General features: G+C 36.8%; 107 protein-coding genes and 1 other annotated feature (2 of these 108 cut by a window edge). Of the genes, 30 read left to right on the top strand and 77 right to left on the bottom strand.

Annotation, left to right across the window (positions count from 1 at the left end; all coding sequences use genetic code 11):
* The 3 genes from AC4BB7_RS00810 to yfmF all read right to left on the bottom strand — a co-directional run.
* A protein-coding gene (locus tag AC4BB7_RS00810; protein WP_490484070.1) for a helix-turn-helix domain-containing protein crosses the window boundary here: on the bottom strand, nucleotides 1–591 show its 5' portion. It extends 342 nt beyond the left edge of the window; only the first 591 of its 933 coding nucleotides appear in the window; it begins with the start codon at nucleotides 589–591; its stop codon lies off the left edge, out of view.
* Nucleotides 592–1,046: 455 nt separating this feature from the next.
* Nucleotides 1,047–2,339 (bottom strand): EF-P 5-aminopentanol modification-associated protein YfmH, encoded by a 1,293-nt coding sequence (gene yfmH, locus AC4BB7_RS00805; RefSeq protein ID WP_490484069.1) that lies wholly within the window; start codon nucleotides 2,337–2,339, stop codon nucleotides 1,047–1,049.
* Nucleotides 2,332–3,600 carry an EF-P 5-aminopentanol modification-associated protein YfmF gene (gene yfmF, locus AC4BB7_RS00800; protein ID WP_490484068.1) on the bottom strand — a complete coding sequence of 423 codons (1,269 nt, stop codon included), beginning with the start codon at nucleotides 3,598–3,600 and terminating at the stop codon, nucleotides 2,332–2,334. Before yfmF ends, yfmH begins: the two co-directional genes overlap by 8 nt.
* A gap of 206 nt (nucleotides 3,601–3,806) precedes the next feature.
* On the opposite strand from yfmF, the gene mscL reads away from it, so the two are divergent.
* Nucleotides 3,807–4,259 (top strand): large conductance mechanosensitive channel protein MscL, encoded by a 453-nt coding sequence (gene mscL / locus AC4BB7_RS00795; RefSeq protein ID WP_086315046.1) that lies wholly within the window; start codon nucleotides 3,807–3,809, stop codon nucleotides 4,257–4,259.
* A 158-nt stretch (nucleotides 4,260–4,417) separates the two neighbouring features.
* Nucleotides 4,418–4,672, top strand: a complete 255-nt coding sequence (locus AC4BB7_RS00790; RefSeq protein ID WP_490484067.1) for a hypothetical protein — start codon at nucleotides 4,418–4,420, stop codon at nucleotides 4,670–4,672.
* Nucleotides 4,673–4,854: 182 nt separating this feature from the next.
* On the opposite strand, the gene AC4BB7_RS00785 is transcribed toward AC4BB7_RS00790, so the two are convergent.
* The 4 genes from AC4BB7_RS00785 to treR all read right to left on the bottom strand — a co-directional run bounded on the left by AC4BB7_RS00785 (nucleotide 4,855) and on the right by treR (nucleotide 7,405).
* On the bottom strand, nucleotides 4,855–5,286 hold the full coding sequence (locus AC4BB7_RS00785; RefSeq protein ID WP_490484066.1) for a GNAT family N-acetyltransferase: 432 nt from the start codon (nucleotides 5,284–5,286) through the stop codon (nucleotides 4,855–4,857).
* A gap of 45 nt (nucleotides 5,287–5,331) precedes the next feature.
* Nucleotides 5,332–5,769 (bottom strand): hypothetical protein, encoded by a 438-nt coding sequence (locus tag AC4BB7_RS00780; protein WP_490484065.1) that lies wholly within the window; start codon nucleotides 5,767–5,769, stop codon nucleotides 5,332–5,334.
* A gap of 100 nt (nucleotides 5,770–5,869) precedes the next feature.
* The gene (locus tag AC4BB7_RS00775; RefSeq protein WP_086315038.1) at nucleotides 5,870–6,655 is read right to left on the bottom strand and encodes a sulfite exporter TauE/SafE family protein; all 786 of its coding nucleotides are present in this window, start codon (nucleotides 6,653–6,655) and stop codon (nucleotides 5,870–5,872) included.
* Nucleotides 6,656–6,691: 36 nt separating this feature from the next.
* The gene (gene treR, locus AC4BB7_RS00770; RefSeq protein ID WP_490484064.1) at nucleotides 6,692–7,405 is read right to left on the bottom strand and encodes a trehalose operon repressor; all 714 of its coding nucleotides are present in this window, start codon (nucleotides 7,403–7,405) and stop codon (nucleotides 6,692–6,694) included.
* 207 nt (nucleotides 7,406–7,612) lie between these two features.
* On the opposite strand from treR, the gene AC4BB7_RS00765 reads away from it, so the two are divergent.
* Together AC4BB7_RS00765 and pgmB are read left to right on the top strand one after the other, a co-directional pair.
* Entirely contained in the window at nucleotides 7,613–10,321 is a 2,709-nt protein-coding gene (locus tag AC4BB7_RS00765; protein WP_490484063.1) for a glycoside hydrolase family 65 protein, read from the top strand.
* Between the two features lie 21 nt (nucleotides 10,322–10,342).
* Nucleotides 10,343–10,993 carry a beta-phosphoglucomutase gene (gene pgmB, locus AC4BB7_RS00760; protein ID WP_490484062.1) on the top strand — a complete coding sequence of 217 codons (651 nt, stop codon included), beginning with the start codon at nucleotides 10,343–10,345 and terminating at the stop codon, nucleotides 10,991–10,993.
* Between the two features lie 53 nt (nucleotides 10,994–11,046).
* Here the strand turns inward: pgmB and AC4BB7_RS00755 are convergent, their stop codons facing one another.
* On the bottom strand, nucleotides 11,047–11,562 hold the full coding sequence (locus tag AC4BB7_RS00755) for a ClbS/DfsB family four-helix bundle protein (RefSeq protein WP_086315029.1): 516 nt from the start codon (nucleotides 11,560–11,562) through the stop codon (nucleotides 11,047–11,049).
* Between the two features lie 131 nt (nucleotides 11,563–11,693).
* Between AC4BB7_RS00755 and AC4BB7_RS00750 the strand changes: the two genes are divergently transcribed.
* Nucleotides 11,694–12,500, top strand: coding sequence for a MerR family transcriptional regulator (locus AC4BB7_RS00750; protein WP_490484061.1), 807 nt, complete (start codon nucleotides 11,694–11,696; stop codon nucleotides 12,498–12,500).
* Between the two features lie 119 nt (nucleotides 12,501–12,619).
* Here AC4BB7_RS00750 and nagA read toward each other — a convergent pair whose 3' ends face one another.
* The 12 genes from nagA to AC4BB7_RS00690 all read right to left on the bottom strand — a co-directional run bounded on the left by nagA (nucleotide 12,620) and on the right by AC4BB7_RS00690 (nucleotide 24,508).
* Entirely contained in the window at nucleotides 12,620–13,765 is a 1,146-nt protein-coding gene (gene nagA / locus AC4BB7_RS00745; protein WP_490484060.1) for an N-acetylglucosamine-6-phosphate deacetylase, read from the bottom strand.
* Nucleotides 13,762–14,532, bottom strand: coding sequence for a DeoR/GlpR family DNA-binding transcription regulator (locus tag AC4BB7_RS00740; RefSeq protein ID WP_490484059.1), 771 nt, complete (start codon nucleotides 14,530–14,532; stop codon nucleotides 13,762–13,764). The genes nagA and AC4BB7_RS00740 overlap by 4 nt, the downstream gene beginning before the upstream one ends.
* Before the next feature lie 118 nt (nucleotides 14,533–14,650).
* Nucleotides 14,651–15,220, bottom strand: coding sequence for a hypothetical protein (locus AC4BB7_RS00735; RefSeq protein ID WP_490484058.1), 570 nt, complete (start codon nucleotides 15,218–15,220; stop codon nucleotides 14,651–14,653).
* Between the two features lie 116 nt (nucleotides 15,221–15,336).
* Nucleotides 15,337–16,617 carry an LPXTG cell wall anchor domain-containing protein gene (locus AC4BB7_RS00730; RefSeq protein ID WP_490484057.1) on the bottom strand — a complete coding sequence of 427 codons (1,281 nt, stop codon included), beginning with the start codon at nucleotides 16,615–16,617 and terminating at the stop codon, nucleotides 15,337–15,339.
* Between the two features lie 431 nt (nucleotides 16,618–17,048).
* The gene (locus tag AC4BB7_RS00725; RefSeq protein WP_490484056.1) at nucleotides 17,049–18,479 is read right to left on the bottom strand and encodes an amidohydrolase; all 1,431 of its coding nucleotides are present in this window, start codon (nucleotides 18,477–18,479) and stop codon (nucleotides 17,049–17,051) included.
* A gap of 65 nt (nucleotides 18,480–18,544) precedes the next feature.
* Nucleotides 18,545–19,420, bottom strand: a complete 876-nt coding sequence (sdaAA, locus tag AC4BB7_RS00720) for an L-serine ammonia-lyase, iron-sulfur-dependent, subunit alpha (RefSeq protein WP_490484055.1) — start codon at nucleotides 19,418–19,420, stop codon at nucleotides 18,545–18,547.
* Nucleotides 19,421–19,439: 19 nt separating this feature from the next.
* Nucleotides 19,440–20,099: an L-serine ammonia-lyase, iron-sulfur-dependent subunit beta gene (gene sdaAB, locus AC4BB7_RS00715; RefSeq protein WP_490484054.1), complete on the bottom strand. Its 660-nt coding sequence runs from the start codon at nucleotides 20,097–20,099 to the stop codon at nucleotides 19,440–19,442.
* Entirely contained in the window at nucleotides 20,099–21,298 is a 1,200-nt protein-coding gene (locus AC4BB7_RS00710; protein WP_490484053.1) for an MFS transporter, read from the bottom strand. The genes sdaAB and AC4BB7_RS00710 overlap by 1 nt, the downstream gene beginning before the upstream one ends.
* Before the next feature lie 88 nt (nucleotides 21,299–21,386).
* Complete coding sequence (locus tag AC4BB7_RS00705) at nucleotides 21,387–21,524, bottom strand: hypothetical protein (RefSeq protein ID WP_490484052.1); 138 nt, start codon at nucleotides 21,522–21,524, stop codon at nucleotides 21,387–21,389.
* Entirely contained in the window at nucleotides 21,481–21,744 is a 264-nt protein-coding gene (locus AC4BB7_RS00700) for a hypothetical protein (RefSeq protein ID WP_490484051.1), read from the bottom strand. The genes AC4BB7_RS00705 and AC4BB7_RS00700 overlap by 44 nt, the downstream gene beginning before the upstream one ends.
* 19 nt (nucleotides 21,745–21,763) lie before the next feature.
* Nucleotides 21,764–22,051: a hypothetical protein gene (locus tag AC4BB7_RS00695; protein WP_490484050.1), complete on the bottom strand. Its 288-nt coding sequence runs from the start codon at nucleotides 22,049–22,051 to the stop codon at nucleotides 21,764–21,766.
* 99 nt (nucleotides 22,052–22,150) lie between these two features.
* A complete protein-coding gene (locus AC4BB7_RS00690) occupies nucleotides 22,151–24,508 on the bottom strand; it encodes a helix-turn-helix domain-containing protein (protein ID WP_490484049.1) in 2,358 nt (785 codons plus the stop codon).
* Nucleotides 24,509–24,653: 145 nt separating this feature from the next.
* Here AC4BB7_RS00690 and AC4BB7_RS00685 point away from each other — a divergent pair, with 145 nt between their 5' ends.
* The 3 genes from AC4BB7_RS00685 (at nucleotide 24,654) to celB (ending at nucleotide 28,350) form a co-directional block, all read left to right on the top strand.
* Nucleotides 24,654–25,427 carry a DeoR family transcriptional regulator gene (locus tag AC4BB7_RS00685; RefSeq protein ID WP_490484048.1) on the top strand — a complete coding sequence of 258 codons (774 nt, stop codon included), beginning with the start codon at nucleotides 24,654–24,656 and terminating at the stop codon, nucleotides 25,425–25,427.
* Between the two features lie 169 nt (nucleotides 25,428–25,596).
* Nucleotides 25,597–26,988, top strand: coding sequence for a glycoside hydrolase family 1 protein (locus AC4BB7_RS00680; RefSeq protein WP_490484047.1), 1,392 nt, complete (start codon nucleotides 25,597–25,599; stop codon nucleotides 26,986–26,988).
* A 15-nt stretch (nucleotides 26,989–27,003) separates the two neighbouring features.
* Nucleotides 27,004–28,350 (top strand): PTS cellobiose transporter subunit IIC, encoded by a 1,347-nt coding sequence (celB, locus tag AC4BB7_RS00675; RefSeq protein ID WP_490484046.1) that lies wholly within the window; start codon nucleotides 27,004–27,006, stop codon nucleotides 28,348–28,350.
* Between the two features lie 68 nt (nucleotides 28,351–28,418).
* On the opposite strand, the gene AC4BB7_RS00670 is transcribed toward celB, so the two are convergent.
* The 3 genes from AC4BB7_RS00670 to AC4BB7_RS00660 form a co-directional block, all read right to left on the bottom strand.
* Entirely contained in the window at nucleotides 28,419–29,372 is a 954-nt protein-coding gene (locus AC4BB7_RS00670; protein ID WP_490484045.1) for an RnfABCDGE type electron transport complex subunit D, read from the bottom strand.
* Nucleotides 29,372–30,661, bottom strand: coding sequence for an electron transport complex subunit RsxC (rsxC, locus tag AC4BB7_RS00665; protein WP_490484044.1), 1,290 nt, complete (start codon nucleotides 30,659–30,661; stop codon nucleotides 29,372–29,374). Before rsxC ends, AC4BB7_RS00670 begins: the two co-directional genes overlap by 1 nt.
* Before the next feature lie 484 nt (nucleotides 30,662–31,145).
* Nucleotides 31,146–32,117 carry a ribose-phosphate diphosphokinase gene (locus AC4BB7_RS00660; protein ID WP_086314993.1) on the bottom strand — a complete coding sequence of 324 codons (972 nt, stop codon included), beginning with the start codon at nucleotides 32,115–32,117 and terminating at the stop codon, nucleotides 31,146–31,148.
* 346 nt (nucleotides 32,118–32,463) lie between these two features.
* Here AC4BB7_RS00660 and AC4BB7_RS00655 point away from each other — a divergent pair, with 346 nt between their 5' ends.
* Complete coding sequence (locus tag AC4BB7_RS00655) at nucleotides 32,464–36,231, top strand: 5'-nucleotidase C-terminal domain-containing protein (RefSeq protein WP_490484043.1); 3,768 nt, start codon at nucleotides 32,464–32,466, stop codon at nucleotides 36,229–36,231.
* Nucleotides 36,232–36,308: 77 nt separating this feature from the next.
* On the opposite strand, the gene AC4BB7_RS00650 is transcribed toward AC4BB7_RS00655, so the two are convergent.
* Together AC4BB7_RS00650 and AC4BB7_RS00645 are read right to left on the bottom strand one after the other, a co-directional pair.
* Nucleotides 36,309–36,722 (bottom strand): hypothetical protein, encoded by a 414-nt coding sequence (locus AC4BB7_RS00650; protein WP_490484042.1) that lies wholly within the window; start codon nucleotides 36,720–36,722, stop codon nucleotides 36,309–36,311.
* Nucleotides 36,723–36,738: 16 nt separating this feature from the next.
* Nucleotides 36,739–37,875: a Tle-like phospholipase domain-containing protein gene (locus tag AC4BB7_RS00645; protein ID WP_490485107.1), complete on the bottom strand. Its 1,137-nt coding sequence runs from the start codon at nucleotides 37,873–37,875 to the stop codon at nucleotides 36,739–36,741.
* A gap of 62 nt (nucleotides 37,876–37,937) precedes the next feature.
* Here AC4BB7_RS00645 and AC4BB7_RS00640 point away from each other — a divergent pair, with 62 nt between their 5' ends.
* The 3 genes from AC4BB7_RS00640 (at nucleotide 37,938) to AC4BB7_RS00630 (ending at nucleotide 39,622) form a co-directional block, all read left to right on the top strand.
* On the top strand, nucleotides 37,938–38,384 hold the full coding sequence (locus AC4BB7_RS00640; RefSeq protein WP_490484041.1) for a DUF1433 domain-containing protein: 447 nt from the start codon (nucleotides 37,938–37,940) through the stop codon (nucleotides 38,382–38,384).
* A 182-nt stretch (nucleotides 38,385–38,566) separates the two neighbouring features.
* Entirely contained in the window at nucleotides 38,567–39,013 is a 447-nt protein-coding gene (locus AC4BB7_RS00635) for a DUF1433 domain-containing protein (protein ID WP_490484040.1), read from the top strand.
* A 177-nt stretch (nucleotides 39,014–39,190) separates the two neighbouring features.
* Nucleotides 39,191–39,622: a DUF1433 domain-containing protein gene (locus AC4BB7_RS00630; RefSeq protein ID WP_490484039.1), complete on the top strand. Its 432-nt coding sequence runs from the start codon at nucleotides 39,191–39,193 to the stop codon at nucleotides 39,620–39,622.
* 71 nt (nucleotides 39,623–39,693) lie between these two features.
* Here the strand turns inward: AC4BB7_RS00630 and glmU are convergent, their stop codons facing one another.
* Nucleotides 39,694–41,076 carry a bifunctional UDP-N-acetylglucosamine diphosphorylase/glucosamine-1-phosphate N-acetyltransferase GlmU gene (gene glmU, locus AC4BB7_RS00625; protein WP_086345804.1) on the bottom strand — a complete coding sequence of 461 codons (1,383 nt, stop codon included), beginning with the start codon at nucleotides 41,074–41,076 and terminating at the stop codon, nucleotides 39,694–39,696.
* Between the two features lie 318 nt (nucleotides 41,077–41,394).
* Between glmU and AC4BB7_RS00620 the strand changes: the two genes are divergently transcribed.
* On the top strand, nucleotides 41,395–42,042 hold the full coding sequence (locus AC4BB7_RS00620; protein ID WP_086314978.1) for a FusB/FusC family EF-G-binding protein: 648 nt from the start codon (nucleotides 41,395–41,397) through the stop codon (nucleotides 42,040–42,042).
* A gap of 674 nt (nucleotides 42,043–42,716) precedes the next feature.
* Here the strand turns inward: AC4BB7_RS00620 and AC4BB7_RS00615 are convergent.
* On the bottom strand, nucleotides 42,717–43,592 hold the full coding sequence (locus tag AC4BB7_RS00615; RefSeq protein ID WP_490484038.1) for a hypothetical protein: 876 nt from the start codon (nucleotides 43,590–43,592) through the stop codon (nucleotides 42,717–42,719).
* A gap of 241 nt (nucleotides 43,593–43,833) precedes the next feature.
* On the opposite strand from AC4BB7_RS00615, the gene AC4BB7_RS00610 reads away from it, so the two are divergent.
* Nucleotides 43,834–44,106 carry a type II toxin-antitoxin system PemK/MazF family toxin gene (locus AC4BB7_RS00610; RefSeq protein ID WP_490485106.1) on the top strand — a complete coding sequence of 91 codons (273 nt, stop codon included), beginning with the start codon at nucleotides 43,834–43,836 and terminating at the stop codon, nucleotides 44,104–44,106.
* 216 nt (nucleotides 44,107–44,322) lie between these two features.
* On the opposite strand, the gene AC4BB7_RS00605 is transcribed toward AC4BB7_RS00610, so the two are convergent.
* Complete coding sequence (locus AC4BB7_RS00605) at nucleotides 44,323–44,406, bottom strand: putative holin-like toxin (protein ID WP_390621154.1); 84 nt, start codon at nucleotides 44,404–44,406, stop codon at nucleotides 44,323–44,325.
* Nucleotides 44,407–45,629: 1,223 nt separating this feature from the next.
* Complete coding sequence (locus AC4BB7_RS00600) at nucleotides 45,630–45,824, bottom strand: helix-turn-helix domain-containing protein (RefSeq protein WP_490484037.1); 195 nt, start codon at nucleotides 45,822–45,824, stop codon at nucleotides 45,630–45,632.
* 256 nt (nucleotides 45,825–46,080) lie between these two features.
* Between AC4BB7_RS00600 and AC4BB7_RS00595 the strand changes: the two genes are divergently transcribed.
* From AC4BB7_RS00595 to AC4BB7_RS00585, 3 genes are read left to right on the top strand one after another with little or no spacing between them, the layout of a single operon-like run.
* Nucleotides 46,081–46,410 (top strand): ArsR/SmtB family transcription factor, encoded by a 330-nt coding sequence (locus AC4BB7_RS00595; RefSeq protein WP_207694455.1) that lies wholly within the window; start codon nucleotides 46,081–46,083, stop codon nucleotides 46,408–46,410.
* Nucleotide 46,411: 1 nt separating this feature from the next.
* Nucleotides 46,412–47,125: a type 1 glutamine amidotransferase domain-containing protein gene (locus tag AC4BB7_RS00590; RefSeq protein ID WP_490484036.1), complete on the top strand. Its 714-nt coding sequence runs from the start codon at nucleotides 46,412–46,414 to the stop codon at nucleotides 47,123–47,125.
* The gene (locus tag AC4BB7_RS00585) at nucleotides 47,103–48,017 is read left to right on the top strand and encodes an NAD-dependent epimerase/dehydratase family protein (protein ID WP_490484035.1); all 915 of its coding nucleotides are present in this window, start codon (nucleotides 47,103–47,105) and stop codon (nucleotides 48,015–48,017) included. Before AC4BB7_RS00590 ends, AC4BB7_RS00585 begins: the two co-directional genes overlap by 23 nt.
* An 86-nt stretch (nucleotides 48,018–48,103) precedes the next feature.
* Here AC4BB7_RS00585 and AC4BB7_RS00580 read toward each other — a convergent pair whose 3' ends face one another.
* Entirely contained in the window at nucleotides 48,104–49,249 is a 1,146-nt protein-coding gene (locus AC4BB7_RS00580; protein ID WP_010770372.1) for an ArgE/DapE family deacylase, read from the bottom strand.
* Between the two features lie 227 nt (nucleotides 49,250–49,476).
* Here AC4BB7_RS00580 and AC4BB7_RS00575 point away from each other — a divergent pair, with 227 nt between their 5' ends.
* Nucleotides 49,477–50,826: a MucBP domain-containing protein gene (locus tag AC4BB7_RS00575; protein ID WP_490484034.1), complete on the top strand. Its 1,350-nt coding sequence runs from the start codon at nucleotides 49,477–49,479 to the stop codon at nucleotides 50,824–50,826.
* A 92-nt stretch (nucleotides 50,827–50,918) separates the two neighbouring features.
* Here the strand turns inward: AC4BB7_RS00575 and purR are convergent, their stop codons facing one another.
* The 9 genes from purR to AC4BB7_RS00530 all read right to left on the bottom strand — a co-directional run bounded on the left by purR (nucleotide 50,919) and on the right by AC4BB7_RS00530 (nucleotide 61,623).
* A complete protein-coding gene (purR, locus tag AC4BB7_RS00570; RefSeq protein WP_010770370.1) occupies nucleotides 50,919–51,746 on the bottom strand; it encodes a pur operon repressor in 828 nt (275 codons plus the stop codon).
* Between the two features lie 260 nt (nucleotides 51,747–52,006).
* Entirely contained in the window at nucleotides 52,007–52,849 is an 843-nt protein-coding gene (locus AC4BB7_RS00565) for a metal ABC transporter permease (RefSeq protein ID WP_010770369.1), read from the bottom strand.
* The gene (locus AC4BB7_RS00560; protein ID WP_010770368.1) at nucleotides 52,822–53,502 is read right to left on the bottom strand and encodes a metal ABC transporter ATP-binding protein; all 681 of its coding nucleotides are present in this window, start codon (nucleotides 53,500–53,502) and stop codon (nucleotides 52,822–52,824) included. Before AC4BB7_RS00560 ends, AC4BB7_RS00565 begins: the two co-directional genes overlap by 28 nt.
* Nucleotides 53,503–53,579: 77 nt before the next feature.
* Nucleotides 53,580–54,542, bottom strand: a complete 963-nt coding sequence (locus AC4BB7_RS00555) for a metal ABC transporter substrate-binding protein (protein ID WP_490484033.1) — start codon at nucleotides 54,540–54,542, stop codon at nucleotides 53,580–53,582.
* 178 nt (nucleotides 54,543–54,720) lie between these two features.
* Entirely contained in the window at nucleotides 54,721–55,572 is an 852-nt protein-coding gene (ispE, locus tag AC4BB7_RS00550; protein WP_490484032.1) for a 4-(cytidine 5'-diphospho)-2-C-methyl-D-erythritol kinase, read from the bottom strand.
* 251 nt (nucleotides 55,573–55,823) lie between these two features.
* A complete protein-coding gene (locus AC4BB7_RS00545; RefSeq protein WP_490484031.1) occupies nucleotides 55,824–59,525 on the bottom strand; it encodes a M6 family metalloprotease domain-containing protein in 3,702 nt (1,233 codons plus the stop codon).
* A gap of 364 nt (nucleotides 59,526–59,889) precedes the next feature.
* Nucleotides 59,890–60,561, bottom strand: coding sequence for a type II toxin-antitoxin system Phd/YefM family antitoxin (locus AC4BB7_RS00540; protein WP_490484030.1), 672 nt, complete (start codon nucleotides 60,559–60,561; stop codon nucleotides 59,890–59,892).
* Nucleotides 60,562–60,836: 275 nt separating this feature from the next.
* Nucleotides 60,837–61,217, bottom strand: coding sequence for a hypothetical protein (locus tag AC4BB7_RS00535; protein ID WP_490484029.1), 381 nt, complete (start codon nucleotides 61,215–61,217; stop codon nucleotides 60,837–60,839).
* 154 nt (nucleotides 61,218–61,371) lie between these two features.
* The gene (locus AC4BB7_RS00530; protein WP_490484028.1) at nucleotides 61,372–61,623 is read right to left on the bottom strand and encodes a hypothetical protein; all 252 of its coding nucleotides are present in this window, start codon (nucleotides 61,621–61,623) and stop codon (nucleotides 61,372–61,374) included.
* A gap of 364 nt (nucleotides 61,624–61,987) precedes the next feature.
* On the opposite strand from AC4BB7_RS00530, the gene AC4BB7_RS00525 reads away from it, so the two are divergent.
* Nucleotides 61,988–63,508: a lytic polysaccharide monooxygenase gene (locus AC4BB7_RS00525; RefSeq protein ID WP_490484027.1), complete on the top strand. Its 1,521-nt coding sequence runs from the start codon at nucleotides 61,988–61,990 to the stop codon at nucleotides 63,506–63,508.
* A gap of 82 nt (nucleotides 63,509–63,590) precedes the next feature.
* Here AC4BB7_RS00525 and AC4BB7_RS00520 read toward each other — a convergent pair whose 3' ends face one another.
* The 16 genes from AC4BB7_RS00520 to AC4BB7_RS00445 form a co-directional block, all read right to left on the bottom strand.
* A complete protein-coding gene (locus AC4BB7_RS00520) occupies nucleotides 63,591–63,836 on the bottom strand; it encodes a Veg family protein (RefSeq protein ID WP_010761984.1) in 246 nt (81 codons plus the stop codon).
* Between the two features lie 133 nt (nucleotides 63,837–63,969).
* The gene (locus AC4BB7_RS00515) at nucleotides 63,970–64,530 is read right to left on the bottom strand and encodes a sigma-70 family RNA polymerase sigma factor (RefSeq protein ID WP_086314924.1); all 561 of its coding nucleotides are present in this window, start codon (nucleotides 64,528–64,530) and stop codon (nucleotides 63,970–63,972) included.
* Between the two features lie 87 nt (nucleotides 64,531–64,617).
* A complete protein-coding gene (locus AC4BB7_RS00510; RefSeq protein WP_490484026.1) occupies nucleotides 64,618–65,148 on the bottom strand; it encodes an NYN domain-containing protein in 531 nt (176 codons plus the stop codon).
* An 83-nt stretch (nucleotides 65,149–65,231) separates the two neighbouring features.
* The gene (gene rlmB, locus AC4BB7_RS00505) at nucleotides 65,232–66,080 is read right to left on the bottom strand and encodes a 23S rRNA (guanosine(2251)-2'-O)-methyltransferase RlmB (RefSeq protein WP_170923035.1); all 849 of its coding nucleotides are present in this window, start codon (nucleotides 66,078–66,080) and stop codon (nucleotides 65,232–65,234) included.
* Complete coding sequence (locus AC4BB7_RS00500; protein WP_010770360.1) at nucleotides 66,061–66,459, bottom strand: Mini-ribonuclease 3; 399 nt, start codon at nucleotides 66,457–66,459, stop codon at nucleotides 66,061–66,063. Before AC4BB7_RS00500 ends, rlmB begins: the two co-directional genes overlap by 20 nt.
* Nucleotides 66,456–67,868: a cysteine--tRNA ligase gene (gene cysS, locus AC4BB7_RS00495; protein ID WP_490484025.1), complete on the bottom strand. Its 1,413-nt coding sequence runs from the start codon at nucleotides 67,866–67,868 to the stop codon at nucleotides 66,456–66,458. The genes AC4BB7_RS00500 and cysS overlap by 4 nt, the downstream gene beginning before the upstream one ends.
* The gene (gene epsC / locus AC4BB7_RS00490; RefSeq protein WP_086314916.1) at nucleotides 67,852–68,400 is read right to left on the bottom strand and encodes a serine O-acetyltransferase EpsC; all 549 of its coding nucleotides are present in this window, start codon (nucleotides 68,398–68,400) and stop codon (nucleotides 67,852–67,854) included. Before epsC ends, cysS begins: the two co-directional genes overlap by 17 nt.
* Before the next feature lie 186 nt (nucleotides 68,401–68,586).
* Nucleotides 68,587–68,787: a binding site (T-box leader), on the bottom strand.
* A 1-nt stretch (nucleotide 68,788) separates the two neighbouring features.
* Complete coding sequence (gene gltX / locus AC4BB7_RS00485) at nucleotides 68,789–70,246, bottom strand: glutamate--tRNA ligase (RefSeq protein WP_086314914.1); 1,458 nt, start codon at nucleotides 70,244–70,246, stop codon at nucleotides 68,789–68,791.
* Between the two features lie 15 nt (nucleotides 70,247–70,261).
* Nucleotides 70,262–70,735, bottom strand: coding sequence for a 2-C-methyl-D-erythritol 2,4-cyclodiphosphate synthase (gene ispF, locus AC4BB7_RS00480; protein WP_490484024.1), 474 nt, complete (start codon nucleotides 70,733–70,735; stop codon nucleotides 70,262–70,264).
* An 11-nt stretch (nucleotides 70,736–70,746) separates the two neighbouring features.
* Nucleotides 70,747–71,472, bottom strand: coding sequence for a 2-C-methyl-D-erythritol 4-phosphate cytidylyltransferase (gene ispD / locus AC4BB7_RS00475; protein WP_086314910.1), 726 nt, complete (start codon nucleotides 71,470–71,472; stop codon nucleotides 70,747–70,749).
* Nucleotides 71,459–72,601, bottom strand: coding sequence for a PIN/TRAM domain-containing protein (locus tag AC4BB7_RS00470; protein WP_086314908.1), 1,143 nt, complete (start codon nucleotides 72,599–72,601; stop codon nucleotides 71,459–71,461). The genes ispD and AC4BB7_RS00470 overlap by 14 nt, the downstream gene beginning before the upstream one ends.
* A gap of 87 nt (nucleotides 72,602–72,688) precedes the next feature.
* Complete coding sequence (radA, locus tag AC4BB7_RS00465; RefSeq protein ID WP_086314906.1) at nucleotides 72,689–74,059, bottom strand: DNA repair protein RadA; 1,371 nt, start codon at nucleotides 74,057–74,059, stop codon at nucleotides 72,689–72,691.
* 102 nt (nucleotides 74,060–74,161) lie between these two features.
* On the bottom strand, nucleotides 74,162–74,641 hold the full coding sequence (locus AC4BB7_RS00460) for a dCTP deaminase/dUTPase family protein (protein WP_086314904.1): 480 nt from the start codon (nucleotides 74,639–74,641) through the stop codon (nucleotides 74,162–74,164).
* A gap of 111 nt (nucleotides 74,642–74,752) precedes the next feature.
* Nucleotides 74,753–76,120, bottom strand: a complete 1,368-nt coding sequence (locus AC4BB7_RS00455; RefSeq protein WP_490484023.1) for a hypothetical protein — start codon at nucleotides 76,118–76,120, stop codon at nucleotides 74,753–74,755.
* Between the two features lie 138 nt (nucleotides 76,121–76,258).
* A complete protein-coding gene (locus AC4BB7_RS00450; protein WP_490484022.1) occupies nucleotides 76,259–77,575 on the bottom strand; it encodes a PTS sugar transporter subunit IIC in 1,317 nt (438 codons plus the stop codon).
* Nucleotides 77,576–77,588: 13 nt separating this feature from the next.
* On the bottom strand, nucleotides 77,589–78,206 hold the full coding sequence (locus AC4BB7_RS00445) for an AAA family ATPase (RefSeq protein ID WP_010770350.1): 618 nt from the start codon (nucleotides 78,204–78,206) through the stop codon (nucleotides 77,589–77,591).
* Nucleotides 78,207–78,249: 43 nt separating this feature from the next.
* Between AC4BB7_RS00445 and AC4BB7_RS00440 the strand changes: the two genes are divergently transcribed.
* From AC4BB7_RS00440 to AC4BB7_RS00415, 6 genes are all read left to right on the top strand, one after another.
* Complete coding sequence (locus AC4BB7_RS00440) at nucleotides 78,250–78,945, top strand: MurR/RpiR family transcriptional regulator (RefSeq protein ID WP_086314902.1); 696 nt, start codon at nucleotides 78,250–78,252, stop codon at nucleotides 78,943–78,945.
* 254 nt (nucleotides 78,946–79,199) lie between these two features.
* On the top strand, nucleotides 79,200–80,291 hold the full coding sequence (gene serC / locus AC4BB7_RS00435; protein ID WP_490484021.1) for a 3-phosphoserine/phosphohydroxythreonine transaminase: 1,092 nt from the start codon (nucleotides 79,200–79,202) through the stop codon (nucleotides 80,289–80,291).
* Complete coding sequence (locus tag AC4BB7_RS00430; RefSeq protein ID WP_086314898.1) at nucleotides 80,292–81,479, top strand: phosphoglycerate dehydrogenase; 1,188 nt, start codon at nucleotides 80,292–80,294, stop codon at nucleotides 81,477–81,479.
* Nucleotides 81,479–82,723: a DUF1015 domain-containing protein gene (locus AC4BB7_RS00425; RefSeq protein WP_490484020.1), complete on the top strand. Its 1,245-nt coding sequence runs from the start codon at nucleotides 81,479–81,481 to the stop codon at nucleotides 82,721–82,723. The genes AC4BB7_RS00430 and AC4BB7_RS00425 overlap by 1 nt, the downstream gene beginning before the upstream one ends.
* A gap of 236 nt (nucleotides 82,724–82,959) precedes the next feature.
* Entirely contained in the window at nucleotides 82,960–83,754 is a 795-nt protein-coding gene (gene proB / locus AC4BB7_RS00420; protein ID WP_010770345.1) for a glutamate 5-kinase, read from the top strand.
* A 22-nt stretch (nucleotides 83,755–83,776) separates the two neighbouring features.
* A complete protein-coding gene (locus AC4BB7_RS00415) occupies nucleotides 83,777–85,024 on the top strand; it encodes a glutamate-5-semialdehyde dehydrogenase (RefSeq protein ID WP_490484019.1) in 1,248 nt (415 codons plus the stop codon).
* 57 nt (nucleotides 85,025–85,081) lie between these two features.
* Here the strand turns inward: AC4BB7_RS00415 and AC4BB7_RS00410 are convergent, their stop codons facing one another.
* The 9 genes from AC4BB7_RS00410 to AC4BB7_RS00370 all read right to left on the bottom strand — a co-directional run bounded on the left by AC4BB7_RS00410 (nucleotide 85,082) and on the right by AC4BB7_RS00370 (nucleotide 94,228).
* Nucleotides 85,082–85,771, bottom strand: a complete 690-nt coding sequence (locus AC4BB7_RS00410) for a winged helix-turn-helix domain-containing protein (protein ID WP_170923033.1) — start codon at nucleotides 85,769–85,771, stop codon at nucleotides 85,082–85,084.
* Between the two features lie 40 nt (nucleotides 85,772–85,811).
* On the bottom strand, nucleotides 85,812–86,420 hold the full coding sequence (lepB, locus tag AC4BB7_RS00405; protein WP_490484018.1) for a signal peptidase I: 609 nt from the start codon (nucleotides 86,418–86,420) through the stop codon (nucleotides 85,812–85,814).
* A gap of 28 nt (nucleotides 86,421–86,448) precedes the next feature.
* Nucleotides 86,449–86,940 carry a hypothetical protein gene (locus tag AC4BB7_RS00400; protein WP_490484017.1) on the bottom strand — a complete coding sequence of 164 codons (492 nt, stop codon included), beginning with the start codon at nucleotides 86,938–86,940 and terminating at the stop codon, nucleotides 86,449–86,451.
* 279 nt (nucleotides 86,941–87,219) lie between these two features.
* Nucleotides 87,220–88,287 carry a WxLIP family cell surface protein gene (locus tag AC4BB7_RS00395; protein WP_490484016.1) on the bottom strand — a complete coding sequence of 356 codons (1,068 nt, stop codon included), beginning with the start codon at nucleotides 88,285–88,287 and terminating at the stop codon, nucleotides 87,220–87,222.
* Nucleotides 88,288–88,378: 91 nt separating this feature from the next.
* A complete protein-coding gene (locus AC4BB7_RS00390) occupies nucleotides 88,379–89,152 on the bottom strand; it encodes a WxL domain-containing protein (protein WP_490484015.1) in 774 nt (257 codons plus the stop codon).
* A gap of 28 nt (nucleotides 89,153–89,180) precedes the next feature.
* Nucleotides 89,181–89,972: a WxL domain-containing protein gene (locus tag AC4BB7_RS00385; RefSeq protein WP_490484014.1), complete on the bottom strand. Its 792-nt coding sequence runs from the start codon at nucleotides 89,970–89,972 to the stop codon at nucleotides 89,181–89,183.
* A 1-nt stretch (nucleotide 89,973) separates the two neighbouring features.
* The gene (locus AC4BB7_RS00380) at nucleotides 89,974–90,312 is read right to left on the bottom strand and encodes an EF2685/EF0750 family sortase-dependent surface protein (protein WP_490484013.1); all 339 of its coding nucleotides are present in this window, start codon (nucleotides 90,310–90,312) and stop codon (nucleotides 89,974–89,976) included.
* A gap of 16 nt (nucleotides 90,313–90,328) precedes the next feature.
* Nucleotides 90,329–92,782, bottom strand: a complete 2,454-nt coding sequence (locus tag AC4BB7_RS00375) for a lectin-like domain-containing protein (RefSeq protein WP_490484012.1) — start codon at nucleotides 92,780–92,782, stop codon at nucleotides 90,329–90,331.
* 336 nt (nucleotides 92,783–93,118) lie between these two features.
* Nucleotides 93,119–94,228, bottom strand: a complete 1,110-nt coding sequence (locus AC4BB7_RS00370; protein WP_249921872.1) for a tyrosine-type recombinase/integrase — start codon at nucleotides 94,226–94,228, stop codon at nucleotides 93,119–93,121.
* A gap of 551 nt (nucleotides 94,229–94,779) precedes the next feature.
* On the opposite strand from AC4BB7_RS00370, the gene hisJ reads away from it, so the two are divergent.
* Complete coding sequence (gene hisJ, locus AC4BB7_RS00365) at nucleotides 94,780–95,607, top strand: histidinol-phosphatase HisJ (protein WP_490484011.1); 828 nt, start codon at nucleotides 94,780–94,782, stop codon at nucleotides 95,605–95,607.
* A 49-nt stretch (nucleotides 95,608–95,656) separates the two neighbouring features.
* Here hisJ and AC4BB7_RS00360 read toward each other — a convergent pair whose 3' ends face one another.
* Nucleotides 95,657–96,667: a choloylglycine hydrolase family protein gene (locus tag AC4BB7_RS00360; RefSeq protein WP_490484010.1), complete on the bottom strand. Its 1,011-nt coding sequence runs from the start codon at nucleotides 96,665–96,667 to the stop codon at nucleotides 95,657–95,659.
* Between the two features lie 202 nt (nucleotides 96,668–96,869).
* On the opposite strand from AC4BB7_RS00360, the gene AC4BB7_RS00355 reads away from it, so the two are divergent.
* The 3 genes from AC4BB7_RS00355 (at nucleotide 96,870) to AC4BB7_RS00345 (ending at nucleotide 101,502) form a co-directional block, all read left to right on the top strand.
* A complete protein-coding gene (locus tag AC4BB7_RS00355) occupies nucleotides 96,870–99,506 on the top strand; it encodes a YfhO family protein (protein ID WP_490484009.1) in 2,637 nt (878 codons plus the stop codon).
* 369 nt (nucleotides 99,507–99,875) lie between these two features.
* Nucleotides 99,876–100,394 (top strand): RNA polymerase sigma factor, encoded by a 519-nt coding sequence (locus tag AC4BB7_RS00350; protein WP_490484008.1) that lies wholly within the window; start codon nucleotides 99,876–99,878, stop codon nucleotides 100,392–100,394.
* Nucleotides 100,387–101,502 carry a hypothetical protein gene (locus AC4BB7_RS00345; protein WP_490484007.1) on the top strand — a complete coding sequence of 372 codons (1,116 nt, stop codon included), beginning with the start codon at nucleotides 100,387–100,389 and terminating at the stop codon, nucleotides 101,500–101,502. The genes AC4BB7_RS00350 and AC4BB7_RS00345 overlap by 8 nt, the downstream gene beginning before the upstream one ends.
* A gap of 71 nt (nucleotides 101,503–101,573) precedes the next feature.
* Here AC4BB7_RS00345 and rihC read toward each other — a convergent pair whose 3' ends face one another.
* The 7 genes from rihC to dhaK all read right to left on the bottom strand — a co-directional run bounded on the left by rihC (nucleotide 101,574) and on the right by dhaK (nucleotide 108,974).
* The gene (rihC, locus tag AC4BB7_RS00340) at nucleotides 101,574–102,497 is read right to left on the bottom strand and encodes a ribonucleoside hydrolase RihC (protein ID WP_490484006.1); all 924 of its coding nucleotides are present in this window, start codon (nucleotides 102,495–102,497) and stop codon (nucleotides 101,574–101,576) included.
* Between the two features lie 141 nt (nucleotides 102,498–102,638).
* Entirely contained in the window at nucleotides 102,639–102,971 is a 333-nt protein-coding gene (locus tag AC4BB7_RS00335; RefSeq protein ID WP_086314862.1) for a hypothetical protein, read from the bottom strand.
* Between the two features lie 117 nt (nucleotides 102,972–103,088).
* The gene (gene mprF, locus AC4BB7_RS00330; RefSeq protein WP_490484005.1) at nucleotides 103,089–105,680 is read right to left on the bottom strand and encodes a bifunctional lysylphosphatidylglycerol flippase/synthetase MprF; all 2,592 of its coding nucleotides are present in this window, start codon (nucleotides 105,678–105,680) and stop codon (nucleotides 103,089–103,091) included.
* 150 nt (nucleotides 105,681–105,830) lie between these two features.
* Nucleotides 105,831–106,961 (bottom strand): glycerol dehydrogenase, encoded by a 1,131-nt coding sequence (locus AC4BB7_RS00325; protein WP_086314858.1) that lies wholly within the window; start codon nucleotides 106,959–106,961, stop codon nucleotides 105,831–105,833.
* A gap of 23 nt (nucleotides 106,962–106,984) precedes the next feature.
* Nucleotides 106,985–107,353: a dihydroxyacetone kinase phosphoryl donor subunit DhaM gene (gene dhaM / locus AC4BB7_RS00320; protein WP_086314856.1), complete on the bottom strand. Its 369-nt coding sequence runs from the start codon at nucleotides 107,351–107,353 to the stop codon at nucleotides 106,985–106,987.
* A complete protein-coding gene (gene dhaL, locus AC4BB7_RS00315) occupies nucleotides 107,346–107,933 on the bottom strand; it encodes a dihydroxyacetone kinase subunit DhaL (RefSeq protein ID WP_490484004.1) in 588 nt (195 codons plus the stop codon). Before dhaL ends, dhaM begins: the two co-directional genes overlap by 8 nt.
* 57 nt (nucleotides 107,934–107,990) lie before the next feature.
* The gene (gene dhaK, locus AC4BB7_RS00310; RefSeq protein WP_086314852.1) at nucleotides 107,991–108,974 is read right to left on the bottom strand and encodes a dihydroxyacetone kinase subunit DhaK; all 984 of its coding nucleotides are present in this window, start codon (nucleotides 108,972–108,974) and stop codon (nucleotides 107,991–107,993) included.
* Nucleotides 108,975–109,308: 334 nt separating this feature from the next.
* On the opposite strand from dhaK, the gene AC4BB7_RS00305 reads away from it, so the two are divergent.
* Nucleotides 109,309–110,301, top strand: a complete 993-nt coding sequence (locus tag AC4BB7_RS00305) for a dihydroxyacetone kinase subunit DhaK (RefSeq protein WP_490484003.1) — start codon at nucleotides 109,309–109,311, stop codon at nucleotides 110,299–110,301.
* A 59-nt stretch (nucleotides 110,302–110,360) separates the two neighbouring features.
* Here the strand turns inward: AC4BB7_RS00305 and dhaS are convergent, their stop codons facing one another.
* The 5 genes from dhaS to AC4BB7_RS00280 form a co-directional block, all read right to left on the bottom strand.
* On the bottom strand, nucleotides 110,361–110,909 hold the full coding sequence (gene dhaS / locus AC4BB7_RS00300) for a dihydroxyacetone kinase transcriptional activator DhaS (protein WP_086314848.1): 549 nt from the start codon (nucleotides 110,907–110,909) through the stop codon (nucleotides 110,361–110,363).
* Nucleotides 110,910–111,042: 133 nt separating this feature from the next.
* On the bottom strand, nucleotides 111,043–111,804 hold the full coding sequence (locus AC4BB7_RS00295; RefSeq protein WP_490484002.1) for a hypothetical protein: 762 nt from the start codon (nucleotides 111,802–111,804) through the stop codon (nucleotides 111,043–111,045).
* Between the two features lie 11 nt (nucleotides 111,805–111,815).
* Nucleotides 111,816–112,682 (bottom strand): ABC transporter ATP-binding protein, encoded by an 867-nt coding sequence (locus tag AC4BB7_RS00290; protein WP_490484001.1) that lies wholly within the window; start codon nucleotides 112,680–112,682, stop codon nucleotides 111,816–111,818.
* Nucleotides 112,683–113,244: 562 nt separating this feature from the next.
* Nucleotides 113,245–113,667, bottom strand: a complete 423-nt coding sequence (locus AC4BB7_RS00285; RefSeq protein ID WP_490484000.1) for an activator of HSP90 ATPase — start codon at nucleotides 113,665–113,667, stop codon at nucleotides 113,245–113,247.
* 154 nt (nucleotides 113,668–113,821) lie between these two features.
* Nucleotides 113,822–115,343, bottom strand: the 3' portion of a protein-coding gene (locus AC4BB7_RS00280) for a hypothetical protein (protein WP_490483999.1). The gene runs 629 nt beyond the window's last position; only the last 1,522 of its 2,151 coding nucleotides appear in the window; its start codon lies off the right edge, out of view; it ends in the stop codon at nucleotides 113,822–113,824.

Below are 115,343 nucleotides of genomic sequence, written 5' to 3'. Positions count from 1 at the left end.
GCTCATGTTTACTGTCACACCAGATTCACTCTCAAATTTTACTTCTGTTGGTGCTTTTGGTTCCGACGAAGAACTAGTCGAAGTCGTTGTACTACTTGATACTGGTGCTTGACTTGATTCAGAACTTGATGTGGAATCTGTTTCTCTAATAATCTCAGAAGCTGGTGGTTGGATCATAGGCGATGCCTGACGATCTTGCCATGTAATGTAAAAAACAACGATTGCGATTGCCAAACCAATCAAAGAAAAAATAATGGCAGGCAAACTACGCATAAAGCGTTTAGTTGAGCTGTATTCATCGTACATCTGTGTCCGTGATTCATCTAATGTTTCGTATTGAATCGTTGTTTCTATGTCTTCCGGCTCATCTATCCCATCATAAATCTCGACTAATTCGTTACCGTCTAAGCCAACCGCACTTGCGTATTGACGAATAAACGCACGCACGTAAAAAGTCCCCGGCATGGAATCAAAATCATTTTCTTCTATTGCTATCAAATAGCGTTTTTGTGTTTTAGTAATTTGCTGCAGTTCATCTAATGTCATGTTTCGCTGCAGTCGTGCATCTCTTAATTTTTTTCCTATATTCACGCTGGCCACTCGTCCATCTTCTCCAGTCTCTCTAATTTATCAGTTTTGCCTAAATCGATTAGGCGATTTTTTAGTCGTGCAGCTTTTTTGTAAATAAGATAAAATACCTCTGAATAGATCCTTATCTAACTGCTTATTGTCTACTTTAAAGTTGATGTTCATTTTATGTAAAACATTTGAGTAAAAATAGCTCACTTCACCTGAATTACCTAAGTAATTAGTTGGAAATTTCTTTTCATTCAACTATTCTAAGGATAACATAAAAAAATACTGATGAGGATAACATTTTTGAAAGTTTTTAACTAAATATCGGACTTTTTTTATTTAACACAATTGTCACTTCACATACTCGCTTTTCTACTACAAAAGCTGATGATTCTTCTCGTTTATGAAAAGAATCATCCATGTAGAAAAATAAATCCTAGCTGTACTATTCGCTTTTAACTAAATAATTGTTATTTTTTAGGATACATATAAAAGCGGCTCAATCCCTCTTTGTTGATAAATGCTTGCGCCAAATTTTTCACATCTGCTAATTGAATGCTCTCAATCACTTCTGGTGTATCAAACAAAGTCGTTTCACCATAGAGTGATTGTGAAAATTGATTTGCAATATATTCTAGTGAATTTAATGATTGGAAGTACTTGCCAATCATTTTTTTCTTCAATAATGATAAATTTTCAGCTGTTACCTCAGAGCTGTTATCTGCAGTTAAAAGAATTTCTTCGATGCGCTCAGCCAAGTGTTCCGGCTGATCACTATCTCCACCAAAATCTGCAAAATGGAAGCTGCGGTCTAAATTAAATTCATAACCAAAGCTATCATCTAATAATCCTTCATTATACAAATTCAAGTAATTTTGTGACGTATTGCCAAATAGTAATTGGAACAATAGATTTGCCGTTGTTTTGTATTTAAGCAGTTCTTTTCCATCTGTTGGAACGTCATCTAGTCCCTTCAAGCCAACAATGACCTTTGAACGGCTGATAGCCATTTCGATAGAGCTTTCTTTAACAATATCTGCTGGTGTTTCTTTAGGGAAATGACGTTGGATCGGTTCAGCTTTGGCGAAATTTTTGGCAGACTGATTGTTACGGATAAACGCCATCATTTCTTCTGGTTCCATTTTTCCAACCACAAATAAGGTCATATTACTTGGGTGGTAAAAGGTGTTGTAACACGTATACAGATCTTCTGCAGTGATCTCACCAATACTCTCTACCGTTCCAGCTATATCAATGTGCAAAGGGTGTTTCGGGTAAAGATTGCCCAATGTTCCAAAAAATAAGCGCCAGTTAGAATCATCTAAATACATTTGGATCTCTTGACCGATAATGCCTTTTTCTTTATCAACTGTTTCTTTTGTAAAGTAAGGTTCTTGAACAAAATTCAATAACGTTTCTAAATTTTTCTCCACTTGATCTGTGGTCGAAAATAGGTAACTCGTTTTCGTAAAACTTGTAAATGCATTAGCAGAAGCACCTTGGCGACCGAATTGTTGGAACACATCGCCATCTTCTTTTTCAAACATTTTATGTTCTAAAAAATGAGCGATTCCATCAGGTACTTTTACAAAATCTGTCTCACCAATTGGCACAAATTCATTGTCGATCGAGCCATAGTTTGTCGTAAACAGACCATAGGTTTTGTTGTACTCTTTTTTCGGCAATAAATAAACCGTTAATCCATTATCCAAAACTTCTGTATAAAGAACTTCATTGATTTGCGGATATTCTTTTTTATTCATCGACTTTTTCTCCTTCCAAAAAGAAAATGGCTTGCAGTTGCACCAATTTCGCAACGCGTTGAATATCGGCTAATGTGACAGCTTCCATTCGGCGAATCCATTCGTCATCTTTTAAGCGAAGGTGAGGAATTAAATCATTCAGATATTCATTTTCTAAAACAGCACCTGCATTGTCTAAAGAAAGTAAATATTGATTTTTCAACATTGCTTTAGTTTGTTCGATTTCTAAATCTGTTACGTTTCCTTGACGAATATTTTCTAATTCTACTGAAATCAAGCGCAGAACTTGGTTACGATTTTTACCATCGATCCCAGTCTGAACACTTAAAAAACCACGGAATGTATCGATACTGCTTGATGCGTAATAGGCTAAATTTTCTTTTTCTCGGACATTCATAAATAATTTAGAATGCGGGAAACCGCCAAATACACCATTAAAAATCTGCAATGCAAAGTAATTTTCATCTCCATAATAAACGTCTGTATGGTAGCCTAAATTCAATTTTGACTGTGCTAATTTTTCTTGCTCAGAGCGTTCTTCGATCACATTTCTTGATGGCTGTGCATAAAAAATATCAGCAATCCCTGAGGATCTATCTTCAAACGGTAAGGCACTGAACAATGAAGCCACTTCAGCTTCCTCCACATCGCCAAGAACAAAGATATCAACTTGATCTTGTTGAATCATTTGCTTGTGATATGCCGCAATACTTTCAGCTGTTTCTTTTTCTAAATCTGCGACAGTCCCAAAACTTGGAATTTTTTGATCTTCAGATTGACCAAAATAAAGATTTTGTAAAGCCAAAGAAGAATAGACTTGCTTGTCTTCTGAAATACTTTCATAATAGGCTTTCAGATTTTCTTTTTCACGTTGGAACGTCTCTGTTTCAAATTGCCCATCAATAATATTTGGATAAAATAAAATTTCTTTTACAAAATCAGCAGCATCTGCTAGTACATGACTGTTTTCCAAGTACTTATCATTAACTAAATTCATCGATAGATTCAGCCAATGTAAATTGCCTTTTTTATTCACATTGATTCCAAAACTAGCACCATATAATTCTGCCAGTTTTTCACTTAATTTCACTTGATCTGGATAGTTCAAACTATTCGTTTCCATCAAACTGGATAAAAGTGTCCGTTTTGTGATCGTTTCTCTATTCAAACGCGTATTAAAACGTACCAAAATACGCACTGTCTTATATTTTTCTGTTGGAACAACATGTAAGTTGACCCCTTGTGCTAATGTGATCGGCATCTTGTCAGCTCCTCTTTGTTTTTTCATCATAATAAAGCCCAGTCTTAAATACAATCATCTGGACGTTTCTAAATGTTTTTTTAAGGTTTTTCTACGTCCATTTAATTATAGCACAGCTCAACTGTCTTTCCTTGATGTAAGAGTCTTTCATTTCAAATTTTTTATTTTTTTCTGTATACTGTATTTGAGAAAGGAAGGTTAAACTTATGATTAAAGAATTTAAAGAATTTATTATGCGTGGTAATGTTCTTGATTTAGCTGTTGGGGTCGTTATCGGTTCTGCTTTTACTGCTATCGTTACACAAATCGTTAATGGATTGATTACACCATTAGTTAGTCTAGTATTCGTATTGACTACTGGAGAAAAAAGTGCGGATGATGCTTTAGGCGCACTCGTTTTTCATGTAAAAGGTGTAGCATTTAATATTGGCGATGTAATCAGTGCTCTTATTACATTTTTAATTACTGCTTTTGTTTTATTCCTAATTGTAAAAGCTGTCAATAAAATGAAGAAAAAACCACAAGCTGAAGAAGAAGAAGAAGTTGTTGCACCTGCAACAGATGAGCTATTAGAGCAAATCCGTGATTTGTTGGCAGCACAAAATGCTGCAACGCTAAACAATGGTACAAAGGATAGCTCTGAAAATATCAAAAAGTAACTATCAACTAGCTTTATATCCATAACTTAACTTTCCTAACAAACATATATATGCTTATGTTTGTTAGGAAAGTTTTTGTTTTACAGTTCTATCTCCTTAAAACGTATACATTACTCTAATAATTCCTGTATACTTTATACTAAAGGAGGTAAATTCACATGAAAAAAAACTTGACTAAAATTGGCTTACCGATTTCCACACTTATCTTTTTGGGGATTTTTATACAATTAATCCAACCTCGCCTAGGAACATTTTTCATAAATTGTGTTGTAGGTCTCGCCTTTATAGTTTTTGGCTGGCAATTGAACATAAAAACAAATTGGTTCGCTCGCATTATTTTATTATTAGGTGTACTTTGGCTAGTATATTTATTTTTATATTATGTAACTGGGTTCAATAACCCTCATTTCTAAGTTCTATCCTTAACATTCAAATAAACAATAGTAAAAAGGGTGTGGGACAAAAGTAAAAATCACTTTTGTTTCACACCCTAAGTACAGATAAACGGTGGGAGCAGATAAACATTGTTGCACAATACCTACTTGGTTCTCGGGATTAAACACTTCTGTCCCATCCTCTTTTACTTCAATCTCATTTAATTTTTCCTCATATCAATATGAGGAATATCATCTTCCAAATACACTTGCGAAATTGCTTCAAACCCAAAAGCTCCGTAAAAATTTGTCAAGTGAGCTTGCGCCCCAATAATAATTGGTCGATTTGGATAGTTCGCTTCTATGACTTTCAGTGTTTCTTCTACAAGCTTGTTGCCTAATTTTTTCCCACGGTAATCAGGATTGACGATTACTCTGCCAAAAGTCACTGTATCTCCTTTATCGATGATTCGTGTATAACCCATTATTTCCGAGCCGTCTTGAAGCCAAGTGTGCAATGCCTGTTCATCAGATTCATCAACTTCTTGATATGGACAATTTTGCTCAACAACAAATACAGCAATACGCAATTTGACAATTTCAAAAAATTCTTTCGTCGTTAGTTTCGCAAATTCTTTGACATGATAATCCATTCTGGTAACCTCCACAATTAAATTAGTAACAAGAACCCCATTTTCTTATTCAGTCATTTTTAACGTTCCTGGGCCAGACCGATACATAATTTTAACACTTTCACTAGCCATTGCTGGATACAAAAAATCAATCAACACAATGTCCCCGCTAGATACAGATTCTTTTCCTAGCTGAATCATTGTTCCTTCTGACGATTGCTTAGAATCTAGTGTATAAACATACTCTTCTTTTTCTCGTAAATGATCGATGTATTGCTCCATTTCCTTTTCACTGATACTTCCAGCTTTATACGTCAATGTCGTTGTGCGAACTTTATTTTTTATTTCGCTATTCGTGCCGACAATTTTTTTCTCACCGACTACCGAATAAATCGAAGGAACCTTATCCTCATTGATTTCAATTTCCTCTGCCGTACTCGAAGCACATCCAACCATTAACATACTTATCATAACCAATAACCCAACCTGAAAAACTTTTTTCACTGTTATTCTCCTTTTATTTTCCATATTTTCACCATTTATTATATCATAAACAAAAACATCTAAAACCCGACAATTTAGTCAGTTTTAGATGTTTAGTTCATTAAGTAAACAGTTGTACACCGTTCCATAAATTCAATAACAACACCAAAAGAATCACGATTTGATATACTTGAGTAACACGTTCAGAAGAAATTTTCCCGCTGATCAATGCACCCACAAATCCACCTACAATAGCAGCTGGAATCACGTAAAACAAAATTGATAGATCAAACCGTCCAAAACCAGTCGATTGGGCAATTGTAAATAATTTTGCTGCCTGTGAAAAGAATATCGTAATAATCGAATAAACGGTAGCTTCTTTGATTGGAATGCCAAAACATAACATCAACAAGGCCACATTGATCGGTCCGCCGCCGATTCCCAATAAAGTAGAAATAAATCCTAAAAACAATCCCACACTCACATACCATATTGGGTGAGACAACTCAAAAGACCGTTCATTGCCAATCTTCGTATAGAAATAAGCAAACAGCAACGTTATGATCGTCAGAATGATTTGGATCAACTGAACATATTTTTCATCAGAAAACACCCTTAATAATGATTCAAAGACCGTATTCCCCAAAATCCCCCCTACGACTGAACCTAAAGAAACAAATACAGCGATCGGTATCTGCAATTGTAGACCGTTTTTCATTTGCCTTAACGTCGAGACAATCGACATAGTAAAGACTGCTACACTAGAATAAAAAGAAATAGCGGCTAGTGGATGGAAGTGTAGCGTATCTAGCACAGGCTTGATAATTACGCCGCCTCCCATTCCAGAAATCGCGCCAACTGTATTCGCTAAAATAATGACAATAAAATAGATGATTCCTATATACACAATTATTTCATCTCCTAAAAAGTACTCTGTTTTTCTTTAGGCTTTTCTTCGTCTAGCAAAATCGACAAATTTAAATTTATCTAATCGATGTCTGGATTCCGTATATTCAAAACAACGCGTATCTTCTAAGCTGACCACACTACGGACAACCACTACATGAGCATCTTCATGAATGTCCATCAACCTCTGATCATCTTCAGTGACAGCTTCTACTGTGATCTCTTTTTGCGCATAACTGATGGCCAAACCTAAATCATTTTCAAAGTAATCATAGATAGAGTCTGCCGCACGCTCTTTTGGCAACTCATGAATGATTTCTTTTAATAAATAATCAATATCAACAATTACGACTTCCCCATCTATTTCCCGTTGACGAACCAGACGCCACACGGCCGCCTCTTTCTTCCAGCCAGTCAAACGCGCTAAAGATTCACTAACTTTTTCTTCCTTTAGCTCCACAACTTTAGTTAGGCTATGTATTTGCTGAGCATTTTGTAATTCCTTATAACTGATAACACCCGAAATCGGTAAATCAAATTTTCTAACATTTAAAACAATCGATCCTTTTCCTTGTTTCTTTTGGATATAGCCTGCATTGATTAATAAATTCAGCGCTTTGCGAATTGTTTCTCTTGAAACTGAATATTGCTCTACCAATTGATTTTCACTTGGGAGCAGCGTTCCAGGTTGATAATCTCCTTCTAAAATCCCTTTTTCAAGTTCTAAAAATATATCATGAAATTTATTCATGTCCATCCCTCCACCCTAGGATACTCAAAGAAAATGATAGCACATTCTTCCTTAAAAAAATAGCGTTCTCAGTAAGTAAACCGTAGGACTGATACAATTCTTTGAAATTGTCGCACTTGTATTTACAAGCATTTCATACTATAATGAAAACGAAAACACAACATGTCTATACAAGTTTAAAATAAATCATAGTCAGGAGCCTTATAAATGAACTTTCTAGTCCTTTCACTTACACAAGATGCCTTATATATTCAGGAAAAAGAACAGAGCAACCTTATTTTGGAACAAGCAATTTCTTTTTCTGATTTTGAATTCCCTAAAACTGCTGAAACTTTAGCAACCCAACTCAAAGAAGAGTTTCCAACTGCCAGAGGTGCTATTTTCAACGATATATCACCTGACTTTTACAAGAAAAACAAGCAAGTAAATCTATTGAATGTTGGACTTGATAACCTAATCAAATACTTTTCAGAACGCTTGAATTTTCCAATCCTTACAGCTTCTGAACTGGAAGAAAGTAAAGATTTAGCTACAGCATTTACTAAAAAAATGGAGTACTCTACCTGGAATTTAGATTATTTTGGTTATACACCAGGTAAAGAAGAATATTCAGTGGAATCCTTACTGACGATCGGTAACGGCTTTATGGGTTTACGCGGTACAGTCCCTGAAATGTCCCTTTCAAAAAATCATTATCCTGCCACTTATATTGCGGGACTTTACAATGAAGAAAAGTCAGAAGTTGCCGGTCAAATCGTTGAAAACGAAGACTTCGTAAATACGCCAAATAACCAATATATAAGCATCCAAGTCGAAGGGACTGATGAGTGGCTCACTCTTGAAAAATCCACCTTGCATTATCTGCATAGAAATTTAAATTTAAAAACAGGTTTATTTACTTCGACTATGGTCATTGAAGACACACATAAACATCAATTAACAATAACTGCTCAGAAAATAGTTAATATGGCAAAAATGAACAATTACAGTATCAAATACTCGATCAAACCTGTGAATTTTTCTAAAAACATTACGATCAAGACCACAACTGATGGATCAGTCTATAATTTCAATGTAGAGCGATACCGTAATTTAACAGCAAAGCACTTTCATATAACACAATTACTTGCAGAAAAAAACAACTCTATGATTGAAATCCAAACAAATCAATCAAAAATAAAAGTCCAACAAATAGCAACGATTACTGGTGACTTTTTTGAAGCGAGTGCCATAAAAAACTCGATTGGTGAAGAGCTAATAGAACAAGAAATCACTTTTTATGCTGAAAAAAATACAGCTTATACACTTGAAAAACAAGTCCAAGTTAAAGCTTCTATAGCTAAGGAAAGTTGGGAAACCCCTTCTCTTCCAGCCATTTCTTTTGACTCAGAATTTACCGAAAGTAAGCTTGCTTGGGATACGTTGTGGGAAAAATCAGATATCCAGATCACAGGAGATTTGATGTCACAAAAGTTGCTGCGTATCCATACGTATCATCTATTCGTTTCTGCTTCTCCGTTTAACAACAATGAACTAGATGTTTCTGTAACTGCTCGCGGTTTACATGGTGAAGCTTATCGAGGCCATATTTTCTGGGATGAAATTTTTATCTTACCATTTTATATTCTCCATTTTCCTGAAACAGCTAAACAATTGTTGATGTATCGCTATAATCGTTTAGGCAAAGCAAAAGAAAATGCTCGTGAAAGCAACTATGCTGGTGCGATGTATCCTTGGCAGTCGGGTCTTGATGGCAGTGAAGATACACAAAAACTTCATTTGAATCCATTAAATGGAGAATGGGGTGAAGATCACAGTATCCTTCAGCGTCACGTCTCTCTAGCAATTGCATACAATATCTGGATGTATTGGAACAACTCTGGCGACGATCAGTTCATTAAAGAATATGGTGCCGAAATGCTAGTAGAAATTGCAAATTTCTGGCGTAGCGCTGCCTCTTTTGATGACAAAACTAAACGCTACTCTATCGCTAAAGTGATGGGCCCTGATGAATTCCATGAAGGGTATCCTAATAGTACAGAAAGCGGCTTAAAAAATAATGCTTACACTAATCTAATGGTCGTTTGGTTATTTGAAGAATTAGAAGGTATCCTTTCACTATTAAATACGCAAGAACGAACAGAATTATTTAACAAGACAGGAATCACGCAAGACAATCTTGAAAAAATGAAAGACATTCGTAAACGCCTATCAATCGAGGTCAATGAAGATGGGATCATCGCCCAATATGAAGGTTACTTCGATTTAAAGGAAATTGATTGGGATGCGGCTCGTGCGAAGTATGGCAATATTTACCGAATGGATCGAATTTTAAAAGCAGAAGGTCAATCACCTGATGACTATAAAGTGTCAAAACAAGCAGATACATTAATGCTGTTTTATAATTTAAATAAAGAAAAAATCGATGAAATTTTAGAAGAGCTTGGTTATGAATTGCCTGCTGATTATCTTGAAAAAAATCTTTTATATTATTTAAATAGAACTTCACATGGTTCAACATTATCAAGAATCGTCCATGCACAATTAGCCGAAGCGGTATCTTTTCATGACCTATCTTGGACGTTATATCAAGAAGCTTTATACTCTGATTATCAAGATATCCAAGGTGGAACGACTGCTGAAGGAATTCATACAGGTGTAATGGCCGCAACCATTTACGTTACGTTAACTACGTATGCTGGAATCGATATTAAAAAGAACCAACTGACGATCCAGCCAAATTTACCGAAAAACTGGGAGGAAATGACCTTTAACCTTGATCACAAAGGAATTCACTATCAGTTGACTATTTCAAAATACACGGTTCAAATTTCTCCATCACAAGACACAACGGTCATCATCAATGGGCAACCTTATCCATTGATAGCCCATAAAGTAGCAAACATTAACTATTAAACAACAGACAGGAGAATACACATGAAAAAAGGCTTTGTTTTTGATTTAGACGGCGTTATTACCGATACAGCGAAATTCCATTATATTGCTTGGAAAGATTTAGCAAAAAATCTAGGCATCACAATCGATGAAGCGTTCAATGAAACATTAAAAGGCATCAGCCGCATGGATTCTTTAGAGAAGATTTTAGCTTATGGTCAACGAGAAAATGATTTTACTTTAGCAGAGAAAGAAGCACTCGCGCAAACGAAAAACGATGAGTACGTTTCGCTTCTAGCAGACCTTTCAGCGCAAGACTTGGTGCCAGGCGTTCATGACTTTTTAGTTCAGGCAAAAGAACACCACATTCCTTGTTCGATCGCATCCGCTTCTAAAAATGCACCGATGATTTTAGAAAAGTTAGGTGTTCTTGAATTTTTCGGGCATATTGTTAATCCGGAAACACTAAAAAAAGGTAAACCTGATCCGGAAATTTTTGTAAAAGCAGCAGCTAGTATCAATGTCGCCCCAAAAGATGCCATTGGTTTTGAAGACGCACAAGCGGGAATCGAAGGGATCAAGGCAGCTGGAATGTACGCTGTAGGGATTTCCCCAACAGAAATTTTAACAGGTGCTGACTTACAAGTTGCTTCCATGACTGAACTGGATATTGAGCAACTAATCAACCAATAAACTGAAAAGAAGAAGAAGCGAAAAACTTAAACGCTCCTTCTTCTTTTACATTTTCATGATGTTAAAACAAGTTTTTTCCATTTACGGATCTTCGTTCGAAAATTGGTGAATGGCGCAACTGTATTGATATGCACCCATTTATATAACGGCCACATTGCTTTTGTTGTAGCATAGTTTCTCTGACCTGCTTCGAATAACTCTTTATCCGAAAGTGTCTCCAACCATAAGCATACCTCATTAACCGATGCTCTCAACATTTCTCTTTGTTCAACAATACTATATTTCCCATACTTCTCATAAAATGACTGATACAAACCACCTAAATTATTCCATTTGTACCCTGGTGCAGGTGTTTCCACTATTTTTCCAGCTTGTTCCTCTTTTTCCCATTGAAGGATCAAATTCACCCAGCCAAGCTGATAAGACAGATTTTCAGAAGGCGTTTTGTCTACCTCTTCGATTCGTTGATTCTTCAACAATTCAGGTACTTGTTCAAATTCTTCATCATACTTCTCATATCTTTTTTTGATTTCGTCAATTAATTCCTCTTTAGTTGCATAAGTGCGCATAATTGTACCCCTTTCACGTTATCTTCTCTCTATTTTAAACCTTGCCACAATGTCAAAGTCAAGTGTACATATACAAATAAAAAATAGTATACTAAACTAACAACTAGACCATCTGTTCAAAGGAGAAAAATATGTTTAAAATCGGCGAGTTCTCTGAATTGACGAATATCAGTCCGCGCATGCTGCGACACTACGATAAACTAAATTTACTTAAACCTGTAATCAGTCATAAAGAAAATGGTTACCGTTACTATAAACCTGAACAAATCAATCAGGCCAATCAAATTCTTTCCCTTAAAAACATTGGGGTTCCGTTAAAGGACATCAAAGTACTTTTGGCTAACGAAATCAACCAAACAGACTACTTGATCAAACACCGAAAAAAAATCGAAACTGAATTAGCTGAAAAAAAGCTGCAACTTGCTTATTTAGATCGATTGGAAGAAAAAAATACTGCTTCAATCAGCAAAGCCGTAAACTATCCGATAGAAATAAAGACTATCAATGATAGGTTGGTTCTTTCCTATCGTCAAAAAATAGAGTCTTATTATCATGAGGAACAGCTTTGGCAGAAATTATTCTCTGAAATAAGACCGCAAGACTTAGCAAATTTAGGACCATCTATTGCTGTTTTTCATGGTGCTAATGCAGAGATTATAGATATCGAAGTGATGATTGGTATTCCTGATAAGCTTAAACCAACATACCCTCGCGCAACGATGTACTCAATAGGATTAGTCGCTTCTGTCGTTATGACTGGTGCCTATTCAACAATCCCTAACGTTCATGCAGATATGCTGGAGTGGCTCAAATTAAATGAATACATCCTCAATGGAAATATATTTAATATTTATCATTCCAGTCCTGCTACACAAGAGCAGGAGGAATTATATATTACAGAGGTTTGTTATCCTATAAAAATAAAAGCAGATCAATAAAAAGAGTGCGTGACAAAACTTAAACTCAGTTTTGTTTCGCACTCTAAAACTTAATAACCTATGCCTAAAGGTCAATTGCTCTAACCTAATCGACTTTTGTCTCAACCTCGTAGAGTAATTTAATTCAGCGTTCCTTTTAAAATCCGCTTTACAACACGAAATTCCTCATCTAAAAGAATTAGGTCAGCAGCAAATCCTACCGCAATCTTCCCTATGTTTTGTTCTCCCAAAATAGCAGCTGGTGTAGTCGCCCCCATTTTAATTGCATCATCTAGTAAAATGCCCATCTCCACACTCAATTTAAGTGCTTCATTCATCGTTACTGTACTAGATGCCAAGGTGCCATCTTTTAAGCGGGCAATTCCATTTTCTACAGTGACATGATGTCCGCCGAACTCATATGCACCATCTCCCACACCCATAGCCTGTAAAGCATCTGTGATCAAAACCATCCCATCCGATCCCTTTATTTTATACAATAAGCGAACGATTCCTGGGTGTAAATGAACCCCATCAATAATTGCCTGAACACTGACCTCATCGTTTTCAAGCGCTGCCGTAACCAATCCTGGTGCCCGATGATGGATCGGCGGCATTGCATTGAAACAGTGGGTGATGTGCGTTGCACCGTGTTGAAAAGCGACTTGCGCTTCTTCGTACGTTGCATCAGAATGCGCGATTGCAACAACAACGTTTTTTTCTTTTAGGTAGGTAATCAGTTCCAAACAACCTGGTAATTCAGGTGCTACAGTAACCATTTTAATTAAATCACCTGCTCGGTCAAAAATTATATCCATTTCTTTTAAATCAGGATTTCTAAGATAGTTTGGATCTTGCATTCCTTTTCTTTTACTATTTAAATAAGGACCTTCTAAATGAATACCTAAAATTTTTGCGCCTTCTTCATTCCCAATTACTTCTTTAGTTCGGTCGATCATTGTCAATAACGCTTCTAACGAAGAGGTTACAGAAGTCACTAAAAAGCCTGTACAGCCTGTTTCTAAACATTTTTTTGAGACTTCTTGAATACTTTGGGTCGTTCCATCCATCATATCAAAGTTATTAGCTCCATGAATATGGACATCGATCATGCCAGGAATCAGTAATTGCTTGTGACCATCGATTCGTTGATCCACAGCTTCGCTAGAAAAAGAATCATTTTCTGATGGTTCTATCTCTAAAATAATTCCATTATCTATCATGATATCTACTATTTCTAGGTTATCTCCTGTACTTATCGTTGCGTTTTGAATAAGGGTCTTCATTTTTTTCCACCTTCCACAAGAATGATTTTTACTTCGTCTTTTCGCAGTTGCTTGTTTATTGTTTCTGGTAATGTCTTATCTGTGATCAATAGATCGATGTTGGTAAAATCGAGTTTGAAGTTGGTTGTATTCCTAACCTTTGTACTATCCAATAAGACACAAGTCCGTTTAGCATTCTGGATTATCGTCTGCTTCAACTCAATATCTTCTAATTCAGAATAAAACAAACCTGATTCATTGATGCCGGATGCACCGATGAAGGCAATGTCAAAATAAAAGTTAGCCAACTGATTGATCACTGATGTACCATGCAATAAATGAGAAGCTGGGTTAAAATACCCTCCTAGAAGAAAAACTGCCTGCTCTTTACTTTTTTCTGTTGCTGATATGGCGTTGTCGATTGAATTGGTGACGACTAAGACATTTTTCTGAGTGAGTTCTTTCGCAATAAATTGAACCGTAGTGGAGACATCTAGCCAAATGGTTTGGTCCTCACTAATTTGTTGTACTGCACTTTTTGCGATTTGAATTTTTTCTGGACTGTTTACAACTAAACGCTTAGAATAGTCTTCGATTTTTGTCTTGATAATCGGCAGTGTAATTCCACCACGATACCTTTCAGCTAATCCCTCGTTGACGATCAACAAAATATCTCGGCGAATGCTGTCTTTAGAAATTTGAAAATACTCCGCTAGTTCAACTGCATCTAGTTTTTCTTTTTCTTGTAACAACTCTAAAATTTTGGCGATCCGTTCTTTTTGATTCATATACTACCTCCTGATTTATTTTGAGTATAACAAATAATCTCACTTTTGCATATTAATAAGTTTTTATATATCAAATCACAAGTTTTTGTAAGTTTTTATAAAAATAAAAAGACCTTTATCAAAAAAGTCTTTTCACAACTATATTTCTTTGGTGGTCGATTTTGTATAAAACAGGTTGACTGTACACATAAATGAAATCGTATTGTCTCTCAGTTTTTTTCCTGTAGATATGTTTTGCGAGTTGCTCAATGCTTTTTTCATCTTCACCAAATACAAAAATAAACAAATTATTTTCTTGATATACTTTGTAATTACCACTTTGCAGTTTCTCAACTTTATTGTCGTACGCTTCGATCAGATTAAACAATGAATGCCAGTTAGCGATGGAAATAGCAATCTTTTTCTTCGTATTGTCCGGTAAGGGCAAATTGATTCTAAGCACTTCATTTCCGTACCTTTCCTTGATGATTTCAAGGATTTGCTTATCGTTATGTATATTGATCGTATCAAGATTCAACGCTTTTAGTACACTTTCTTTGAGTGATTGAGTGACTTCTACTCCAATATTCTGAACTAAATTTTGAATATCTGGTTTATCTAACAAGATTGCCTTTTGATACTTCTCAGGTTCTGATTTTTGAAGTATCTCCAATGCTTTTCGCTCATCTGGCCGTTCCATTGTAGCCATATAATCACTCCTGCCCTACTTCTATTATAATCTCATTATACTAAAGTTAGTATAAATTGTGGGAACAAAAAAAAGCTGAACACCTGCTTATTGTTTTGCGTTCAGCTTTTCATTTTTTATCTATTCATTGAGCTTTTTTTATACCAGCCTATTGATGCTAAAAATACAAGAAAGAGTCCAGTGATCCAGAATCCGTTTGTACTTGAATCATTCGTTGCAGGTAGTTGTTTTCCTGTGGGTTTCGTCGTACCTACTGGTTTGACTGATCCCGTAGTGTTTTCAGAGATCGTTACTTTGATTACTTGAGTTGTTTCTTTTTTAGAAAATTCATAACCTGGATATTTCTCAGCTAATTTCTTCATTGTTTCATCAGACCAATTGTACGTAACTGTAAATTCAGTTGTGCCAGCCTTCAACGCTGTCCATTTGCCTGCAGCATCAACTTCAATGATTGAAGGGTCTTGAATAGCTGTAACAAAAGAACCTTTGGTATCATCGATTCCTTCGATTGGTTTCACTTTTAGTTGTCCAGTATCACCAACTTTGCCATTAATCGAAGTACTATCGATTGTTGGCGTAATATCTAATAACCCAGCTGGTTTCACTTCTACTTTTACCGAATAAGCAATATCTCGTCTAATCAATGTACTACCTGGATTTTTCTGTTCAATTGCCTTAAGTGATTCATCTGAAAGTTGGAAATCCAAGACAAATTCAGTCGTGCCAGGTTTTAATGCTGTCCATTTCCCATTCGCGTCAACAGAAATAATTTCTTTGCCAGCGCCTTCAGGAATATAAGCTAAATAGGTTCCTTTCAGATCTGCTACGCCCCCCATCGGAGCTACTTTAAATTGACCAGTTTCTCCAATTTTGGCATTCACTAAACCACTATTAAAGTTAGGTGTAATATCCACAGTCTTTTCTTCTGGTTGCGTTACCTCTACAGACAATTCCTGAGCGATATCTTGTTTGATCAATTGATGATCTGGATATTTTTCTTGAATTTTTTCTAAGGATTCTTTGTCCCATTCAAAATTCAATGTTGCTTTGGTTTTCCCAGCTTTCAGTCCTTGCCATTGCCCTTTTTCATTGATTGAAAGAATACTTTTATCTGCTACTGTGGTTTTGAACGATCCCTTGAGGTCTTTCATTCCCTCGATTTGTTCAACTTGTATTGTGCCCTTTTCACCAATGGTCGTTTTGATTTCTTTGATTTTAAATTTTGGTGTAATATCCATTTCCTTTTTTGCTTCAGTGACTTTCGTCTCTGTTTCAGATACCTCAGCTGTTTTGATTTCAGCCATTGTACTATCCTCTGTTGCAAATGAAACCGTTGAAAATGCTAAAAGCGTCGAACTAAATAAAATACCCAACATCAAACTTTTTACTGTTTTCATTCTTCTTCCTCCCAAGTTTTAAAAGCTTAACAGGCTCATTCATCCCAACTGAAAAATTGCAGGACCGTATTTTTGCTCAATCAATTCTTATTTTTTTGAGAATATCATTTCTAAGTGCTTAAAATGCTTAGAAATTGATGAGATTGAAGTAAAACATAATACTAGCCTGTGAAACTAGATATTCAAAAATTGTATACGCTTCAATCTTATCAAATTCTAATCAATAGGGCAACCACATGTTTATGATGTAAACACTTAATCTACGTTTTCAAACTCTAGTCATATAGACTTTTAAAAATTATCTTGCTAAATGCTTAAAAAAAAATAAACCACCTTTAAAAATTTATATATGAAAATACAATTTTTTAAAGGCGATTTTATTCTATTATTATTCGTTAAGCTCAATCAAACTGATTGTATTCATTCGTATTTTATTTCGGCATTACATCCGCTGGAATCGCAGATTGATATTTCTTTCCACCTACTGTTACTTGATGCTCTGCTTTGGCTTTTGCTACTAATTCAGGATTTGTCAGCAAATCATAAGCCGTAGTGGCAATTGTTTTTCCTGCAGCTAATAACCCTTTATGTGCTACAGAAGATTTACCATTAGCAACCCATTGCCATGAATGCGGCGGCGTTCCTTGCGGTTCACAGCCAACTAAAACTTGGGCTGTCGGACAAACCCAGCTCACATCACCGACATCAGTTGAGCCAGAAGTCGCATTTGAAAAGAATAATGGACTAATTTGATCTAAAACTGGCATTGTACCTAAACGTTCGATTTCTTCTTCACTTGCGTTAGGGTTACTTTGTCTGGCTCTAGCTTTCAGCCCTTCTTTTGTTGCCTCATTTAGGCTATCATAATATCTTTGGCTATATTCTTGATCTTCTTTGGTCAAGTTCATATTTCCAAAATCTTTTAAGTTTTCATACATTGCAGTTGTTACTGCCTGATTTGGTAAATAATTAGCGCAAGCAGAATCAAAAACGATCTCTAATTCTGTTTCCGTCATCAACGCCGCACCTTCTGCGATTTTGTTAACACGTTTGTAGATTTCTTCGGCTTGTTCTAATTTTGGTGCGCGGATAAAATAATACAAGCTTGAAGTCGGCTGTACAACGTTGGCAGACTCACCGCCAACGTCCATAAAGGCATAATGGACACGTCCTTCATCAATGATATGTTCACGTAAGAATTGAACCCCAATATTCATTAATTCCGCTGCATCAAGGGCGCTGCGCCCTTGTTCAGGAGCTGCTGCTGCATGAGCAGATATTCCTTTAAAGTTATAATAAATTTGATAAACAGCTAAACTACTTAATCCCCAAGCCATACTTGTATCCATCGGGTGCCACGAAAGAGCAATATCCAAGCAATCAAACACACCATCTCTAGCCATGAAGGCTTTTCCGTAGCCACTTTCCTCAGCAGGACAACCGAACAACTTGATTGTACCCGTTAATTTTTCTTGTTCCATCAAATCTTTAACACCAATAGCACCCGCTAAGGCACCTGTTCCGAGTAAATTATGTCCACATCCATGTCCGTTGCCGCCTTCATTTACGGCTTTTTGCTCACCTAAATCCGCGACTTGGCTCAAATTACCTAACGCGTCATATTCGGCTAAAATCCCAATAACAGGGCTTCCGCTTCCGTAAGTAGCCACAAAAGAATGCTCCATGTTGGCAACGCCTTTTTCAATTGAGAAACCTTCTTTTTCTAAAATTTCTAGAAAAGGTTTTACAGATTCACTTGTCGCAAATCTTGTTTCTGGTGTACCCCAAATCCGATCTGCTGCTGTGATAAATTGGTCTTTTTTTGCATCGATCAATGCTGAAATTTGTTGTTTTGCATCCATTCTTATGTTCTTCCTTTCTTAACCATAATCAATTTTCTCTTTAGTTAAAGCATACACGTTTTAAATTAGCGATCAATCCCAAATAATTCTTTAGCAATTCGCTTACCCGTTTTTGTTCCTGCTAATCCGCCGATGCCAGTCTCACGAATATCCGCTGGCATGCTTCGGCCAACGCGATACATTGTTTCCACTACTTCGTCGGCAGGTATCTCACTTTCGATTCCTGCTAAAGCCATTTCTGCTGCACTGATGGCGTTGGAGGTCCCTCCTGCATTTCGCTTGATACAAGGAATTTCTACCAATCCTGCCACTGGGTCACAGGCTAAACCAATCAAATTATTCAATGCAATTGCAAAAGCATGACTTGCTTGCTCAGGTGTTCCTCCTGCCATTTCAACTAATGCAGCGGCGGCCATTCCTGAAGCAGAGCCTATTTCAGCTTGACAACCGCCTTCTGCGCCTGAAATCATGGCATTATTCGCTGTGACAAACCCAAAGGCAGCGGCTGTAAATAAAAAGTTCAGCATGTCCTCACGAGTTGACCCAAACTTTTCACTAAATGCTAGTAAGACCCCTGGGACTACGCCCGCTGAACCAGCTGTTGGCGTGGCACAAATCATCCCCATCGCTGCATTCACTTCATTCGTTGCCACAGCATAGCATAAGGCTTTGACAAACGTATCATCCGTCAAAACTGTTTTTTTATCCAGATAAGCTTGCAGCTTTTTCGCATCATAACCTGTTAAACCAGAATGAGAGCGTACTCCTTGAACACCTTTGGCAGCCGCTGCTTCCATTGTTTCTAAATTTAAGGTCATTTGATTCATGATTTCCGTTCTGCTACGCCCAGATGTCTCTATTTCTTGTCGGATCATGATTTCGGATATCGTGCATTGATTATCTTTTGCACGTTGGACAAGTTCTTCAATTGATTCAAACAAAATATTCACGTCCTCTAATTTAGCCGGTCGTAGGCATAACTGCTGTAATTCCCGGTATTTCTCTGATTTTTTTGACTAACTTTTGACTAATATCGCTGACTGTTTCAACAAAGAATACTGTTTCTTGATTTAATTGTTGCACTTCGACAAAAGCTGGATTTTCCAGCGCCATTTCCACACAAGGAAGAGCAGATTCCTGATCTGCCGTAAAAACTAAACCATTGCCTTGGTCATGATTCAGCAATGTAGAATAGTGATTAATCTCCGTTAGCTGAATACTGCCTCCCCCAATCGAAATAGCCGTTAAATTTAGTTTTTCTTGTTCATCAATCAACTCTAAATTCACTGTATTGGCGTGTTCTGTTTCTTTAGCACTAACTAAAAATTCAATAGAAACGCCTTGTTTTTCTGCTATTTCAATAGCATCGGGAATTCGTTCATCATGTGTTTCAAATCCTAAAACCCCTGCAACAATCGCAACAGCAGTTCCGTGTCCTTTATACGTTTCCGCAAAAGAACCGAAAAATGTCACGATCAACTTTTTGGGCGTATGTTTATAAAGTTCTCTTGCCATATTACCGATCCTGACCGCTCCAGCTGTATGAGAGCTGGAGGGACCGACCATGATTGGGCCAATAATATCAAAGGCGCTTTTATATTTAAATTTTTTGTCTGACATTACGCTTCTTTTTTCACTCCTAATACACAAAGTCCGCAAAGTAGACTTGCTGCCGCCATGAAACCAAATGCGAGTGTAAATGAACCACCGGCCGCTTTGATCAATTGACCTAAAATCATTGGTGCTAAGAATCCACCTAGTGTTCCACCAGTATTGATGATTCCGATCGAAGAACCGATGATCGATGGGTCCATGATTTTGTGCGGCCACGTGAAGATTGCTGTAAAAGCACTAACCGAAACCATGCTGACTGCGATCAGACAGATCATCGATAAAACTAGATTATTCGATGCCACAAAAGCAGCAACTAAAATCGCGGCTAAAACTGTTGCACTAAGAATAAACATGCGTTCTTTCCCTAAAAATAGTTTTGATAGCAGTGCCCCTGCAAACATTGTTGCAGCTGTTTGGAAAACTGCATTGACTGCTAATAAATAACCGATTGTTTTAATATCGATCGCAAATTTTTGCGCTAAGAAACTTGGTAACCAAGACATATTTCCATAAAGTAAAAAGTTCAATAGCAACATTGCGACAAATAAGACTAATACATTGCGATTTGTAATTACTTGACTAAATTTAATGGCTGGTTTATTCGCTGAGCTAGTTTTTGCGCTCGTCGCTTGATTAGGAACGAATACAGCCACAAGAACCAGTGCTACCGCAAATAATGTTCCTAATGCTAGATAACCATAACGCCAATTTGCATTGATCAAATTGGTTCCTAAAGTAAAAGCTAAGATCCCGCCGATACCAGATGTTGAAAGGATCAATGACTGAATAAAGGTTCTACGCTCTTGCGGAAAATTGTCCGCGATCGATTTTGAACAGCTAGGCGGATAACCACCATGGCCAAGTCCCGCAAAAAAGCGGATAACCATAAATAACATCAAACTACTAACTGCACCAAATGCGAATGAGAAAATTGAAATAATTGCGAGTGATAACATTAACACTTTTTTAGCTCCGATTTTATCCGCTAACCAACCGCCAGGAATTTGCATCAATGAATAGCCTAGGAAAAAGAATGACATGATCATCCCAGTTTGACCAGCATCTAAATTAAACTCTTTGGCCATCGGCAGAACAGCTGTGGAAATCATGCTCTTATCCATGTAAATCATCGAATAGCCTGCCATTAAGGCAAAAATCAACCCAGCACTACTTTTATTCGTTACTTTTTCAACTTGTGTCTCCATTTTTTTCCTCCATTGTTCTAATATAAGAAAACGTTTTCCATGGGTTTATTATATAAAACAATTCACAAATATAAATTACTTTAATTGCTCAATATAGTCTTAATATTTTTAATCTACACATTTTAAAAAAAAGAAAGCAAAAAAGAACTAGTCTTTTTTGCTCCCGCTGCATCTTATTCAATTTATTTCCTCTTGACCTCACCTGAACGACGTTCTTTGATTTCATGTTCTTCCGAAATATTTTTTTGCTGTTGAGCGACATCATATATACGCACAGTACGATCTTGATTCATACCGCCAGATCCAGTATCAACCATTTTCCCCCAGCCCTTCTTTACAGGCGTTCGACCAGTCGCTCGTAATCGGTCATTCTTTTCTCTAATCTTTTTGTGCTTTCTTTTTCGTCGATCATCAAAGTAATCTGAGATTTTATCTATTATTTCCATATTATTCACCCCTTACTGGCTATATCAACTCTACAATCATAATATAGAAAAAACTAGCTAGCACATACAGGAGATAGACATTTCCAACCATTTCTCCTAAACGAATGTTTTGCCATTTATTAGAATACGTCTTTTGAAAGGTAATGACCAACATCGCTATTGTAAAAAGAAATACCAAGATGCTTCTGGAACTAAAAAATACGTTCCAATAAGGTGAAGCGGTGGTAATTTGAATTCTTGGTAAAAAATAGTAAATAACAATCGCTAAATTTATCCCAAAAGTTGAAGTATGTTGGGTCTTTCCCATCTTAACAGCCTCCCCTATCATTTGCTCAATAGATTATATTAAGTTTAGTATGAAAGCGCTATTCCGTCAATGATATCTTTTACCCTCTTCTACATTCTCTTAGTATAAAGGTTGAAACAAATACAACTGGCAAGCATTCAATGTCAGTGTAGCTTCTAACTCATAGCCAGCTGAATCGATCCACTCTTTTTTTAGTTCAAACTTTGGTACGATCTTTTGCTCCAAATATTTCTGTAATTCATGATCTAACTCTGCTTGACCGCCCATCCTGATCCAGTCATTGTAAATGCCGCCATGATCTTTATCCAAGACATATTCTCGAATCAAATAATTTCCTTTCGGCAACTCTTTTAAATGAACTAACATTTTTTTCGTCTGATATTGCACTTGAAACGTATCGACTGAGTAAAGTGGATCCAGGTAGCTAGAATTATATAATAATAGTTGGTATTGTCCTTGATTTCGCGTCAAAATATAGCCGTCTCCACTAGCAAGAAGTTCTCCTTTTAAATGATTTAAAAAACGGAGTGAAAAAAATAGCGGTCGTCGCAACTCTTCATAAAGAAAAACAGATAAACTGCTATCTTCTCTCGTATGTGTTTGCCGTTCTTTTACTTTGATGTTCAACCAAAAAGCAATACCCGTCACCTCGTTTGACAATTCAACGATCGATTCTAAAATCAGCGCTGAACGGAAGAACGTTCCAGAAAAAGTATTTCCTTCCCCAACTAAAGTGTTCCAGTCTGTTAAAAATAGCTCTGGTGACCAATCTGAAACCATCGATTTTTTTTCCGATTGGCTTGTGTTGATAACAGACTTCACTCGGCTTAAAATTTCTTGTTGATACTCTTTGAATCGTACCGCATGTTCATCTTTGATCAACGTCGACGCATACGGATCAGCATGAAAACTAATGAATCCCGGTAAACAATGCTGCAATGCTTGCTCAGAAATAAAAGCTTGATACTGCTGATATTCTTCTTCATCCAGTGATCGTAACGACATTAGCCCCAGCTTACATTCTGGAACTAATTGTTTCAACTTACGATAAAAATAATGATACCCCCAACGGCTTTCTTCATTCCATCTTCCACTTACTTTTGGAAGTGACCATTGAATATACCAATGATTCACTTCATCCCTTCCATAACGATTGAGAAAATGACGGATGATTTTCAATTGTTTATCACACCACAATTGAACCTCTTCTTTTTCAGTATAATGTTCTGGTAAATAGAGCTGGATCATCGGTTTCAACTGAATTCTCACTAAAAAATCAAACCATTGATTATTTAAAATATACTCTGATACTAACAAAACATCGTTATCAAAATTCGTTTCTTCGCAAAAGCCCTCGAATTGAACCAAATCAAAAGCTAAATCTTTTTGCAAAATACACAATTCACGTTGAACACCATTCGCTAATCCTTCACTTGCAGGACCGATCTTTATAATTTTTTTACCGCTTTGGTAATGCTCTTGGCGCTCTGTAGGCAACACTAACTGTAAATTCTGTTCAATCGCAGCATTTTCATCTTCTAAATCTTTTTCTACCAAATATCTTGCCAACTCTTGCAATGCAGCAGCGCCTGTTATTTCGTGATAATCAGCATTTTCCGTACTTGGCTTTTCTAGATCTTTCTGTAACGAGTATTTTTTACGATAATTAGCCGGCGTTAAGCCATAGTGCCTTTTAAATACTTGATGAAAATGTTTCGCATTAGAAAAACCATTGTTCAAAGCAACTTTAATTACTGATTGTGCGGTCAACATCAACGATTCTGCTGCATGCATCAAACGAATTTGGTTTAAATATTCAGTAAAGGTCATTCCCACTTGTTTTTTAAAAGAACGGGACAAGTGATAATAAGAGATTCCACTTGATTCTGCTAACGTTTCAAGTGAAATTGGCTGATCATAGTTTAATTGAATCTGATCCAGCAATTGATTCAAGCGCTCATCTGCTATCTCTGCCGTTACTTGAGGAGTTGGGACAACTTCTTTTTTAAATCCTTTGACCAACTTTGTCAAAACTGTGAAAAAGTGCTGATAAATTTCCAGTTCACTTTCATTATTCTGTTTAAAATAAGCTGCCATTAAATGAACTAAGGCTTCACGTAGTTGTTGAAATTTTTCTGACTCACTCCCTTTGTCGGCTCCTGATGTCGAACAATCGATAAAAGGCAACCAGTTGTCTTTAAATTGTGATGTGATCGGCGCTCTAGAAACGCGTAAAGATAGCAACAGATTCTTATCTGAGCTCTTTACCTGAAACTGCTGACGCGGATTGATGACTAATAAATCATCTGTCTGAAGCAGATAGTCTTTTCCTCCAGTCGTCACGACCATACTGCCGCTCAGCATGAGAAAAAGTGTTAAATAGTCACTAATCTGCGGCGGTGCATAACTTACCTTCATCAATGACAAATGAAAAGGAAATTGTTTCGTTTCTCCCATAAATTCAGCCTTCCTTACTTCCTGCTAGTTTGTTTATCAAAATATATCATCAAATCTTCAGTGAAACAAGTTGTCTTTTTAGCGGAAAATTGTCTATACTATGGATAATTTAAAAAATGAGAAGCTTTGAGATAGGAAGATAAAAATGAAAACAAGTCAAGGTGATGTGTTTAGACGACGGGAAAAATTGATTGAGCGGTTGAACACAGCAGACAGCCAAACTGTGAATGAACTAGCTGCATTTTTTGATGTTTCAGCCGTTACGATCAGACGAGATCTTCTTTTTTTGGAAAAGAAAAAGATGATCGAACGTTTTTATGGTGGTGTAAAATTAATCAAAAAACAGCCAGTATCACAGCCTGCAATTCAAGAAGAACGGGTATTTCCTGTTGCAGTATTCGTTGAAGAAATCGCAACTATGCTACCAAATAAGGCACAAATCTTCGTTAGCGCTGGAAATTTTTCTACAGCAATCATTCACGCATTATCTTTTCTTGAGGTCAGTGTTTTAACGAACGATGTTACAGCTCTTTCCATTGATCATCCTGAGAAAAAAGCCTTGATTACAATCAGCGGTGGTGAACTTGAGAAAAATACAAACGCGCTTGTTGGTGATTTTGCTATCCATGCTTTTAATAAAGTTGAGGCAGATCTTTGTATCGTTGAAGCTGCTGGTTTTAATACACATGAAGTAACGACCAACACGTTGAGCGAATCCTTTATTTACCGCACAATGATCCAGCATACCAAAGGACCAAAAATTGTTTACACCCCTTCTATTAACTTAGAATCAGTTAGCTCATTTATGATCGATAGAACCTATTTATTTGATTTCCTGTATACAGATAGCGCCATCTCTACAACTCTTTTGGCGAATTATCAAGCAAGAGGAATCCCCGTTAAAGTGTTATTTGAATAAAAACGGTATACTATAAGGGTTCGCTTTTCTTGTAGTAACCGTCTTTGAACTGTTCATAAAAATTCTTTCATGAACAGTTCTTTTGATTGTATTGAATTTACTCATATAATCACTTATTCTAAAGCCAAAGAAAACGCTTCACAAAAAAAGATATAGAATGGAGAAACCAATGACACATACATTTCCAAAAAATTTCCTATGGGGCGCGTCGATTTCCGCTCACCAAACCGAAGGCGCTTATCAAAGCGACGGTAAAGGATTAAGTGTGCAAGACACACGCCAAAGAGATAATCATGAGATCGCTGATTTTACAGTCGCGGTAGATCACTATCATCATTACAAAGAAGATATTCGTTTATTAGCTGAAATGGGCATCAAAATCTTTCGCTTTTCGATTGCCTGGACACGAATTTTCCCAACTGGACGAGGAGAGATCAATCAAAAAGGATTACAACATTATAGCGATGTGATTGATGAATTACTAAAATACGGTATTCAACCTTACATCACCTTGAATCACTTTGATTTACCTCAAGCATTAGAAGATGAAGGTGGTTGGAGTGTGCGCAGTACTGTGGATGCATTCAAACGATATGCTGAAACGTTGTTTGAAGCCTATGGTGATCGCGTCACACACTGGCTGACGATCAATGAGCCGAACATCATGCTTTTGGTGGACAAGAAAATCCTAGGTAAAGAAATTCCATTACAAGAAAAATACCAACAATTTCATCATCTAATGATCGCTGAAAAATATGCCTTCAAACGTTGCCATGAATTGATCGAAGGCGGACAAATCGGACCTGTTCCAAATATTTCTCTTGTGTATCCTGCAACCAGTAAACCAATGGATAATCAGGCTGCCCTTTATTTTAATAGTGTTCGTAATTGGGCCTATCTAGATTTTTCTTGCTTTGGTCGTTATAACGCAGTCTTTAAAGACTATTTAAACCGTAATGATATCACGATTGAATTTGCCGCTGAAGATCAAGAATTGATGGAACATAACTTCCCCGATTTTGTTGCTATGAATTTTTACACCACCGTCACTGTCGAAAAACCAACTGAAAAAGACGGTATGGCAAACGGCATCAGCGATCAGCAAAGCGAAGATATTATGGAGTGGGGCTTTTATAAAGGCTTCACCAATCCTTATTTGAAGAAAAATGAATTCAATTGGACGATCGATCCTGATGGCTTGAAAACCACTTTACAAACTCTGTATGACCGCTATCATTTACCAATCATTATCACTGAAAATGGTTTAGGGGCTAAAGATGAGCTGACAGATGACGGGAAAATCCATGACAGTTACCGTATCAATTATTTAGAACAACATATCGACCAATGTTTACAGGCTATTGAGGCTGGTGTTGACTTGATTGGTTATAGTCCGTGGTCAGCGATTGATCTGATCAGCGTTCATGAAGGCATCAGCAAACGTTACGGCTTTATTTACGTGGATCGTACTGAACACAATGAAAAACAACTCACTCGCTATAAAAAAGACAGCTTTTACTGGTACCAAACATTGATTGATACGAATCAGTTGCCCTCTTAAAGAAAGGAGAAAAAAATGAATAAAGTATTTACGTTTTTAGAAACAAAACTCATGCCCCCTTTGAATAAAGTTGCGAATTTGCGCTTTATTCGCGCGATTATGCAAGCTGGGATCATCACAGTGCCGTTTACGATCGTCGGCTCGATCTTTCTGATCATCAACAATTTGCCGCAGATCATTCCACCACTCGCACCGTTTTTTGAAAGTACGATTTTGAAATTCGCGCCAATTTATAGTGTGGCGACTACCATGTCGATCGGTTCAATTGCCATTTTTTACTGTTTAGCGACGGCTTATTATTTAACCGATATTTATCGAAAAGAAGAAAGTGATGGGCTGAGTAGTTTTGTTGGGGCGATTTTAGGGTTGTTTGCCTTTTTAATGACGATCGTCCAAACGGATATCGTTGATGGCGGTGCCCAGTTGATTCAATCAGAAAGTGAAACGTCGATCGTTTATAATGGGGTTGCGCTTGGTGGCTGGGTCACTCGTTTTAGTGGTGTTGGGATTTTTATTGGGATCATTACAGCAGTGATTGCGACACAAATTTATCGCTGGTGTGTGAAAAAAAATATTACGATTCGGATGCCAGAAGGCGTACCTGATGGTGTAAGTAAAGCTTTTGCTTCATTGATTCCTGCTATTTTTATTGCGTTCGTGATGTTATTTATCAATACGATTTTAGCGGTATTCCATACTGATTTACATGGATTATTATCAAAACCGTTTGAGTTTGTAAAAGATTTGACGGGTTCTTGGTTGGGAATTATTGTCATCATGTTATTGATCCATCTACTTTGGGCTGTTGGGGTTCATGGAACAGCTGTAATCAAAAATAGTTTTATCAATCCGATTTTATTGGTGGCATTGACTGAAAATATTGATGGCGGATCGAATATTTTCGCTGGCGATTTTGTCAATATGTATATCTTTATCGGAGGTGCCGGTAGTACACTTGGATTGGTTTTATTGATGATTTTTGTGGCAAAATCAGATCAGTTGAAAGTCTTGGGAAAAGCCGCAGTGCTGCCTGGTTTGTTTAATATCAATGAGCCAGTGATTTTCGGAGCACCAATCGTTTATAATCCTTATTTGATTATCCCATTTATTGTGACACCTTTGATCAATGTGACCATTGCTTATTTTGCTACTTCTCTTGGCTTAGTGAATAAAGTGATCACTGGGATTCCTTGGATTTCGCCTGTGGGGATCGGGGCATTTCTGGGAACTGGTGGTGATTTTAGAGCGGTGTTGATTGCGTTGATTAATTTGGCTGTTTCAATTGTTTGTTACTATCCGTTTTTCAAAATGTATGATGGGAAGCTGTATGGAGAACAGATGGCGGCTGTTGATAAAGATTAATTTTAAAAAAGATAGCGGTTCTGTAATAGAACTACTATCTTTTTTATTTTAATATTTTTGAGAAGGTATCATTCCCCATAAATCCTCGACACCGTATATCTATTGATCAACGGCGTCAGCAAGTTCATCACCAAAATCGCCACACCAATTCCACCAGGTAAGTCCAAACTAATCCTCAAGACCACTGCCAACACACCACAGCCGATCGCAAATATATACTTCCCTTTATCCGTCAACGGCGAAGTCGTATAATCCGTCACCATAAAGACTGCAGCAAAAATCAATGCCCCACTCAACAAATGAGCATTAGCAAATGAAAAATCAAACCCGCTATATAACAGAATTGCGCTATAAAACGAGCCTAATGTTAGAATAGGAACCAACGGATTGATGATTTTACGTGCAATCAAATAAACAGCTGATAAAAGTAACGCAAACTTACACGTCTCTCCAATCGGTCCACCTAAACCATACCCCATAAACAACTCAAACAAATCTGGTGTCGTGGGTGAAACCTCTCTAGCAAAATTGCCTAAATCAGCTAATGGTGTTGCTGTTGCGACAACATCTGGTTGCGGTGTAACCCAATTTGTGATCCATGGTGAGAAAAATAATTTCAATAATACACGAGCTGCCACAGCTGGGTTCAACCAATTTCTGCCGATCCCGCCAGTCAACTGTTTTACAACAATAATCGCAATAAAGTCTCCAATAAGCAATGTCCATAATGGCGCTGTCACAGGCAATGTCAAAGCCAAAAGCCACCCTGTGATCACCGCACTATAATCCGTTATCGTCACTTTTTTATGAACTATTTTCTGAAAAGAAAATTCCAGTCCTACACAGGCAACAATACTTACCACTACCATTACTAATGACCACCAGCCGAAAAAGTAAGTAGCGGCAATTGTTGGAAACGCTAAAGCAATCAACACTTGCTGCATGATCCACTGAGAGGTCCATTTTTCTCTAATATGAGGGCCCATAAATGGTCCCGTACTTGTATATTCTTTATTTACCATCATTGACTCTCCAATACTTTTTGCTTCGCCGCTCGGATATCACCTAAAATATCGATTTTTGACGGACAAATATACGAACATGCGCCACAATCAATACAGTTCAACACACCTAAGCGTTTTGTTTCTTCAATATCACCTGCTCGATACGCATTACTGATCGAGATCGGTTGTAAATTGACAGGACATGCGTTCACACATTCTGAACAGCGAATACAACTTTGCTCTTCAGGGATTTCCGCTTCTTCTCTAGTCAAAGCAAGAATCAAAGACGTTGTTTTTGTGACTGGTTCATCTAAATTTTGAATGACTTTTCCCATCATTGGCCCGCCATTGATCAATTTCATCGGGCTTTCAATAAAACCGCCACACGCTTCAATAACATGTTCGATCGGTGTGCCAATTCTTACGCGTAAGTTTTGAGGCGTCTTGATCGGTGTACCAGAAACCGTCACAACTCGATCGATCAATGGTCGATTTTCTTTCAACGCATGAAATGTTGCTAACACCGTTGATACATTCATGATTCCAACATTTAAGTCAATCGGCAATTTCCCTGCTGGCAGCTCTGTTCCAAGGACCGCTTTAATAACGATCTTTTCAGCCCCTTGAGGATAATGATTCGGCAAAATTTTCAGTTTGATACGGTCATTATCGATCTTAGCATTCAGTTTTAGGATTGCTTCTTCCGATGAACTTTCGATTGCAATCACACACTGTTTGATTGATAGCATTTCTTGAAGCAGACTGATTCCTTCGATAAAATCATTCAGCTGCTCAATAATAATTCGTCTATCAGCCGTAACAAAGGGTTCACACTCGACCGCGTTAACGATCAACGTTTCCATCTGCTGATGTTCTTTGAAAAGAAATTTTACATCTGTTGGAAAACCAGCTCCGCCCATGCCGACAATTCCGTTGTTTTTAATAAGATCAACTATGTTTTCATTCCCTGATTGTGGTATTTCATATGTATCTTTAAAATCATTTTTGATGACTACAACTGACACTTCGTTTACTCCAATGATTCTTTGCTCAATTTTTTCAACAGTTCCTGAAACTGAGCTATGTATGTTGGCTGAAATCAAGCCATCTTTTGCGCCGATCAATGTTCCTATTTTCACTTCTTGACCAATGGAAACAACAATTTTTGCAGGTTTACCGATATGCATATTCATTGGTAAGATAATCTGCTTGGGAGCACTTAGCTCTGTGATTGATTCTAGCTTGGTTAGCCACTTATTTTTTTGAACCATAACACCGCCAAGCTTTCCTTTCATTCTAAAAAACATTGATTTTCCTTCCTTCTAATTCAAAATTTCTTACTTATCTGTAAATAAAAAAATAGTACACTAGTGCAATCGCCACCACGACTAATTGGATCGTTAAGCCCCAGATTTCGTATTTTTCTCTTTTCATGATTGCTCCTTTTAACGTTCTATTTTTAGAATCAAATACCTATTAAATTCAGCATATCATCAAAATTTACAACTCAGAATTATTTTTTTCCGTCAATTGCCGAAAGATGAGCTTGCGATTCACTTTATAAGACGAATATTCAGCTTCTTTTTTATAATTAAAATAGATAAACCGTTTTCCAATTGTCAGTACCAGGCATTGCAAACGATTTTCTTATAAAAAAAAGACTGAAAATCAATATTTTCCTGTTATAAAACTAATTTTGATATTTTTTTACAAAAAAAAGGCGACAAACGTTATTTCACTGTATATTTCCATACCGTGAAATAATGTTTGTCGCCGTGTATCCATTAAGTTTTAACGACGCTTCGTTTCAAACAATGGGCTAACTGGTTTGTTCTCGTGGATACGTTTGATGGCATCCCCAATTAATTCACCCACGCTGACTTCATCGATTTTATCGATTTTTCTATCATCAGAAAGGTAGATAGAATCCGTCACAACTAAACGTTTGATAGCAGAATCTTCAATGCGTTGTAACGCAGGTCCTGATAAAACAGGGTGTGTACATGACGCATATACTTCTTTTGCACCTGCTTCTTGTAACGCATTGGCAGCAAGTGAGATCGTTCCAGCTGTATCGATCATATCATCGATCAATACACATGTTTTTCCTTCTACATGTCCAATAATATTCATGACTTCGGCAACATTTGCTTTTGGACGACGTTTGTCGATAATAGCAATTGGCGCTTTCAGATACTCAGCTAATTTGCGGGCACGAGTCACACCGCCATGGTCAGGAGAAACAACAACAACATCATCACCTTGAATACCATGCTCCATAAAGTAATCTGCAATTAATGGTGCTCCCATCAAATGATCCACTGGAATATCAAAAAATCCTTGAATTTGCACTGCATGTAAATCCAATGTCAACATTCTAGTTGCTCCTGCTTTTTCAAGCATATTTGCAACAAGTTTCGCTGTAATTGGTTCACGGGCACGTGCTTTACGATCTTGACGTGCGTAACCATAATAAGGCATTACAACATTGATTGTTTTAGCACTGGCACGTTTTAAAGCATCGATCATGATCAATAATTCCATCAAGTTATCATTGACAGGACTACTTGTTGATTGAATAACATACACGTGAGAACCACGAATACTTTCTTCGATGTTTACTTGAATTTCACCATCGCTAAATTGATTTACAGAAGATTTTCCTAATTCGACACCGACAGCTGCTGCGATTTTTTCCGCTAACGGACGATTCGAGTTAAGAGAAAAGATTTTCAATCTTGGATCAAAATAATGTTTTGACATGGGGACCTCCACTTTCTTTTACTGAACAATAGTTTCCTTATAAATAGTAGTCACTTTTTCAAAATAAATCAAGTGATTTTGGAGCATTCCTCTAAATTAATACGATTTTCTAATAAAAACCTGCATGTACTCACTTGAAAAAAATAAAAGTCATAAAAATATGTAGATTTTGTCATTTTCTTTTGAAAAATCAGTACATTTTCTAATGACAAAACAAAGGATATATATTACTATTTAGTTGGACACCAAAAATGAAAGCGCATTATTTTTTGTGGATAATTCGTTCATTATAATGTCTTCGCGAGCTGAGCAAACCTGCTACGCTTTAAATTTAAGGAGGAATTTTGTGAAAAAGTCTGTTTTGAAAAAAGTACACCTTGGGTTACAAGTATTGATGGTTTCAACCTTGCTTTTAAGTACTAGTGCTACTACTGCATTAGCAATCGAGCAACAAACTGGCGAATCAACACAACCAGAAAGCACTACTGTTTCAAGTACAACATCAGATGAATCAGATACCACTGCTCCAACTGATCAGACAAAAAACTCACAACGACTGACTATTTTAGGCACTTCAGATGTTCACGGACAGCTATGGAACTGGTCATATGAGGATGATAAACAAACACCAGTGGGTCTTTCTCAAGTTAGTTCTGTCGTCCAAAATATCCGTTCAGAAAACCCTAATGGTACAATTCTGATTGACAATGGAGATATGAACCAAGGAACAATATTAACAGATGATCTTTACAATAAAACACCTTTGATCGAGAAACCAAATCCGATGATCAAAGCAATGAACTATATGAAATATGATGCCATGGTGTTGGGGAACCATGAATTTAACTTTGGACTAGATTTAATCAAAAAACTCAAAAGCGAAGCTGAATTTCCAATTTTATCAGCGAATACTTATGTCAAAGAATCAAATAACCGCTTTGTTGGCGGAACAACAAAAAAAGATATTGATTTGGATGGTGATGGCACCAAAGACTTAACAGTCGGCATCATCGGTCTCACAACACCACAAATTCCATTATGGGATGGCGCTAAAGTAGATAGCTTGTATTTCAATCCATTGAAAGAAGAAGCTGAAAGAGCTGTAGCTGAATTAAAAGATGAGACTGATATCATCATCGCTTCGATGCATGCTGGACGTCAAAGCTCTGATCCTGCTGCGAGTGCAGATCAAGTCATCACTAATGTCGCTGGCATCGACGCCTATATTTTAGGACACGATCATCGCTCTTTCGCAGAGAAAATTCAAGGACCAAATGGGCTTGTTCCTGTGGCAGGTCCAAAAGATACTGGAACTGAAATGATCAAAATCGAACTTGATATCGAAAAATCAGCCGACAAATGGCAAGTAAAAAATAGCGATGCCGCTATCGTAAGTACTAAAACTGTTCCAGCAGATGAAGCCTTAAAAGCCGAAACAAAAGAATACCATGATAAAACGAGAGAATTCATCTCAGAGAAAATCGGAACAGCGACGGGAGATTTTTTACCCGCTGAAGAAGTGAAAGGCATTCCTGAAGCTCAGCTTCGACCTACTGCAATGATTTCACTGATCAATAATGTACAGCGAAAAGCAACTGGCGCACAACTTGCTGCTTCTGCACTCTTTAAAGCAGACAGTAAATTAAATGCAGGAGATATTTCTTATTCCAATATTTTTGATATTTATAAATACCCTAATACACTAGTCAGTGTCAATATCACTGGAGAAAATCTACTGGAATACATGGAAAATCAGGCGGATTACTATAATACACCTGGTCCTGATGATTTAACGATCAGTTTTAATGAAAAAATCCGAGTATATAACTATGATGTCTTTTCTGGAATTTCTTATAAGATCGATATTTCTAAACCACATGGTGAGCGTATTATCAATCCAACAATTGACGGAAAACCAGTTGATCTTGCGGCAAATTATACGATTGCTATGAATAATTACCGCTACGAAGGTCTATTGACCCAAGGTCTTGTGACAGGTGAACCAATCAAGTCTACTGATCCTGAAACATTGCGTGGATTGATTGCCGATTATATCCGTGAAAAACAAACACTTGACCCAGCACAAGAAATCGAACATAACTGGGAAGTGATCGGCTATCATTTTAATAACAACTGGCGGAAATTAGCTGTACAGTTAGTGAATGATGGTACATTGCAGACTCAACCAGCTGCAGACGGTCGTACCCCAAACGTTAAACCGATCACGAAACAAGATGTGCGCAATGCTGGTTACGCTCCAGATTCAGAAACATTTACGATCATACATACCAACGATGTTCATGGACGATTAGAAGGCAATGGAAAAGATGTTTTAGGTTCGGCACGTTTGAAAACGTATAAAAACGTGATCAATCCAGATCTCTTGATCGATGCAGGAGATTCATTTCAAGGCTTGCCGATTTCTAATTTCTCTAAAGGCAAAGACATGGTCAAAGTGATGAATGAAGTGGGCTACGATGCCATGGCTGTCGGAAATCATGAATTTGATTTTGGCTTGGACACGGCACTAGAATATAAAGACGAATTAAATTTCCCAATCCTATCAAATAATACTTTTAAAGATGGAAAATTAGTCTTTGAACCCTCTACAATCGTTGAAAAAGGTGGCAATAAATACGCAATTATCGGCGTAACCACACCTGAAACAGCAACAAAAACACATCCAAACAATGTAGTTGGTGTGACTTTTGCTGATCCAATCGCTGAAACAAAAAAAGCCATCCAAACAATCAAAGATTCAGGGGAAACAATCACTGCCTATGTCGTTACTGGACACCTAGGTATCGACGAAACAACTCCACATGAATGGCGTGGTGATACTTTGGCAGAGACACTAAGCAAAGATTTTCCCGATTTGAATATCACTGTTTTAGATGGGCATTCTCATACAGCCGTTGATGGCGGAAAACAATTTGGAAATGTGATGTACACCCAAACAGGGAATTATTTGAATAATGTCGGTTTAGTCAATGTGGATTTGACAGATCTTAGCAAAAAAACAGCTTCATTAACTCCTGCAGAAACCTTAGCAGATTTAGAAGAAGATCCTGCTGTTAAAGCTTTAGTTGACCAAGCCAGAGCAAATTTTGAAGCATGGGGTTCAGAAGTTGTCATTGAGAATAACCCTTACCAATTTAATGGTGAGCGCGACAATGTACGGACTAGAGAAACGAATCTAGGGAATCTGATTGGCGATGCTATGTTAGCTTACGGGCAGCACGGCTTTAAAAATCAAGCTGATTTTGCAGTAACAAATGGTGGCGGTATTCGAGCAAATATCGAACCTGGAAAAGTGACACTAGGAGACGTTATAGCTGTAATGCCATTCGGTAACAGCATCTCTCAAATCAAAGTGACAGGTGCTGAGGTCAAGGAAATGTTTGAGCTTTCGCTTCGTTCAATGGCTCAAAAAGACGAAAACGGCAACATCATTTTAGATGACTACAATCAACCTAAACTTGGCGCAAATGGTGGATTCCTTCATGTTTCAAGCACGATTCGTGTCCACTATGACTCAACCAAAAAAGGGTCACTATTGCCAGCAGACGAAGGCAATGGTACAGACAAAACCATCGTCGGGGAACGAATCTTACAAATTGAAGTCCAAGACCGTACAACTGGAAAATTTGCACCGATCGATGAAAAAGCAACTTATCATATGGCGACTAATGACTTCCTAGCTGCAGGCGGTGACGGTTATGATATGTTAGGCGGCGAACGTGAAGAAGGTCCTTCTTTAGACACAGTCTTAATCAATCATTTAAAACAAGCAACCAATCTTCGCTTATACGATGCCGCAACAAATATCGATCTAGCACAATATAAAGAAGCCTTCCCAGGCGAACGAATCATTTCTATTTCAGAAGCTGAATTTAATAAGAAAAACAAACCCGAACCTGTACCAAATCCAGATCCAAAAGATCCCACGAAAACAAAACCAGACGAGATCAAAACAACTAAACCTGGCGGAAAAACAGCAGATTATCCGAAAATGGGTGAAAAAATTGTTGCTTACGGCAGTTTAGGATTACTTGTTATTGGATTTTCTGGTTATGGTTTTTATGAATATAATCGTAAACGAAAAATCGGATAACTAAAAAGATGGTCACCAACTATGGGTGACCATCTTTTCTATTTCATGAAGTAAATGTCAAATGTTTAATTATTTTACTATGTAACAGCTTCGCACATGCCGCTTGCTTCAATGACACTATTTCTCATCACTGATACCTCATGTGAAAACGAGGTGCCCGCTTTCCCTTTTACCATATCTGGAGCATTTTGAACGAATGTTTCCACACTACGTCCTAGATCAAATTGCTCTGTCTTTATTTTATTTTGCATTTGAGCAGCTTCTTCCTTCAATGGGGTAAATACACTGACGCACTTCGCTTGTAATGCTATTTTTTGCATTCTTTTTTTCTCTAACTTTTGGTATTGTTCTAGTTGGATTTTATATAACGTAACTGTAGCTGAATTTGGTTCCTTTAAGCTTGATTCAAACGTAATTTTTTGCTGTAAACTTGAAATAACATCACTATATGACTCTCCACCAATACTCAAATCTATACCTGATCCATTCATTTTTTTCTCCCCTTAATTAAAACGATGTTGCTATTTGTTCATCTGCCGCTTCTGCTTTAACAGCTGCCATCCGTAAGCTATGGGCAAATTCGCCTAGATTATCTCCAATCGTCATCATCTTCCCCTTTAACTCTTTGACAACTTCTGGATCATGAGCATAGTATTGATCCCCCTTAGAGTAAGGTGCGACTGATTTCAAAATATCTTGAATTTCATGGTCTTCTAATTCAGAATAAGCTCCGCCACTGGCTTCACTACGGATATGTTTTTGCAAAGCCATCACTTCTTCGCCTTCATCCCATTCATATTGTTCAATTGTTTTTTTGATTCCTAATGCAGTGCCTTTCATATCATCATATTGTGCAGCAGTCGCCCGAAGCAATGCTGGAGCAAATAGACGCATAATACTTCCATCACCATTAAACATGTCCATAAAAGTATCGGTAGGATGTCCACCTAACGTTAATAAACTCATGATAAATGTTTCTAACTCTTTATTACTTTTAGTGAGGACCCGCTTTCCAACTAAAGGCATACCAAATTGATCAAAATTTCCCACACTATCATTCATATGCGTGTAATTTGTAATCTTGTCGGCGGCATGTCCAGCATCAACCCATTTTTTTGCTTTTTCACTCAATAACCGGTAAATATTTGGAGCAGAAAAGACTGTAGCGTACTCTCCAAACTCAGCAGCAACATAAGAAGCTAAACCAGCACCTAGACTATGACCTGTGTAATCAAACGTTGCATTTTTAAAACGTGGATCTGCTTTTAATTGTTCAGCAAAAGCTAATGCCGTATCGAATTGACTACTGACTTGAACGGGAACACGTATGGTTGTTCCAGGAACATGTACATTTTGGTATTTATCTTTTTGACCCAAGGTAACTTGTTGGACATCAGCGCTTAGATCACCATCCACATCAGCAAGATTGGTTCCTTTATACGAAATCGTGATATTGGAAAGATCGGGTTTTCCGTTAACGATAGGGGCTACTGCGATTCCTTGTGCACCGTTTTTATCTGGGTTATTTAAAGTATCTACTATTTTATATTTCTGGCCATTAAAACCTTTTATTTTATCGCCACTATTTAAATTATCATATGCAGCATCTGTTATTCTAAAATAATCTTCATCTTTTCTTTGCATCAAAATTATTCTCCTTATGTTATACTTATTATTAATTATGACACAAAAAGGACACATTGACTATGAAAACTAGATATAAACTTTTGATTGTAGTAGGAATAATGATTTTAGGGGTGACTGGATTGAATTATTATAGCTATAATAATTACATGAACAAGCAAAAAGAACGGATTGAATTATTTTTCAAATACAATTATAACAATATCGAATCTATTACTTTTACAGAAACTAAAAAAAATCCAACAGGCTCATTGAATTTCCATGGTTACTTCAATGAGGATAAAAAAAGTAATTTTATTAGTAAAATCATGCCTTATCAAAAAGAATTTGAATCAGAAATCATTATAAATGGATCTTTTGACGATAAAAATTTTAAATTTGGAGATGGAAGGTCTATATCTGTTTCTGAAATAGAGAAGATCCAACGTAAGGAACGCCGGGAAAATACAGAAGAAAACTCTAGTTCTTGGTTCTCCGATTCAGCAGGTTTATCAAAGTATAGTGAATGAATTTTAACAACTCATACTTTTTTAGAACAGTGGATTATCACAAATACTAGAAAATTTTTCAATTTCAACTGAATAATCTTCTGAAGCTATAACAAAATAGCCTTTATCGATTTTACTCATGGTAATGGCTATACTTTTGTTATGCTTATGGATAATTCTGATACAAAAAGGACATACTAACTATGAAAATTAGATATAAAATTTTGGTTGCGATAGGAATATTGGTAGTAGGGATAACTGGATTGAATCGCTACAGCTATAACAATTATATGAACGAACAGAAGGAGCGTATCGAATTATTTTTCACCTATAATTATAACAATATAGATTCACTTACCTTTACTAAAATTAAAAAAAATCCTACAGGCTCTTTAAATTTTTATGGATATTTTAATAATGATAAAGAAAATGATTTTATAGGGAAAATTATGCCTTCCCAAAAAGAGTTTGAAAGAAATAATGCTATGAGTAGCTCTTTTGCAAGAGAGAATGCAAAGTTTGAGAATGGAAAGACCTATACTGTTTCTGAAATAGAGAATATCCAACGAAAGGAACGACGGGAAAATACAGAAGAAAATTCTAGTTCTTGGTTCTCCGGTTCAGCAGGTTTATCAAAGTATAGTGAATGAATTTTAACAACTCATACTTTTTTAGAACAGCGGATTATCACAAATACTAGAAAATTTTTTCAACTAGATAATCTTCTGAAGCTATAACAAAATAGCCTTTATCGATTTTACTCATGGTAATAACTCTTCTTTTGTTATGCTCATAAATAATTCTGATACAAAAAGGACACATCGACTATGAAAACTAGATATAAATTTTTGATTGCGATAGGAATAATGGTAGTAGGGATAGCAGGATTGAATCGCTACAGCTATAACAATTATACGAACAAACAAAAAGAACGAATCGAATTATTTTTTAATTACAATTATAATATCGATTCTCTTACCTTTACTAAAACAAAAAAAAATCCAATGGGAACATTAGTCTTTTATGGTTATTTTAATGATGATAAAGAAAATGATTTTTCAGCAGATATTATGCCTTATCAAAAAGAATTTGAAGGAAATATTGCAATTAATGGCGCATTTGATAACGAAAATGCAAAATTTGAAAACCGAAAAACATATTCTGTTTCTGAAATAGAGAATATCCAACGTAAGGAACACCGAGAAAACAGTGAAGAAAATTCTAGTTCTTGGTTCTCCGATTCAGCTTACACTGAATAAATTTTAACAACTCACTATCATAAATACGAAAAAAGATGACTACCAAGGATTTGGCAATCATCTTTTTTCTCTTATTTTTCGTTATTCATATAAGGCATGTTTTTCCCATAGCCTTCTTTATTCACTTGTCTTGCACGCGCAATCGCCAGATCAAACTCTGCTACATCATCTGTAATCGTAGAACCTGCCGCGATAACGGAATTCGCTGCAACGTTCACAGGTGCGATCAAACTTGTTGATGACCCGATAAACGCATGATCCCCGACTGTTGTGCGATGTTTATCTTTTCCATCATAGTTAACAAAAACCACACCACAACCAACATTGATATTTTTCCCTAAGTCTGCATCACCAACATACGTTAAATGACCGACTTTAGTATCTTCTGCCACTGTCGCATTTTTGATTTCTACAAAGTTTCCGACATGGACACGCTCACCGATTTCAGCTTTCGGACGGATATGCGCAAATGGACCGACATCAGCATTTTTGCGAATAATGCTTTCTTCAACAACGGATTGCGTGATTTTTACGTTATCTTCAATCACACTATCCACAATTTCAGAATGTGCACCGATAAAGCAATCTTCACCGATCACTGTTTTCCCTTTTAAATGCACGCCAGCTTCAATCACCGTATCGGAACCAATCACAACGCCTTCGTCAATATACGTTGAATCAGAATCAACGAATGAGACACCATTTCTCATATGCATTGTATTCAAACGGCGGTGCATGATTTTATTCGCCTCAGCTAAAGCTACACGATCATTGATTCCCATCGCTTCTTCAAAATCAGCCATTTGGTAGGCAGCAACGGTCTTACCTTCTTTTTTAAGAATCTCAATAATATCTGTTAAATAGTATTCCCCTTGTGCATTGTCTGTATTGATTTTAGATAAGGCATTAAACAAGGCTTCATTATCAAAACAAAACGTTCCAGTATTGATTTCTTGAACACGAGCTTCTTGTTCGGAAGCATCTTTTTGCTCCACGATTTTTTCAACGATGCCCACATGATCACGGATGATTCGACCGTATCCAGTTGGATCTTCGGCATGAGCTGTTAAAATCGTTGCACTCGCGTTTTTCCCTTGATGATAGTCAAACAGATTCGCTAAAGTTTCAGCAGTTAATAACGGTGTATCTCCTGTAATCACAAGCGTTGTGCCTTTTTTGCCTGCTAAATGTGCTTCTGCTTGTAACACAGCATGTCCTGTTCCTAATTGTTCTGCTTGTAAAGCATATTGGCTACGTTCACCTAAATGGCTTTTGATTGCCTCAGCACCATGACCGACGATCGTCACAACTTCACTTGGATTCGTTTTTTCTACTTGATCCATGATGTGTTCCACCATTGGTTTTCCAGCGACAGGGTGCAACACTTTATAAAGTTTCGATTTCATACGTGTTCCTTTACCGGCAGCGAGGATGATGACATATCTGTTTTCCAATTGCTTCACTCCTAAGATTTGTTTTATTTTCAATCGTTTATTTTCATTTTAAAATAGCGCCATGTTTTAGTTTAGCTTACTCTTTATGGTTTTTCAACTGAACCAATTGCTTTTTTACTATACCAATTTATAATTTTGCGTATTTGCGTTATAATAAAGGAAAATTATGTTAGCGGGGTGATAATATGATACCAATTCAAAAACACGTATCTCGATCAAAAGCCCATTTAGGTTTGAAATAATAGAGTGCTTTGGTTGTTGAAGGATTGCCTTTACGCAAAGTACTTTATCACTTGAATGATAGAGAGGAAATCCATTATGAATACAAAAATACAACCATATCAATTTAATTTTATTCGAAAACAAGCCAATATTTTGCTACAAGCTCATTTATCTGTAAATGATAAAAATACAATCAAAACACTGCAAGCAATCGTTCTTGAGAAAATCAATGAGCAGTTTGGTACAGATAAAGATGCGTTACAACCCTTATTAGATGGGTTTTTAGAAGCTGCTACTTCTAAGCCTAGACTGGAACACTATTTGGAAGGATTAAAAGAAGCGGTTATTCCCTTTGATCCGCCTTCAAAACAACAACTGACAAAGCTCTTTAAAAAGACGAAGAAATTGAAAATCCCAGAATGGGAAACGATGGATTTGCGAGATTATACTTTTTACAGCTGGAATGATAGCGGGAAACAGCAAAAATTTATTATCGCTTCAATCGACGGACAGCTCGTCGGTGTTTCCGGAACGATTTCTCCTACAACTCAGAAGGGTATCTGCCCGATTTGTCATGAAACGTCAGAAGTTGCGATGTTTCTATCTAAGGTGAAAGAATCCGGTGATGGGATGTATACAAAGCGCGGAAACTATATCTGCTATGATAGTGAGAAATGTAATCACAATATCGAGCGTAGAGACGAGTTAGAAGCGTTTGTTCAGAGTGTGAAGTTTATGAAATAGAACACTACCTAGAGGAAATCACCTCTAGGTTTTTATTTTTTTGACTGCATCTTCTCTCAATATAGTAGATTTCTCTTTTTCTTTATAAGCGTCACTCCACAGTATAAATCCAGCCTATCCCATTAACATTGCATTGAAAAAGTCTTGATTTTCTATATACTTTTAGCGCACAATTCCGAAATCCTATACTCGATACCTATGATCAAACTAAGAAATTATATAACTTCTTAGCATCTTCGATACTGTCAAATTCCCAACGAGCAGCACAATCTTCGCAACCAATCCAACTACATTACTCTCTAATCTTATCATTTGATTCATAAAAAAACCTCCTCACGTATAAGTACGCAAAGAGGGGAAGATATTATTCTATTTATTGAAATTCCCATCATTAGAGTGAGTTAATCTCCAAAAAATATAAAATGAATATATCAAATACACTATTAAGACTGTTAAACATACATTGCTCAGATAGATCAGGGAATTTCCTAAATCATAATCAATAGAAAATTCTTTTTGCAGTTCTATTTTTTCTCCAAGTGTTAAAGTCTCAGGATCTTGCATAGGAAAAAAATTCAGTGTCAGAAAAATTCCAACAACTTTCAAAACTAGGAACATACAGCTAAGTATAGCGATTAGCAACTTGTTATATTTTATGAAAACTCACTCCTGTCTTACCTTGACATAGATCTTACAATTTCAATTTTATATGGTTTTATATACCCACGAGACTGCATTGCATAACAATAGTTATTACCAAAACCAACAGCAAAATCATTATACCCATTTGGTTCCCAAGCAAAGTCAAATATATCGGTAACTTTTACAGTAGTAAAGTAATTTCCATTTGCTTGTCGTTTATAAGATACTGTGTAGGATACTCCCCGTAAAGCGGTGAGTAGATGTCCACTCGTAAACCTATGCATCCCTGTGAAAGAACCAGAAGTTCTACCACCTCGGAAAGCTTCAGCTTTCAAGCGACCATAGTAAGAACGCATTAAGTCTTCACTATCTACCATTCTAGCCCAAGTATCGTTAGTATTGTAATAGGTTGCTGGTGTGTATGCTGTATTGACTCTGTTTGCTGGAACAATAGCGCGTCTCATATAATTCGCAGTCTGCCAGTGTCCTCTTCGTTCAACCAATTTAATGCCAGTAACATATGCAGTTAAAGCAAGGTCATATGGTGTTGCAACTAAAGCTCTGGATGTCTTAGGTAAGTTACTATTCAAAGATAAATCAACATTTTCCTCAGCAGTTTCAAGTTGATTTTCTAATTTTTCATCTTGCTTATTATCGTAGTTTTTTAACTCAACTAGGACTGAATTTAGAAATGAATTAAAATCCTCACTAGAATCATTCTCGGAGGGTACCTCATAATACATATCAATCGTGTTATTGATATAATCTGAATTTGCAGGTTCCTCTGAGGTGAGTTCCTCAATCAGATTAGTATTATTCTCGCTAATTTCATACCTTTCTTGAGCCTCAACATTGGTACCAAATCCCAAACAAACCAATAGTGTAATCCCTAATAAAAAATTTTTCATTAAATTCTCATCATCCTTTCACTTACTTCCAAAAGTATATTATATTATTCTTTACGCGTCAACATTTTTTTTATTTGTATTTTTTTTGTATATTATAGATAGAATAATATAGACAAATACTATTTAGGATTTAAAATGCATGATAGTAGATTTCTCCATTATAGAAAGAGAAGAAATCACAGAAAATTATTAACCTTGTTGAGGTTGGGGAAGGGTTCCCTGAAGATTATGTGGGAAGGGAATTATCATAAGCATTGATGAATATAATGCAGTAACAGGAACGATGGCAGTTTGTCCGATAACTTCTACACAAAACACAAAAAGTCATTTTATTTCTTTAGATGAGAACCATCAAGTAACTGGACAAATCAATTCTCTTCAAGTTAAAACCTTTGATTTTACTGCTCCAGAAAGAAATGTTCGATTCATAGAAAAAGCAACGTTGAAAGAAATCGGTGAAACAGCACAGATTGTCAGCATGAGCTTTGATTTTTCAAATTTAATGACAGCATAAAAAACTTGGTTTGATATAGTTCGTCTCAAATATAGAAACGTACTGACAACATTCATTCCCTAACTTCATTAGCGGCTTAAAAAAAATCGTGTTATAATGACAATGAAAAGAGAGATATGCGCTAACATACCTCTCAAATGTAGATTATGCTAGTGAAAAGCTAGCAGGCTATTTTCAGGTGTTTAAACCATCTTACTCGCCAAAGTAAAAGATGGTTTATTTTTTTTGATTAAATTTCAATATGGCAACTACTAACATTGCAAAACTAATCGCAAGTGTTAATGCTTCATATACTGACAACTCTATTCCTTTCTAGGGACACAACCATTAATCATCAGGCATCACCCCTTTTTCAAGAGATTTAGCCCACCATCTTTTCACTTTTCTACACTAGTTATTATGTCATAATAGCGATTATTTATAACTTTTACTTGCAATTTTTTGCAGCAAAATGACCCATTATTAGGCGATAAATCGGACAATCATCAATGCAAGTAAAACTCAAAAATTTCCACCTCTTTTGTCAAACTTGTCCTTTCTTTGAGACTCTTTTGACTATTTGAATTCTTTCACGATATTCTATTGACTATCTCAACCTCTTTACGTTAGAATAAATTTACAACATAAAATAAAAAAGGCGCCCTGTCAGAAGACGGACATCTTCTAAACAGAGCCCTGTATTATCAGCGTAAACTAATAATACAAGTTGCCTCGCCAATAATTTCTTATTGACTAACCTTATTGTACTAAAAGTAAGAACAGATTGCCATTCTTTTTTACTTGCTCAATACTGTTAGTGAATGGTTATTTAACGAACGCTTCATGGTATTAGTAGCTGACTAATATCATTTTTTTGTGTTTAAAATCAGGTAATTAGAGCGAAAAAACAAAATAAAAAGGCACTCTGTAAAAGGACGGACATCCTCGTACAGAGCCTCATATTATCAGCACAAACTAATAATATAAGTTGCCCTAGTCAATATTTGCATATCGACTCTTTCATTTTACTCAATTTTTGTAAGAAATACTAGTGTTTTTTACAAATTTGAGCGGTTTGAAGCAGTTGGTGGTTATTTGTTGCACTTTTGCACGGTATTAGTTGGTCGCTAATGCCGTATTTTTTTCGCTCTTTTTATAAATAGCAAGCACCTCTCTCCTTTTTCAATACGGTGTTTTCGTATTGGTATTCTACCAATTGGTGCTTGCGAGCGGATTTACTTGAATCGATCACTACCATACGTTGCCATTCAATCAAAAAAGGCAGCCAAGTCAATGTGCGTACAAATGGATAAAAATCAAAAACAGATAAATAAACATTTCTTTAATCTACCCGATTGAATGGCGCAACGTAACGATTGATTTCTAGTTTATCCGTAGTCTTAACGATCCGTCTGGCGGAAGATGGATTATTAAGAAAAAAATTCGTAGGCTTGCAGAACCTGCGGATTTCAAATAGCTGTTTATCCCTTCAGAAATAACCAACTATTTTTTTACTATCACAAGATAAACAGCTGTCTGTTTTATTACTCGTCTTGGCTCACCTGAATATTGTTTAACTGCTTTAGAATATCGCTATTCGGATGCCTTTTCCCATTTTCCCAATTCGAAATACTTTGTCTTGTTACATATAATATATCCGCTAATTCTTGCTGCGTTAAATGCAATTGTTCACGTTTCTTTTTCACGTCTGTACCCATTTTCTTCTCCTTGCTTGTCATACTATACACTCATTATAGAGTTTTTTTTTTTATAAAAAACAATATCAATTTTGAATCGTTACAATTCATTTTCTTGATAGTTAATATGATGAATGAAGGTCAATGGACAGGACATATATTGACGATTCCCTCTTAGAAATACAACTTCATTATGAAAGAATTCAGATTATTTGACAAAGCTTCGCTCTTTTGGTTTAATAGTTTAAACCAACGAACGATAAATGCATTTTCTAAATAAAAAACTAGGAGTTTACCTATGAATAAAATGACTGAATTAAAAGAAAGCTTCGCCGCACTTAGTCCTTTTTTAACCGCTTTAGGTGACGAAAAACGCCAAACAATCATTCTTCGACTTATGGAAGATCAAGCTTGCCAAGGATTGCAAGTTCCAGATTTAATCGAAGCATCCGGCTTATCAAGACCTGCTGTTTCTCATCACTTAAAAGTATTAAAAAATGCCAATATTGTTGATTATCGACGAGAAGGCACGAAAAATTTCTACTATTTAACCCATGAATTGGGAGAAATCAATCAATTGAAACAGCTAATAGACCAAATCATTGATTTTACGGAAAAGAGGAAATAAATTGAAGAAAGTATTGATCGTAGAAACAAATGTCACCAGATACCAAGGAACCAAAGAACCTACTGGCTTATGGTTAGGTGAATCTGCTGAGTTTGTAGATGAGTTAAACAAAGCTGGTATCGCCTATGATTTTGTCAGTCCAAAAGGCGGTTTTATTCCCTTAGACCCTAGAAGTATGAAATACACGGATGAATCTATTTTGAGTGTATATGAAGATCCTGATTTTGTTTATCGAGGATTAACGAATACCCTAAAACCAGCTGAAGTAAATGCAGATGACTATTTTGCGATGTATTATACTGGCGGACATGGTGTAATGTGGGATTTTCCAGATAATACGGAACTACAAACAATCGCTAAAGAAATTTATGCGCACAATGGCTATTTAGTTTCCGTTTGTCATGGCATCGCAGGTTTATTAAATATTAAGGACGATAATGGAAACTATCTGATCGCAAATAAAGCCATTACAGGTTTTACAACTGCAGAAGAAATAATTGCTGGAAAAAAATCTGTCGTTCCTTTCTTAAATAAAGAGATTGCTGAAAAAAATGGTGCGGCTTTTAAAAAGAAACGTTTTTATAAAGATTATGCTATAAAAGATGGACAGATCATCACTGGACAAAATCCGTTTTCTGTTCGTTCCGTCGCAAAATTATTATTGAATGAAGTAGATTTAGGAGGAAATAAACATGCAAACAATCTTGGGAAGTAATGGACAAATTGGTCAAGAACTAGCTAAAGAGCTTCATAAAAATTTTACTACAGATCTTCGCTTAGTGAGTCGTAGTCCTAAAAAGGTCAACGAAAGCGATCAACTTTTCCCGGCCAATCTGCTTAATTATGAAGAAACAAATCAAGCAATCTCTGGAAGCGAGATTGTCTATTTTACCGCTGGACTTCCAATGGATAGTAATATGTGGGAAGAACAATTCCTCATAATGATGGCAAATGTGATGAAATCTTGTATCGAAAATCAAACGAAATTAGTTTTTTTCGATAATACGTATATGTACGCCAAAAATAATGACCCTCAAACAGAAAACAGCCCCTTTCGACCAGTAGGCAGAAAAGCAGTTGTACGAGCACATATGGCGCAAATGTTACTGGATAAAATGAACGCTAAAGAAATAGACGCAGTTATTTGTCGCGCACCAGAATTTTATGGCCCTGGTAAAACACAAAGTATCACGAATACCATGATTTTTGAGAACATAAATCAAGGGAAGAAGCTTCGAGTTCCTCTCAGTGATTCAAGCTTACGAACACTGATTTGGACACCAGATGCCAGTCGGGCAATGGCTTTAATCGGAAACACTGAAGATGCTTACGGTCAGACATGGCACTTACCTTGTGATGATAGCAAAACGTATTCTGAAATAATCAATTTATCCGAACAGATTTTAAATAAAAAACTTCCATACACGGTTCTAAAAATGTGGCAATTTAACTTAGGAAGTCTGTTTAGTCCTCAACTGAAAGAATTAAAAGAGCTACTTCCACGCTATCAAGAGGATAATATCTTCGTTTCAGATAAATTTAAAAAACGGTTCCCTGAATTTAAGATCACAACGATTGAAGAAGGAATCCAGCAAATCATTTTATAACCATTACTTTTTTCTGAATTGTATAGGAAAGGCTCTAGAATCGGACGTTCCCATTCTAGAGCTTTTCCTCTTTTATCAGATGTTCATTAAGCTAAATAAGTCGTTGCCATTTCTTTATAAATATCTACCATTTCCAAATAGTTATCCACATCCACATATTCATCCACTTGATGCGGTGTTTCATTTCCTGGACCAAAAATAATCACTGGAAAAGCTTTTTTGCCTTTTGTAAATTCAGCGGCATCCGTCGTTCCAGATACACCAACCATTGGAATATCCACATTGACTTGTTTTTTCGCTACTTGTTGGGCAATTTTTGCAATATCAGAATCTTTTTCACTTTTCACTGAAATTTTATTGGCTTCAATGCTCAATGTTAAATGATACGTATCTTTTTGGTTTAGCTCATCGATCAGTTCATTCATTTTTTTGATAACAAGGTCATTATCGTAGCCTGGAATCGTTCTAATATTTCCTTGAAGACTTGCTTCACTAGGAATACTGTTGATCTGTTCCCCGCCAGAAATCATGGTTACATTATAGATAAAGTCTCCCAACACTTCGTCTGTGTGGATTTCACTACGGAATAATTGATTCGCTCTTGAATAGAAATCATTTAGATGATCGATTGCATTAACGCCTAATTGCGGCATTGAGCTATGAGCATTCTTACCTTGAGACTCCACTTTAAAATTGATCGATCCCTTATGAGCATAAACGATACCAGCATAGCCAGAAGGTTCGCCAATTACCATTGAGGTTACATCATCCACATAGCCTTCTTTGGTTAACTGTTCTGCACCTAATTCACCGACTTCTTCCCCCACTGTAGCGATCAAACGAAGACGTCCATTGAACGCTGCATTCTCTTCTTTTAATTCAATCATTGCGATTGCCATAGCCGCTAAACCACTCTTCATATCGCAAGTGCCGCGACCATACATTTTGCCGTCACGAATTTCAGGTTTGAACGGATCTGATGTCCAATCAGCTTCATTCCCTGCTGAAACAACATCCATATGTCCTGAGAAAGCTAAAACTTTTTCGCTATTCTTATTGCCGATTTCAACAATTAGATTGTCACGGTCTTTGTCATATTCTAAAAAGCTTGAGTCGATACCATGTTTTTTAAATAGTTTGCTTAAATACTCAGCGACTTCTTTTTCATTGCCATTGACTGATTTGATTGCGACGATGTCTTTTAAGATTTGAATTTTTTCTTGTTTTTCCATGTTGTTTGCCTTCTTTCATATGATTCATTCAGCTTTTGATCGTGTGTGAAAAACTGGATAAATTTGTTTACAAATTAACTATACACCTAAATAGGAAATTCGTTAAATAAAAGAGGTTCATTTTATTATGCCTATTTATGAAAAGATTCACAAAAAACTTTATTTTTTATTTGTTTAATATATAATTAATAGATAATAATAAATAAATAAAAGAAAGAAGATTGCAAATGAAAAAAATTGCTAGTTTCATAAGTTTTTTTGCTATTTTGCTGATTGTAACCTGTTTTCCCAAAACTTCATACGCAGTAGATCAACTGGTTTTTGAAGGCCCTACATTAGATACTCCTTATGCAGGTCAAACTCAAATTTCTGGGTATCTTGCAGCATTCGGTACCTTGCCTTCTGGTGAAAAGGTTCCTGTAAGTAAGTTTGATGGTGCAGCTTGGATCGTAATCAATGGGAAAACGTATAATGGAACAACTGCTGGAAATCAGATGTTTGATTATACCGTTACAAAAATTGATGACGAAAAATACGCCTTTACGTTCAACCTTCCAGACAATATCGTTTTAAAAGGGGGGGATACGATAAGTACTTTTGTGATTCCAGCAACTGTAGAAAATCCTTCAAATTACCCTCAACTATCTCACAAATTCTCTGGAGAATACATCGTCCAAAAGAAAGCTGATCCGCTACCTGGTGAAGATGTCTTGGTTACATACCTAGATGAAAATGGCACTGAAATTGCCCCTAAAAAACCAATCAGTGGTATGGTAGGCGATCTTTACGATGCTACAACAGCCGAGTACAAACTGACTATTGACGGTTACACCTTAGACGAAACAAAATTACCTACAAATGCGACTGGGACTATCAGCCAAGTAAGTCAAATCGTTACCTATACGTATAAAGAAAATCCCATCAAAGCTCATGACGTCACTGTGCGCTATGTTGATGAAAAAGGCGATCAACTAGCTGATTCAAAAACGATCAGCGGGTCGATCGGCGAACCTTATGATGCCTCAACAGATGTCTACAAACCAATCATTGATGGTTATACCTTGGATGAAACAAAACTACCTACAAATGCGACTGGGACACTAAGTGCCCTCGATCAAATCGTTACTTATACGTACAAAAAAAATCGAGTCAAAGCACAAGACCTGACTGTTCGATATCTTGATGAAAATGGTAAAGAACTCGCAGCATCACAAACCATTAGCGGCTTGATTGGTACTCCTTACGATGTCTCAACGACTACTTACAAATTGATCATTGATGGCTATACTCTGAATACAACCAAACTACCCACAAATGCTATCGGAACTCTGACTGATAAGAAGCAAACCGTTACTTACTACTATGTTGCTAATAAAAAATCAGATCAACCCACAGATATAAACCAAGAAAACTCTGGAAAACCAACGACACAAAATACAACCTCTTTAAAGAACAACAAGAGCTTTCCTAAAACAGGGGAAACTGCCACACAATCTATTTTATACCTTGGCGGATCATTGATTCTCTTAACTGGGCTTGCTTACCTAAGAAAAAATAAAACAACTAAGTCTCAATAATATGATAAAAAAATGCTGATACCTGTTGTCAGCATTTTTTTATTGAATAAAACAAAAAACCAGCTCATCATTTCTGATAGCTGGTTTCAATTCTATTCATCAAAATAATTCCCAGGAACCACATTGATTGTTTTTGTCCGTGTATCTACATCTTCCACATAAAGCAATGATGTGTAATCTTCAATCGCACGTTGCCCTTTAAATTTAGACTCTGCAAAGACAGTGATTCCAACAAGCTCAGCTTCAAATTCTTCGATCAAGCTCTTCATTCCGTTGACCGTGCCGCCGCCTTTCATAAAGTCATCCACGACCAACACTCTAGAACCGCGCTTTAAGCTACGTTTTGATAATTCCATTTTTTCGATCCGTTCAGATGATCCAGAAACGTAATTCACACTGACAGTCGAGCCTTCTGTGATCTTCGAATCACGGCGCACGATCACAAATGGAACATTCAAGTAATACGAAACAGCTTGCGCGATCGGCACACCTTTTGTTGCTACTGTCATCACCGCATCGATTTGTTCCCCTAAATATTTAGAAGCAATGATTCTCCCAACTTGGCGCAACAATTCCGGCTGTCCTAACAAATCAGAAAGATATACATATCCTCCTGGCAACAGACGATCTTGTTCTGATAAACGTTCACACAAAGCCATAACTAATTCTTTTGATTCCTCATATGGAATTTCTGGGATAAACCGAACACCGCCGGCTGCTCCTGGAATGGTTTCAAGAATTCCCGTTCCTCGTTGTTTGAATGTTTTTTTGATGATCGCTAAATCCTCACTGATCGATGATTTCGCTGATTTGTAGCGCTGTGCAAAATGGGTCAAAGAAACCAATGTATGGGGATGATCCAACAAGTACTGTGTCATATCAATCAATCGTTCGCTTCTCCGAATTTTAGAATCTGTCACTTCTTCTCCTCTTTCCTTTAAGGTTTTTTATTCATTTGAATAATGACTAGCCCTTATTTTTTATAGGTTCGTTATACATTATTTTTCAACAAATAAAATAAATGATACTTCCTCATAATCTATCGTTCCCTATTATAGGGTGTTTTCCAAAAAAAATCGAGCATTTTTTGACAAAATTGAAAAATAGTTCGCAATTTAAGAAACAAAAAAGAAGATAAGAGAAAAAACTTTCGTTTTTCCCTTACCTTCAGCTAACTTATTTATGCTTTTCTTTCACTCATTTTTTTATTTCGTTGCATCGTTACAACTACTTTACGGACGATACTCACAAGAATAAATAAAGCGATAAAAATCAAGGTAATGCTGGCACTTGGCGGTGTTTCTAAATAATAAGATCCCGTCAGTCCTGTTAGCATGCCAATCAATCCCATGATCACACTAATAATAATCACCGTGTTAAATCCTTTACCGATCCGCATCCCGATAGCAGCTGGTAAGACCATGATTGCTGATATCAATAAGGCTCCAGCAATCGGAATCATCACCGCAATCGCTACACCTGTGATCACGTTAAACAACATCGACATCCAGTGAATCGGCAAGCCATCCACATGAGCTGTATCTTCATCAAACGTCAACACATACATTGGACGTTTAAATAAAACAAACAAAATCACTAATACCACAAACAACACAGCTAAAATAATGACTTGCTGCCATGTGATCGTCACGATTGAACCAAACAGATACGACTGGATACTTGCCGCTGAATTTCCGCCACTTAGATTCATCAGAACCAGAGCTAACGCCAGTCCTCCAGACATTAAAATCGCAATCGAAATTTCCGAGTACGTACTATAGATCATTCGTAGATATTCTAAAATAATTGCTGCAATGATCACCACGACAAGTGTCATGATATCTGGATTCCAATTTAAGAAAAATCCTAATGCAACTCCGGCGAGCGATACATGAGAAAGAGTATCCGCCATCAAAGATTGTCTTCTGATCACAAGAAACACACCTAACATCGGCGCAATCACTGAAATAAAAGTTGCCGCTAAAAAGGCTTTTCTCATGAACTCATATGAAAGCATCTCCACTGTGAATCCTCCTTCCGAACTAAACGAATTTGTCGATCGGCATACGCTTTGATATCTTCATGATCGTGGGTGATCATCAAAATCGCTTTGCCATGATCATGTGCATTATGCCGTAAAAGGCGATAAAATTCATTTCTAGACGTTTCATCCATCCCTGTTGTTGGCTCATCTAAAATAAATAAATCTGGGTCTGTCGCAAAAATACGAGCCAAACTGATACGTTGTTTCTGTCCACCAGACAGTTCACCGATCCGCTTATGACGCATCTCCCACATACCAACTGCTTTCAACGCTTTTTCTACGTGTTGATGATCTCGTTTCGTTAAAGGTTTAAACCAGCGATTACGCGGAAAACGCCCTGAGCGCACTAGCTCGATCACCGTACTTGGAAACCCTGCGTTAAATGATGCCACTTGCTGAGGAATATAGCCGATACTCAGCTTTTCACCTGTGGTATTTTCTTTTGCGATCGTGATTTCCCCTTTAGTTGGTTTTAATAACCCTAAAGTACTTTTGATCAACGTGGACTTCGCTGCACCATTTTCTCCTGTTAGAATCACAAATTCGCCAGGATCAACATAATATGAAACATCTTCTAAGACTGGCTCATCATCATAATAAAATGTGAGGTCTTTGACTTCTAGATAATGCATGACTCTACTCCTTCTTCTGCCTTATAAACTGCCTAAAATCGGGAGAAAAAACTAAATGTCTTTTATCCCGACTCGCTTTACCTAATACTTTTCTTCAATGCGTCAAGATTGGCTTTCATCACCGAAATATAATCTTCACCTTTATCTTGTTCTTTTTGGGTAATACTTTCTAGCGGATTAAGGACCGCTAATTCCACACCTGTTTCACTTGCTAATGTTTCAGCAACTTTTGATGAAGCCGATGTTTCAAAATAAATAACTGAGACATTATGTTCTTTAATATATTTTTTCAACTCTGCTAAACGACTCGGTGACGGTTCTTGATCTGGTGAAATTCCTGCAATCGACTCTTGCGTCAAACCGTATTGTTTCGCTAAATAGCCAAACGCTGCATGCTGTGTCACAAACGTTTTGTTTTTAGCATTCGTAAAGGCTTCTTTATATTCTGTATCTAAATCCTTCAACTTCTCAAGGTAAGCTGTAGCATTTTTCTCAAATATTTCTTTTTTGTCTGGGTATTTTTTGACTAATGCATCGCGAATAGCTTCAACTTCTTTTTGAGCTAAAACGGGGTCTAACCAAACATGTGGATCTAATTCGTGATCGTGATCATCATGGTCTGCTTCTTCCTCGTCATCGTCATGTTCATGAGCTGCACCTGCCATTAAATCGATCGAACCTGCTGCTTCCACTACAGTCACTTTTTTCTCATCAACGTTTTCCAGAACATCTTTGACCCACGTCTCTAACTCATGACTGTTGTACACAAATACATCTGCATCTGTGATTTTGGCGATATCTTTGGCACTTGGTTCATAGTCATGTGGTTCTGTTCCAGCTGGGATCAACAATTGAACATCTCCAGCATCACCGACAACATTTTTAGCAAAATCGTACATTGGGTAAAAAGTTGTCACGACTTTTATTGTATCACTTTTTCCAGATTTATCTTGCTCTTTTGTTTGTCCACAGGCCGTTAGTGTAAAAATCACTGCTGTTAAAAGGAGTCCTACAATATATTTCCAACTATTTTTTCTCATATCATTTATCCCCATTTCGATTTATCTTATTCAAATCGTAATATTTACGATTTAATAGCAAGAACTAATTTACCAGAAGGAAAAGAGAACGTCAAGGGAAAACAGAAAAAATCTTTAGTGTTTCTTATTTTATAGAAAAATGAAGAGATGCCATTTTGGTCATCTCTTCATTTACAACTTATTTTAATGTCCTTACAATATACACTTCATCACAAAATCCTTTTAAGCCATTATAAATCCGCTGCGCTCGTGTCTGCTTCTCACATAATGCAAAGACTGTTGGACCACTGCCGCTCATTAGTGCTGCGTCTGCTCCGTATTTCATCATACGATCTTTGATTTGTTGGATCACTGGATGACGCTTGATCGTCACCCCTTCTAAAGCATTGCCGATTTTTTCTGCCATCAATCGATAGTCATCCGTTTCGATTGCTTGCTTCAACCCATGAATATCAGGATGATGAATACTGTTGAAAGATAAACTACCAAAAATCGAACTCGTTGAAACACTCATTCTAGGTTTTACTAAAACGACCCAGCACTGCGGCATTGATGGTAAAAACTCGATTTTTTCCCCGCGTCCTGTGACAAATGCCGTTCCTCCATGAATACAGTAAGGAACATCTGACCCAATTTTACTACCCAATTCTGCAAGTTCTTCTAGCGACAGCCTTAAGTTCCATAAACGATTCAGGCCTCTTAAAGCTGCTGCACAATCACTACTGCCGCCAGCTAATCCTGCTGCAACTGGTATTCTTTTTTCTATATAAATTCTAACTCCTTGCGTAAGACCAAACGTATTTTTCAGTAATTCTGCTGCTTGGTATACGTGATTCCTTCTATCTACTGGTAAAAAGGAGCTATCTGTTTCAATCACTATTTCATTTTCCGGCAACAACTCAAAGGTCAGTCTATCTGCTAAATCTACACTAGCCATGATCATCTCTAATTCATGATAACCATCTTGTCTTTTATAGAGAGCATCCAACCCCAAATTGATTTTTGCGGGCGCTTTTTCTATGATTTCCATTCTTTTCACCTATCTAATCCCATTACCTGACCAACTTCACAATCTTTTAAATTCTAACATATGTCGTTGGAGAAGTATAGATTATATGAAAAATCGTGCTATTTTATATATAATTTAGGAACCCCAAAATAAAATTACTGAAAAAAGATGCAACAGAATTGTATAAATAATAGAATATCGTCAGTCGGGAAAAATTGAAGATATTCTATTTTATTTTTCTTGGAGGTTACATCCCAATCCTGTAATTTTTATTAACTCTTTTTCAGGATAAATACAAATGGGCAGTTTCCACTAAGTTCTCTCAAGTTAAATCTAACATACATGTAGCTATCCTTTTCATAATAAATTGGAAGTCCCTTGTTGGTAACGCTAGCGCTCCCTGTTCCTCCATTTTCAATATTAACTAAATTGGTGTTTCCTGCACTTTTTTCCAATGAATGCTCTTGGAAAAAATCTGCACTGATTCTGCCTTTTCCTTCATAATCTGGTACGCCTCTAAATCCCCATGAACCTCCTACATCATAATACCCTGTTTCTGGCACTTTTAATTTCAACCAACCTGATTCCTGGAATTGTTTAGATTCAACCAGATTATGATATGTTAGTTCTTCAAACGTATATTCTACTGCTTCGCCTGCTGTTTTTCCTAACGGCGAATTTGTTCGTTCTCTAACCTCATCTGTAAACTCTTTTGTGGCACCAGATACTTGTTCTACCAACGTTAAGTTGAATGCTCCATATGTTTTAAACTCCATATAATAGCTATCCTTTTCTTTTGTTAACGTTACAACGTTTGGTGTCGACGTCTCTAATTTATATTGTGGGGCAAGTGTCGGCACAACTTTATTTGTAATGTTTAATTTGTATTTTTTATTGAGCTTATAATAGGTTGTAACATTGGGAATAGCGCCTACTTCACTACTTAACAATAAGTTTTCATCCACGGTTACTATTGGTTCGCCTTCTTTGTTAGATTTTTTCAAGACAAATATAAATGGACAGTTTCCACTAAGCTCTCTCAAGTTAAATCTGACATACATGTAGCTATCCTTTTCGTAATAAATTGGAAGTCCCTTGTTGGTAACGCTAGCGCTCCCTGTTCCTCCATTTTCAATATTAACTAAATTGGTGTTTCCTGCACTTTTTTCCAATGAATGCTCTTGGAAAAAATCTGCACTGATTCTGCCTTTTCCTTCATAATCTGGTACGCCTCTAAATCCCCATGAGCCTCCTACATCATAATACCCTGTTTCCGGCACTTTCAATTTCAACCAACCTGATTCTTGGAATTGTTTAGATTCCACTAGATTATGATATGTTAGTTCTTCAAACGTGTATTCTACCGCTTCGCCTGCTGTTTTTCCTAACGGTGAATTTGTTCGTTCTCTAACCTCATCTGTAAACTCTTTTGTGGCACCAGATACTTGTTCTACCAACGTTAACTTGAATGCACCATATGTTTTAAACTCCATATAATAGCTATCATTTTCTTTTGTTAACGTTACAACATTTGGTGTTGACGTCTCTAGTTTATATTGTGGGGCAAGTGTCGGTACTACTTTGTTTGTAATGTTCAATTTGTATTTTTTATTGAGCTTATAATAAGTAGAAACATTGGGAATGGCGCCTACTTCACTACTTAACGATAAGTTTTCGTCAACGGTTACTATTGGTTCGCCTTCTTTGTTAGATTTTTTCAAGACAAATATATATGGACAGCTTCCACTAATTTCCCTTAAATTCAACTTCACATACATATAACTGTCTTTCTCGTAATAAAGTGGAAGTCCACTATCTCTACCACTGCCACTGCCTATTCGACCATTCTCAATATTAGCTGTTAGTGTTTTCCCTGCACTCTTATTTAATGTATGCTCCTGGAAAAACTCTGCACCTACTGTGCCTTTTCCTTCATAATCTGGTACGGCTCTAAATCCCCATGAGCCTCCTACATCATAATACCCAGTTTCCGGTACTTTCAATTTTAACCAACCTGATTCCTGGAATTGTTTAGATTCAACTAGATTGTGATATGTTAGCTCTTCAAACGTGAATTCTACCGCTTCTCCTGCTGTTTTTCCTAATTTTGACTTAACAGTAACTTGTATTTCCGTTTTCACATTGAATTTCTCATTAATTGCACTAATTGTGACTGTACCGCTAGATTTTCCTACAAGCTTTCCTTCTTGGTTGATAGAAACAATCGAATCATCTGTGCTAGTCCATTTTATTTCTTTATCTGATGCATTTTCTGGTACTATCTTGGCCATTAGTTGTTTAGTGTCACCAACACTTATTTCCATATTTTGTGAATCTATAGAAATACTCTCAACAGGAACTATGGGCTCATTAAATGAAACAGTCATATTTCTATTTGAGTTACTTTCAATTGTGAGATCAAATTCACCAAACCCATCCGCTATTTTTGAAGATGGATTGGTATCTTTTGAAAGTTTGGTTGCTTGCTCCTTATTATGTGTATTGATCCCTACATAATAAAATGGATCGGCGTTCCACACACCGCCACTCTCATAATAAGAATAACCTCTTGCGCTTTCATCTGCTTCTAACACTGTGACAAGTTGCTTCCCAGCGGTTTGATTTTGTGTATAATTTTTGTTGATTCTATAAATAGCTATTCCTCCTGAACGAATCGCATTCCCACGTTTCATTCCTTCGTCATAACCAGAAAGTTGTCTATTTTCAATCAAGAAATATTCTTTTTCGTCTGCTGAGTTTACTTTTAAGATTGTTGGTGTTCCCTCGTCTATTGACTGAACGAGTTTTCCTGATTGCGAAGTGGTTATTGTTTCAACAGCCATTCCTAATAATGATTTAGAATACGCATCTAAGCCAACTGGTGTTGTCCCACCCTCTTCACCTGGGCGGGCCCCCCAACTTCCAGAAGCCATTACACTAGTATAGCTTAAACCAGAACCTTTCTTTTCCATTACTCCATTTTCATCTCTAAATCCAACATTATATAGATCAGGCAATCCTATATCATGGCCAAATTCATGCGCTATGATTCCCAAAGTGGCTTGTCTCGCCGCATGTTTCTCGCCAAATTGAGTATAGTAATCTAAAACAGTATCATCTAATTTTACTCGAAGAGAATTTAATGCCCAACGGTGTCCCCAGACTGCCGGTTCTGTGACATTTCCATAAGACTGTTCTTGTCCTGCGACAATGACCATAAAATGAAGCTCATCTGTTTCTATTCGACCGTTTCCATTTGTATCATATTGTTTGTAATCAATATACTGATCTGCTTTTTCCAAAGCACTTCTTGTGATTTTTTGATTTTCAGTAATCAACTGTTGTCCTGTATTCGGGTGGTTCCCATCAAGGGTCAATCGAATGATTCCATCATTGGGACTGCCATTCGTTTCTCTTGCTGGCTCTATTCCAATGCCATTATTGGTGCTCGTTGAATAATAGTTTTTCAACGATGGGGCTGCTTCCCCAAAAACAAGTTTACTCCAGTCCTCATCAGAATATTTTAGTTTAACATCTTCAAATTCAACCAATAATACTAATAAATTATGGTCTTTCTTTTTACCACTTTTAACCTTTATTTCAGGTTCTTTTTGCTCTATTTCAAATTCTTGTACGTTTCTTTTTGATTGTAGTAACGTTTGCTCGTCTGCAGCATCACTTGGCTGGGTATCGATTCCAACTTTTGATTTAGACAGAGTTGTCGGGATCTGGGCATTTCTAGTATTGCTTTTTTGTAGATAATACCAAAACCCATCTTCTCCTTGTCCTAGACCAATCCCTCCTTCTGTCACAACATAATTAAAGTGCTCATCCCCTTTGGTTTGCGCTTTAAATGTTTCTCCAGATGGTTGTTTAAATGAGAATACTTCTGGATTTGCTGGAGAAGCATCCACCATTTGAGTCCCCATTATCATAGAACAAAATACCAAACAACTAAACAATTTCTTTTTCAAAATATAACCTCCTTTATGATATAAATTAATTATATCATAATTATATACCGTTAATACTAAACATTTATGATATTGATTATACAAAAGATATATATTTATTATATTCATATGTAATTATATGAATGGCCTTAAGAAAATAGAAAGAATATGCACCATCTTTCTAAGCCAAAACCAACAGTTTTTGGGAATCATACATTTTAAAGAAACTGACACACTTTTTTATGTCAGCTCTATTATTGATAAAATTATGATTGTACTGTTTGATAGCCTAATATCCTGATTCTTCTTGCTTGATTTTATTCGATCAATACTTTTAAGTTTTGATAGTCCCTCCTGAAGAAAAAATGAGTAAATTTTTTACTCATTAAGAATACAGTTCAATAATTTCTAACCGATTAATAAATTGTCTCAATAAAATTTTCACATTTTCAATCGATTGATAATGATCAAGTGATTCTGGATAAGAACCTAAAATTTTTAACGATTGCCAATAGTCAACCTCAATATCTAATAATTTAACTGCCGCGTTATTAGTTACCAGTTGCTGAAGCTTTTTTAGATCCTCTTGAAATTCTTTTATAAAACCTGTTTCTCCTGTAATCATCATCATGTTACCCAAATCTTGATAGCTGTCACCTGCACGTTCATCTTTTTCTAGATCCATCCACTTACCTTTTATTAAGCTAAGCTGTTCGTTAGCTTGGTTTGGGTATTTCTTTGCTTCTAACTGGATTCTTTCTTGGATATCATCTGGAACATCTTCATAATAGTATTCAATTGTACCATCATAATTTATTTGAGCGATTTCAAATAACTCAATTCCATTTTTTTCAAATACAATGAAAGCTTGACGAGAAACATTTCTTTCAAATTTTAACTCATGCACTGATTCCTTGATGGCCAACCAATTACTCTTACTGATTATTACTACACTATCCTCTTTGTTCGTCACTTCTACTGGCTTCTGGAGGAAAGAAACTTCCTTAATTATATTGTAGAGGTCTTTCCTTGCTTCAGTTGTAGTTATCTTTTTCATTATATCCCTCCTATATTTAATACAAGGGTAACACACGTACGTGCGTACGTAAACCGTTAATCTCAAATTACCAAACCTATTTTATACCTCACCTAAAAACGAATGTTTTTGGTAATCGCATAATTTTGAAAATCTGACTCAACGTGCTTATGTAAGATTTATTCTTAGTTATAAGTATATTCTGTCTATTGTGTAAAAAGATTAACCACTCATTCTTTGATTTAGTAAATAAAAAAGAAGTACCAACAGCGTTGATACTTCCTTAACTAGTTTAATTATCTTTGTGGCCAGGAATGAAACCTCATCGCTGAGTAACCACATCTACTGCGTTCTCCGCATGACCAAAAATGGTATGCTGCGCCACCTCTTGTCCATATGCCATCATATTTATCACGGTAAGGTCCGTAATAACTATGATAGTGATTACTTACAACTGTTGTTGCAGCTCTAGCAAGTAGTCCGTTTTGCGTATTCATTGCAGCTATCATTTCATCCGTAAGTACTGCTTCAGTTTCCCCATCTGCAGGTAAATATTCATATACCTTACCATCAATGTTAGTAGGTGTATTAGATTTAACTACAATCCCTTCAGCTTCATGCGCTTCAGCAGTTCCACCAAACATTGTTACAACCGCTAAAACACCAATCAAACTCAATAAAAATTTTTTCATTTCAATTCCTCCTTTTTTTAATACACTTAAATTGTAAGCGTTGTCAGAATATTAGCCAACCCTTTTTGTAATTTTTTTTTTCTAAAAAGATATAATAAAGACCCTTTATATGTTTAAAAAGGGTCTGGTAAAAGTATAGTTATTTTTCTGGTGAATTTTCTGCTTCATAGGATTCCATCGCAGCTATCATTTCTTTAGTTAATCTAGCTTCCTTAACACCTCTTGAAACTGCATCAGAGCTCGGAATATACTCATATACTTTTCCGTCTACTTGAACAGGCTCATTTGCCTTTACCATAATTCCTTCATCTGGTATGTCTGTGGTAAAAGCCACCATACTAAATACTAACAAACTAAGCGAACTTAGTGAAACTAACACCAATTTTTTCATTTTTAGTAATCCCCTCTCTAAATCAACTTATTGTAATATATTATACTCTTTTAGCGGAATAAAATCAATGGTTTTACTTCCCATTTATAGTTCATTCATGCGATCGTATACCACAAAAATTATCCTTTCCAAAACCGTCATTTTAGGTAACATTTTTGAACAAAAATGAGCTTCCTATTTATCCTGAGTATAAAAAAACATTTGTTATTCAACCATATTTTGATAAGTAAGGACGATTTTGGCTTATTATACAGAAAAATAATGACATTTTTGAATGAATAATCATAAAAATTCGCGCTATACTCTTTTTATTCTCATGACGGTGAGAATAAATATAAACTACTTTATTATAGGAGGAATAAGTATGAAAAAAAATGTATTAGGTGTTACTTTAGCTGCGTCGATTATTCTAGGCGGATTAGGAATGTTCACTTCTCAAGATGCTTCTGCCCATGGTTATATCTCAAGTCCGCCATCCAGAGCTTATTATGGAGCACTTGAAAAAAATACGATTGGCTATCAAGCCGCACAGCAAAAATATGGAGCGGTCATAAACGAACCGCAAAGTTTGGAAACTGGAAAAGGTTTTTCAAAAGATTTCGGGATCAATTTATTCTCATGGGAAACTGGCGCCTCAGGAAACGGACCTGCTGATGGAAAAATTGTTTCTGCCAATGATGCACTAGGTAGTCAGCTTAGTGTTCAAAAAGATAATTATTGGAAGATGAATGACATAAATTCTGGTAAATTGAACATTACTTGGAATTATACGGCGACTCACGCAACAAGCCGCTGGACTTATTACATCACAAAAAATGGCTGGAATCCAAATAGCCCCATTAAACGTAGCGATCTCCAGTTAATCTCAAATGTGCCATTTACAGGAGCACAAGCAAATACTAACTTAACACACACTATAGATATTCCAGCAGATCACACAGGCTATCATGTTATTTTGGGTGTTTGGGATGTCAGTAACACAGGTGCTGCGTTCTATCAAGCAGTCGATGTAAATATCAAAAACGGGGCTGAAACAACACCTCCAAAACCAGAAAAAGCACCCACAGCACCAACAAATGTGAAAGCAACCGACGTAACAACTACGGCTGCAACATTAACGTGGACAAAAGTAGATAGCGCACAAGAATATAACATTTATAGAAACAATAATAAAATAGCTACTACCTCAGCAAATAAGATTACTGACGAACAGTTACAAGAAAATACAAACTACAGTTATCAAATTGAAGCAGTAGGGACAAATGGTCTTTTATCTGAAAAATCTACTCCAGTAAACGTATTAACGAAATCGTCTGAACAAAAAGACACTCAGAATCCCACAGTACCTACAGGTATTCACTCAATGGAAACAACAACTTCATCTGTAGATTTAATGTGGACAAAATCTGATCACTTTTTAGGGGTCAAAAATTATGAAGTGTTCCGTGATGGTAAAAAAATCGTAACTACTGGAAATACGCACTTCAAAGACACAGGACTAAAAGCTGATACAACTTACACTTATACAATTAAAGCTTATAGCTTAGGTGGAAATGTTTCACCACTTAGTCAAGCTTTCACTGTTACAACTAAAAAAGAAGAAGTTATCTCTGGAAAAACAACTTGGGATAAAACAAAAGTCTACAATTCGGGGGATGTCGTTTTCTACAACGGATTGAAATATCAAGCAAAATGGTGGACTCAAAATGAAAAACCTGAAGAATCAGACGCTTGGAAATCACTTTCTCCAACGGCTGTGGAATGGAATTCTAAAAAAGCTTACACTGCAGGTGAACGTGTAACTTTCCAAGGTAAAACATACAAAGCAAAATGGTGGACCAAAGGAGCTCAGCCATCCACTTCAAATGTTTGGGAATTAGTGTGAAGAATCCACTCAATATAATATAAATAAAAAAGTAGAGCTAAAGCGTTTTCGCTTTGGCTCTACTTTTAAAATCAATAATTTTTTAGACTGCTTCACTGACAAATTCAATCTCTACTGTGCGTGTTAGCACATCCGAATAACTATAAGAAACTCGTTCAAATGAGTTTTCATCTGGATCTAAATCTACAACGAAGACAGATGGATACGTTTCTGTCAAAATACCGTTACGTTCAGTTTGACGCTTTCTGCCGGTCTGAGCAACTAATGTGATTTTGCTGCCGATACGACATTCTAGATCTTTTTTAATGGAAGCTAAAGTTGTTGGCATTGCATTCACCTCAAATCCCATTTTACCACATATTAATAAAAATAACAAGTTTACCATAGCAGAAAATGAAATGCAACTAATTATATTTTATAAATGGATAATTATTTAATGTGAAAAATGAAAAATTTCTCATTTAATCATAAATAATAGCTCTAAGTTTCTTTTTGGCTCGGTCATAGGCACTTCGAACAGTAATTTCTCGGCTATCTGTATCTCTGGCAATCTCTTCCAATTCTTTGCCATTCATGTATTCCTCAAATGTAGTTCGTTCAAAAGGCGACAAAATGGTCGGCAGTTGCTCTAATTTCTCCCTAATGATCATCTGCTCTAACGCATCTGTATCTTCCACACTTATGTAGTCGAAAAATGCCTCTCCCTGTTTTTCTATTTTTTGATCTAAAGAGATGGACTGCGTATCGATCGTCCGTTTAAGCGCACATTGTTTTCTGACCAAACTGCGAATATGATTTTCAAAATTTGACCTAAAAAATTTTCCGATAGAGACATTATGCACTTCTTCATATTTTTCTAATGAGCGATGAAAAATGATCCGACCTTCCTGCAACCAATCTTCTCGATCAAAATCCTTCAGGTAATACTTTTTTTGAAACTTATACACGACAGGATGATATTTCCGATACAAACGGTCAAATACTACTGGGTCTCCCTTTAAAACATCTTCATACTTATTCATCAACAACATTCTCCTTCCAAGCATTCTACCAAAATGCTTGAAAAAATCGTACCACTTTTTTTTGAATAACTAGAAGTAAATATGCAATTAATCTTTCTTTTTGGACAATTCGTCCAATTTATCGGACAATTTTGATAATTGCTCTATATTCCATGGAGAATTTCGTCGAAAATCTTGAAAATGAATATCTGTTGCATGAATTGCAATCGTTCGCTCCGTTTTCTGAACATTTTTATACAACTCATTCGCTGATGCTCGTAACGCTCCTTTTGAAAAAACTAGCCATTGTTCCGCCAGATCACTCGTTGCTACTGTGACTTGAGTCAATCGATCATTTTTCTCTCCTGCAATCCGCTCAATATAACTATCTGCAGTCTCTTCTTCTTTCGTGAAAACGACTGTTAAGCGATATTTCTTATACGTTTGCTGAATGCCTGGAACCAATTGCGCATCAAATACAACAATGACTTCTAAATCTTCATATTTGGCATAATTAGATAAACGTTGCAATAAAACTTCTCTAGCATCTTCAAGTTTATTTTGATTCTTCAACTGAACCAATTCAGGCCAAGATCCGATCATATTATAACCATCAACGATCAACAACTGTTTTTTCACTTTATTTGTCACCTTCTTTATAATCATGCTGAGATAGAAACTTACATTCACAGTTGCTTCTATCTCGCCATTAAACTAAGTATCTAAAGAGGATTGCGTCCGCGATACACTTCATACATCAACAAGCCTGCTGCAACACCAGCATTCAAGCTTTGAACATGTCCACTCATTGGAATCGTCAATAATTCATCGACTTCTTTGTGAAGTCCTTGGCTCATACCACGACCTTCATTACCAATAATCAAAGCGATAGCTCCTTGGGTATTCCATTTGCGATAGTCCGTGCCTTTCATATCTGTTCCGAAAATCCAAAAACTATTTTCTTTCAGTGTTGCAATGCTTTGGGCTAGATTCGTGACACGTGCAATTGGAATATACTCAACTGCACCAGTCGAAGCTTTTGTCACAACTGGCGTAATTCCTACCGCGCGGTGTTTTGGAATGATGATGCCATCCACACCTGTTGCATCTGCAGTTCTCAAGATCGAACCAAAATTATGCGGATCTTCTAAACTATCTAAAATCAAGAAAAATGGTGTCTCTGTCTTTTCTTTTGTCCGATCAAGTAATTCGTCTAGCGTCAAGTATTCATAAGCTGTAATCGCCAGTACGATCCCTTGATGCACACCATGATTGGTCATCGTATCTAGTTTTTGCTTTGGTACCCATTTTACTGGAACAGCATTTTCTTTTGCCAGTAACTTTAGGTGTTCAACTTTCTCACTTTTACTATCTTCTTGAAGAAATAACTTGTTTCCTCGCCCTTGTTGAATGGCCTCAATCGTTGCGTGGTTCCCAAAAACAAAGTTATCTTCGATCTCTTCTTGTGAGACTTCACGCTCTTTTTTGATTGTTTCTTTTTTAAACGGCTGATTTTTTTGTGATTTGTTCCCCTTGAAGGGACGCTTTTTATCATTTCTCATTTTTTTCACCTACTTTTTTTATACACCAATCGATCAATTCTTCCAAACGCTCGGTTTGTTTGGTTAAATGCAGATACCCCATCAACGATTCAAAGCCAGTCGCAATTCGATACGTTGTGATGTCAGCATTTTTAGCCGACGTGTGGCTTTTCGCATTGCGGCCGCGCTTGTACATTAACTCTTCATTTTCTGAAAGTAATTGCTCTTCTAACATTTCTTGTATCAAAAAGGCTTGGGCCTTAGCTGATACATAGTGCGTTGCCATACGGTGCAATATATTAGGTTTGGTTTGTCCTTGCTCCACTAAGTAGTCACGGATATAAATCTCATAAATCGCATCTCCTACATACGCCAAAGCTAAACCATTTAACTGAGTATAATCTCTCATTCACTTCTTCTCCATCTAGTACCTTGGGCTGTGTCTTCCAAGGTTATTCCTTTGTCTTTTAATAAGTCACGGATTTCATCACTGCGGGCAAAATCTCGGTTTGCACGTGCTTGGTTACGTTCTTCGATCAACTGGTCGATATCATCATCTAATAGCTCTTCTGATAAAAAGAAAATACCGAAAATACTTAACCATTGTGTGAACTGTTCTAGCGCTTTTTCGATTACTACAGTTGATACAGCTTCTTGTTCACTATATTGATTCAACCACTTAGCCATTTCGTAGACTACCGTGATTCCATTTGCTGCATTAAAGTCATCATCCATTTCAGTCGTAAAACGTGTTTCTAAGTCAGCTAATTCTTTTAGCTTTTGACCGTCTTCTTCTAGTTCTGCTACTGCGTCAGCTGTTCTAAATGACAAGTTTTCAAATGCATTTTTTAATTTTTGTAAATTGACACCTGCTTCTTTCATCGTTGTTTCACTATAACGAATGGGACGGCGATATTGTGTAGTCGCCATGAAGAAACGTAGCACCTGAGGGTCGACTTGTTTTACTAACTCATGAACCGTGACAAAATTCCCTAGCGATTTACTCATTTTTTCATCGTCTTCGCCAATTGTGACAAAGCCATTGTGCATCCAGTAATTAGCGAATGTCTTACCTGTTTTTGCTTCGCTTTGAGCAATTTCATTTTCATGATGAGGAAATTCTAAGTCTTGACCGCCACCATGAATATCAATTGTATCACCTAAATGTTTCGTTGCCATAACAGAACACTCAATGTGCCAGCCCGGACGGCCAGCTCCCCACGGAGAATCCCAAGAAATCTCGCCTTCTTTAGCCCCTTTCCATAAGGCAAAATCTAACGGATCTTCTTTCAGTTCTTTTTCTACACCGGTACGTTGGCTCGCTCCGACTTCTAATTCATCGATTGATTGGTGACTAAGTTTTCCATAGCCTTCAAATTTGCGTGTTCGATAATAAACATCCCCTTGTGACTCATAAGCATAGCCTTTGTCGATCAATGCTTGGATAAAGGTCAAAATATCCGGCATATGATCCATTACTCGAGGATGAAGAGTTGCTGGTTTAACATTCAAAACATTGGTGTCTTCTTCAAATGCATGGATGAAACGATCCGCAACTTCTGGTGCTGTAATACCCAATTCTTTAGCAGCTCGAATGATTTTATCATCGACATCCGTAAAGTTTGACACATAATTGACTTCATATCCGCGATATTCTAAGTAACGTCTGATCGTATCAAACGCCATTGAACTACGAGCATTACCAATGTGAATATAGTTATAAACAGTCGGTCCGCAGACATACATCCGAACTTTCCCTTCCTCGATCGGCCGAAACTCTTCTTTTTCCCTCGTTAATGTATTATAAATTTGAATCATACGCTACCTCCAATTTTTCTCCTTTGATTCTGACCACTTTTGCTGGAATTCCTACAGCTGTTGCATCGTCTGGTATATCTGTTAAAACAACAGCTGCTGCTCCGATTTTAGCCCGTTCACCAATTGTGACAGGTCCCAATATTTGCGCATGTGCATGGATCATCGCCCCTTTTTTTACGGTTGGATGACGTTTCCCTGTGTCCTTCCCTGTACCGCCTAAGGTCACTCCATGAAATAACACGACATCCTCTTCGATTTCTGCTGTTTGACCAATCACAACGCCCATTCCGTGATCGATAAAAACACCTGACGCAATCGTTGCACCAGGATGGATCTCGATCCCTGTTAAAAATCGCCAAAACTGAGCGTGGATTTTCGCTAATAAAAACAAACGATGTCGATATAAAAAATGGGAAAAACGATGCCAAAACAACGCATGCAACCCTGGATATGTAAGCAATGCTTCCAATGTTGAACGCGCTGCTGGATCATTGTTTTTGACTGCTCTAACAGCTCTTTTTAACCAACTCATATTCTTGCTCCTCTCATTCGATTTTAGATATAAAGTTGTAGCTGGATCATTCAGGTCTGATAGAAAAATAGAAACTAAGTTTAGGACGTTTTTGGGCACAGTCCTATTTTAGCTTTTTCCAAAGAACTTAGCCTAATAAAGCTAGATAATAAAAAAATAAGCGTCTTTTAAACGAAATAACTCCGTTTAAAAGACGCTTATGCGTGGTTCCACTTTTTTTCACAGGTCTCCCTGCCTCAAAACAGATAACGGTTGTCGGCCGTTTTCAGCTACGTATCGCCGAAACTATTCAAAGATGCATTTCAAAAAGTGCTGACAACTGTTTTCACCATCCACAGTCTCTCTAAAGACATACGCTTTTTTACTTCTTCTTCTCTACATATTTCTATTATAAAACGTTATTTAAATGATCTAAGGCTTTTTCTTTTCCTAAAAGTTCGATCGTATCGCCTAATTCTGGTCCATGCATTTGTCCTGAAACAGCGACACGAATCGGCATGAATAAGTTTTTACCTTTAACCCCTGTTTCTTGTTGAACAGCTTTGATCCCCGCTTTAATACTTGGAACATCAACGACGTCCATCGCTTCTAATTGCGCTTTGAAAGCAGCTAAAACAGTAGGAACGGTTTCGCCAGCTAGTACTTCTTTTGCTGCGTCATCTAAGACTGGATGTTCATTGAAGAACAATTCAGATACATTGACGATTTCTGCAGCATAGCTCATTTGTGGTTGGTATAAACTAACAACTTTTTTCAACCACTCTAATTTTTCACTGCTTGGTTGAGCTTCGACTTTGCCTTCAGCTACTAAGTAAGGAAGACACATATCTGTTAAAACATCTAAATCTAATTGTTTCATATATTGATTATTGACCCATTCAAGTTTCTTCCCATCAAAAGCTGCTGGTGATTTGCTTAAACGTTCTGGATCAAAGATTTTGATCAATTCTTCTTGGGAGAAGATTTCTTCTTCTCCAACAGGTGACCAACCTAGTAAGGCTGTGAAGTTGAACATAGCTTCTGGTAAGTAACCAAGTTCACGGTATTGTTCGATAAATTGTAAAATCGATTCGTCACGTTTACTTAATTTTTTCCCTGTTTCTGAGTTGATGATCAACGTCATATGACCAAATTCTGGTGCTTTCCAACCAAATGCTTCATACACCATCAATTGTTTCGGCGTATTCGCAATGTGATCATCCCCACGTAAAACATGTGTGATTTTCATCATATGGTCATCTACTGCTACAGCAAAATTGTAAGTCGGCATACCATCACGTTTTTGAATAACAAAATCGCCACCGATATTATCTGATTCAAAAACGATTTCACCTTTGACCATATCTTCAAATGTGTAAGAAGTATTTCTTGGTACACGGAAACGAATGACTGGTTTAAGTCCTTGCGCTTCTTTTTCTGCTTGTTCAGAAGGTGACAAATCGGCACATTTCCCTGAATAATGAGGCATTTCACTGCGAGAACGTTGTGCTTCTCTTTCAGCTTCCAACTCTTCTTCAGTACAATAACATTTATAGGCACGATTGCTTACTAACAATTGATCGATCAATGGTTGGTAAATTTCGCCACGTTCAGATTGGCGGTAAGGACCGTACTCACCTGGTTTTTCAGGAGACTCATCCCAATCCATGCCTAGCCATGCTAAGTTTTCTAGTTGGCTTTTTTCACCATCTTCAATATTTCTTTTTTGGTCTGTATCTTCAATACGGATAATAAAATCACCATCATTATGACGGGCAAATAAGTAATTGAATAAAGCTGTTCTTGCATTTCCGATGTGCAGATGTCCAGTTGGACTTGGTGCGTAACGTACACGTACTTTTGTCATTGTGCATTCCTCTTTCTATTTATCAAGTAAAGCGACCGCGATCGCTCCCATACCTTCTTCTTGACCGATAAAACCCATTTTTTCCATCGTTGTTGCTTTCAAATTGATTTGATTCGTTTCAATTTGACACGCTTTCGCGATGTTTTCTTTCATTGATTCCAAATAAGGTTTCATTTTTGGTTGTTCTGCTAAAATTGTACAATCAATATTGCCAATAGTAAAGCCGTCAGCCAAAATTTTTTGATTTGCTTCGTATAATAATTTCATTGAATCCGCATCTTTAAATGTTGGATCTGTATCTGGAAATAAATGACCGATATCTCCAAGTCCTGCAGCACCTAAAATGGCATCTGTGATTGCATGCAGCAATACATCTGCATCTGAGTGTCCTAACAAGCCTTTCTCAAAAGGAAGCTCAACACCACCGATGATCAATTTACGTCCTTCTACCAATTGATGAACATCAAATCCTTGTCCAATTCGTATCATAATTTTTTCACCTAGCTTCTTTTTCGTTTCACGATTGCTTCGCCGATCAACATATCTTCTGGGGTCGTCAATTTGATATTTTCATAACTTCCTAACACCATCGAGACTGGTAAGTCACTATATTTTTCGATCAACGATGCATCGTCTGTTCCTAAATAACCTTCTTGTTGTGCACAAGCATGTACCGAAAGTAAGTCAGTCCCGTAAAAAGCTTGCGGCGTTTGAATTTGCCATAATGTTTCACGTGGAACTGTTTCTTGAACGATTCCATCGATCACACGTTTGATTGTATCTTTGACTGGAACACCTAAAATTGCCGCTCTCGTTTCTTGTACCTTTCGATGTAACAATTTCAATTGTGTCAAGTTAACAAAAGGTCTTGCACCATCATGGACCATCACGATATTCCTTGGATCGAGTAATGCTTTCAACCCATTATAGACACTGTATTGCCGTTCACAACCACCAGAGACGATCGTGATTGGACATCTTTTTTTCTTTGTTTCTTTTTTGACCATCGCCGCTATTAAATCTTGTTCATTTTCTTGTGTGACCAAGACAATGTGCTTGCACGCAGGATCATTTAAAAATGTATTTAATGAATAAGAAATAACTGGTTTGCCGATTAAATGCAATAAAATCTTATTCCGACTGGCGCCCATTCTCTTACCTTGTCCAGCAGCCAACAATATGACTTCATAATCCAGCGCTTTGTTTCTATTTTTAGCTTCTTTCATTGGCTTTGTGTTCTTCTTTACTGTCGTCGATACCGCGTCCTGAGTGAGCAGGCTTCGCAAAAATCATCCGACCAGCTGCAGTTTGTAGCGCACTGGTAACAACTACCTGAATATGTTCATTCATGTAATGCTGTCCATCTTCGACTACGACCATTGTACCGTCATCTAAATAAGCCACACCTTGCTGACGTTCTGTCCCTGCTTTTACCACCATCACATTCATGGTCTCACCTGGAATCACGACAGGTTTTACAGCATTAGCCAACGCATTGATATTCAAGACAGGAACATTTTGGAATTCAGAAACTTTGTTTAGATTATAATCATTTGTAACAACGACACCATCCAACAGCTTCGCTAATTTGATCAGCTTACTGTCGACTTCTGAAATATCTTCAAAATCACCATCGTACATTTCCACAGAGATGCCGTCTTCTTTTTGTAACGCATTTAAAATGTCTAATCCACGACGTCCACGGACACGCTTTAAGCTATCTCCAGAATCTGCAATATACTGCAGTTCATACAGAACAAAATTAGGAATTAAAATAACACCTTCTAAAAAGCCCGTTTTAGCAATGTCATAGATTCTCCCATCGATAATTACACTAGTATCCAAAATTTTATATTTATGGAAATGATCTTCCACTTTGCGTTCTAAAACTTCTCCATCATTTTCAGATTGAACTTTCTTTTGTCGCGGTGTAAAAATTTTACGCCACTCATCGATTCGTGTCGTCCCCATACGGAAACCAAGATAGCCAAAAATGATCATGACCAAAATCGGTAAGACACTATTTACAAACGGAATATTCAAATTATACATTGGGATCGAAATAATCACACCAATGATCAGACCAATGATTGCGCCCACACTCCCGAATAAAAGATAAGTCAAACTCATTTCGTTTAATGCTGCTTCTATTTTTTTAACACCTGAAACAATATACTTTGCTAACCCTAACGATAAAATAAAGAAAATAAGTGCACCAATCAAACTGTTAGTAAAGTTGTTGTTCAGCCATGTGTTATCTGCCTGTTTCGCCATGTCCCAAGCCATCGGTAACAGTGAAATACCTAAACTTGCGCCAACGACGACCATCAGCAATGTGATGACACGTTTTTGCATAGATTCATCCTCCAATATAGTCATACTTATTTAAAGGCTGAAGGAGAGACCGATCAAACGTTATTCTGTCGATCTCTAGTCCTCATCCTATTTGAATACTTTTCTCAGTGTTTCCCCGATTGTCGCAACGCCGACAATCTCGATGCCCTCTGGAGGGGTCCAACCACCTAAATTGTTCTTCGGTAAATAAATTTTGGTAAAGCCAAGCTTTTGTGCTTCACGTACTCGCTGTTCGATACTATTCACACGTCGAATTTCACCAGTCAAACCAATTTCACCAATAAAACATTCTGTTGGTTTTGTACCATTTTCTTTGTAGCTTGAAGCAATGCTTACAGCCACTGCTAAATCGATCGCTGGTTCGTTGATCTTCACGCCACCTGCAGCTTTTAAATAGGCATCTTGATTTTGTAATAGTAATCCAGCACGTTTCTCTAAAACGGCCATGATCAAAGATACTCGGTTAAAATCAAGTCCTGTTGTTGTTCGTTTTGCATTACCAAACATAGTTGGTGTCACTAACGCCTGCACTTCAACTAAAATCGGGCGTGTTCCTTCCATCGCTACCACAATGGCTGAACCTGTTGCATCAGCTAATCGCTCTTCTAAAAATACTTGTGAAGGATTCGCGACTTCTTCCAGTCCATGCTCCCGCATTTCAAAAATACCAATCTCATTAGTGGACCCAAAACGATTTTTCACCGCTCTCAAGATTCTAAATGTATGATGTTTGTCTCCTTCAAAATACAACACCGTATCTACCATATGTTCAAGCATACGTGGTCCTGCAATTGAACCTTCTTTGGTCACATGACCAACGATAAAAATCGCAATCCCATTTGTTTTAGCTATTTTCAATAATTCAGCAGTCGTTTCCCGCACCTGACTCACACTTCCAGCAACACTGGTCACATCAGGTTGTGTCATCGTTTGGATAGAGTCGATGATCACATAATCAGGTTCTAACTTTTCGATTGCTTTGGAGATCTCATTCATATCTGTTTCAGCGTACAAATAAAATTCTGTATCGATCGAGCTTAAACGTTCGGCACGCATTTTGATTTGTTCGGCACTTTCTTCTCCGGAAACATATAAGACTTTGCCACCGATCTCAGCTAGTTGTTGTGAGACTTGTAATAGCAGCGTTGATTTCCCGATACCAGGGTCTCCGCCGATCAAAACAAGTGACCCAGGAACCACACCTCCGCCTAAGACACGATTCAGTTCTACCAGCTTCGTCTTAACTCTAGGCTCTTTTTTCGGCACGACTTCCGCTAAACGTTGGGGCTGTGTTTTTTTACCAGTTAAGCTGACCCTAACACGGCGATCTGTTGTATCTTGAATAATTTCTTCTGTCATTGTGTTCCATTGCCCGCAATTCGGACAACGACCTAAATATTTAGGGGAGATATACCCGCACGTTTGACACTCAAATTGAACTTTTGCTTTTTTTGCCATATGCTATCCCCTCGTTTTGATGTATTCTTTATTTTACCATAGTATAGACACTACGACTAAGACTTCCCACTGTAAAATACGCAGTTTAGCAGTGTTTTTATCTTAGTTCTTACCTGAAGAGCCAAAACCGCCTGTACGTTCAGTTTCTACGTCATCAACATCCGCTAATAGAAACGGTTTAAAAATTCCTTGTCCGATTCGTTCGCCTTTTTCGATAACCATCTCTTCATAGCCGAAATTCAAAAATTGAAACATGATATGTCCTTCGTTGCCTTCGTTATTATAATAATCGCGGTCGATCACACCTACGCCATTGGCTAACATTAAAAAGCGCTTCAATGGGTTTGATGAACGGCTCACTAATTCTAAATACTCATTTTCAGCCATATACGCTTTGATTCCCGTTTTTACCAAGACTGGTTTTGGTGCTATGCCTTGTGCTTGTAATTGCCAAATACTTGGAACAACTACTGTTTCTGCAGCTTCAAAATCGTAACCTGCAGCGCCTTTTGTCGCACGTTCAGGAATCGCGATGCCTTGATCTTTATAATCCGTAATAATTTCAAATCCTCGTTGTTTCATCAAAAATCTCCTCTACTTGTAAACTATTTCTATTTTAACATACTAGGTTGATTCCCAGTTTAGTTTTATAGCATCTTTAATATTCTCTTGTGTTTTTTTAATGTTTACACATTAATTGGACTCATTTTGTTCATGTTTTACTACTTCGTAAAGGATAAAAGTAAAAAATAACATCAACCCAACGATACTAATTACATGGACATGCTCTACTAGTTGAAGTGCCGCTGGATTGTGGGTCCGATGTGCCGTGATCTGTAAAACTGTTTTAACGGGTAACTGTGCTTGTTTCGCTAATAACCATAAAACACTCATCAATAACAATTGATGGGTGACACTTCCTTTGGTTTGCGTGCTGTATTTCGTAATGATTCGTTGATCCTGAGGTAAAATCTCTTCTTGATAATACTGCTGATTCAAAAAATTACCTGTAGTACTTATGAAACAACTAAGAAGAAAAATACCAACTGGAAAAATCGGTCGAAATAATAACAAGAATAGTGACAAAATAAAGCCGCTCAGATGAACGATTTTGGGATCCACTTTAGGAAACAGACGATATAAAAATTTAATAACAAAAGCGGAACCAATGATTCCCAAAATATAAGGAACATATAAAGTAGCTGTAAGACGATCTATCCCTAAACGCAACGAAACATAAAACGTGCCAAAAAGCAGTAGAAAGTTCATACACATCCCATTAGCGAAGGTTAGCAAATTTAACCATAGTGGGAGTTTCCATATTTTTCTTTGACTGTTTAAATACCAGCCAGCGATTAAAAATAAAATAGAAAACCCGATGATTCCAACATCCAAAAGTTGTGGATCGAATAATAAACGGGCTGAACGGATAAATAACAACAGAACGAAGAAAAATAAAAATAAAAAGAACTCCTTGACCGATATCACTTGTTGATTGACTTCATTGAAATCAATTTCATAATCAGGATAATGTGTGACCGTATGGTAGGCCGCTATATACAGCAAAGTATACTCTCCTAAAACTAAAGGAATCCTCAATTCTTTCGTCAACATCAACGATGCGATCACACCACCGAATATTAGTAAGATAAAAAGATATTTTCTACCCGTCAAAGCAGAATAACCTTGCCGTTTTTCATGATAGTTGACAGTAGTATTCGCTGCAGGCAACCACGATGCACTAATCCCCAGTAAAACAGCTGAAAAAAGATAAGCCGGAAAATAAAATTGCCCTAATACGCCAATCAAACACCCCGCACCCCCGAGTAAAATCGAAATAATCAGCACATTAAAACTCGTCAATGCTAGTTTGAAGCTTTTTAACAAAAAGATCCCCGTCATCCGAAACGTATAAAAAAGGACAAAGGGTAAAATTCTCTCCATTGTGGTGCCATCACTTAAACTTAAAAATAGAAAATAAGGAATAAAAATAATTGTATTGGATAAAATAAATGGCGCAACTTGTAGGAAATTGCGGGCTAATTCTTTTACTTTAGACATCGATCAGTCTCCTTTAAAACAGTTTGTTATGTTGGTAGTCTACCACGTTCATGAGAAAAGTGAAATCAATCACCCAACTAAAAAAGTCGATCACATAAACTATGCAATCGACAATTTTTTAAATCTATACTTCCATTCCTACAACACTTCATCCACTAATTTCGTTTGATTTTTTTCAAATACTTTAAAGAATGGATAATAGACAACAATACTCAAAATAACTAAGAAAACATAGAAAACAATATTACGCCAATCCATCGTAGCCAAATACGCTTGAGCAAAAAATGGTGTGAAAGACGGATCAACAATAAATCCTAGCGAAATCAAGCCGATTTTTTGTGCAAAGTACGTTAGAAACAGTGAAATAATTGGCATAATCAAAAATGGAATCCCTAAAATCGGATTAAAAACGATCGGCAGACCGAAAATAACTGGTTCATTGATAGAACAAATTCCTGGCACAAACGAAAGTTTCCCAATCGTACGATATTGAGGAACTTTACTAAACATCATTAAAACCACTAAACCTAATGTATTGCCCGCACCACCTAAAACAGAAATCCGAAACATCTGCAAGTTCATCAAATGTGTCATCGCTTCACCTGCGGCAGCTTGTTCTGCATTCAGTCCTGTTTGAGCTACGCCCAACGTAAAGACAATTGGAAAAATAATCGATGAACCATTGATACCAAATAACCAAAGAACATTTCCAAGCGTTACGATCAGCAATAACCCGCCTAAACTTCCTGCAATGTTGACTGCTGGTGTTAGTACAGACATGACTGCATCAGGAAACGTTTTATCAATCATACCTAAAAACACCAAATTCAATCCATAAAATAAGATAATATTCGTCAACAGCGGAATCAACGTATTAATAAACGTCACAACCATCGGCGGTACTGTATCAGGCAGCGAAATTTTGATATTTTTCACTTCAAAAAAACGGCTGACTTCAACAACTAAAAGACCTAAAACAATTGCCACAAACAACCCGTTCGTCCCTAAATAAGCAAGGGAAATCGTACCCTCTTTGACAGGCGTACAAACAAGTAAGTAGGTCACCATACTGACCATACCATTCATTGCAGCGTTCAGTTTGTATTCATTTGATAATGAATACGCAATCCCAAAGACACTAATTAATCCAATGATTCCCATCGTTAAGTTATATGGAGCTGTAATCGTATCATAATTGGCCACAGCGAATTCTTTCCACGCAGCTAAAAACTTCATAACGACTCCAGCCTTCGCTGGATCATACTGATCTATATTGATGGGCGGATTGGCAAAAATCAAGAAGAATGAACCAATCACAATAAATGGTAAGCCAAACATCATTCCAGTTGAAACAGCTTTAAGATGGCGCTGATTGCCAATTTTATTTGCAAACGGACTTAAAATGTCATTCAATCGATTTACCATAGAACCTTTAGCGCTCGCAGATTTAGTCATGAGAAGCTCCTCCTTAAACTTGCCAAGAATTAAATTCAAAAGCCGATTCAACGACTTCATTCGGGTCATAGCGATCAATGATTTTTGCATATTCTTCTTTGTAGTTATTGGTTACTTCAGCTTGCGGAATAACGAGACTTGCTTCATTCAAGAAATGTTTTGAATCTCGCCCCATTTCTTTGCCACGTGTTGTATGTTTATCTAAAGCGATATCTGGAATCTCAGGTACATGTCCCATTGCAAAACTTTTGATCACGATATTTTTCAATAAATCGGAAGAACGATCTTTTTCAGATTGGCATAGGTAACGGATCGCATGGAAAAAGAACATGGCACGATCAGATTCATTATATTGAAACTCTTTACGCATTTGGTTTAAATTATTGACCATGATTGCAGCTTGATCATTCCCCATCCCAATATCTTCTACTGAAATTGCCAGTAATCTACGCCATAATTTTTCTTCAAACTGAGGAGACGTGATATACATTTCATATGCAAAATCACACGCTGCACGCTCATTGCCTCGACGGATCGATTTTTGCAGTGCAGAGACAACTTCGTCCCCATTTAAATTATTTCTGGTTTTAACTCTTGCCCACGGATCATTGATATATTCTTGTTCTGTCATGTTATAATACTCCTAACTAAATTGATTTTTAAGGGTGATTCAAGTGAATATCGATAGTCTTGCTGAAAAATACCAATTGAATAAAACCGAAATCCAAATTTTACGATATATGGCCGATCATCGGCAGGAATTGAAAAATTTAGGTATTCGGGAAATTGCCAAACAAAGTTTTGTTTCAACCGCAACCGTGATCAATATGGCGAAAAAAATGAATTTTACAGGCTACAGTGAACTTGTTTTTTACATCAGTGAATTCAACCTCAACCAAGAACGTCTTGAAAAACATGACGTGATCAAAGCATATGGCAATCATTTTTTAACTCTTATGAAAAAATATCAGGATAAAAACATCATGATTTTAGGTTCTGGTTTTTCACAAAATTTAGCAAATTACTTTTCTGAATACTTAAATCTTTACGGATTTAGAGCCACTTCAAATAGTCATTTAGAATTTTTAAGAGAAAGTCATAAGAATGATGTATTACTGATTTTCATCAGTAATTCTGGTAATACTGGTAGGATGTTTGAACTCGCAGAAATCGCTCAGACTAATGAGTTGGAAAGCATCTGCTTTGTTGGCAGTGAGCAATCTGCAATCAGTAAACTTTCTACACTTTCTATCAGTACAAATACCTACTCTAAAAGCTCCCATCAAGATTTCTATCCTCAACTATTTTTTGGTACAGTTCTAATCCAATTTGAATTATTAATGAGTTACACACTTCAAAACTTACAGTAGAAGAACGATTCGGCCGATGTCTCTTCATGACGTATTATAGTAAATAAAAACACTTATAAGAAGCGCTTTCAGCCAAATATGAACATGTTTACTAATTTATAAACATGTTTGTTTTACTCAAAATGAAAATCTCTGTGAAAAATTTTACGAAATTTACTTTTAATCTTTTTTTAATTTAAGCTTTCTGTTATAATGGTTTTCACATTTACTATACAGTAGTAGATGAATGATCATATCAAAGGAGAGATAGATGTATGAAAACTGTTTACAATTTTTCAGCTGGTCCCGCCGTTTTACCTAAAAGTGTATTGGAAAAAGCACAATCCGAATTGGTGAATTACGAGAACAGCGGCATGTCCGTGATGGAGTTGAGTCATCGTTCCTCCCTTTTTGAAACGATCATTGAAAATGCCGAAACTTTACTCAGAGAATTGATGAAAATTCCTGATAACTATAAAGTGCTCTTTTTACAAGGCGGCGCTAGTATGCAATTTACGATGGTTCCGTTGAATTTAGCACAAAATAAAAAAGCCTTATATGTCAACACTGGTTCTTGGGCCAAAAAAGCCATTAGTGAAGCGAAAAAAATCAAGAATGTTGACGTTCAAGTGATTGCTTCAAGTGAAGATAAAAATTTCACGTATATTCCTGAAATCAGTAAAGAAGACATCCCGCAAGATGCAGCCTATGTCCATATTACGACGAACAACACCATTGAAGGTACGACAATTTATAATCTCCCAGACACAGGTGAGGTGCCGCTTGTCGCAGATATGTCTTCTAATATTTTATCGATTGATTATAATGTGGCTGATTTTGGCTTAATTTACGCGGGAGCACAAAAAAATATTGGCCCAGCAGGACTTACTGTCGTTATCGTTCGTGATGACTTGATCGGTCAAGCCGATGTTCTCAGTGCCATGTTAGATTACGATATCCATGCGAAAAACGGCTCAATGTACAATACACCGCCGACATACAGCATTTACATGGCAAAGCTTGTCTTTGAATGGATCAAAGAACAAGGCGGTGTCTCTCAAATGGAAAAACAAAACAAAGAAAAAGCAGCGATTTTGTATGATGAAATTGATTCATCTACTCTATTTTCTTCACCAGTAAATTCAAAAGACCGCTCGATCAACAATATTCCTTTTATTACTGGCAGTGATGATCTAGATAAAAAATTCAATCAAGAAGCCTTAGCAGCAGGATTCCAAAACTTAAAAGGTCACCGTTCTGTAGGCGGTATGCGTGCAAGTTTATACAATGCCTTTCCAAAAGCTGGCGTTCTCGCTTTAGTTGACTTGATGAAAAAATTCGAAGCAGAAAATGGAGGAACAAAATAGATGTACGATATTAAAACATTCAATGCTATCGCCCCAGTTGGTTTAGCACGCTTCAATGAAGAAAATTTTACGATCAACAAAACGGAAACACCTGACGGTATCATCTTACGTAGTGAAAAACTCCATGAGTATGATTTTCCTGCTTCTGTTTTAGCTGTTGCTCGTGCAGGTGCGGGGACGAATAATGTTCCAGTCAAACAATGCACAGAAGACGGCATCGTTGTGTTTAATACACCAGGTGCCAATGCGAATGCTGTAAAAGAGCTAGTAATCGCTTGCTTACTTTTATCTGTCCGCCCAATCTTAAAAGGCTCTAACTGGGTTCAAACATTAACAGGTCCTGACGCTGAAGAACAAGCTGAAGCACAGAAAAAACAGTTTGCCGGCACAGAATTAGAAGGTAAAAAATTGGGTGTGATCGGTTTAGGTGCAATCGGTGCGATGGTTGCCAATGATGCCTATCGTTTAGGAATGGAAGTGACAGGTTTTGATCCTTTTGTTTCCGTTGATACTGCTTGGAGTATCTCACGTCGTGTCAAACGAGCACAAAGTATGGAAGAAGTTTTGAAAACCTGTGACTTCATAACTGTTCATGTTCCTTTGTCTGAAAATACTCATCATTTGATTGGCAAAGAACAATTAGCGCAAATGAAAAAAAATGCCGTTTTGCTTAACTTTGCTCGTGGTGAACTAGTCGAAACAGACGCTGTAATCGAAGCCTTGGCCCAAGAAGAAATCAGCAATTTTGTTACTGACTTTGCCGATGAACGTCTTTTGCACAATGAAAAAGTCTTAGTTCTTCCTCACTTAGGCGCATCAACTGAGGAAGCGGAAATCAATTGTGCCAAAATGGCAGCTCGTACTCTGAAAAAATTCCTAGAAACTGGGAATATCAAACGTTCTGTTAATTTTCCAACTGTGGAAATGGCCTTCAATTCGCCATTCCGTTTCACGATCATCCACAGAAATGTTCCCAATATGTTAGGACAAATTTCAACTGGCATTGCCAATTTAGAGATCAATATCGATACAATGATCAACCGCAGTCGTGATGATTATGCCTATACGATCGTTGATATTTCTGAAACAGATGAAGCCAAAATCAATGCTGCTGCTGAGAAAATTCAAGCCGCAGAAAACATCATCCGAGTACGGACGATCAAAAATACTGAGGCGGTGAGTTATTGATGGTTATGATCCACCCATTTAAAAGCATTCGACCAGCATCTGAGTTTAGTGACAAAATCGCGACATTACCTTATGATGTTTTAAATTCTGCAGAAGCGCGTGAACTTGGTGAAAATAATCCTTATTCTTACCTTCACATCGATAAAGCCGAAATCGATTTACCTGAAACCCTTTCGCCTTATGATGATCAAGTTTATGCAAAAGCTGCTAGTAATTTACAAGCTTTTTTACAAAAACAATGGTTGGTTCAAGATGAACAGCCACTCTTATATCTTTACGAATTAACAATGAATGGACGCGCGCAAACAGGTCTTGTCACGTGTACTTCAATCACTGATTACACGGAAGGTAAAATCAAAAAACATGAATTTACCCGTCCAGAAAAAGAAGTCGATCGCATTCGCCATATTGAAGCATGCGATGCGAATACTAGCCCGATTTTCTTGACCTATCGTAAAAATAAACAGATCCAAACGCTGACAGATGAATGGAAAAAATCACATGATCCAGTCTATGATTTCACTAGTTTCCATGAAGTCACACACCGTGTTTGGCTTATAGATAAACCAGAAGTGATCGAACAACTCGTGACAACTTTTGCTCAAGATGTGCCCGCTTTATACATCGCTGATGGCCATCATCGGACAGAATCTGCAGTAAAAGTTGGACAAAAGAAAAAAGAGGCTCAACCTAATGCAACTGATACAGCGGAATTTAACTATTTCTTATCTGTCATTTTTCCGAAAGAAGAATTAGAAATTTTAGATTATAACCGTGTCTTGAACGTATCGATCGAAGCAGATTTCTTTAAGCATTTGGAAACGAATTTTACAATCACCAAGACAGACACTGGAAAACCTACCCAAGCAAAAACGTTTGGCATGTATTTAGACGGGCAGTGGTTTGCTTTAACGGCTAAAGACACGATTTTATCTGATGATCCGGTTGATGGCTTAGATGTTTCTTTACTCCAAAATCATGTATTTGCAGCGATTTTCGATATTCAAGATGTCCGCACAGATAAACGAATCGATTTTGTCGGCGGCATTCGCGGCATGCAGGAATTAGAACAACTAGTGGATAGCGGTCAGTGGTCAGTCGCTTTCGCTGTTTACCCAACAACCATGGATGATTTATTAAATGTTGCGGATGCAGGTAAAATCATGCCGCCAAAATCAACTTGGTTTGAACCTAAATTATTGAGTGGATTATTTGTTCATGATTTAGAGACAAAAGACCTATAAAGCTGTAAAATAGAAGAATAAAATCTAAGCTTGGACAAAAGCCAAATTTTTGTCCAAGCTTTCTTGCAAATAAACGGAAAAGGCTAGATAATAGCCTTATCTAAAATAATCGAAAACGGCTATCTAGAAGCAGCTCTTTCGGAAATAAGCTAAAAAACACAACAAAGGACGCGTTGATGTTGCGCATTCTCAGAGCTAAACGCTTCTATCTAAGCCTCTAATAAGTGAGGTCAACCATGCGAAAACAATTAAAAGAAGCAAAACGAATCGTCATCAAAGTTGGGACCAGTACCTTGATCTATCCCAACGGCAATATCAATTTAAGCGCCATCGATCAATTGGCGTTTACCTTATCCGATTTGCGTAACCAAGACAAAGAGATCATCTTAGTGTCATCTGGTGCGATCGGTGTTGGCTTAAATAAGTTAAACATGGACAAACGACCCCCGACCATTCCAGAACAGCAGGCAGTGGCAGCAGTGGGACAAGCGGAATTGATGAACATTTACAACCAACGCTTTTTGACTTACAGCCAGCAAATCGCCCAATTATTATTGACTAGAGACGTGATCGAATATCCTGAAAGCCGCCAAAACGTAACGAATACAATTGAACAATTGCTACAAATGGGCATTATTCCCGTCATCAATGAAAATGATACTGTGGCAATCGACGAATTGGATCATCTGACAAAATTCGGCGACAATGACCAATTATCGGCAATCGTAGCCCAACTGATCCAAGCAGATGCTTTGATTATGTTATCTGATATCGATGGTTTCTTTTCTGATAATCCAAATACTAATAAAGACGCAACTCTGTTCTCCGAAATCAATGAAATCAATGACGAGCTTTTACAATTAGCTGGTGGCAAAGGCAGTCGCTTTGGAACTGGTGGCATGTACAGTAAATTAAAAGCAGCAGAACGTGTATTAGAGCATGATGGCGCCATGATTTTAGCAAACGGACAACAACCAAAGATCATATTTGATATTTTAAATGGTGAAATGATTGGTACGTTATTTATTTAACTCAAAAAAGGAGGAACGTTTCATGACTGATTTAATACAACTAGGCAAACAAGCAAAAGAAACAGCTTATCAACTAGGCTTGATGGACACAAAAACAAAAAACGATTTATTACTGCACATGGCGGATGAACTGGAAAAAAGCACTGCTAAAATATTACTAGAAAATCAAAAAGATTTAGATGCAGCCAAGGAAAATGGGATTACAGATGCGATGTTGGATCGTTTGCGTTTAACAGATGAACGAATTAAAGAAATGGCGGACGGTATTCGCCAAGTGGCCACTCTCCCTGATCCAATCGGAGAAGTCGATAAAATGTGGAAAAATGAAGATGGCTTGATGATCGGCAAACAACGTGTGCCCTTAGGCGTGATCGGCATCATCTATGAATCCCGTCCAAATGTGACGACAGATGCAGCAAGTCTTTGTTTTAAAACAGGTAATGCTGTGATTTTACGTGGCGGTAAAGAAGCTTTCCATTCAAATCAAATCCTTGTATCCGTTTTACAACAAGCATTGAAACAAAAAGGGGCTTCTCCTTTGGCAATTCAGTTTGTCGATGACACTTCTCGGGAAACAGCGCAAAAATTGATGAAATTAAATGATTATCTAGACGTTTTGATTCCTCGTGGTGGCGCTAATTTGATCAAAGCAGTCTTAACAACTGCAACTGTTCCAGTGATCGAAACAGGAACTGGTAATTGTCATGTGTATATCGATAAAGACGCTCAATTAGAGATGGCAACAAATATCATCGTCAATGCTAAATGCCAACGTCCTTCTGTTTGTAACTCAGCAGAAACATTATTGATCCATCAAGAAGTAGCAGCAGATTTCCTACCGATTATCGAAAAAGCCCTGAATGAATATAATGTGGAATTACGAGCGGATAAACGAGCACTAGCGCTTTTTGAGCAGTCAATTCCAGCCACTGAAGAAGACTGGGAAACTGAGTTTAACGACTATATTTTAGCTGTTAAAGTGGTTGATTCTTTAGAAGAAGCCATCCAGCATATCAATCGCTATAACACCAAACATTCTGAAAGTATCATTAGTGATAATTATTTTGCTACGCAACAATTTTTACAGCAAGTTGACGCAGCCGCGGTTTACGCTAATGCTTCGACACGTTTTACGGATGGTTTTGTTTTTGGCTTTGGAGCTGAAATCGGGATCAGTACACAAAAATTACATGCACGCGGTCCAATGGGCTTAGCTGAACTGACTTCTACGAAATATATTGTTTATGGAGATGGCCAGTATCGGAAATAACTAAAAAGCGTAAATCTTAAATACTAAGATTTACGCTTTTTTATGATTTCTATTTCTTCAAACATGCAGTACATACCCTTTTGACCGTACTGTTCGAATCGTATCTGATGACCCCACCTCTTGTACAAATTTTTGTCGAATATGGAAAATCAAATTACTGATGCGGTAAAATTTACGATCCTTACTTTCTTCTCCATCCCAAATCACTTGATACATTTCTTCATAAGTGACTGTCTTACCTGCATTTTTAAACAATAAATCCATCGCTTTATATTCAAGATTCGTCAATTGGACTTCTTCATTTTCATTTATAATGACACTTCTATTTCGATGGTTCAACACAAATCCATCACAATTATTTTCTTGAATTGTCTGTTCAGGTTTTGATTTTTTCATTGTTTGTTTACGCTTTAATGCGTTATCTATAATCAGTAGCCACTCTTCTAACTTTAAGTTTTCGGTCTTTACCCCGTCTGCCCCAAGTTTTAAATAAACCATTCGATTCATCTCAATTTGAAAAGTAGACCAAACCCAAATCAGCGAATCCGTTTCATTTTTCATTTGTATCAACTGACCACATATTTCTCCAACTTGCTCCAAGCTATTTTCTAAAAAAACAATTAAGTCACAGAAGGTCTTTTTCTCATTATCTATCTGAAACAATTCCCAGTTATCTGGAATAATCGTTTGTAACTGTTCCCAGTCCGATGTTCCACCTGCAAAATTTACTACACCAATACGATACATGTCGATCCCTCCAATAGAATTTTTGTGATTCATAGCCATATCAATAGGTGTTCATTTGATAAAATGGCCACCAGCGTAATTTTACATTACCGATCATCGCTCGTTCATCGACCAGTCCATAGTAACGGCTATCCGTGGCATAATGACGATTATCGCCGAGCACAAGATACTTTCCCTTTGGAATAATACCATTAGTTGTTCCTATAATATCTATCGAATCAAAGTCCTCAGTAATGACTTCGTTAGCTAATTGGGCTTGCACTAACTTTTTCTGCAAAAAACGCTCAATTACCAATCGATCATCAATATAAAGTTCATCATTGTGATATCTTATCCGTTCTCCAGGCAAACCAACGATCCGACGAATCGAAGTGCCATTTCCGTCTGGCTGGTCAAAATAAATCAATGAAAAACGCTTAGGTTTTCCAATCCGATCAACATACACACGGTCTCCATCATTTAGCGCATCCCGCATACCATATCCTTCATTTTTAGGTAGCGTAAAAATAACTTTAGAAAGAAAAAGCATGAGTAATAACAGAATCAAAAAAGTTAGTCCTAGCTCTTTACTTAATTCTTGAAGATGCTGTTTTTTTCTATTTTTCTTCCTTTTCTTTTTCCTATTTTTCGCTATTCTTTTACTACTCATACAGCTTCACAGCCATTCCCTAAACCCTTTATTTCTTTTGCTTTAAAGCTGTCTCATTCACGTTAAAATACGTAAAAACTTTTTTCTGGCTTGTTTGTATTTTTTTTATATCTGCTAGGTAATTTTCATACGTTGTTTTTTCCTGAAGACTTTCCACCGACTGGTTATTCAAATTTAGACCTAGCTCTTTCATTTGTGAATAATAACGATTTAACAATTGCTGCCCTTCTACTGTCAACCTCGGATCCGCATATCGAATCCCAAATCCAGATAATTTTGCAGCCAATTCTCGGACATTCTTTCTCGCCTTCTCAATATTTGATGTTTCTTGCGTTGATGCTAATTGTTCTGATGTTTTATTTAATAAATAATACCCTTCCACAATTCCGTCCGAGTCACGCTCCCCTAAATTTGTCGCTTGGTGATAACGAGAAAACACAGCTCCGCCTGCTAAAGCAACTCCTAAAAGTAAGAACATCATGCCTAAGCGAATTTGCTTCTTGCCTTTTTTTATCAACATACGTGATTTCTTTTTAAGAATCCTGCGCTTTTTTTTATTTTTTGGTCGAAGTTGTTTTAATTTTAGTCTCTCTTTTTTTGTTAAAAATGAAGAAATTAAAAAAACACTTGCGAAAATAATACAGAGGATAGCCGTTGAAAGTATCCCAATGAATAGCCAATCTAGTATCGACATTTTTCTATCCCCCAGAGATCGACAGTCTTAGCAATGATCTGCTTTAGTTCTGCCTTTTTTTTGGATCACTAAACAACGTCGTTGATTGAACGTTGTAGTACTACATTATCTTTTTTTAATACTTGACTTCTTTTTCTTTCTAGCTTTTTTCTTGTTCTTTTTTCTAAAAAAGCGAACTGCAAAAAATATAATGACCGTGATTCCTAATACACCTAACACAATAAAAATGATTGTAACCCAATTTATACGACTCTCTTGCAGCAGACTGACATCTTCTTGGTTAAATTTATCGGCTTCTTCATCGGTGATTTTAAATTCTTGTTCCCAGTCCCACTTTCCATTGTTTTCAGTCGTGACTAAAATATGCGCACGATAATCGCCTGCAACCATTTTTTCGCCATTCATCAAAATCGGAAAATTGATTTGTGAGTTAGGAGCCATTCTCATTTTATTTTGCTTGGTATCATATAAAACTTCGTCTGAACCCTTTTTCATGATTTGAACATCGACTGTCATATCATCGATGTAGACAGGTTTTGTATTTGAATAATTGATAAAAACTGCATTTCGATAATTCTGCTGTTCAGCGAATACTGTATTAAGTTTAAGTTCTGGTTTTATTGCCGTATCAGTTTCCGTTAAAATCATGCCGACTAAATAGCCATATTCATTTTTGATCATGGCTTCTTGGCTTTCAGTTTGCCCTTTTTGAATCATATAAATTCCGCCAGAAATAACCCCATCGTATTGGGAATCTGGCATTTTTATGTTTATTTGATAATCAATACTTTGGTTTGCTGGAATTTTAACTGTTTTTTCGCCCTTTACTAGATTGGCAAAATCATATTTTAATGATTTATCTTTTTCTAGCTTTGAAGGGCCGTATTCTATGACACCATTTGTATTGGTTTTAGCGCTATTTAGTGCAACTTCTACGGTGATTTCTTCGGAGGAGCTATTATTCATTTTGATCGTGACCGTTTGCTCCTGACCTGGTGTCATTCGTAAGTCAAAATAGCCGACTTCTTTATTATGTTGATTTTCAGGCTGAATGACTTTGTACGTGAAACCACTGCCGTCATCTTCTGCAGCTAATCCTGTTGTGGATAGAAAGATACTGTTCATCCCTATGTATAGAATAATTGCTAGCCACGTTAAGAAAATTTTTTTCATGCCATACTGCCTTTCTTTTATATGAGAACAAGAACGCCACTAATGACGGACTTGTTCTCATTCTTGATTTTATTTTTATGTCTTGCTTAGATTATCTTGCGTCAGCGATCGTCCAAGTAATTGTTGAAGAATAGCCGCTGCTTGTTGACAATTTATTGCCTGCTGAAGGAACCCATAATTTTACAGAATCCGCTTCAGTACTATCAGCCTTATCTCCAAATTGTAGGATAAATTGACCGAATCCTTTGTCTGCTGCATCTTGTGTTACAAAAGTTGTTGGTGTTGTGCCATCTGTTTCAACAACTTGCGTTGCAGGAACGCCAGCCGCGTTCACTTGATTTTGATCTGCTGCATTGATCAGTTTCACATTACCAAATTTTAATTGCGCTGATTTTAATTCTTGTTTTTCTGTATTGGTAAATTTTGTCGCTTTTGCTGTTAATGTATGTTTGTTTGGTTGGTTATCTGCACGTGTATCTTTGAATTGTACAAAGTTTGGACTAATTACTTTTGTACCATCTTTATAGACAACTTCAGCAGCTTTCGCTGTATATTCCCACCCATTACCAGAAGCTGGTGTTACTTTATTGTCGCCAAAATTCAAATCAGTAAGCGCAATAACTTTTAACGGTCCTTTAGCTGGATTGACTGGTGGTTCTGTGATTGGATTTTCAGGATCGACCGGTTTTGTTGGGTCTGTTGGATCAACTGGCTTGTCTTCTCCGTCATCTTCACTAAAGTTGATTGTTCCTTTTCCGCTCCAATTTAATGGATCTTCTGTTGCCTGTACAGCATTTGGTAATGCAACTGCTGCTCCTAATACTGCTAATAGTGTTGCTGCGCATAATTTGTGTGTTAATTTCATGTGTGTTTCCTCCTAGAATTTGGTTGATTTATGGTAGCTCGGATAAAATCCAAGTTAACACCGTTTGGTAGTTGCCTGGTTCTTTTGCTGCTTTACCAGGTACAAATAAAGAAATCGCTTGGTTTTCATAGATTGGTTGATTATTGAACGTTGGATCTGTGATTGGATTGTTTTTTTCATCCAATTTTGGCTTTAGTGTATCTGCTCGTTTTTTATCATTGTTCACAGATGCGCCAAAGATGATCGACCATGTTCCCTCACCCATATTTGGTTTGGCTTCAGCTAAGTTATAGACTTCTCCTATATTCAACAGTCGAATGACTTCTTTAGAAACTGTTGGAGCTGTTTTAGGATCATTCATTGAATTTGCCCATGATTGGTCAAACGACAAAACAGCTCCCTTTAACTCTTTGCTTTTCGCCGAGTGATTTTGAAACTGAGTCTCTTGCTTTAGCTGTAATGTCCAGCCTGGACTGTCGTTTCTAAAATCAGATACTTGAATAAAATTCCCTCTCGCTCCCGTGTCGTCTTTAAATAACTGTGCATTTCCATAATACGTTTGATCTTGATCAGAAATCGCTGCTTCCCAAAAATTGATTTGAGGAACAAAATCAAATCGTAATAGACGATCTGTATTAGGGCTTTCTCCAGGATCAGCTGGCTTTTCTGGATGTTCAGGGTCCATCACTTGTAATGGATGTTTTCCATTAAATTCAATCGTTCCCTCACCTGAATAATCCGTTGCATCTGCTTTGACAGATACTGGACTTGCAAATAGAGCCAGTAACAGTAGAAAGCCGCTGAATCGTTTTCTCTTCATCTCAATCACGCTCCCCTTTCAGTGTTCTTCTCTTCTTCCAAAAGAAAAGAAACAGTGCTAGTAGACTTAGCGTAACTCCCGTGAAAAGTAAACTGATTTTTATTAAATCTCCTGTATTTGGCAATCGCCCCGTCGCTTTTTTCTCTTTGTTTGATGGTTCATTATGCGTGGAATCACTTGTCTGCGGTGTTGAAGGATCCGTTTTTTGAAAAACAATCCCAGCATTTGTTTGTACCTGCCCACCTTCTTCAGCTGCCCAGCCCTCGTTGATTGTACCGAAAGACACGGCTAGAAAAATCAAAGGAGTTAGAATAAAACGAATAATTCGATGCTTTTTCATGACAGTCTTCCCTCCATTAATAGGCTTCTTCTATTTGCCAAGTCAGTGTCGTTTCATATTTTCCTACTTGTTTAACAGAACCGACTGGAACATTCAAACGTAGTCCTTGTTTTTCAGGTCCCCAAGTTTCTTCACTAATATCATATTTTCCAGTGGTCTGGTGTTTTGAACGAAAGACTTCTTGAGCATCGGTAGAAATTACTTTCTCCCCCGTCGTTGTCTGGTAGCTTAGGGCGTTTGGTAGTCGATGTGACGGGTCCCCTGGAATACTAAAATCTTGTGACTGTTTCAACGTGATTTTCCATGTGCCCAATGTTGAGCGATTGTCCCAAATAACTAAATGTTGATCATAATTTGGGTCGTTGAATTTTTTATTTTTCCCACTCACTTTTTGGTCACCGAAATCAATCGCATTCGGTGCGGATTCAATAAACAAGGTTCCTTTAAATGTATATTTACGAGTCACGCCTTCTGGAACGATCAAGAGATCTTTTTCATCTAATGGTGGCGTGTCTAATACATAGTTCAATGCTTTGACTGCTTTAAGTTTTTCGATGACTTGAGCATTTTGACTTAGATCGATCCGCTCCGAAATCGTTGCTTCAAAGGATAAATCATCCACGATCGGTTGGTTATTTTCATCCACAAAGGCGATTTTTACCGTAGCAAAGCTTTGGATAATCGTAACCTTAATCTTTTTATCTACTTTGGTACTCCCGCTACCATAAGAGGCAGTTACTTCATAAATCCCTGCACCTGCAAGTTCAGGTGGTTTCGGTAACGTCCCTATCGACAAGTTCAATTGACTTTTATCGATTAAATCAGCGGATAGTTCGTTATACTGCCATAGTTTTAACTCTGCTTTTTCCCGAATTAGTCCCAGCAGGTCTTCCTCTGTTTTAGGATAGTCTTTTGCAGCAACGTCGAAGTCCTTACCAAATATAATGTATTGACTACTTTTGGCTACTTCTTGATTTTGAACAAAAATCGGGATCTTCACATCACGCGCATTGCCTTTTTCATCAGTAAGAGTAACTTGAAAACTGCTAGGGCCAACTGTCTTAACAACACTTTCAATATCCTGTCCCGCTTTTAACGTGATTTTTATTTTATCTTTGGGTGAAAAATCATCTTCATAGTGCAATAGAAAAGTACTATAGTCAGAAGCGTCTGATATTGCTTTGGAATCTCCTGCATCAATAAACGTTAATTTACCGAATCCAATTGGAGCCTCAAAATCGTACGTTATATCATATGAAGCATCTTTCCCTGAGATAATATTTTTAGCAACCGCTTGTGCCGTTAGCGTCAACTTTGTATCATTGGTCACTTTAGTATCTTTCACTTTAAACTGAATATCGACGAACGGATTCGTTGCTGATAAATCTTTGGATAACGGAATTGCTAGCTCATTATTGATATACGTCGGAGTTGCAGGAACACCATTTAAAAGAAGTGTGCCTTGTTGGTATACTTGATTTGGCGACAAAGCAAACTTGAATGTTGGTTGAATCATGTTTTGTTTACCGCCTGTATATAGCCCTGAATAATGAACGGTCACCTCAGAATTTTGTGTGATACTTTGAATTTTTTGTCCTTCAGTATTCATAAACTCAACATTTTCGGTGTAATTTACCAATCCAGGTACTGATTTAAATGCAACCACAGCTTTTTCAGACAAAGCACCCGTTGAACCAGTAAATCCCCAATAAACGCTATCTGTGCCAAACGTATCTCTGGAAATAGGTACTGAAACTGAAGCTAAATCACCAAATGTATACGTTAAATTCCCAACATTACTTGCATTCCAAGCAGTCCATTGAATCTTTAACAAACGCCACTGCCCGTCTCCAAGCTTAAATGTCGGATATTGCAGGCCTGAGTGATTAATTCCAGTAATTGAAGTAGACGGACTTGTGTATTTATAAGAAGAAAGTTTGTCTGGAAAAGAATAAGCAATATGCCCTTTATCTGTGTTTTTATTTAAGCCAGAGTCATAACTATCACCGTTGAAATACGTATCAAATTCGATCGCAAAACTATTTTTTAATTGCTTGCCTCCGACTTTGTTAGGTGAACCATAAACAACTTTATCACCATAAATCGACAATCCAGATCCGACTAATCCAGAAAAATTAGCAATTTTATCAGGATCATTATGCATCACATAAGCAATACCGTCCGCATCGCCATCAATGTATATATACATTTCAGAGTAAAAGTCTTTTGATAGATCCATTTTATTTTGCTCTGTAGAAAAAATACTCCCAATTTGACTCACTTTTTTATCCGTGATTACGACATTATTTCCTTCAACATAGCTGTTCGCTCCTTTGGGTGTCACAAAAATCTGGTCCAAGGGAACACTTTGAGGGGCATCAACATAACCTAATGCCTCGGCTTTTAAAGGAATGCACACTAGAGTAAAAACTATCGCTGTAAAAATAATTTTTTTTACTTTGTTTAACATCTTCTATTTTCACCTCCTTTCAACTGAGGTGCTTTTCGTTTTAAGCATGACAAATAAACCTGCCTTAATCAGAATAATTGACTTCATTGGGGGTCTTTGATTTAATGAACAAAAGATTCTTCTTTTTAAATGAAACGAGAAATAAGACGGATTTCTCTCTATTTTTAAGGATTCTTATCTCTACTTGACGATGAATTTGACGGCGGTAAAAAATAAACTTTTCTCTAGGTCCATCGTATTTTAGTCATTGGTTTTGAACATTAAAATAACACTCGTTATTTAATAAGCATGGATTTCTCTACTATAAAATAAGAAAAAACGAAATTTTTCCTATTTTTATAAACAAGCTAGCTTATCAATAGCCGCTCTCTGCTCTTCGAAAAACGAATTTGTATACGTATCTAACGTTAATTTTATTGATGAGTGCCCCAACAATGAGCTGATAGCTGCAATATTTACCCCTAATTCCACACAGCGCGTTGCAAAAGTGTGGCGTAACGCATGGAAAGGGACATTGAATAATCCTAACTTCTTTTTAATCTGCTCAAATCGATAACTAACTGTTCTAGGCTCAATCGAACGAGAGCCACTTGTCACAACAAAGTCAGAAGTTGCCCGCTCTTTACACTTCAATAACGCATTTTTCACTTTTAGAGAAAGAGGGATCAATCGATTAGCATTTGCCGTCTTTGGTGCAGTTTCAACGATTTTAGTTCGTTGATTTGATGTTTTTGGCATAGCAATCCGCTGTTTTGTTCTACGAACACGTAAAACTGCTTCCTCAAAATCGATGTCTTCCCATTTCAACGCACAAATTTCTCCAATACGCATTCCTGTTTCCAACGCTAATAAAACAGGCAATCCTTTGTCTGTTTTTAAACTTTCTATTTCTACTGCTTTTTGTTGGTTACGTGTCAAAGCTTGAATTTTTTGCTTGGTGATTTTAGGCAACATCGTCCGTTCACAAGGATTCAAATAAATGTATCCTCGTTCTCTAGCTGCTTCAAAACAGCTTTTAACAATTCGAAAAACAATCTGAATGGAACTTGCTGATAGTGATTTAGAGAGTCCTTTAACTACTTGATCCATATCAGATGCTGTGATTTTTTTCAAACTCCGCTGGCCTAGAAATGGAAAAATATGTATTTGAAGATTGTTGCTATAACTAGCATATGTACTCTCTTTCAATTTCATTGCCATGATATCGTTCAACCAAATGTTAGCCCAATCACCAAAAGTACCTTGAAACTCTTTTGCTGATTTCAAATAAAACAACGCTGTTTGTGCTTTTCGTTCAATTAGTTGCTCTTTTACAGAACGATAGGAACGTGCATAGATATAACCATAATGAATCGTTCCATCTGCTTTACGACTTTTAGGATAACGACCTTCCCAACGTCCATCTTTTCTTTTATAAATATTTTCGCCCTTAGCCAAAATAATCAAATCCTTTCTCCCAAATTTGACGGCGGGATTGACGGCGGTAAAAAATAACCCATCTTCCCTTGATAAATCACCTTATTTTCATTTTTTTTAATAAACTCTCAAAAAATTGAAAAAACAAAACATTATTTTCTATCAATAACCTATTGATTTATTTCAAATAAACCAATACAATACACTTATGATTAAAGATATTTTTCTCAAATAAAACTATTTCTCGTTTCATTTAAAAAGCAGAAATAGTTTATTTTTTTCTATAAAAAACTCCTTTATACTGATTTCTCCCGATAGATATATCACTATAAAAAGAAGATTAATTATACTTTTTCGAGATTTTATTTTCAGAAAAACAATTAAAATAAATCTATAACAATGATTATATAACAAAAAAATAATGATTAAAGTTTTAATTTTAAAAATTATTTACTCCTAAAATTTATGGTGCTATGATTTAATGTCTCAATAAATACTAATACTAGGGTAAAAGATAATAGACATAAAACACATTATACGATAGCCTATAGATTAACTATACGAATGATAGGAGGAACCTCATGAAACGTGATGGTCATACCCACACAGAATTTTGTCCACATGGAAAGGTTGAGGATACAGAATTACTGATTCAGCGTGCAATCAGCCTAGGCTTTAAAGAATATAGCATCACAGAACATGCACCTTTACCTACAGGCATAGAAAAAACGGTAGCTGGAGATCCCAATGTGTGGACAACTGCTTCAATGGCGCTAAATGATGTGGATAACTATTTCAAAAGGATGAATGAATTGCGGAAAAAGTATGCTTCTGACATTATTATTCACATTGGATTTGAATTGGATTATTTTTCAGCATTTGAAGGTTGGACTCGTGATTTTTTAGCTGAATACGGACCACAAACAGACGATGGAATTTTATCTGTTCACTTTCTTGAAGGGAAAGATGGATTACGTGGAATCGACTACTCTTTTGAGGAATATAAGAGTGGCATTGTTGACTATTTAGGTAGCTTTGAAAAAGCTCAAAAACGTTACTACCAAAAGCTTTTAGCTTCTTTAGAAGCAGACCTTGGTCCTTTTAAACCTACACGTTTAGGTCATATTTCTTTGTGTCAAAAATTCGAACGTTCCTTTGACGAATCTACTGATTACTCTTTTGAAAATCAAGAACTTGTCCACACCCTTTTAACTCGTGTGCAACAGGAAAAATACAGCTTAGATTTAAACACTGCTGGATTTTATAAACAGGGTTATCAACAGAGTTATCCACAGGTGTGGATAACTGAAAAAGCTGCTGCATTAGGGATTCCTTTTATTTATGGATCCGATACTCATGCATTAGCTGAGGTTGGACAAGGGTATGAGAAAATTAAACAATGGCTTTAAAAAAATACTAAGATTCGCAGCGATATTGCTCACGAATCTTAGTATTTTTTTAATTCAATTCTTCATATTGCGGTGTTTTCACTAACTCATAGGTCTTGATCCAATCACCATTTCCAGCAACTTCATCAAAGTGAATGGTTTGGATCGTAAAATTATCATACATCTTCACGTACAGTTGCTTTTTACTTAAGTCATAGACAGAAGTATATTGGGTATACTGACGGTCTTGTTCTTTTGGCGCCTCCAGTTTGACGACTCCTTTGACGATATCAGATGTGGATAAAAGGTGAAAAGCTTTATTGATGCTTTCTTTTTCCACAACTGGATCACTAAATTTCAACAAATAGGCTGCTCGGACAAAACGCGAAGTGGCTGTGTAATCTCCAGGAATACCATGCATACCAGAACCTTTGCCTGCTGACAAAACTTTATGATCGTGGAATAGTACATCTTTTGTATTTGCATCAGATAATCCTGTATAGTTTTCCAAATTGGTCATATGCCAATCAAATTTAGGACTATTCGTCATCACACCGATTGGATTTTCATATACAGCAAAGTCCAGCTTTATTGAAGGCTCAACCACAATCGTACGACCAGCAGCATCTGTAAACATAAAGTGCTGTGGCAACCCGGGAGCTTTGCCATTCATTGAAAGATCAGCAATCGCCACTGTGGAAATCTTTTCTTCTACTTCCTTTGTATCCTTACAATTTGCTAATACCCAAAAAACAAATTGCTCTGCTATCAGCGGTAATTTTCCAGCATTTTTGATTTCTTCAATAGTTGAATATCGATTAAACTCCGCAAAATATTGCGTAATTCCTCCAAGTCCCCATTCATTAACGCCGTCGACCACACTTTGAGCAGCTTTTTCTTCGCTTTCCTTGATGCCCATCCCTAATACTGAATAAAGCGTCCGCCATTTCTCAATACTTTCTGTAATTTCAAATTTTTTAGGTATTTGTACGCCAACATAATCAAAATCAATATTGTATTCCTGCGTTCTTCCTAAATAATGACTTCCTTCTATTGATTTCAAACTAATACCTGTACACATATCGATCCCTCACCTTCTATAATGATCATTTTATACCACTCATTATACACACGTTATTATAAAAACAACCAATTAAATTATTTTTCCAATTTATCCATTTAGAAACCTTTCGATTTTCTTTAATTTTTTCTTTCTGACAATCAATTTTTCAATGGATATGCTAAACTATATATATCCTATTTATTACGTTGTGAGGTTGATTATGAAGAAAAAAATACAGGCGTTTACTAAAGAAAACTGGCCTTATATGACCGCCAGCTTTTTCATTCCTTTTTTTATGATGGTCATTATTTATTTAAGTATCGGCATTTATCCTGGTAGCAGCCGTAGTGTGATGGCGAGTGACTCCTTTTCGCAATTTTCCAACTTTCATGCTAGTTTCAATAATGTGCTGCACGGTAAACAAAGTATTTTTTATACTTGGAATGCGTCACTAGGATTAAATTATCTTTCATTGATTTCCTATTATCTTGGTGGACTTTTTACGCCACTGGTCATTTTCTTTAAAAACCAAAATATTCCTGATGCTCTGTATTTGATTACCTTGCTGAAAATTGGTTCTGCTGGTTTAGCTTTTTGGGTATTTGCTAGAAATACCTACAAGATACCAAAATGGGGCCATGTCATGCTTAGTGTTCCATATGCTTTGATGTCGTTTGCTACAGCTCATTCAGAAATCATTATGTGGTTAGACGCGTTTACTTACCTGCCGTTGGTTATTCTAGGGATTCATCGTCTGATGGATGAACGAAAACCAACACTCTTATTTGTAAGCTATCTGCTGTTATTTATCTCGAATTTTTACATGGGCTTTATGATCGGTGTCTTCTCTTTCCTATACTTTATCGCCCGAATGTTGACGAACTGGAAAGTGTATAAAAAACGAATTCTGCCCTATGGGATCACCTCTCTTTTAGCAGGTGGCGCTTCGATGATTTTAGTATTACCTGCGGTCCTTGATCTAAGAGCAAATGGTGAAACCTTGTCTCAAGTGACTCAATTTAAAACAGAAGCCACAGCCTTTTTGGATATCGTCATGAAAAATATGGTTGGTGTTTATGACACGACCAAATACGGCTCGATCCCCTTTATCTATGTAGGGTTACTTCCTTTGATTTTCTGTGTCTTTTACTTTGTCACAAAAGAAATTCCTCGGAAAAACAAACTGTTATTCGGCAGTCTCTTTATCATTTTGATCGCTAGTTTTTATATCACACCATTAAATTTATTTTGGCACGGTATGCATGCACCAAATATGTTCTTGTTCCGTTATAGTTTCCTTTTTTCTTTCTTAGTGGTAATGCTGGCGGGATATGGGTTTGAGAAATTCAAAACCGATGATTTAGGTCTCTTAGCAGGTTCCACGATCATGCTGATTGCGATTTTTGCTTTAGCGGAAGGAGCGAAAAGTGCTACAAGTTATGACTATATCCCTATTTCAGCCTTTGTTATCACTGCTTTATTTTTACTGCTATACCTTGCTGGAATCGTTTTTTATCAATTGAAGAAAATACCGATGCATTATTTGATCATCTTACTGTTATTACTTGTTTCAACGGAAGCCTTTATCAATACAAATTCGATGTTAAAAGGGATTTTAGAGGATTGGAATTACGCTTCTCGCAGTCTCTACTCAGAACCATATCCATCCATTAAAAAACTAGTGGATAAAACGAAAAAGGAAAATGATGAATTTTACCGTTTGGAGAACTTAAATCCTGTTTCTTCTAATGATAGTATCAATTATGGTTATAGCGGTGTCAGCTTGTTTTCTTCTATCAGAAATCGTCATTCCTCTTCTTATTTAAATGACTTAGGTTTCCGCTCTAGAGGAACTGGTTTGAACATTCGCTATCCAAATAATACCTTGTTAATGGACTCTCTTGTTGGCATCAAATACAATATTTCAGAAAGTGATCCATTAAAATTCGGCTTTTTCCCAATCGATAAAGCAGGTAAATTTTCACTATACGAAAATAGCAATGCCTTGCCTTTGGGCTTTTTAGCTGATAATGATATTTATAACGTCAAACAACCAACTAATGATAATTTAAGCAGTCAAACTGAATTATTCAATGCATTAGCTGGTCAAAAAGAAGATTATTTCAAATTTTATCAACCAACACTGATTGATAAAAAGAATGTCAAAATCGAACAAAATGCTGGTTCTGTGACATATAAGGAACTGCAAAATAATGTCGCTAAAGACCTGACTTGGACAGTAGATGTACCTGCAAACACGCAAGCGTATCTTAGTTTGTTCCCAACCGATTTTGGACAATTAGAAAGTTCAACTGCCACAATGTCTGTAAATGGGACTAGTCAAAAATCTCAAATCAATATTACTGGTCAATATTACAATATCGGCTATTATGATAAACCGACTAGCGTTACGTTTACAGTTAGTTTCTATGGAACAACGGCGGTCAGCTTTATGGAGCCAAAAGTAGTTGGAATGAATACAAAAGCCTTTGAAAGTTCCGTTCAGGCAATTCAAGCTAAAGGTGCTGATTTAACAGCTAAAGGACGTAAAGCAGTCGGAACCGTGACTGCTGACAAAGATCAAGTCCTCTTGACAACCATTCCTTATGACAAAGGATGGAAAGCCTATGTAGACGGGAAAAAAGTACCAGTTCAATCATTTAAGAAAGCATTTGTCAGCATTCCTGTAACACAAGGTGAACATACGATTGAATTTGTTTATTTACCTGAAGGATTTGTTCCCGGTGTAATTTTGTTTTTTGTTTGTATTGGCGGATTTGTTGTTTATGTACGATTCACGAATAAACCAAAACTGGCATTAGTAAAACCTGCTAAACGTAAACGTAGAAAACGTTAAATCGATCTTATACGAAACTAGCTTTCCCTTGATAGCTCTTCAGATAAAAAAATATTTGAGAATCACAGGGCTAATGAAGCGCAAGTATAGTAACTAACCCGCTGGAGAAATCAGATTCTCTGGCGGGTTTTCGTAATCTGACGATCCATATACTTGAGGTGGGAACAGAAGTATTTAATCCCGAGAAAGTAAGAATGGACTGCTTCTGCTATTACTCCACCTGAGTGGGAGATGACTCGAAGAGTTATGTCTCACTCACTTTTTTATAGTACTTATTGTAAATCTCTATAGAATAAATAAAAATGAATTCCAATGAAACCTTTTTGACAAAATCAGAGTCTAATAGTTATCAAGGGGAAGGAGAAGTTTATGGAAAAGAAGGAACAAATACGTTTGGTTAAAAAAGCAAAAAATGGCGATGCGCAAGCGTTTATAACACTTTGTGAAGCCTATCAAGTGGTGTTGTACAATTCTGCTTATAAATTACTTTTAAACAATGAAGATGTAGCCGATTGTCTACAAGAAACTGAAATTCGTGCTTGGCAAAAAATTACGAATATCAAAAATGAAGCAGCGTTTAATTCTTGGATTTTTAGAATTATGATCAATATCGCTAAGGACATCTTGGAAAAAAGAGTTGAAACGGTTGAATTTGAGGAAAGTTATATGAGTACAAAAGAAAGCAACAGCGAATCTTCACACTTAGAAGAAGAATTTAATCAATTACCCGATAGATATAAAATCCCTATCATGTTACATTATTACGCAGGTTTTAACGTTAATGAGATTTCCGAACAGCTGAATCTGTCTAAAAATACAGTTAAAACAAGACTTGCACGTGGCAGAGGAAAATTGAAAATATTATTGGAGGGAGAAGAAAATGGCTAAAAAAAGGAAGACTATTATCATACAAGAAAAGGAAATTCCAAAAGAAGTAATGGCAAAATTAGCTCAGAGTCGAGAAAACATTTTAAACGATCAAATTAAGCAAGAAAGAAAGAAATTCCAAATCAAATACAAGAAACAAATAGGCATCACTTTAGCTATAGCCGCATCACTGATTTTAATTGCTATGATCAACCCACAAATAAATGCAGCCATCAAAAATGCTTTCGGCATTAGCCAAGATTCCGGTGTTGCGGTAGTAGAAAATAACGGGATACAAAATGAACTCCATTTAACGAGCACAGAAAATGGTCGAGAGATTACATTGACAAAATTTATATCAACAAAGAAAAAATTTGCCTTTGATTATCAATTTAAATTGGATGACGAAAAACTAAAAGAGCTACTGGAAAAACAACGTTCTCCTGATCGACTATTCACTAAAAATGCGGCAAATGCTCAACATATTGAACTTGGTCTTTTTGTTAATGATAGTGCTGAAGACATGTTTTCTGGTGTCTCATCTCAATCTACTTTCCGCATAGAAGGAGATACTTTTTACGGCTCTGTTGTAGCTACTTTTAATCGAGAAAAAATTCCTGAAGATGCTAAATTGACCCTCCACATTTACAAATTATCTTGGCAAGATGCTGAAGAACTTGATCAAGCTTTTGCCGAAGCTTCTAAAACAGGCAGTCCTTTTGGTGTTGACAATGCTTTAGAATATGAGGGAGATTGGCGTTTTGATATTGATTACAAACCATTGACGCAAACAGCAGATACACAAATTAGGAACGTGAAGAATATCACTGATATCAAAGCAATCAGTGATCCTTTACAAACAACCGTTCAATTTATTGCACCTCTGCAAGAGTTTAATTCTCCTGAAAATCTTCTTAGCCCAGAGGTTACTTTATATAAAGATGGTGTACAAGCTGAAGATCAACTATTTACACAAATATATAATTTAGAAACTGGAGAAATCGAAGTCTCAATTAACCTAAGTTCATTAGATAAAACATCGATATATAAAGTCCAAGTCAATAAAGTGGACTACTCTTCTGGTGAAGTAATGGAGGAAATTGGCTTTTTTGAACTACAAAACAAATAAGCAATTTTCCTAAAACGAAAGAGTGACGGACACAACTAAAAATAGTTTTGTCCGTCACTTTTTAATAATTATCAATCACACTTCTCAATAGCGGCTAAAAACCATTGTTTAAACAGCTGTGCATCAATATCCACACAAACCCGACAATTAACCGCTTTCCCTAAATATCCATCTAAATCAACTAATGTGGCGCCTGCTGTCAACGTACCTTGCGTTTCAATCGCAACGTAAGCCTCTTTTACTTCAAACATTTCAGGCTCTAACAAATACGCAATTGCACAACCATCATACATCTTCAAACCAGTATCTGAGTGACCTCCTCGATAGTGTTGAAACAACTGAGCAATCATGTCTCCGGTTTTGTTCATTTTTTGGATTTGATTGCTTACTTCTGGTAAGACTAACGCTTTTTCTCCAACATCTAAACTCACCATCGTTAATGGAATTTTACTTTCATATACGATTTTGGCCGCTTCTGGATCCGCAGCAATATTAAATTCCGATAATACACCGTAATTCCCTCTCCCCAAAGCACCGCCCATAATCACAAGTTCTTCGATTCTTTCCACACATTCTGGATAGATTCTCAGTAAAAGCGCAATATTCGTCAATGGACCGATCCCAACAATCGTGGTTTTCTCCTTAGATTCCATCAATACCTTGTACATCTCGATCACTGCATGATTTTTCGTTAATAACTCATACTTAGACTTAGGAAATTCATAGCCATCCATTCCTGTACTCCCATGAATGTCACTTGCATTGATTGCTTCACGCAACAACGGGCGGTCAGAACCAATCGCAACTGGCACTCCTTTGTTCCAAAAAGCCAACAGTTTTAGCAGATTTTTTGTTACTTTATCCACACTGACATTGCCTGCCACTGTTGTAAACAACCTGATATCCAACCTTTCATCAAATAATGCAGCCGCAATTGCAACAGCGTCATCAATTCCAGGATCTGTATCGATGATGATTTTTCTTGGTTTTTTCACTTGACTATTCCTTCCTTTTAAACTTTAGCTACACAAAAAAGCACACTCTCCCATGCTGATTTCACTTCACTAAAGCTACCCCTTTTTTATATAAAAAACGGGAAACAGAAAAAGTGCCTGTCTTCCCGCCTTCTTCTATTTTTAATAATCTAATTGCTTCAAATGTAGTAAGAACGACTCTTTCGTCAATCTCTTGATTGTATATAAGCGCTCAATCTGCTTGCGGATTTTTTTATCCTCTTTTATCGCAGGATCAAAAACATCTAGCAACGTACCGATTCCATATTCTACTAAAATACCGATTCCGCCGCTACCAACAGCAAAACCTAAAGTATCCGTATCATCTAATTGTCCCCTTTTGATTTCTGCGATATTTTGACTAAAATCCCCTTCAACAATGATTTCATCTGTCTTCTTCTCTAACTCTGCGGCTAATTCAGCTTTTGTTCTTACAGTTACTCGTTCAAAATCCATCCCAAAAACCTCCTTTTTTAATTATTATACGCTATTCCTATTTTTTTACTAGTGGTACTTGAGAATGAAAAAAAGAAGCTAAAACCATGCGCTGATTTTAACTTCTACTCTTTTACTTTATGCCCCAGTCATTACCTCTTCTACCAAAGAAACGGCTTTGCCTTTCCCGCGTTCCACCAATAATGCTAGTTGGATAAAAGCAAACAAGACATTACTTTGCTTAGAGTAAGCAAAGTACCTAGACTCCCAGTTTGTTACATACTGTTCCTTTTCTTTGCGTGTATCTTTGAATCCATACATCTGATCGCCATATTTATAAAAAATATTGATAAAACGCTCATTTAAAAACGAGTATTTCGTTTCGCCAACATTCGATAGCGGAGCAGTGCCTAGATCAATGGTATGATACCCTCGTTGTTGATACTCCGCAATAAAATGAGTCAACAAGAAATCCGTAACATGCTCTGGCGCCGTTTCCGTATACCGTAATAAATCATAAGACATTTCACGATTTATCACAATTGGCTTAGCAGTAATAAAACCAATCACTTCATGACGTTCATTTCGCATAATACCGATGTCACTTAACCGTAAATACTCTTTATCAAAATGACCACCAACAAAATTCCGTTCCCGCCCGTTTCCTAACCATTCCTCTGATACACGAGCTAACTCTTGAAAAAGCTCATCTGAAACAGGTTCGTGATACATCATAAACGTATACCCTAAATTACTTAAATGCTTTAACTCCATACTGTTTGTTGCTAAAGAAATCGGTGCCGAATCGATACAAGCAAAATCAACAATTCCTTCTTCGCCGACCTTCATAAAATTAAATCCTAAATCATGCAAGATCATTGTGTATGCTTCACTAACTCGGTAAAACGCCGCTTGATACCCAAGTAAATCTGCCCCATCCATAAAAGCTAATGTAGCTTGAGCCCATTTTTCTTGATTGCCGATTGGATCAGCTAAAACAAAACATTTATTGCCCTTAATCTGATAAGCAAATAGGACTTCATCTTCATTTTGTTCCTGATAATAATAATAGGAATAATTTTTTAAATACAGCAAGTGACTCCCTTGTGTTCCGCCATATTTATCGATCAGCGCTGTTAAACGTTCTTCTTGATAAGACTCACCTAAGCTTTTTGTCGTATCGGCTAAGTATTGATACAGCGTAATCAAGCCGATCATCGAAATACCCAGCCCAATCAAACCAGAAAACCAAACATCATCTGATGGGAAAAGCAAAAATGTGTGCGGCAACGGCCCTATTTTATCTGGATGAGAACTATAATATCCTGCAACTGCATAAATAATAAATAAGAAACTAAACAAAACCCCATCAACTGCAAGTGCTCCCCAAGAATAAACAAATTTTTCTCGGTAAAACTCTTTTCTTGCTAAAAAAACAGCGGACAGAATCACTAAATAAACTAAAATCAGTTGCCATGAAGCCGTTCTAGAAATCGTATTGGCAATCCCAAAAATCAATAATCCAATCGTGGGCCAATACGCTTTTTTTACTTTCATCGAAATTCCTCGAGCTAATCCTAACAATAAAAAGCCGATCAACATATTGAACGTTTGGTCTAAGAAATCAAAAGAAAACGGCAAGAGAAATTTAAATAATCGACTCACGTTCGATAGATTAGTGATCGTTGAAAGCAACACCATCATGATCCCCGCAAAATAAAGAGCGGCAACTAAAATAAAATGAGCCACTTTTTGCGAGAATATACGGGGTAAATTATCCAAAAATCGATTGATCTTAATCCCAGTTTGATGAATAAATAGAATAATGCCCGTAATAAAAGGCAATACATAATAAAATAACCGATAATAAATTAGCCAAACGACCGCTGTCGATTGCCCTACACCCAACTGAGATAACCCTAAAATCATCAACACATCAAAGGTTCCCATGCCACCTGGCACCATTGTCAGCATACCTATCAAGGTCGCGATCACAAACATCGGATAAACCGATATCAACGACACATCCACTTTCATCAATGCCCCAACACTTAAAAAGACAAACATCGCACCTAACCATTGTCCAAGTGAAGCGCCAAAAAGAAGATAAATACCTTTCGGGAAAAAATCTTTAAACAAGGTATATTTTTTTAATTGCGTAAACAACAACAAAGCCGGCGCAATCAAACTTCCTGCAAGTAACCAAAGCCAATACTCTCGAAATAAACTATCCGGTCGAATAAAAAAGACATCAATAAATGCAATAAACGATAAAATCGATAGTCCAGATATCATAAACAAAGCGACTTTAGAAACGGTTGCAACAACTTTTTTACGCGGCGCATCTTTGCCATAGAAATTAGCCCGTAATGTTGCTCCAACTACACCGCCAAAGCCCGCAAGGTTATTGATTGTATTTGTGACCCAAGCAGAAACAAACCACTCCCAGCGATTCATTTTAGGCTTTCCTTGGTCCTCTAGCACTTTTACTACTACTAAATCATATAAAAGCATCGGCAAGACACCGATAAAGCCTGCTAAAACCATTCCAATTATACGAAAGCGGTTCTGCTGTCCCATAGTATGAAAAACATCCTGCCAAGTCATTCCTTGAACAATATGGGTTACTTGATTTGCCACAAAGATTAAAACTGAACCTAGAAAGATCAATTTTAATAATAGACTGTGCTCTTTCATCCAATGAATTAGTTGGTTTATTTTATTTTTCATCTGCTCACCACCTTTGTATTTTTTAAAGAGTTTTCTTTTATATGTTATCTTATAACAGGTTATTTTTCCAGTTTCGCTCTTAAAACTACAAAAAAACAGTTGTTAAGCTTCTATTTACTAGCCTAACAACTGCTTTCACAAAATGACTATCTACTTATGACTCTTATACTCTTTTCCGATTTGATCTGCCACAATAATTGCTGCTTTTACTTGATCCACTGTAATTGGGAACGGCATTGAATGGATCGATTCTTCTGGAATGCATGATTTTTCAGCTACTTCTGTTAGCTCAGCATCCGAAATTTCTTTCACCCCTAAGTCGGCTAAACAAACCGGTAAGCCGATCGATAAAGCAAAATCTAATACTTCATACAATTCAGATTTTGGCGCATTTTCTAAAACCAACTGACAAATCGTGCTGAATGCTACTTTTTCGCCATGTGTGGCACCATGCGCATCATGTAAAACGGTCAAACCATCATGGATCGCATGAATGGCAGCGAGTCCTGCACTTTCAAAGCCTAGGCCTGAAAGTAAAATATTGGCTTCAATGATATTTTCCAAAGCAGGAGTTACCACATTATTATCTGAAGCTTCTTTGGCTTTCAATCCATCTTCCAAGATTGTTTCATAACATAATTTAGCCAGTGCTAAAGCAGTATTCGTCCCTTTAGCAGGAGGACAAACGCCTTCACGGGCGCCACAAGGCAATCCAGCATTGACATTCGAGTAGGAATTATGTGTTGCTCTAGCCTCAAAATAAGTAGATAAGGCATCACCCATGCCAGAAACTAAGAAACGTGTTGGCGCATTTGCAATAACTACCGTATCAATCAAAACGACACTCGGACTTTGTACAAAGTAAGCATAATCATCAAACTGACCGTCTTCTGTATAAAGAACTGCTGAATGACTCGTTGGCGCATCTGTTGCAACGATTGTCGGTACAATGATCAAGTTGTGCCCTTCTGCCACACATTTGGCTGTATCGATCGCTTTTCCACCACCAAGGCCGATTACGCAATCACAATCATTCTCTTCAGCAACTTTTTGCAGGCGAGCGACTTCTACTCGCGACGCTTCTCCATGGAAATTACTTTCGACAAAGGAAATATTAAATTTTTCAGCAGTTTTATCTAGTTTCTCTTTCACTCGGCTGACGTCATCTGCATGGGCAATCAATAATGCTTTTTTCCCAAAGGTTGTCACAAAATAGCCTAAATTCAATAACTCATCTTCACCTTGAACGTATTTCGTTGGACTAATAAACGCTTTTCTCATGTTTGCAAACTCCTATTCTCATCTTATTTTATTTTTAGAGGGGCTAACTGCTCCTTTATGGCATCGATCGGTGTATCTACTTGTAACAATGCTGCCGCTGTATAAGCGCTCTCTACTAAGGCCGTATCGAACAGTAACACTTCTTTTTCTGTCATATCAATGGCCATTTCCAAATTCATTTTAGCGCTACCTAAATCATAGAATGCTAGTAATGTTTGAGCAGAATTTTTTTCAAATGCATCCATGATTTTTTCAAATGACGTTCCGACTTCTCCTTGATCCAATCCTGCTGCAACAGTGATTGGCACATCTTTTGCCACTTCTTTGATCAAACGGTCCACACCTTCGCCGATTTCTTTGACGTGTGACACAATAACTACACCATTACGCATCGAACACACCTGCTTCCATTAAAGATTGAAAGAAATACAGACTGGACATTGCGCCGGGGTCAATATGACCGATAGACCGTTCCCCCACATAAGACGCACGTCCTTTCGTTGCCGCAATCTCTTTCGTCGCTTCTACAGCAGATTCTAGTGCGGCATCTGTTAACGTGCCTTTTTTGATTGCTTCGATTGCAGGTGCCCATTCATCCAACATTGTTTTTTCGCCTGGCTGACTGTTCCCACGTTTTTCGATTCCTGCTAACCCAGCTTCTAAAATTGGTAGTGCATCAGATGTTGTTGCAGAAGCTTTTGCCATTTCCATCATCGCTGTTCCATAAAGCGGACCCGAAGCGCCACCTACTTTGCTGATCAAAGCCATTGCAGTCAATTTGAAAATATCTTGCACCGTTTCTGGCTCTTTACTCTGCAAACTTTCACTCACAGCTTCCATTCCTCGAGCCATATTATTACCATGATCACCATCACCGATTGGTGTATCTAATTCACTTAAATAGTCTTTATTTTTATCGATTTTTTCTTTGAATAATTGTAGTGATTTTTTTAAATTATCTACAGTAAACATTACAATTCCCTCCGTTTTTTCAAACTATACGTAAACACATTCAATCTCTGTCAGACTTTACCATGCTACTGTCTCAACATCCTCATTCAACGCGTTTACCCAATCATCTTCCACTTTCAGCAACGTCACAGAGAGTCCAGCCATTTCCAAGGAAGTCATATAATTACCCACCTTAGAAAACGCGATTTCTACACCTGCAGCATCCAATAAATTCATTGCATCTTCATAAAAAATATATTGTTCCATTAATGGTGTACCACCTAATCCATTGACCAAAATAGCGAAACGTTCTCCTTTGTTCCACTGAAATGCATCTGCTAATTTTGAAATCAATTCTTCTGCCATTTCCTTAGATGGTTTGATTTTTTCCCGTTTATAGCCTGGTTCTCCGTGGATGCCAACACCAAATTCGATCTCATCATCTGCTAACACAAATCCAGGCTTCCCAACTTCTGGTACCGTGGCACCTGTTAATGCAACCCCAATCGTTTTTAAATTGTTGACAACGCGTTCCCCTAATGCAACTAATTCCTCTACAGAAGCGCCGTTGCGTGCGGCAGCACCTAAAATTTTATGAACTAGAATCGTACCTGCTACACCCCGTTTGCCTTGCGTATAGGTGCTATCTTCAACTGCAATATCATCATCCACAACAACTGTCCCAACTTTGATATCTTCCATTTCCGCCAAGTCTTTTGCCATGTCGAAATTCATAATATCGCCAGAATAGTTTTTTACGACCATCACAACGCCCTGTCCTTGATCGACTGCTTTGATTCCTTCAAAAATCTGATCAGGCGTAGGAGATGTAAAAACTTGTCCGCAAACTGCAGCCTGCAACATCCCTGATCCGACAAATCCAGCGTGGGCAGGTTCATGACCGCTGCCGCCTCCACTGATCAAAGCAACTTGTTTGCCAATTTCTTTTTGCTTTAAAACAAATGTTTCTGGAACTTGTTCTATTGTTTCATGATGAGCTCGGACAAATCCTTGTACCATTTCTGGAACGACATTTTGCGCTTGATTGATAATTTTTTTCATGATATTCCCTCCTGTTTTTCTATTAAGACTGGATAAGCTTGTTGCTCTTTTGCTTTATCTAGCTTCACAAGCTAATCTCTCGGAAAAAAGATAAAATCTGAGTGAGACAAAAAGCACCTCAATCATATTTTCCTATTTTTCTGTCGAGACTGAGCGAGCTTGTTCAGCTTTCATCTTTTGTATACGTTTACAATACTCGCATATGGAAAATGTTGCAACGGACAAACAACAAAATGTGTCCGCTTTCATTTTTATTCCACCTAAAGATTGTAGTTTTCAGATAGAATACAGCGTATAATAGAAACAGATATTATTGAAAAGGAGCGAAGGCTCAATGAAGCAATTGATTAATTCCCGCGGACAGATTCGCCAACAACTACTAGCAGGACTTACCTATACATATAATGATACCTTGACTTGGCAAGAAAAGACTGGAATCGTCACTAAAAAAACGATTTCCAAAGATAAAGTAGTTTTAATCAGTGGTGGTGGCTGTGGACATGAACCGGCTCATGTTGGCTATATTGGTGAGAATATGCTGGATTGTGCGGTTATGGGTGCTATTTTTGAACCACCTGTCAGCTCAGAAATTCTTCAAGCGATCGAACAGACATACAATGGGCAAGGTACTTTACTGATCATCAAGAATTTTGAAAAAGATTTAGCCAGTTTTTTAGAAGCTGAACGTCTAGCTAAAGCAAAGGGGTTAACAGTCTCTCATGTCATTGTAGATGACGATTGTTCAATTGAAAGTGGCACATTCGAAAAAAGACGACGTGGAGTTGCTGGAACTGTTTTTGTGCACAAAATTCTTGGCGCAGCAGCCGCTGAGGGTAACTCTCTAGATGAGCTAAAAGCATTAGGCGAACAAGTAATCCCTCTGATCAAAACATTAGGTGTTGCTTTTTCACCCGCTTCTCCTATTGGTGTCATTCCCCAACAATATAAATTAGCAGAAAATGAAATGTACTTTGGTATTGGTATTCACGGAGAACCTGGCTACCGTATTGAAACAATGCAATCCTCTGAACGGATCGCAGTTGAGCTTGTCAACAAATTAAAGCAGCAATATAAAAAGAAAGAATTGAGAAAAGCAGCTGTCTTAGTAAATGGTTTAGGTGGAATCCCTTTACTTGAACTTAGTGTTTTTATGAACGATGTCCAACAATTATTGGATATTGAAGATATTGACGTCGTTTATAAACGAATGGGCAATTTTTTAACTGCTTATAATACAAATGGTCTTTCTTTAACTTTATTAACAATCAAAGAGGATAAATGGTTGGATTATTTAAGGATCCCAACTGATGCCTTTGGCTGGAAATAAAAAACGATACATCAAAAAGACAATGAACAACAGTGTAAATGCCACGTACACGCCGTTGTTCATTGTCTTTCTTCAAATCCCATTAAAAAGGCAATTTTCATTTGCTCAGCAAATCGATGCGAATCAATCTTGCAACCCTCAATAATCCATTTTGTCGTTAATGAAACAAATGCATTCGCATAAAATTCTTCCAGAAATAAGCGATCCCCATCTTCCAGAGTCTCGTCTGTTTGCTTTTTAACCACTAAAACTTGATGGATCAATACTTTCAAATGTTGTGTATAATATTCTTGAAACGAGTTTTGTCCCTCAAAAGTCAGGATCCTGCGATAAAATACCTGATTTTCCTCGAAGTAGACAAACAAGTTTTCCACAATAAATTGCCAACCCTCATAAGCTAAATTATCTTCAATTTTTTCGATTGCCTCTTGTCGAAAAATCCAGTCAGCTAAATCATATTTATCTTGAAAATAATCATAAAACGTCTGGCGGCGCATGTTACTTTCCTTCATGATTTTTGCGATCGTGACTTTTTCAAAACCGATCTCAGCAACAAGCTTTTTAAATACCTTCGCAATTTTCTTTTTCGTAATCAATGATCCTGTCATCTGCATACACCTTTGGTTTCTTTAGTCCTTTTATTGTACCAGTTAATCTGCATTTAGAAAATCAATCATCTTATCCTTAAATAAAAAAAGATAAAGCTAGGATATCAGGCCTAACTTTATCTTTGGATAATACTTATAAATTTTGTCGTTCCAATGTTCTCAATGAAATATAGCCAAACACAACAATTGAAAGGACTGTCAGGAATAATTGGAAAATATAACTTCCAGTTGAACTAAAGTCAAATGAATAAGCTAGAGTTTTCAAAATTCCTGTTACTAAACTGCTGATAATATTGAACCCAATGAACAGCAAGAACGAAAGATTTTTTCCTTTCATGATGATACAAGAGGTTGCAATCACCATCAGCATATTTAAATAGCCAAGCAATCCTGAAAAAATAAATTTTCCAAAGCTTAAATCTGTATAATAAAATACTGAATTAAAACCATCCGCAAAATCATTCCAAGCATCTAATTGTACTAATTTTATCAAAAATAAAATTGTTGGAATCAATGCGATCATTAGCATCAATGCAATCGTACAAATAAATATTGCACCAACTTTTGCAAAGAATAATTTTCGTCTATTCACACCAGAAGCAACCATCATCGCCATAACATTATTCTTGTAATCCATAGAAATCATATGGAATGGGTAAACGTACGCAAAAATAATATTACCAAAAAAGACAATTACACCAACGAATACTACTGTTCCTAACATTGATGCAGTAGCGCTTGATTCATAATATGAATCTGAAAATGTCGACGTTAAACTTAATGAAAGCAATGTTAAAACAATATTCAAAATACCAATCACTCCAGCCGTGATCAAAAAGCTTTTATCTCGTAAAAATTTAAATAACTCCATTTTAAAAATCAGTTTTCCAGTCATTTTCACCCCTCCTAATTCAATTTCTCATCTAAAATTTTCACTTTAGATAATTCAGAAATGTCAATTGCTTCTTCTGTTAAACGTTGTTTAACCAGTACCCAACGCTCATCAGAGATATCCAATTTAACGCCGCCTTCATCATCTACTTGATAGTAATAATTGGCTTCATCCAACATTTCTTGTAGACGGGTATTATTGGTCGTATCGATACGGCGAATTTGTTTTTCTTTTTCAGCATTGATGTCGATCGTTTCTGAAATTCGACCGCGGTCGATCACATACACAATGTCACATAATGCTTCTAAGTCATTTTGGACATGACTGGAAATTACCAATGTTAAGCCTTTTTCTGTCAATTGTTTCAAATATTTTTTAAACCATTTCACCGTGTCGATATCTAATCCGCGGAATGGTTCATCTAAAATCAAGACTTCTGGAGTATGCATCAATGCAATCAATAAAATCAATTTTTTCTGCATCCCATATGAATAAGTTTTTACTTTTTGATCCAATACAGCGTATAAATCCAACTCTCTTGCCAGATCTCTCGCTTTTTCTTCATCAAAATTACCACGCAACCCAGAAAAATACTGGATATTGAACCAACCTGAACGGTTCGAATAGACAGACATGCCATCTAAAACGATTCCCACATTCAATAGCACTTCATTGTGCTGTTTCACAGAAGTGTCATCAATCAAAATTTCTCCTTGGTAATTGGCAATGATATTGGTCATACATTTAAACAACGTTGTTTTACCTGCGCCATTATGACCAACTAAACCATACGACGTGCCTTTTTCGAAGTCTAATGAACGGATGTTCAAAACTTCAGCACGACCATAGCGCATAACTAAATCCCTTACTTTAATTTCCATAGTAATCTCCTTTAATTTTTTTGTTGTCCTTTTCTTTTTTTCAGTACCCTAAGTATAAAAAGACTAACAATAATAGTTTATCATGTTTTTTCCTATATATGGAAATAGATTCAAAATAGAAAACGTTTTTATGGAATTGTGTAGGAGGAGTCAAAAATTTATTGTAAATGAATGGTGCATCATTTTAATGTTGGAGTGAGCGGAAGTATTAGAGAATGTACAAATTTTATTCTCAACTAATTCAAAAAAACACCATAGATAATCTTTCAATTACTTTTTCTAAAATCCAATAAAAATCCTTATAGATGGATAATGGAGATAATGAACCCGAAAATAATTTTGTTCTAATATCTGAATTTAGAACAATTAATTCCTTTTTAAACTCCCCTGAATAGTCTTTAAGAACTCTATCCGACGTATTTTGATCAAAAATGAAGGTCACTGGTCTAGCAATAATGATACGTTCTTTTACTTTAGATAATGACTGTCCTAATTACACTGCAAATAAAGACAACCAACTGAAGATTGTCTTTATTTAACATTGATTCAACTACATCTCAATTTAATTACTTAGTTTTATAAGCTCAATTCCTGCTTTATCCCACAAATCATCCATCATATCATAATATTTATCTTCCATAGCAACATCCACAAGCATTTTGGTTTGATTGTCCACCGGCTCAAATATGTAGTGTTCAATCATCTCAGCAAATTCAGGCACTTCATTATATTTACCATCGTTGACTTCACCTAAAAATGAAAATTTGATTTCTTTTTCAGGTTCAAAAGCGACCACTTTAGAAACTAGACCATTCCCTGAATCATCAACAAATGAAATTGTTTCATCAAATCCCATCTCACCAGTATAGGTTGAACCCTCTTGAAATGCGGCTGCCCATTTTTCATATTTGCTACGATCAATAATCAGCTGCCAAGCCTCACTTGGATTACAATTAAGCATAAACTCTTTTTTTATGTGTTTCATTACAAATTCCCCCTTTAGTGAGTATCATTTTAATATTATTTTTGTAATAAATTATTGATATTATAGCACGATTTACACAATTTAACTGATAAAGTCTCTATGCTAAAAAGAAAAACGGAAATCAACTTAATCCAATTGATCTCCGTTCATATTTCTATCTTATTATTCCATCGTTTTGTCGTGCAAGATAAGTCTCTAGGTATTCACTCAATAGCTTATAGCCTTCCATCTTTTGTTCCACTTCTTTCGGGCAGTAAATCCACTTACCCATAACTTTTCGTTTCCTTGATAGAATATCTACTTCTTCTAAAAAATCATTTAAGTCATTGATTAATTGCTGCATGCTTAATTCATTACCCAACAAAATATCTTTTTTCTCTCGTTCATATACAGACGCCCATAAATAAGGCAGTACTTCAATGCTGCGAATATTCGCATAAAAGTCATCTTTGGGCATCATTCCCTTGTGTCCCAAACCTCGACCTTGTTGGAACAAAGAATGAATATCCCATTCTAATTTTTTTAAACGGCGTAAAGATGGCCCCTGTGTATCTTCAGCGTCACGATTATTTTGATCGTAGCCTTCATCTAATCCCCAAGTATTTCTTGTTCCGGTTGCCGTTTGAGGGTGCTTCTCTGAAACCCGATCCAACATTTCTTCGATCGCCAAAGTAACTGTTGGCCTTTCTTCTTCACTCTCTATGACAGGCTTCACTGGTCTGTTTGCTTGTAGAAAGGTCTCTTTTGTTGGAAAACTTCTACCTGATTGTGCAGTCTGATTTTGCTGTGGTGCTGTAGAGCGTTTTGGTGGTGCTGGCGGTCCCATCATAGTATTATTTCTTGTCACAGCCTCTTGCTGAACAACTGTTGCAGGTTCTTTTTTGTCATTTGGTGTTGTTTGTGCTGCTTGACGCATTTTTTGTTCTAATTCAGCAATTTTTTGATGTGCTTTGATTAATTGAACATCTACTTTACCAACGGTTTGTGTCAATTTTTTGATTTCTGTTGCATTTGATTTTAATTGCTCTTGATCTTTTTGGTGTTGTTCAGCTAGTTGTTTCGCTGAATCACTTTTTGTTAGTTTTACTGTTGGTACTTTTTTCTTATTCTTTTTAACTGTTGTAAGTTCCATCTCAACGTTTTGCAATTTCTTTGTCAATTGATCGATCACTTGGTTCAACTTAATAGTTTCTGAGGCTGTTTCTTGTAGTTGTCCATGATCCTTCTCAATTCTTGCTAATGCTTCAGAATCTGGGTTCACTTCCAAAACATTGGATTCTACAGCACTCAATTTATCGTCGATCTGCTGTAATTGTTTCGCAATCATTGTGACTTCATTACTGGTTGTTGCTAATTTTTCTGCTAGTTTATCTTGTTCATTCGTTGTTTTTTTAGCTGTCGAAAAGGCTAGTTTAGGTCTTGAGGTTTGTTTATTTTTCTCAATTGTGTTGTTCAACTCTATCACTTGCTGATCTGAGCGACTTATTCTTTGACTGAGCAAATCAATTCGCTTCATTGCTTCCTCTAGACGCATTTCCATAGTCGGTCCTGATTCTTCGTCTGAACCAAACATAATTTTAAATTTCGGTGGTGTCTTTGGTTTTGGCATATTTGCTAATTTTTCATCTACATATACTTTAAATGTTGAAAATTCTTCCATTAATTGAACAATTTTC

This window comes from Enterococcus sp. AAFC-DPL-5182 (assembly GCF_058216605.1).
Note: the sequence above shows the minus strand (reverse complement) of the source record. Positions and strands in the feature narration are given on the sequence as shown.

Bases quoted from the DNA above. Each gene is read 5' to 3' on its own strand.
- dhaK (WP_086314852.1), bottom strand. From the start codon at position 108,974: ATGAAAAAAATTATCAATCAAGCGCAAAATGTCGTTCCAGAAATGGTA.
- AC4BB7_RS00500 (WP_010770360.1), bottom strand. From the start codon at position 66,459: ATGAGAGATTATACTCAGTTAAATGGTTTAGCTTTGGCGTATGTAGGA.
- AC4BB7_RS00385 (WP_490484014.1), bottom strand. From the start codon at position 89,972: ATGAAGAGAAAACGATTCAGCGGCTTTCTACTGTTACTGGCTCTATTT.
- AC4BB7_RS00390 (WP_490484015.1), bottom strand. From the start codon at position 89,152: ATGAAATTAACACACAAATTATGCGCAGCAACACTATTAGCAGTATTA.
- AC4BB7_RS00645 (WP_490485107.1), bottom strand. From the start codon at position 37,875: ATGCAAAGAAAAGATGAAGATTATTTTAGAATAACAGATGCTGCATAT.
- AC4BB7_RS00710 (WP_490484053.1), bottom strand. From the start codon at position 21,298: ATGGAGACACAAGTTGAAAAAGTAACGAATAAAAGTAGTGCTGGGTTG.
- AC4BB7_RS00560 (WP_010770368.1), bottom strand. From the start codon at position 53,502: ATGCATTATCTAGAAGTCAAAGACCTCACATTTTATTATGATGATGAG.
- AC4BB7_RS00660 (WP_086314993.1), bottom strand. From the start codon at position 32,117: ATGTCAAAACATTATTTTGATCCAAGATTGAAAATCTTTTCTCTTAAC.
- AC4BB7_RS00360 (WP_490484010.1), bottom strand. From the start codon at position 96,667: ATGTGTACAGGTATTAGTTTGAAATCAATAGAAGGAAGTCATTATTTA.
- AC4BB7_RS00695 (WP_490484050.1), bottom strand. From the start codon at position 22,051: ATGGGAAAGACCCAACATACTTCAACTTTTGGGATAAATTTAGCGATT.
- dhaL (WP_490484004.1), bottom strand. From the start codon at position 107,933: ATGTTTACTGTAGATAATTTAAAAAAATCACTACAATTATTCAAAGAA.
- AC4BB7_RS00400 (WP_490484017.1), bottom strand. From the start codon at position 86,940: ATGTTGATAAAAAAAGGCAAGAAGCAAATTCGCTTAGGCATGATGTTC.
- AC4BB7_RS00325 (WP_086314858.1), bottom strand. From the start codon at position 106,961: ATGAGAAAAGCGTTTATTAGTCCAACGAAATACGTTCAAGGTGAAGAT.
- dhaM (WP_086314856.1), bottom strand. From the start codon at position 107,353: ATGCGTAATGGTGTAGTTATTGTGTCACACGTCAAAGAAATCGGCGAA.
- AC4BB7_RS00690 (WP_490484049.1), bottom strand. From the start codon at position 24,508: ATGGGAGAAACGAAACAATTTCCTTTTCATTTGTCATTGATGAAGGTA.
- ispD (WP_086314910.1), bottom strand. From the start codon at position 71,472: ATGAAAGAAGCTAAAAATAGAAACAAAGCGCTGGATTATGAAGTCATA.
- AC4BB7_RS00725 (WP_490484056.1), bottom strand. From the start codon at position 18,479: ATGGATGCAAAACAACAAATTTCAGCATTGATCGATGCAAAAAAAGAC.
- AC4BB7_RS00765 (WP_490484063.1), top strand. From the start codon at position 7,613: ATGAACTTTCTAGTCCTTTCACTTACACAAGATGCCTTATATATTCAG.
- AC4BB7_RS00430 (WP_086314898.1), top strand. From the start codon at position 80,292: ATGTACGATATTAAAACATTCAATGCTATCGCCCCAGTTGGTTTAGCA.
- AC4BB7_RS00450 (WP_490484022.1), bottom strand. From the start codon at position 77,575: ATGACTAAATCTGCGAGCGCTAAAGGTTCTATGGTAAATCGATTGAAT.
- AC4BB7_RS00355 (WP_490484009.1), top strand. From the start codon at position 96,870: ATGAAGAAAAAAATACAGGCGTTTACTAAAGAAAACTGGCCTTATATG.
- gltX (WP_086314914.1), bottom strand. From the start codon at position 70,246: ATGACAAAAGTACGTGTACGTTACGCACCAAGTCCAACTGGACATCTG.
- epsC (WP_086314916.1), bottom strand. From the start codon at position 68,400: ATGAGTTGGTTAAAAAGAGCTGTTAGAGCAGTCAAAAACAATGATCCA.
- AC4BB7_RS00445 (WP_010770350.1), bottom strand. From the start codon at position 78,206: ATGACAGAACAAGAATATATCAATGATCCGTGGGCAAGAGTTAAAACC.
- proB (WP_010770345.1), top strand. From the start codon at position 82,960: ATGCGAAAACAATTAAAAGAAGCAAAACGAATCGTCATCAAAGTTGGG.
- treR (WP_490484064.1), bottom strand. From the start codon at position 7,405: ATGAATAAATTTCATGATATATTTTTAGAACTTGAAAAAGGGATTTTA.
- cysS (WP_490484025.1), bottom strand. From the start codon at position 67,868: ATGATTCAAATTTATAATACATTAACGAGGGAAAAAGAAGAGTTTCGG.
- AC4BB7_RS00595 (WP_207694455.1), top strand. From the start codon at position 46,081: ATGAATAAAATGACTGAATTAAAAGAAAGCTTCGCCGCACTTAGTCCT.
- ispE (WP_490484032.1), bottom strand. From the start codon at position 55,572: ATGGAAATCATAGAAAAAGCGCCCGCAAAAATCAATTTGGGGTTGGAT.
- AC4BB7_RS00685 (WP_490484048.1), top strand. From the start codon at position 24,654: ATGAAAACAAGTCAAGGTGATGTGTTTAGACGACGGGAAAAATTGATT.
- AC4BB7_RS00425 (WP_490484020.1), top strand. From the start codon at position 81,479: ATGGTTATGATCCACCCATTTAAAAGCATTCGACCAGCATCTGAGTTT.
- AC4BB7_RS00680 (WP_490484047.1), top strand. From the start codon at position 25,597: ATGACACATACATTTCCAAAAAATTTCCTATGGGGCGCGTCGATTTCC.
- AC4BB7_RS00290 (WP_490484001.1), bottom strand. From the start codon at position 112,682: ATGGAAATTAAAGTAAGGGATTTAGTTATGCGCTATGGTCGTGCTGAA.
- AC4BB7_RS00640 (WP_490484041.1), top strand. From the start codon at position 37,938: ATGAAAACTAGATATAAACTTTTGATTGTAGTAGGAATAATGATTTTA.
- AC4BB7_RS00380 (WP_490484013.1), bottom strand. From the start codon at position 90,312: ATGAAAAAGCATCGAATTATTCGTTTTATTCTAACTCCTTTGATTTTT.
- AC4BB7_RS00460 (WP_086314904.1), bottom strand. From the start codon at position 74,641: ATGAAACAACGAGGATTTGAAATTATTACGGATTATAAAGATCAAGGC.
- AC4BB7_RS00740 (WP_490484059.1), bottom strand. From the start codon at position 14,532: ATGAATCAAAAAGAACGGATCGCCAAAATTTTAGAGTTGTTACAAGAA.
- yfmH (WP_490484069.1), bottom strand. From the start codon at position 2,339: ATGAATAAAAAAGAATATCCGCAAATCAATGAAGTTCTTTATACAGAA.
- ispF (WP_490484024.1), bottom strand. From the start codon at position 70,735: ATGATACGAATTGGACAAGGATTTGATGTTCATCAATTGGTAGAAGGA.
- AC4BB7_RS00670 (WP_490484045.1), bottom strand. From the start codon at position 29,372: ATGGTAAATAAAGAATATACAAGTACGGGACCATTTATGGGCCCTCAT.
- AC4BB7_RS00515 (WP_086314924.1), bottom strand. From the start codon at position 64,530: ATGAATAAGTATGAAGATGTTTTAAAGGGAGACCCAGTAGTATTTGAC.
- sdaAB (WP_490484054.1), bottom strand. From the start codon at position 20,099: ATGTCAGACAAAAAATTTAAATATAAAAGCGCCTTTGATATTATTGGC.
- AC4BB7_RS00575 (WP_490484034.1), top strand. From the start codon at position 49,477: ATGAAAAAAATTGCTAGTTTCATAAGTTTTTTTGCTATTTTGCTGATT.
- serC (WP_490484021.1), top strand. From the start codon at position 79,200: ATGAAAACTGTTTACAATTTTTCAGCTGGTCCCGCCGTTTTACCTAAA.
- AC4BB7_RS00455 (WP_490484023.1), bottom strand. From the start codon at position 76,120: ATGTCTAAAGTAAAAGAATTAGCCCGCAATTTCCTACAAGTTGCGCCA.
- AC4BB7_RS00700 (WP_490484051.1), bottom strand. From the start codon at position 21,744: ATGGAAATAATAGATAAAATCTCAGATTACTTTGATGATCGACGAAAA.
- AC4BB7_RS00650 (WP_490484042.1), bottom strand. From the start codon at position 36,722: ATGAATGGATCAGGTATAGATTTGAGTATTGGTGGAGAGTCATATAGT.
- AC4BB7_RS00345 (WP_490484007.1), top strand. From the start codon at position 100,387: ATGGCTAAAAAAAGGAAGACTATTATCATACAAGAAAAGGAAATTCCA.
- nagA (WP_490484060.1), bottom strand. From the start codon at position 13,765: ATGAAGACCCTTATTCAAAACGCAACGATAAGTACAGGAGATAACCTA.
- AC4BB7_RS00635 (WP_490484040.1), top strand. From the start codon at position 38,567: ATGAAAATTAGATATAAAATTTTGGTTGCGATAGGAATATTGGTAGTA.
- AC4BB7_RS00525 (WP_490484027.1), top strand. From the start codon at position 61,988: ATGAAAAAAAATGTATTAGGTGTTACTTTAGCTGCGTCGATTATTCTA.
- AC4BB7_RS00470 (WP_086314908.1), bottom strand. From the start codon at position 72,601: ATGCAAAAACGTGTCATCACATTGCTGATGGTCGTCGTTGGCGCAAGT.
- AC4BB7_RS00620 (WP_086314978.1), top strand. From the start codon at position 41,395: ATGAATACAAAAATACAACCATATCAATTTAATTTTATTCGAAAACAA.
- AC4BB7_RS00335 (WP_086314862.1), bottom strand. From the start codon at position 102,971: ATGGATTTTGAACGAGTAACTGTAAGAACAAAAGCTGAATTAGCCGCA.
- AC4BB7_RS00540 (WP_490484030.1), bottom strand. From the start codon at position 60,561: ATGAAAAAGATAACTACAACTGAAGCAAGGAAAGACCTCTACAATATA.
- radA (WP_086314906.1), bottom strand. From the start codon at position 74,059: ATGGCAAAAAAAGCAAAAGTTCAATTTGAGTGTCAAACGTGCGGGTAT.
- AC4BB7_RS00295 (WP_490484002.1), bottom strand. From the start codon at position 111,804: ATGACTGGAAAACTGATTTTTAAAATGGAGTTATTTAAATTTTTACGA.
- AC4BB7_RS00790 (WP_490484067.1), top strand. From the start codon at position 4,418: ATGAAAAAAAACTTGACTAAAATTGGCTTACCGATTTCCACACTTATC.
- AC4BB7_RS00415 (WP_490484019.1), top strand. From the start codon at position 83,777: ATGACTGATTTAATACAACTAGGCAAACAAGCAAAAGAAACAGCTTAT.
- AC4BB7_RS00755 (WP_086315029.1), bottom strand. From the start codon at position 11,562: ATGCGCACTTATGCAACTAAAGAGGAATTAATTGACGAAATCAAAAAA.
- pgmB (WP_490484062.1), top strand. From the start codon at position 10,343: ATGAAAAAAGGCTTTGTTTTTGATTTAGACGGCGTTATTACCGATACA.
- AC4BB7_RS00395 (WP_490484016.1), bottom strand. From the start codon at position 88,287: ATGAAAAAAATTTTCTTAACGTGGCTAGCAATTATTCTATACATAGGG.
- celB (WP_490484046.1), top strand. From the start codon at position 27,004: ATGAATAAAGTATTTACGTTTTTAGAAACAAAACTCATGCCCCCTTTG.
- AC4BB7_RS00410 (WP_170923033.1), bottom strand. From the start codon at position 85,771: ATGTATCGTATTGGTGTAGTAAATTTTGCAGGTGGAACATCGGACTGG.
- yfmF (WP_490484068.1), bottom strand. From the start codon at position 3,600: ATGCCGATCACATTAGCACAAGGGGTCAACTTACATGTTGTTCCAACA.
- AC4BB7_RS00350 (WP_490484008.1), top strand. From the start codon at position 99,876: ATGGAAAAGAAGGAACAAATACGTTTGGTTAAAAAAGCAAAAAATGGC.
- AC4BB7_RS00735 (WP_490484058.1), bottom strand. From the start codon at position 15,220: ATGGCTACAATGGAACGGCCAGATGAGCGAAAAGCATTGGAGATACTT.
- AC4BB7_RS00520 (WP_010761984.1), bottom strand. From the start codon at position 63,836: ATGCCAACAACTTTAGCTTCCATTAAAAAAGATCTAGAATGTCGTATC.
- AC4BB7_RS00305 (WP_490484003.1), top strand. From the start codon at position 109,309: ATGAAGCAATTGATTAATTCCCGCGGACAGATTCGCCAACAACTACTA.
- AC4BB7_RS00615 (WP_490484038.1), bottom strand. From the start codon at position 43,592: ATGAAAAATTTTTTATTAGGGATTACACTATTGGTTTGTTTGGGATTT.
- mprF (WP_490484005.1), bottom strand. From the start codon at position 105,680: ATGAAAAATAAAATAAACCAACTAATTCATTGGATGAAAGAGCACAGT.
- AC4BB7_RS00705 (WP_490484052.1), bottom strand. From the start codon at position 21,524: ATGAAATCAAAGAACGTCGTTCAGGTGAGGTCAAGAGGAAATAAATTG.
- dhaS (WP_086314848.1), bottom strand. From the start codon at position 110,909: ATGACAGGATCATTGATTACGAAAAAGAAAATTGCGAAGGTATTTAAA.
- hisJ (WP_490484011.1), top strand. From the start codon at position 94,780: ATGAAACGTGATGGTCATACCCACACAGAATTTTGTCCACATGGAAAG.
- AC4BB7_RS00585 (WP_490484035.1), top strand. From the start codon at position 47,103: ATGCAAACAATCTTGGGAAGTAATGGACAAATTGGTCAAGAACTAGCT.
- AC4BB7_RS00730 (WP_490484057.1), bottom strand. From the start codon at position 16,617: ATGAAAACAGTAAAAAGTTTGATGTTGGGTATTTTATTTAGTTCGACG.
- AC4BB7_RS00750 (WP_490484061.1), top strand. From the start codon at position 11,694: ATGTTTAAAATCGGCGAGTTCTCTGAATTGACGAATATCAGTCCGCGC.
- AC4BB7_RS00630 (WP_490484039.1), top strand. From the start codon at position 39,191: ATGAAAACTAGATATAAATTTTTGATTGCGATAGGAATAATGGTAGTA.
- lepB (WP_490484018.1), bottom strand. From the start codon at position 86,420: ATGAGTAGTAAAAGAATAGCGAAAAATAGGAAAAAGAAAAGGAAGAAA.
- AC4BB7_RS00285 (WP_490484000.1), bottom strand. From the start codon at position 113,667: ATGAAACACATAAAAAAAGAGTTTATGCTTAATTGTAATCCAAGTGAG.
- AC4BB7_RS00375 (WP_490484012.1), bottom strand. From the start codon at position 92,782: ATGTTAAACAAAGTAAAAAAAATTATTTTTACAGCGATAGTTTTTACT.
- AC4BB7_RS00600 (WP_490484037.1), bottom strand. From the start codon at position 45,824: ATGACAAGCAAGGAGAAGAAAATGGGTACAGACGTGAAAAAGAAACGT.
- AC4BB7_RS00580 (WP_010770372.1), bottom strand. From the start codon at position 49,249: ATGGAAAAACAAGAAAAAATTCAAATCTTAAAAGACATCGTCGCAATC.
- AC4BB7_RS00555 (WP_490484033.1), bottom strand. From the start codon at position 54,542: ATGAGAAAAAATAGTTGGAAATATATTGTAGGACTCCTTTTAACAGCA.
- AC4BB7_RS00785 (WP_490484066.1), bottom strand. From the start codon at position 5,286: ATGGATTATCATGTCAAAGAATTTGCGAAACTAACGACGAAAGAATTT.
- rsxC (WP_490484044.1), bottom strand. From the start codon at position 30,661: ATGTTTTTTAGAATGAAAGGAAAGCTTGGCGGTGTTATGGTTCAAAAA.
- mscL (WP_086315046.1), top strand. From the start codon at position 3,807: ATGATTAAAGAATTTAAAGAATTTATTATGCGTGGTAATGTTCTTGAT.
- AC4BB7_RS00530 (WP_490484028.1), bottom strand. From the start codon at position 61,623: ATGAAAAAATTGGTGTTAGTTTCACTAAGTTCGCTTAGTTTGTTAGTA.